This window comes from Kaistella polysaccharea (assembly GCF_020410745.1).
GTDB lineage: Bacteria > Bacteroidota > Bacteroidia > Flavobacteriales > Weeksellaceae > Kaistella > Kaistella polysaccharea.
The window spans coordinates 2,076,173-2,191,515 of sequence record NZ_CP084528.1; the positions used below are offsets into that span (position 1 = coordinate 2,076,173).

Sequence of the window (115,343 nt, forward strand, 5' to 3'; positions counted from 1 at the left end):
GATGGCGCCAATATCGCAATTTGTGACCCTCGAAAAAAGTTTTGGACCTCAGTCCTTGGAACGTTATAACCTCTTTACTTCTGTAGGAATCAATGGTTCCAGTAATCCTGGTTTTTCCACAGGTGATGCTATTAAAGCGGTTCAGGAAGTTGCGGCCGAAAATTTACCAGCTAATTATGATGTTGAGTTTACAGGCTTAACGAAAGAAGAAATGAAAGCTGGATCTCAGACTTATATCGTATTTTTATTAAGTTTCCTGTTTGTTTACTTTATTCTGGCGGCTCAATATGAAAGTTATTTATTGCCTTTCTCGGTGATACTTTCCCTTCCTTTAGGAGTAATTGGAGCTTTTTTCGGTCAGCGGATTTTCGGCTTGGAGAATAATATTTATTTCCAGATTGCGATTATTATGTTGATTGGATTGCTTGCCAAAAATGCAATTTTGATCGTAGAGTTTGCGGTACAGCGGCGTCTACATGGTGAATCAATTGCAATGTCTGCAATTAATGCTGCTAAAGCGAGGTTACGTCCGATTTTGATGACTTCATTTGCGTTTATCTTCGGTATGATTCCTTTGATTTTTGCGACAGGGATTGGATCGGTCGGTAACCGTTCAATTGCCACGGGTGCAGCTACAGGTTTATTAATAGGTACTTTCTTCGGTTTGGTAGCAATCCCTGTATTGTATGTAATATTCCAATACTTGCAAGAAAAAGTGGTGCCTTTAAAGGAAAAGGAAATCAATCTTTCCGAATAATTGAAAGTCAAAAACTTTTATGAAAATTAAAAAAATGAATAAATATTTCAATATAAAAATACTTTCGATTGTCTTTTCAGCGTTCGTTCTTACCTCTTGTATGACTCGCGAAAAGTACGAAAGACCGACCGAAGTGATTAATGAAAATCTTTTCCGTACCGATTTGTTGCCGAAAGATTCTACAAGTATGGCGACTATTTCGTGGCGAGAAATTTTCACAGATCCGGTTTTACAGAAACACATTGCGAAAGCATTGGACAATAATTTAGATGTAAGAGTCGCATTGCAAAACATCAGTGCGGCAGATTCTTATTTAAAGCAAAGTAAAGCAGCCTATTTGCCAACGCTTTCTGCAGGTCCGAATTATACCTTCCAAACACAGTCTTTAAATACGCAGTCGGGCCAATTAATGTCGGCTCGAAAATATGGAAATCAGTTTGATGTTTCTGCAAATATTGGTTGGGAAGCTGATATTTGGGGGAAATTGAGAGCTCAGGAAAAAGCTGAATTTGCCAACTATTTAGGCACAGTTTCTGCGCACCAAGCCGTGAAAAGTGATTTGGTTGCCAGCGTTGCTTCCGCTTACTATCAGTTGTTGACTTTTGATGATCAGAAGAAAATCATTAATGAAACAATTGCTTTAAGAAAGAAAAATTTGGAAACGACGTCGGCTTTGAAAGATGCCGGAACAGTAACCGAAGTTGCGGTACAGCAAAGTGAAGCTTTGGTTTTCAATGCAGAATCTTTATTAATAAGTATTGATGTTCAAATCGGGTTGCTCGAAAATACCATCAGTTTATTGATGGGTGAGCCTTCGCACGCAATTGAGCGCACGACAATTGCCGCTCAGAAAATGCCGATAAGTTTAGATCTCGGTTATCCTGCCAATTTGTTGGCAAACCGCCCTGATGTGAAAGTTGCAGAATACCGTTTGATGAATGCTTTCGAAATGACCAACGCTGCGAAAGCCAACTTTTATCCAACTTTGAGATTGACCGGAAGTGGTGGAATTGTATCTGGAGATATAGATCAATTATTCAGTGTGAATTCACTTTTTGCCAATGTTGTTGCGGGTTTAGCCCAACCAATTTTAAATAAAAGACAAATTAGAACGCAATATGAAGTAAGTTTAGCGAACAAAGAAATCGCTTATCTTAATTTTAGAAGATCAGTTTTAACCGCCGGAAAAGAAGTTTCTGATGCTTTGAAAATCTATCAATCACAAGACAGTTTCATCGGCTTAAAAAGAAAAGAAATGGAGGCTTACAAAAACTCCGTTGAATATTCTCAGGAGTTGGTGAATTATGGCTTGGCAAACTACTTAGAAGTGATCAACGCCAGTGTAAATCAGTTGAATGCTGAGTTAAATATTTCTAATGCAGAATATTCTAAGTTAGATGCAGGAATCGAATTATACCGCGCTCTTGGTGGCGGCTGGAGATAATAAAAGTATTTTCGAATATCATTAAAAAATCTCTTTCAATTTATTGGAAGAGATTTTTTATGAATAAATTTCTACAGGAAATTCTAAATTTGATGGAAAATTAGCGGATATATATTTCAGTTAAGATTTTTTTAATCAGAAATTTCCAAATAATTTATACTAGATATCTATTCTTGATTTTTAATAATAGGAGCAAGTTCTTTTTTTAATTCTTCAAATTCTTCTTTACTCAACATATCAACTTCCATCAATTCTTTTGCCTCTTTTAATTTTGCAATAGCCTCTTCTCTAGTCATTTTTCTATTTTTCAAATGAATTTCGCCAGATTCTATTGCTAGTTCGGCATCCATTACACTTAAGTATTTATTAATACCAAACGCTCTACCGTTTATCTCCCCTAAAACCATAACAACATATAAAGGTTTCTTTTTACTACCTCTATGATATGTCTTTAGTTCATTTATAATAACAGTTGTATTTTTAAGGTTGTTATCGGCCATTATTGGTGCGTCACCATTCATAGCACTCATTATACTACCAAATCCAGCGGGTCTCCCCATTTGTATAAATTCGTAAGTTTTTTTTGATGTACTTCTGGATTGTCCTACACCTCCTCTTAGATTTGTTCCATAACTCCCAGCATATGTTTTGGTGCTTACTTCTTGAGAGGACGGCATTCCTAAAATTAATGTGTCGCCGATTTTAACGCTATTTTTATTAGCTGTTGTATATTGTTTTACTTCGGCACCATTGTTAACTGTGCTAAAAAAGTTTATGTCTTGTGTGTTCTCGTGAGTTAATACTTCAATTTTTTCTTGAGCATTAATAGTGATAATTGAGAAGATAATAAATAATAGGATAGATGTTTTTTTCATAATTGTTAATTAATAGTTTTGTAATAGTATTTATATTTTGTTTAATGATTCACTCTTTCATATAGAATATCTAACATTCAGATGGTTTATACGATGATTTTAACATTTTATTGAAAATTCAAATATAACAATTAAATCGATGTTTTATAAACGCCTATTAAAAAAACATAATCCAACTTTAGCAGGGATTTTTTACATATTATTCTTTTAAATAACTTTCTGGTTTCTACAATTTAAGCGTATCGTGGAATGATTCGAAAATCTATAACTTTCAGATTTTTGCAGTAGGATAATTGTAGAGATAGCATTAATTCTCTAGATTAATGGAAAGCCTTTCCGACCGTAATTTTAGTGCATAATAAAACGAAAAAGCTTTGCGCCTTTGCGTTAAAAAAATTACAAATATTTAAAAAATTCCCACATCACAATTCCACCGCACACAGAAACGTTCAAAGAATGCTTTGTTCCCAACTGCGGAATTTCCAGGAAAGTATCATAATGCGAAAGCGCTTCATCGCTCAACCCATCTACTTCATTTCCTAAAACCAAAGCGTACTTTTCCACCTTATTAATGGGGTAATCTGTGATCACCTGCGAATTGCTTGTCTGCTCAATTCCTATAATTTTAAAGTTTTCATCCTTTAAATTTTGAAGCGCTACAGCGATGTCTTTTTCATAAACCCAATCTACACTTTCGGTGGCACCCAAAGCAGCTTTATGGATTTCCCGATGTGGCGGTTGTGGCGTAATTCCACACAGTACCACTTTTTCTATTAAGAAAGCATCAGCCGTTCTGAAAATCGCGCCTACATTGTGCATGCTTCGAACATTGTCTAAGACAACAACCAACGGTGTTTTTTTGGTTTGTTTAAAGGTTTCAACATCGATTCTCCCTAATTCTTCCAGTTTCAGTTTCTTTGTGGATGACATTTTCGTATTTTTGGCAAAAGTAAGGTTTTTAAAACCCTTTTTTATAAATTCCTCAAAATCAAAAATCCCGTGGCTAAAAAAGAAACTCCCTTAATGACGCAGTACAATACCATCAAGGCGAAATATCCTGATGCGCTTTTGCTGTTTCGTGTTGGAGATTTCTACGAGACTTTTGGGACGGATGCGATCCGAACGTCCCAGATTTTAGGAATTGTTTTGACCAAAAGAGCCAATGGCGAAGGTCATATCGAACTTGCCGGATTTCCGCATCATTCTGTAGATACGTATTTGCCAAAACTCGTGAGAGCCGGGCTTCGTGTAGCGATCTGTGATCAGCTGGAAGATCCAAAAGGGGTGAAAGGAATTGTAAAACGCGGCGTAACCGAATTGGTAACTCCCGGTGTAACTTTCAACGAACAGGTTTTAACTTCGAAGAAAAATAATTTTTTACTTTCTATTCATAAAGTAAAAGAGAAATACGGTTTGGCTTTGGTCGATGTTTCCACAGGCGAGTTTCTGACTTCAGAAGGAAATCTGGAGCAACTGCTTCATATCGTCGGAACTTTTGATCCGAGTGAAATCATTTACCAGCGAACGACCGAACTTCCTACTCAACTGAAAAATCGAAATTATTTTAAATTAGAAGACTGGGCTTTTCAATACAATTACGGGTATGAAAAACTGACGAATCATTTCAAAACAAATTCCTTAAAAGGTTTCGGAATTGAAGATTTGAAATTAGGAATTACGGCAGCCGGAGCAATTTTCGCCTATTTAGTTGAAGATACGCATCATACACTCTTACAGCATATTACCAAGATAAAACTCATTCCGAAAGATGATTATCTGATGATGGATCATTTCACTTTACGAAATTTAGAAATCGTTTATTCAAGCAGCCAGCAAGGCAAGTCATTACTCGATATTGTTGACAAAACTTCAACTCCGATGGGCGGAAGATTGTTGCGCAGAAGATTAATTCTCCCATTAAAATCCGTCAACGAAATCAACAGAAGATTAGATTTAATTGAATTTTTTAATAAAGAAGAAAATCTAAAATATGAGATTTTACAATTATTAAAAACGATTTCTGATTTGGACCGTTTGATGGGGAAATTAGCTTCTGAAAAAATTTCACCGAAAGAACTCGGTTACCTTCGCCAGAGCTTAGTGAATATAAGAGAAATTAAAGAATTACTTCATGCTCACGATCAAATTTTGACTTGGTTATCGCCTTTAATTAATTTGGATGAACTTATTGAATATTTAATTAATTATTTGAATGATGAACTTCCGGTAAATATTTCAAAAGGAAACGTCATTAAAACCGGTATTTCAGAAGAACTAGATCATCTGCGCGGACTTCAAACGAAAGGAAAGGGTTTCCTGGATGAAATGTGTGACCGTGAAGTGAAGCGCACTGGAATAACGAGTTTGAAAATAAGTTTTAACAATGTTTTCGGCTATTTTATCGAAGTTAGAAACTCTCATAAAGATAAAGTTCCCCAAGATTGGATACGCAAGCAAACCTTGGTGAATGCTGAAAGATACATCACTGAAGAACTGAAAGAATATGAAGAGCAAATTCTTGGCGCGGAAGAAAAGATTTCAAAAATTGAACATCTTCTTTACCGAAAGGTTTGCGAAAATGTGATGATCTACATTGATCAAATTCAAGAGAATTCTAAAATTATTGCTGAATTGGATTGTGGTGTTGGATTATCTGAACTCGCAGTTTCTGAATCTTACACGAAGCCAGTTTTAAATGAAGGTTTTGAAATTGATCTGAAAGAAGCGCGTCATCCGATTATTGAAAACGCTTTGCCGTTAGGTGAAAAATACATTCCGAATGATTTGTATTTATCTAAAGATTCGCAGCAAATTATTATGGTGACAGGTCCTAATATGGCGGGTAAGTCAGCGATTCTAAGACAAACTGCCATCATTTGTTTAATGGCTCAAATCGGAAGTTTTGTTCCGGCAAAACATGCTGAAATTGGAATTTTAGATAAAATATTTACCAGAGTTGGAGCGTCGGATAATATTTCTTCCGGCGAATCGACTTTCATGGTGGAAATGAATGAAGCCGCCAATATTTTAAATAATATTTCTGAGCGCAGTTTAATTTTATTAGACGAGATCGGGCGTGGAACTTCTACGTACGACGGAGTTTCGATTGCGTGGGCAATTGCAGAATATTTGCATCAACATCCAACGAAGGCGAAAACTTTATTTGCGACCCATTACCACGAACTCAATGAAATGACCGTCAATTTTGAAAGGATCAAAAATTTCCATGTTTCTATTCAGGAACATAAAGGAAGTATTATTTTTCTACGAAAATTATTGTCTGGAGGAAGTGAACACAGTTTCGGAATCCACGTCGCTAAGTTGGCGGGAATGCCTGCGAAAGTAGTAAATCGCGCGAATGAAGTCTTGAAAACTTTAGAAAAAAGCCGTTCTCAAAGCGGTTCCAAAAATTCTGCAAAAGCGATTACGGATGAAAGTCTGCAACTTTCTTTCTTTCAGTTGGATGATCCTGTTTTAGAAAATATCCGGGAAGAATTACTGAAGATTGACATCAATACTTTGACACCGATTGAAGCGTTGATGAAACTGAACTCGATTAAGAAAATGATTGGGCGATAATTGAGAATTTAAATAAAATCAATTTATCCGAAATTCTGTAATTCAACCAATTTTCTGTAAGTCCCATTTTTATCAAATAATTCCTGATGCGAACCTTGTTCCACGATAATTCCACGTTCCATGACAACGATCCAGTCGGCCTTTTGAATGGTTGAAAGTCGGTGCGCAATCACAAGTGAAGTTCGGTTTTCCATCATTTTTTCTAAAGCATCCTGCACGAATCTTTCGCTTTCGGTATCCAAAGCAGAAGTTGCTTCATCCAGAATCATAATCGGTGGATTCTTCAGAACGGCTCTGGCAATAGAGACTCTTTGTTTTTGTCCGCCCGACAATTTATTTCCATCGTCGCCGATATTGGTGTAATATTTTTCCGGAAGCTGATTTATAAATTCGTGAGCGTTCGCAATTTTCGCGGCTGCAATTACTTCTTCTTCAGAAGCATCGGGTTTCCCCATCAAAATATTATTGAAAACAGAATCATTAAATAAAACAGATTCCTGAGTGACCATTCCCAGTAGATTCCGGTAATCGGTTACTTTTAGATTTTTAATGTTTTGTCCGTCAACCAGTATTTCTCCTTCCGAAACGTCATAAAATCGCGCTAATAAATTGGCAATCGTTGTTTTTCCGGAACCTGATTGGCCGACTAATGCGATGGTTTTTCCCTTCGGAATTGTTAGATTGAAATTTTTAAGAATGACATTGTCTTTATCGTAGAAAAAACCGATGTTTTTAAATTCTATTTTTTCTCTTAAAGTTGAGATTGAAATAGGATTTTCGATTTCATCAATCTTTAGATCGTAATCCAAAACTTCGGAAACCCGATCTAAACTCGCCATTCCTCCTTGAATATTAGATATGGCACTTGATAATTTCTTCGCCGGATCTAATATTTGGAAGAATATTCCAATAAAAACCAGAAAAGTTTCTGGCTCCATTGTTTGTTCATTCAGAATTTGAACGCCCGCAAACCAGGTGATAATTAAGATGGTAACCGATCCTAAAAACTCACTCATCGGAGAAGCCATTTCCCGACGGCGACTCATTCCTATCGCGTATTTCTGCCAATTATCGGTGGTAGAATTAAATCGATTCTTTAGAATTTTATCCGCATTAAATATTTTAATGACTTTTGAAGATTTCAAAGTTTCATCAACCAGAGAAAACAAATTTCCCAGTTCTTCCTGTGCGGCAGTCGCCTGTCTTTTTAAACTTTTTCCAACCCACGCAATTAATCCGCCCATTACGGGAAAAACCAATAACGAAAACAAAGTGAGCTGAGGCGAAAGCACAAATAAGGTAATTAAGGAAGTGATGATCATGAAAGGCGAGTTGATGACATCCACCAAACTGCCCATAATGCCACTTTCTACACTTCCGATATCGTTTGAAATGCGAGACATCATATCGCCTTTTCGTTTTTCGGTAAAGAAGGAGACGGGTAATTTTAAGAATTTATTGTACATCGCAGTTCGCAAATCCTTTGTAATTCCCACACGGTAATTCACCAAAAGGTATGCTCCCAGATACCGGAAAATATTTCGAAGTAAAAAAGCCGTCGCGGTAATTGCACAAAGAATCGCTAAAACTCTTACTGAGCCATATTGATCGATATAAGTTTGAATGGTATAGTACGCCCAATCTTTTGCATATCCGAAAAAATCAACAATACGTCCGGAGTTGACCGGTGGTTTTGAAGTGTCGATTTTTTCCACGGTGCCAAACATTAATCCTAAAATAGGCAACATGGTTGCTACTGAAAAGATATTCAAAACGGAATACATGATATTAAAAAAGATGCTTGCGAAAAGAAACCTCTGATGAGGTTTTGCAAAAAAGAAAATGCGTTGAAATGGTTTCATTCACTAAATTAAGGAGCAAAATTACGGAATTTAGAATTACGCAAATTAAAAAAGAATACACTCTGTATTGCTATAAAAAAAACAGCCCAAAAAGGGCTGTTTCACTCAAAAAAAATCGTTGTACGTTTAACGGAGTCTGTCAACAGATTTTACGAGCCGATCGTCTTTCCGAATAAATACGTTTGCAATCAATAAAAAAACAATTGCTAAAAGTGGAAAGAGTGGCTCAATACCCTTCTCAGGAAAATTAATTCCTCCGGGTAAAGTAAGTATCCAATACGCCAATAAACCGAGCAACAAAGCGTTTATATAAATGCTGATGTTATTCAGCAATATTTGTCTTTTGCGGTCTTTAAAGCTTAAAATGCTAATAAATCCAAATAGTACCAATACTACACAAACTACAGATATAAAAGGAATGGGGCCGAAAAGCGAAAAGTCCTGTCCTGTAACAAATAGGAAAACGGCGCCTAAAATCGCTAAAAATATCCATACGGTCTGTATTCTCTGCAACATATGATGTGATTCTGCCTACAAAAATAACAATAATTTTTTGCATTATTAAAAATAAAACGTAGATTTGCATTCATAACGACCTATTAAAGAAAAGTCGCCCGACTTAACTTTCTTACTTACACTTACTTATAACTTACATTTTTGCGTAACATTTATGTTCAATATTGAAACGTTAAGGTCTAAATCGGATTCTGATTTGACCAAAATCACCAGTGATCTGGGCGTTAAAGTTGCTAAAAGTAGCAATGAGAACGATAAAATTTTTGCTATTCTGGACTTTCAAGCTTCCAATACAAAAGTGGCAAAAGATTATTTTAACGCGACAGAAACCCCTATGAATACAGAAGAACCTAAACAACCAGCACCCAAAAAACCGGTAGTAAAAAAAGCTGTGCCTAAAAAGAAGGCAGAAGCACCTACCGAGGAAGTGGTGAATATTCCTGTAAAAATGGAAAATGCTCCGGCAGATCCGGTTGTTGAAAAACAGCAAGAGGGAGAACGGGTAAAACCTGATAATTCAAAAGAAAATGCACCGAATCAGCAACGTCAAAAGCGACAACGCGTGGCACCTGCAAAAAAACAGGAAAATGCGGAAGATACGGTGAAAGAAGAAGTTCAGGAAAAGGAAAAACCAGCTGAACTTCAGCCGGAAACTCCAAAAAACCCGAACCAAAATCCCCAGGCGAAGCAGGGTGGAAATCCCAATCAAAATAAGAATCCACAACAGCAGCATAAGAATCCGAATCAAAATCCGAATCAAAATAAAAATCAGCACAGAAACCAAAATGGGGATTCCCAGGAAGAAAATTCTAAAAAAGAATTTAATTTCGATGGTTTAGTAACTATTGAGGGTGTTTTGGAAATTTTGCCGGATAATTACGGTTTCTTACGTTCTTCAGATTTCTCCTATATTTCTTCTCCCGACGATGTTTATGTGTCAACAAATCAGATTAGAAATTATGCTTTAAAAACTGGAGATACCGTACGAGGAATCGTGAGGTTACCAAAAGAAGGAGAGAAATATTTCTCCCTGTTAAAGCCAACCGAAGTGAATGGGAGAGACCTTGAATTTATTAAAGATCGAGTTGCCTTCGAATTTTTAACACCACTTTTTCCGGAAGAAAAATTTAATCTTACAGGGAAAAACGCAACGCCATCAACGCGGATCGTAGATTTATTTACACCGATTGGAAAAGGTCAACGTGCAATGATTGTCGCACAACCGAAAACAGGTAAAACAATGTTGTTGAAGGAAATTGCAAATTCAATTTCTGCCAACCATCCCGAGGCTTATATGATGATTTTACTCATCGATGAAAGACCGGAAGAAGTTACCGATATGGAAAGAAGTGTAAATGCTGAAGTAATTGCATCTACCTTTGATGAACCTGCTGACAAACATGTAAAAGTCGCGAACTTGGTTCTGTCTAAAGCCCAAAGAATGGTAGAATGTGGCCATGATGTTGTAATCCTTTTGGATTCAATTACGCGTCTCGCCCGAGCTTACAATACCGTAACTCCAGCGTCTGGTAAGATTCTTTCTGGTGGTGTTGATGCTAATGCGCTTCATAAACCAAAGCGATTTTTTGGTGCCGCAAGAAATATTGAAGGTGGTGGTTCTCTAACAATTATTGCAACAGCTTTAATTGATACAGGTTCTAAAATGGACGAAGTTATTTTTGAAGAATTTAAGGGAACCGGTAATATGGAACTTCAATTGGATAGAAAAATCGCCAATAAAAGAATTTACCCAGCAATCGATCTTACATCTTCTAGTACGAGAAGAGATGATTTACTTCTTGAAGATACTGTTCAACAACGAATGTGGATTTTACGTAAATATCTCGCAGATATGAATCCTGTAGAAGCCATGGAGTTTGTAAACAAAAGCATCAAAAACACTTTAAACAATGAAGAGTTTTTAATGTCGATGAACAGATAATATAGGTCGGGAGATTTTTAAAATATAGATAAAACCATTCTTTGTAGGATGGTTTTTTTATTTTTAGCAATGTTAAAGATTTATTAAAGGATGTTGCTTTTTTGTAATTGGTCTAAATAATCATTAAATTTGGATATAACATTTAAATCAAAATATTATGGCATTCGAATTACCGAAATTAGGATTTGCGTACGACGCATTAGAACCAACCATTGATGCGAAAACAATGGAGATTCATTATACAAAACACCATCAAGGTTACGTAGATAATTTAAATAAAGCAGTTGCGGGCACAGACTTGGAAAACAAATCGATTGAAGAAGTTTGTAAAACAGGCACTGATAAAGCTGCAGTTAGAAATAATGGTGGTGGACATTTTAACCACTCCCTTTTCTGGGAAATTCTTACACCAGGCGGAAGCAAAGAACCTGTTGGGAATGTAAAAGCTGCCCTAGAAACTTATGGTGGATTTGATAAATTTAAAACAGATTTTACCGAAGCTGCGAAAACAAGATTTGGTTCTGGTTGGGCTTGGCTTTGCAAAAAAGACGATGGCTCACTGGCTGTTTGTTCTTCACCAAATCAAGATAATCCACTGATGCCTGTTGCAGATTGCCAGGGAACTCCAGTGTTAGGATTAGATGTTTGGGAACATGCATATTATCTGCATTATCAAAACAGAAGACCTGATTATGTAACTTCTTTTTTTGATGTGATCAACTGGGATAAAGTTGAAGAAAGATTTAATAAATAGTCGTTTTACTTTAAAAACAAAAAAAGTTCAGAAATTTCTGAACTTTTTTTTGTTTTAGTTTGTTAGCGCATATCCAGCTGACTGAGACCGTTGAGCTTTAAGCCATATTTCCAACGTACAAATGCGAATACTTGATAAAGCTTGTACTCATATTTAAATCCATATTTGATGTTCGGATCATAATCAATAGAAGATTCAATAATGTTTGGGTATCGGCCAGAGAAATAATAAGAATTCCATTCGCTGGCTAAAAATGTATTTTTACTTTTCAAATACGATTCAGAATACATGCTCATCGGTCGCGCAATAGCGTTGAGAAAATAAGTGAACTGACTGTCAATAACATCAAGTTCATATTCGCCCTCTTCATTTTGTTGTGCCTGTATTACGGGCTTTTCAGTAGTGTCAGCAGTTTTTGACTGTGGGGCACAGCTTACCGCAAAAAGTAAAATGCTGATCAAAAGAGTAATTTTTTTCATGACAACTTTTTCTAATATGAGCAAATTTACAGCCAAAAAAAACCGTTTCGAAAAACGGCTTTTATTTTTAGGATTATTGAACTTCGCGTTGAAGGACCACAAATGCTGGAAAGTGGTCACTGTATCCGCCAGTAAAAGAATCTCCATTCCACGAGCGGAAAGGATAACCTTTCCAATTTCCTTCTTTATTAATGAGATAGGAAGGCGCAAATATTTCGGTTTTATAAACAGAATACTCCTTCCCAACTTGATCAGAAATTACATTTCCGGTCACGATGATTTGGTCAAATAAGTTTGGTGCATCCTGATATGCCAAGGAAGCAACTCCCTTTTTATATAGAGGATACATTAGATTTAAATAAGGCGTTTCTGGACTTAAATCTTTTGGACTAAGAACTGCTTTTAAGTAATTTTTTAAACTTGAACTTACAGGATCATCGTTGAAATCACCCATCGCAAACAATTTTGTGCTTGGGTCCTTTAAGCGGATGCTATCCATTTGCTGTTTCAAGACAACTGCCGCTGCATTTCTTTTTGGTAAAGAGCGCGCTTCGCCACCACTTCGTGACGGCCAGTGATTCATGAAAACTGCTATTTTTTCGTTATCTAAAAACCCCGTAGCTACTAATATGTTACGCGTGTAGGATCTTTTACCATCATTGAAAATTTTTATTTCCTTTTTTAGAGAATTGGTTGGTGTGAATCTTCTTTTCTGATAAATTAACGCTACATCAATCCCTCTCGCATCGTAAGAATTATAGTGAATGATTCCGTAATCATATTTGGCTAAAAGTGGATGTTTAATAAGATCTTCTATAACCTGACGGTTTTCAACTTCAATTAATCCTACAATTACGGGAGCGGTTTTGGTGTATTGAGCGCCCATTTCTGAAATCACGCGTGCTTCATTGGCAATTTTCTGATTGTAATTTTTAGTATTCCAGTTTTTAGCACTGTTGTAAGTGAATTCATCTGCTAAAATCTGGTGACGTATTACTTTTTTACCTTTCAAAAGTTCGTTTCGCCATTCGCCACGGTAAACTTCCGTGGTGTCCAGAAGTTTCAAGGAGTCCAAGGGAACACTTCTGTGAAACGCCGGATTGCTTACTTCTTTAGTTCCGTCAATATAATCTGCGGAGGCTATCGTATCAAAAAGATTTTCTACATTCAAAAACCCAATAGTCGCCACTTTTCTCAGTTGACCTTTTTGTTGGGCAAAGGAAAAGCATACAATCATTAGGAATAAAAAACCGGTAATTTTTTTCATTTTATTTCAAATATTTATATAGTGCGAAGGTAGTAATAAAATATTTTTTATTATACTCAATTTTGTGAACTGCCAATTCTTATCATGTTTATGGGACATCGAATGTTAAAAATAATTAAAGTATTATAATTATTCCTAAATTTGTGTTTATTAATTTACTGAATTGATTTTTAGTTTCAAAAGGAAAAAATAAATTATCAACATGATTAAAAAATTATCTTTAATCTCCTTATTTACCTTACTGCCAGCTTCTTTTTACTTTGCCCAAACTACGGTTTTCGCTTATGTAAAAGATGCAAACGGAAGTCCTGTGGAAAGTGCGGAGATTGACCTGCAAGGTTCGGGTAATGATGTGAAAGCTGATAAAATTGGATACTTCCAGTTTGTCGACCTCAAATCAGGACATTACCAAATCGTTATCACCAAACCTAATTTCGAGACCAAAGTAATGGAGTTCGATATTAGTGAAGAGAAAAGAAAGGATTTGGGCGTTGTGACATTATACTCCAGCTTAACAGGTGCCGATCAAGGTCTCGCCATTATTGAAAGTAGTGGTGACGAAGAAAACGCAAGTCAGGGCACTACCGTGGGATTACTGCAATCTTCTCAGGATGTTTTCAGCAGAATCGCCGCTTATGATTTAGGAGCCTACTGGTTCCGTCCGCGGGGAATTGATGGCAGATCCGGTGAAACCATGATGAATGGTGTTTCTATGGTGAAAGCCGACAATGGGAATGTAGACTTTAGCAATTGGGGCGGTCTTAATGAGATAACACGTTATCCCGAAATCGCAGCTAATCATGCGCCATCTGAATATGCTTTCGGCGGTGCAAGTTCCGTAATTTATAAAAATACAAATGCCAGCGAATACCGAAAAGGTTTTCAGGCAACCTATTCAATAACCAATAGAAACTACCGAAATAGAGCTTCCCTCCGATATACATCTGGAATGAATAAAAACGGTTGGGCATTCACTGCAATGGGAGCTAGAAGATGGGCACAGGAAGGTATTCAGGAAGGAACTTTTTATGATGCTTATGGTGCATTCTTAGGAGTAGAGAAAAAATTCAGTGATTCTCATTCAATCAGTTTAAGTGCTTTTGCTGCACCATACAGACGGTCTACTGCCAGCCCAAGTACGCAGGAAGTATACGATTATCGCGGTGTGCATTATAATTCATATTGGGGATGGCAAGATGGCAAAAAACGAAGTGAACGGGTGAAAGCAGGTTTCCAACCTATTTTCCAGCTTCAGGATTTCTGGAAGATCAACAGCAAATCAAGCTTGCGCACAGCAATTTCTTATCAATTTGGAACAGATAAAAGTGCCCGTTTAGATTGGCAAAATGTGCCAAATCCGTCACCACAATATTACCGATACTTACCAAGCTACTACGACTCATTAGATCCAAATGCTTCTGTTCCAGTTACGGGCGGCCAAACGGGAACTACAGCGCAGCAGGCTTACGCTGATGCTTTGATTGGATGGCAAAGTGGTGATCCGATGTATACTCAAATAAACTGGGATGCTTTGTACAGAAGAAATACGAGTCAGGCAGCTGGCGAATATTTTGGAGCTACAGGAAAACGTGCTCTTTATTTCCAGGTGAATGATGTGAGCGATGACAAAATTTTCAATGCTGGAACTCATTATACCTATAATTTCACCGATACGTCACGTTTGCTTTTGAATATTTCTTATCAGAATTATAAATCAGAATTATACCGGGAAGTAAAAGATCTTCTGGGTGCTGATTTTGCCTTAAACAGAGATCCTTTTGCTGCCACCAATCAACCGGGGAAAAGCGGTCAATACAACGAAGGTGAAGCTGATGTGGTGAAGAGAGAAGGCGATAAAATAAACTATGATTACACCTTCCGAAGACAGGAAGTAAAAGTAAATCCTGGATTTAAATTTCAGACTGGCGCGTTCGACGTTTTTGTTTCCGGATTAGCTGGTTATTCCACTTCTTCCAGAGAGGGATTATTTAAACATTATTTATATGAGGATTCTTTCGGTAAAAGTGCAGATTATGATTTTTGGAATTTTGGTCTGAAAGGTCAAATCGTTTATAAAGTAAACGGTAGAAACTTTCTCGTTTATAACGGCGCATATTTTTCACAAGCTCCTTTCTTAGAGGATTTATTCATTAACCCAAGGGTTAACAGTTCTGTCGCACCCAATATTCGTAACGCGGTTGTTAATGCGAATGATTTAAGTTATGTAGTGAACAGCCCGTTCTTTAAAATGAGACTTACAGGATTTTTAGTGGATACTGATAATGATACCAATGTTCAACGATTTTTTGCTGATGGTATTCAATTTCAAACGACGGGTGCAGATGGAACCATTGGGAATGTACAAAGTGCCTTCGTTACTCAGGTTATGTCTAATGTTTCAAAAAGAAATATGGGCGGTGAATTAGGAATTGATGTTAAAATAACGCCTACTTTATCTGCACAGGGTTTAGCCAGTTACGGTCAGTATACCTACAGAAATGATCCGAATGTTTACTTTGCGTCAGATGCCGCGGGAACTTTCGAAAATGGAAACTCTTATCTGGATTTAGGAAAAGCTTATCTTAAAAATTACAGACAAGGTGGAACTCCACAGCAAGGGTATTCTCTAGGATTAAGATATAATTCACCAAAATACTGGTGGTTAGGTGCAAACTGGAATTATCTGGATGATAATTTCCTGGATCCTTCTGCACTTTTAAGAACAGAAAGATTTGTACAAAACCCAGTTACAGGAACCCCTTATGCAGGTTTAACTGAAGCGGATTTAAGAAGAGTTCTTCAACCAACAAAACTTCCGTCCGCATTTTTCTTTAATGCCAATGCCGGGAAATCCTGGAGGTTTGGAAGTTACTATGTGTTACTCACCGCTTCTGTAAATAATATCTTTGATAATACACGATATATTACCGGAGGATTCGAACAAACAAGAAGAGTTACTTTCCCAGGATATGTTGAGGAAAATAACAGAGAATTCCCGCTGTTCGGTCCAAAATACTGGTACACCCAAGGAAGATCTTATTTCATTAACCTTCAATTTAGATTTTAATCATAACTCAGAATTTTAAAAAACAATAAAATGAATATTAAAAGATATTTTAAAACCGCTTTTGTAATTGCTTTATCTGCATTTACAGTAAGCTCTTGTGTAAATAAGGATGAATGGGATACGCCGCCGATTAACTGTACTAATAAGTTTGATGCGCCAACTATTTCGCTTGCCGCTTTCAAAGCCATGGCTCCTGCAACAGGTTTTATCCTGATTGAAAAAGACATGATTTTCGATGGTTACATTATTTCTTCTGATGAAAATGGAAACTTCTATAAATCCATCTCCTTCCAGGATAAACCGGAGAATCCAACTGCGGGACTTCAAATGGAAGTAGACAGAGCAAGCAACTACGCTGATTTTCCCGTGGGAACGCATGTTAGAATTAATGCGAAAGGATTAAGATTAGGGTTAGATCGTGGTACTGTGAAAATTGGTTCTGTAGATCCCACTTTTGCAATCGGTAGAATTCCGGGAACTTTGTTCTCCAGATATATCTCTGCGGTTTGTAATGGTAATCAAATCGATATTGCAACCATTAAACCTACAGAATTACCGAATCTTTCTACAGCAATGCAAGAAAAATATATCAATACTTTGGTGAAGGTTCCGAACGTACAATTTGGTATTGCAGATCTTTATCCCGTGAACAAGGCATATATAGACTATGTTGCAGGTGCAGGTGTAGATACCGACCGTACGATTGAAGATAACGTTGGTGGAACTGCAGTTCTCAGAAATTCTGGTTTCGCATCTTTCGGTTCAACTCTTTTACCAAAAGGAAGTGGAAGTTTAACATTCGTAGTGAGCAGATACAACCAAAACTATCAGATGTTGATTCGTGGTTTAAACGATGTGAATATTACGACAGGAACTAGATTTGATCCAACTCCAGCGAAAGGTGGATCGGCAATTTCGTACCCAACTACATTGGCTGAAACTTTTGATAGCTTCTCTGGTAATCTCTTAGAAGATTTCGCTCCTTATATTAATGATCCGGTTTTAGGAAACAGATATTGGCAGCTAAGAAGCTTCAGTAATAACAACTATATCCAGTTGAGTGCAAATGCCGGACGCGGAGCCTTCGAAACCTTCTTCATCGTCCCAGTAACCTTTACGCCAGGACAAAAAATTACTTTCGATGTGAATATTGGTTTTTATACTGGAGATGCGCTGAAAGTATATACTTCAACGGATTATGTGCCGAAAGGCGATATTACAGCAGCAACTTTAACCGACATAACTTCCGCCTTTACGATTCCTAAAACACCTACGTCAGGTTACGGAACATTTGTAAATGCTGGTGATTATACAGTTCCTTCTACGTTATCTGGAAAAGGATACATAATGTTTAAATATGTTGGAAACGGATCTGGAGTAACAACTACGATTCAGTTAGATAATATTGAAATGAAGTAAATAAAAACTGCTTTCATTCTGAAATCCGTCTCATTAGAGGCGGATTTTTTTGTTTTATATTATTAAAGTTTACCTGTATTTACCTACCAAATAATTTTATTATACCCGATCTTACATTTCTAATTTTAATTAAGACAAATAAGTCCGAATTGATAAACTTTTTTTATCTTTGTAAAACGAAACGTCTGAATTATGTTGTCAAAAACCTGCGAATATGCCTTAAGAGCGATGATTTATATCGCGCAGCAGTCTTGGGATGGTACGACGGTTAATATCAAAGAAGTTTCGGAGAAGATTAACTCACCAGAAATTTTTATTGGTAAAATTCTCCAGAATTTGAGCAGACAGGGATTTTTGCAATCAGCGAAAGGGAGATACGGCGGTTTTTTTATTTCTCAGGAACATGCAAGCATATCTCTCGCTGATATAATTACCGCGATTGATGGCGATAAAATATTTCACGGCTGCGGACTTGGTCTGGCTTTTTGCTCAGAAACCAATCCGTGTCCCATTCACAACACTTATAAAGAAGCCAGAGATCAACTTTATGATATTTACAGCAAGACCACTTTAAGCCAATTTCGAAACCAGCATAACACTGAAAAACTTCAGCTCAGACGCGGTTAAATAGCTAAAAATTTCAATTAAAAACAAACATTAATAATTTACAAATTTCAATAAAATGGCAACACTAGAAACTTTGGATGTCACCCAGATCGAACCAAAACTGAAACATCCAACTATATTTAAATATTTTGATGCGCTTCAGCCCGGCGAAGAATTCGTTATCGAAAATGATCACGATCCAAAACCTTTATACTATGAATTAATAGGAGAAAGAGGCGATATTTTTACATGGGAATACCTTCAAAAAGGACCGGAATGGTTTATTGTAAAAATCAGTAAAAATCCTATAGAGGAGCAAAGAGAAGTGGAACGATTAAATGTAACTGCCATTGAGCCGAAGTTTAAACATCCAACAATTTTTAAATATTTTGATGCTTTACAACCGGGTGAAAGTTTTATTATCGAAAATGACCACGATCCAAAACCATTATACTACGAACTGATTGCCGAAAGAGGGGATATTTTCACGTGGGAATATCTCACAAAAGGTCCGGAAGTATTTGAAGTACAAATCGCTAAAAAACCAACTAATGAAACTGGTGAAGCAGTTGTAGGTAGGATCTCTAATAAAGATATTAAGAAAGCAGAAATGTTGAAAGAAAAAGGTGTTCAATTTAATTGCAACATCGAAAAGTACAATTTAGCAGACGATCCAAATGCGGGTAAAGTCACAAAAAAGACGACTTATGATGCTGATAAATGGGAACTTGATTTTCTGATTGATTATATTGTAAATACGCATCACCAATATATTAAAGATCACGCAGAGAATTTGAATGACTTGGCCATAAAAGTAGCCGAACATCACGGGGACAGTCATCCAGAATTGAATAGGCTTTCGACTTTAATGTATCATTTTTTACAAGATTTGGTAGATAATACCGCAAGAGAAGAAGAAGTACTATTTCCCGTTATTAAACAGATTATAGCGAAGAAAAGAAATGCTGAAACAGAAATCACTTATAAAATAGGCTCCTTGGAAGAACCGATTAATCTGCTCAAAAAAGACCACGAGATTGCCGCGGCAGATTTGTCATTCTTCAGAACATTAACCAATAATTATACGCTCCCGGCAGACGCGTGCAGTTCTTATCAATATCTTTTCCAGAAGATTAGAGAATTTGAAACCGATTTGCAAACGCACGTACAGTTAGAAAATAATATTCTCTTTCCGAAAGCAATTCTTTTGGATGCAGAATTGGCAAAATTGAATTAAAAGAAATAATTGCAGACTAATAAGTGTTTAAATTTGAAAAATTGAGGAAAGTCTGCAGTTTTTCTCTTTAAAATATTGATGATTATGGAAATGATAACGGCCAAAACGAAAATTTCAGAATTGATTAAATTTAATTCGAAAAGCGTAGATGCTATTGCTTCTTTGGCAAAACCCTTGGAGAAACTTAAAAACCCCATTTTAAGAAAAATAATGGCTTCTCGAGTCACTATTGCAGAAGCTGCAAAAATGGGTGGCACAACAGTAGAGGAATTCAAACGGGTTTTAAGTCCGCTTGGATTTACTTTTGAAAATGAAACTTCAAATACAGCAGAATCTGTAGTTGAAACGAAACCAGATTGGTTGTTGAATGCCGATCCCAGTAGAATTGATCAATATGATGTACGTCCCATTATCGATAACGGCGCCGATCCCTTGAAGGAAATTCTCCATCGTTTTAAAGAGGTAGAACCAGGAAAAATTCTCTGTATTATTAATAATTTTGTTCCAACACCTTTAATTCATCTTCTTAAACAGGAAAAAGCGGAAGCTACTTTTGTTGAAACCGTCAGCGAGAAAGAATTTCGAACCTATTTTCTTAAAAAAGAAAAAGAGTATTCTCATTCTGCAGTAACAGCAGAAGAGAAATTGCTCATGGATAATGAGGAAAGTTTTACGGCGACATGCAAACGCTTTCCGCCTGAAAATACAAAAACAATTGATGTACGCGAACTGGAAATGCCTGGACCGATGCAGCTTATTCTCACAGAACTTGAAGAATTGCCAGCGGGAAATGCACTATTCATTAACCATAAAAGAATTCCGGTTTATCTGCTGGAAGAACTGGCGGATAAGAATTATGAAGTTCATATACGAAACATTCAGGAAGGTGATGTTAAAATGCTCATATTCAAAAAATAAATGGCTCACATTAATATAGGAAAAGCACCCGGAAACGGAGCAGTATTGCCCTTTTATGCCACAGGAGCCGTCATGTTTTTGGTGTTGTGCTTTCTAATGCTTTTCAGCCCAGAAACTTTTACAAAACACTATTTCACACCTCATCTTTTAACAATGGTTCATATCGCTGCGCTTGGGTGGGGAACCATGATTATTTTTGGAGCGGCTCACCAACTCTTGCCCGTTATTTGCGAACAGGATTTGTACAGTGAGAAAATGGCAGGTTTCGTCTGGTACACATTAACGATAGGAATGATTCTGCTGACTGTAAATTTTTGGAAGTTAACGGTGGGTTGGTTGATGATTTCTGGAGGTTCACTTATTGTGTTATCAGTTATTTTATATCTTTTTAATGTTTTGAAAACCAGTAGAATATGTAAAAAATACAGCATTCAGAAATTATTTGTAATAAGTTCTGCCATTTGGCTGCTGTTCACTGTAGTGATGGGATTATTATTGGCGATCAATTTGAAATTTCCGTTTTTTAAAGTCAGCCATTTAGAAATTTTAAAACTTCATGCGCATGTGGGTTTTGCAGGGTGGTTTTTACAATTAATAACTGGTGTCAGTTCAAAACTGGTTCCCATGTTTTTATTAGGAAAATCAAAAAAAGATTATTTGCTGAAATGGGCTTTTATTTGTCAAAATGCAGGTCTAATTCTATTCCTGGCAGACGGATATTTCCTGGGCGTAACACCTCGTGTTTTAATTTATGGGGTCATCGTTTTAGCTGGTGTCCTATTTTGGTTGCTTTATTTATTTGATAATTATAAGAACCGTCTCCGCAAAAGAGTAGAGCTGCTCATGAAACACTCTTTTCTGTCTTTTTTGGCATTACTCATTTCAATAATTTTGATTCCGGCCGTTTATTTTTCTAATGGTTACCGATGGACAATGCTTTACGGAACATTAATTTTTATGGGATGGATAACGAGTATTATTTTAGGAAAAACCTTTAAAACCTTGCCTTTTATTATTTGGAATGACCACTATAAAAATCTTTCGGGAAAGGTAAAAGTTCCGCTACCCAAAGATTTATACAGTGAGAAATTAACAATTTGGCAATTCCGGATTTTTATCTCTGCATTTCTGGTCTTTGCCTTGGGACTTGTTTTACAGAATGTAATGGTTATTAGGTTTGGAGCAGCTTTATGGTGCGTAGTTGCAATAATTTATAATGTGAATGTCTTTAAATTAATTTTTCACAAACAAAAGAAAATATCATGATACTAGATCCGACCGACGAAAATTACCAGAAAATCAGCCAAGCCGAATTTGCGCTGTACGAAGTCATAGATCCCGAACTCATGGTAAATATCATGGATTTAGGATTGGTATACGATATCGATTTTAAAGACGGAAATAAGATTTTGGTTACGATGACCCTTACAACGCCTCATTGCCCGATGGGTGAAGCAATACAAATGGGAGTCACGAATGCTTTGGAAAAAGAATTTCCGGATTACGAAGTAGAAATTGATCTTACTTTCGAACCTGCCTGGAATTATGATATGGTTTCCTCCGAAGGAATGCAGCAGCTTCAAAATAGATAAGTCTGGAATATTCATCAAAAAACCGTCTCTTTTCAGAAACGGAATGTAATATTTATAATATTTTACTTAAAAGCTGACCTCATTAACTTCTTTTCCCCTTTGGAAATTCATTGTTTTCTGACTGCCTTTATAAGCGATATTTACAAGATTAAACTGTTTTGGGAAAGTGCCGAGTAAGATTGTATTTTTAATTCTTATCGTACTGATATCTGCAACGCCGTTTGCTTCAAAATATACCCAAACTGATTCGCCATTAACCTGGCTGCCTGTAAAAGTGAGTGTTCTAGCACCTCCATTAACATATAAATCGAAATTATTGTTTACGTATTTCTTCACTTCTGCTTCGAAACCTGCCGTATTTGGATTGATTTTAATAGCGTCTGATATATGTGCAGTATTCATTTTAGTTGTAAACTTCAGTGTCTTGCTTCCTTCTACATAATCTACTTTTGTCATCGAGGAGTAAAATTCTGCCATCGCAAAACTCATCATCAGCATCGATGCAAAAATTAATATACTGAATAAAAATTTTTTCATCTCCTTAAATTGTTACAAGATATTCTCAAATATGGTGCCAACTAAAAATTAACGTTGACCGAGTATTTATCGTAGAAAGCTTTAATATGGCTTACCGCTTCGTCAGCCGTATCTACCACACGGTAGAGGTTTAAATTCTCTTCCGAAATCATGCCGTTTTCTAATAAAGTTTCTTTGAACCAGCTGAGCAATCCCGCCCAAAATTTAGTTCCCACCAAAACGATGGGAAAGCGTCCAATTTTATTGGTTTGAATTAAGGTGATAGCTTCCATCAATTCATCTAACGTTCCAAAACCTCCTGGCATCACGATAAAACCTTGAGAATATTTTACAAACATTACTTTTCTCACAAAGAAATAATCGAAATCGATGCTCAAACCTTTGTCAATGTAAGGATTAAAATGCTGTTCAAAGGGCAAATCGATATTAAGGCCAATTGATTTTCCGCCACCGTTTCTAGCGCCACGATTTCCAGCTTCCATGATTCCCGGACCTCCACCTGTGATAATTCCAAAACCGATGTCTGTTATTTTTTCCGCAATTTCTGTAGCGAGTTCATAATAATGATCGCCAGGTTGAAGGCGTGCCGATCCGAAAATAGAAACGCAAGGTCCTATTTTGGCCATCTTTTCGTAACCATCAACAAATTCCGACATGACTTTAAAAATCATCCAGCTGTCTTTCGTTACCTTTTCATCCCAGGTTTTTTCTTTAAATGAATTCTGTATTTTCTGATCGATTTCCAGGAGATCACCACTCGCTAACTTTGTAGTTCCCTTGCCTCGTTTTATTTTGCTCATTTTTTACTTAAATATTTTTTCTGCTGCCGCGATCGATTCTGGTTTCCCGACATCAACGATATGGGCAGAATGCTCATAACCGAAAATAGATTCCGTCATCATTAAATCCAGATATTCCTCCATAATAGAAAATTTTCCGCGTCGTTTTATTTTGCTGAAAATCTGAGGATTAATACAGTGTATACCGCTAAAAGCCAAGGGTTTGAAACCTTTGTTAAATTCTGCCAGGCGCTGCTCACCGCTTTCTACGTTAAGCCAACCTTTCAAGATCATATCAGAATTGAAGAGGAGTTTCCTCGAGCTTTTCCGATCTGATACTGCTAAAGTAGCGAAATCTTTTTTTTCCTGATGGTATTTTATAAATAAATTCAAGTCTAAATCTGTTAAAATATCTGCATTCATGATGAGGAAATCGTCGCCTTGTTCCAGAAAGCGTTGTGCAAAAAGCAAACCGCCGCCGGTTTCCAGCAATTGATCTTTTTCATCTGAAAGTTTTATGGTAGCATTGAAATTATTATTCTTGCGTAAGAAATCCCTAATTTGATCTCCAAAATGGTGAATGTTGATCACAAAATCAGTAATCCCATAACTCTGCAAATATCTGATATTCCTTTCCATTAAAGGAATTCCGTTTACAAGCGCCAACGCTTTCGGATGATGATCGGTAAAAGGTTTCAAGCGAGTCCCTTTGCCTGCAGCAAAAATAAGTGCTTTCATGAAGGAGAATTCAATTGTGGTTGCTCATCATGATTTAGAAAAACGGTTGCCTGCGGGTATTTTTCCCGAATAAATGCTGCGGTTTTTTCTGCAGCGTACACCGAGCGGTGTTGTCCACCGGTACACCCAAAGTTAATTTGTAAATTTTCAAAACCTCGGGAGAGATAATTTTCAATAGTAATGGAGATAATACTTTTTACAGATTCTAGAAAATTTGGCATGTCCGTTTTAGTTTCTAAAAATTCTTGTACACCAATGTCGCACCCCGTTTGGACTTTATATTCTTCGATACGACCAGGATTTAAAATGCCACGGCAATCAAAGGCAAATCCGCCTCCATTTCCGGAATGATCTTTTGGTATTCCACCTTTTTTATAGGAAAAACTGTGTATTTCTATTTTTAAACTCATTTTAAATATTTTTGAAATGCTCAATTCTAAAATTTAGAGAGCATATTTAAGATTTTGAAAGTATTGCATCTATTTTACGTTTTGTTTCCAGGGAACTTAAGTTTTGAATCAACTGATGAAGTTCCGGGTATTGTTGAATTTCTTCCCAAGAGTTGCAGAAATTTTGAAGATTTAAAATGCCTTGCTCTAAACTTTTTAAAAAATGTTCTTTTCTCTGAATCAGCCCGCGAAAACCGTAAGCACCTAAAACCTGCATAAAGCGGATTATTTGAATTAAGGGTACCGATTCCTTTAGTTGAACTGATTTATCTATATCTTCCCACAGAGAATAATAATATTCTAACATTTTATTTTTGAAATCAGAAGAGAAATCTGCTTTTGCTTGAAAGAGAAATGAGATTACATCATACATCAAAGGTCCCTTCATCGCTGATTGATAGTCGATAAAAAATACTTCGTTTTTCTCATTGACCATAATATTGCGGGACTGAAAATCGCGAATCATAATTCCGTGCGGGCCTAAATTTTCGATCTTATCTGTAAGATTTTTAAATTCGTTTAATAATGTTGATTTATGATATGGGATTTCCAAAACATCGGCGATAAAACTTTTGAAATAAAATAAATCATTGGTGATGGCCAATTCATCATATTCGGTATATTCAAAAGTTTTCGAGTAATCGATGAGGTTTTCGGTTTTTTTTTGCAATTCAGCCAGTTGTCGCAGTGCCTTTTTAACCAATTTTTCAACGCGATCAGTTTGTCCTTCGTTGGCAATAATTTCCGATAATGTATTTTGCCCAACAAATTCCTGAATATATAATTTACGGTCTTCAGAAATTTTTAAAATTTTCGGAGTTTGAAGTTCAAGGTTTGCGAAGACCGTTGAAAAGTAAAAGAAACTTTCGTTTTCGGAAAGATTTTCATTGTAGGTGACAATGTATTTTTGGTTTTCAATTTGCCCAACGTAATTGCGTCTGGATGAACCACTTTGTTCTAAAATGCAAAATTCCTGGGAAGTGGAGCCGATAAAGTCTTCGAGAAAAAACTGAGCTTCTTTGGTCGTCATACTTTTACAAATATAGGGAAATTCCTATTTTAGAAAGCAGTATATTTGCAGCAATGTTCAGTGATTTTAAACCCGTTCTGAAAGTTCTCCTGCGGTTCATCATTTTTTATGTGGTGATGGTTTTGGCCTATCAATTTTACTTGAATCACTATCAGAATACTGGCCTTGATCCGTTTTCGACGTGGGTCATGAAACAAACCGACTTTTTTCAAAATTTAATTGGATATCCATCTGAAATGGTGGAAGGTAAACCGCAGGACGAAACCACCTGGTTTTTTGTAAGCGGCCAATATGTTTCCCGAATGGTGGAAGGTTGCAACGCTATTTCCGTTATGATTTTATTTGTTTCCTTTATTTTTGCTTTTTACAAAGGTTTCAAAACATTTGTTTTTGTTGCGGTTTCCTTGGTTGCACTTCATGTAATGAATGTTTTGCGTATTGCAGGTTTAAATGTTTTACTCGTTGAATTTCCGCAGTATTCGAAAATCGGACATGACTATTTATTTCCCGCGATTATCTACGGAAGTGTGGTTGTTCTTTGGCTTATCTGGATTAAATTTTTCGCTATAAAAGACGTTCCAGATGAAATTGTTTAAATGGTTTCTGGTTGCGACGTGTGTCTTTGGGCTCATTGGTGTTCGCATTGTAGAAGCGCAATTATTTTACGATCCTTTTCAGGAATTTTTTCATTTAGCGAATAAGCATGCACCTTTTCCCGATTTTAATTGGTCGCCGCTGGTTGGTAATTATATCTTCCGGTTTTTATTAAATTTAATGTTTTCAACGGCAATCATTCATTTTATTTTTAATAATAAGAGATGGACCTTGCAGGCAGCAGTACTCATTGTACTTGTATTTTTAATAACTTTCCCTATTTACCTTTACTGTATTTATACGGAATTTGAAGTTGGTTATCTTTTCTCTTTTTATATGAGAAGGTTTGTAATTCAACCTCTTATTTTACTCCTGATTATTCCTCTATTTTATTACCGTCAGCATTTGACAAAGGCAAATCTTTAATGGTGTGTTTTCCTTCCTGAGTAATCGTTTTCTCATTCCATTCCACTTTTTTCACAAAGGCAAATTGCCGAACAGGGCAATCGAACAAAGTGCATATTTCACAGCTGGTTGATTTACAATCATCTAAATGGAAATTAAACTCGATGGTGCGATCGTGGTTTTCTCCAATAAGTTTGTACATCTCTTCCATTTCCTGATGCGCTTTCCTTAATTCATAATACCAAGGTAACGTCAGATGAGCATCAATGTGAAGACCGCTCCCATGTTGCTGGATTCTTACATTGTGCAGATCTACCCATTGCGGTTTTCGGCGCTCATTTAGGAATGTTGCTAAATTTTTGAGCATTTCCTCATCAGCTTCATCCATTATTCCGCTGAGGGATTTTCTGATGATTTGATATCCGATAAACATGATGTAACTCCCGAATAAAAACGCCACAACTGAATCGATCCAGTACAGTTTTGTAAGTTGAACCAAAATCAAACTGATAACCACCCCTAAAGTTGTGAATGTATCACTTTTCAGATGTTTACCCGAGCTTTGTAAAACCAAAGAATTTTCTCGTACTCCTTTTTTATAGGAGATATGTCCCATCATATAATTAATGATTGCGGTAACTGCAACAATAGCAATTCCCCAATCTAACTGCTTTGGAATATTCCCATGCAAAAGCGAGTCAACGGACTGAACGATGATAATGATACCCGCAAAAATAATCAACGCTCCTTCAACACCTGAAGTTACAAATTCTACTTTCCCGTGCCCATAAGGATGTTCATCATCTTTAGGTTTTGCCGCCAGGTAAAGCGAATATAACCCCATAAAGGCAGCAATAATATTGACGATACTTTCCATGGCGTCAGAAAAAACCGCATCAGAATTGGTGAAATGCCAAGCGAGAAGTTTTCCCAGGAAAAGTACAATCCCGATAATCGCAACATTACGCTGAAAGGTAAAGTTGTTATTGGGAGTATTTGTTATTTCTGTCATATGTTCTATTTAACGCACCATCATTGTTTGATGAGGCTAATAATTTAAAAATGCTCACTGATGGTGAGCATTTAATTTAGACTAATTTGTTTTTGCAGAGATATTCCGCAATCTGAACAGCGTTTGTGGCAGCACCTTTTCGGAGATTATCTGCGACAATCCAGAGATTTAGCGTGTTCGGTTGCGATAAATCACGTCGGATTCGCCCAACGAAAACCTCATCTTTTCCTTCTGAATATAGGGGCATCGGATAAATATTGTTTTTTACATCATCCAACACGATTACGCCAGGAGTTTTGGACAAGATATTTTTAACTTCAGTCAAATCAAAATCGTTGTTAAATTCAATATTTACACTTTCTGAATGGCCGCCTTGAACTGGCACGCGAACGGCAGTTGCTGTGATTTCAAAAGTATCGTCGCCCAAAATTTTCTTGGGTTCCGTCATGAGTTTAATTTCCTCTTTTGTATAGTCGTCTTCTGCGAAAACATCACATTGTGGCAAGGCATTTTTAAAGATATCATACGGATAAACTTTAGCAACATCAGCATTGCCGGAAATTTCGGCATTTAGCTGATCGACCGCATTTTTCCCCGTTCCTGTGACAGACTGATAGGTAGAAACGATCACCCGCTTTACATCATATTTTTGATTTAAAGGATGAAGGACCATGACCAGCTGAATCGTTGAGCAGTTTGGATTGGCAATGATCTTATCTTCAGCAGTCAGTAAATTCGCATTGATTTCCGGTACGATTAATTTCTTATCAGCCTTCATTCGCCAAGTTGAAGAATTATCGATAACGGTCGTTCCGATTGCAGCGAATTTTGGTGCAAATTCCAAAGAAGTTGTACCACCTGCTGAAAACATAGCAATTTGAGGTTTTCTTTCCAGAGCTTTTTCCAGAGAAACCACTTCGATTTCCTGGCCTTTGAAAATTATTTTTTTACCGACCGATTTCTCGGAAGCAACGGGAATTAATTCAGTAACCGGAAAATTTCTTTCTTCCAGGACCTTTAACATAATTTGCCCAACCATGCCGGTAGCACCTACAACTGCAATAATCATTGATAATCTATCTTTAAAATATTAAGCGAAAACGGTAGGAAATACTCTTGCCCAAGGGAAAGCATATGCAAACAAGGCAAAAGCAATTACGCCCATAATTACAATTTTCATTGCAATAGTTTCGTGCGATTTCATATATTTATAAATAATCGTCATTAATATTACTCCAATTAACATAGAAACTGGATGTTCAACATACGAAAATCTTGAAGCTGAGTTACTCATTAAAGTTCCTGATTCCATTGCTCCTTTCAAACCTGGGGAAAATACCAACATCAAAATACCTACGATCAGCTGAATATGAAACAAAATCATGGTAAACAGCGTTGATTTTCGGAGAAGTTTAGAAATCTTCCCGGAATAACCAAACATGGTGGCTAATAATGCAACGATGAAAATAATGCCCGCAAGCAAAATCAGGTAAGCAAATCCTTTGTGTGCTTCAGTAATAATTTTAAATGTATCCATAGTTAAATTTGTTAAGGGCAAAGATAAAAAAAATCCCGACTATTTAGTCGGGATTCTGAGTGTATTAGTTAGTTCTCCTTAGAAGATGAAACTTACTGAAGCATTCCATGTTCTTCCAAAACCGAAAAACACTTCATTGCCCTTATTGACCCCATTCCAGTTATTGGCATCGTTAGCATCTGCAGCTTTATTTGTTCTAGACTCCGCTATGTAAGTTGTATCTAAAACATTGTTCACGTTAACTCTAAACTTGAAAGACTGAGTGTCATTAAGTTTAAATTTAGCACCAGCACCTAAGTCAACTAATCCAAACGAAGGTAATTCCACAGCAGGATCAGATGGGGTAGGTTTGGAAGCGGTAATTAAACGAGAAGACGGTTCGAAAGCTGAATAAAGTTTGTCTGCATATCGATATTGTGCGTCAAAGTTTAACCAATCTGTTACTTTGAAGTCGGCTCCTAAAGCCGCTGTAAGTTGTGCAGCATCACCAACTTTAAGTCCATCGAGTGCTAGCGTTCCTTCTTGAATAACTGTATTAGTTTGATCTTCAATAAAAGATGCGGACGGGCTTCCTTCATAGTACCAGTTACCTACGGAGAACATACCGTTAATAGTAACAAAATTAACTGGCTTAACATTGAAGTCAAGTTCTACTCCTCTATGTATTTCTTTAATGCCTAGAACATTTGCAACACCGGTCACGTCAACACCATTAATTTTTGCTCTTGTAGTGAGTCTTCTATAGATATCGTCCCATGATGTATTGTAAACATTTAGGTTGGCATTGAAAATCCCAGATCTAAAACCATATCCTACTTCAAAAGATGTAATTTTTTCATTGGTAAGAGATGGGTTTACATCATTTCTGTTATTTAAGAAAACTGCGCCAAAGAAAGGTTGTCTTTCATAGTAACCACCATTAACAAAAACATTATGGTTATCGTTAATGTTGTAATTCGCGCCACCTTTTACATTAAAACCAACTAAATCAACTTTCTCACTTTTCTGCTGATCGGGTGTATATAACATGTAATCAACTCTTTGAAAAGCTTGGTTTGAGACAGATCCCTGTATGAATGCAGAAAGTGCATCGTTAGTGTATTCTACTTGTCCAAATCCACCTAACCAATTTACAAGACCATCATTACTATAAGCTAACTGGTCTTTAATATCATTGGTTTTACCACCAAACGGATTCCAGGTAGGATTAGTAGTGAAAGAATTCGTGATAACGTTCGGTTTATTGTTGATGTTATTATTGTCAGTATAAGATTTGTTACCTAAGAAATCAGATACAATTCTGTAATGAATACCTTTATAAGTTCTACCATCAAGACCAACTGTAGCACTTAAATTATCATTAATTTTATGATTTAAACTTGTAATAATTCCTAACCAGTTGTGTGAATTGATTGAAGATCTTCTTATAATTCCGTTGCCAGATCTGCTATCGTCTGCCATACCAGGCTTCGGATTAATGGCACCAAAATCTGGAACATCACCTCCTCGGTTCCATTTAACGATATCATCAAATCTTACCAATCCATCAGCAGTTCGTGGTAATCTAGTATAAGAATTGTTGTTAATTCTTCCTGCATCACCAGTTCCACCACCTCTTCCGAATGAAGCATAAGCTACAGAGCTTAATTTGGTTGCATCAGTAATTTTCCAATCCCAGTTTAAAGACATTACTGGTTTATGGTAATAGTTTCTGGTCATGGAATACTCCTCACCATTCAAATAACCCCAATTTTGATTATATCTTCTGTTTGGATTTTCTTCAGAACCACCATATTTGATATGATCAGAAATAGTTGATTGAAAAGATCGTTGGTTATGTACCTGTGGTGCGCCTGTTATTGTAAATTGCAAATCATGTTTTGCATTTGGTTGATATCCAACAGCTAAATAATAATTGTAACCTTCAAATTCAGTTCCGTCTGCATACATAGAACCTGCTGTTCTACTCATCAAGAATGAGGTAGCCCAACCATTTTCGCTTTTCCCGGTGTTGTAAGAGAAAAGTTCTTTATTATAGCCATCGTTACCAATACCTAAAGTCACATTTCCTTGTCTTTTTTTGTCTGCTGCTCTCGTCAAAACGTTAATTGTTCCCCCAACAGAAGCGATCGCTAATTTAGAAGAACCCAAACCTCTTTGAACTTGCATTGCGGAAGTTACATCCGAAAGTCCTGCCCAGTTAGACCAATAAACAGCACCTGTTTCCATATCATTTACCGGCACACCATTGATCATAACGGCAGTGTTTCTTTGGTCGAAACCTCTTACATTAATTCGAGAGTCCCCGAATCCACCGCCACCTTTAGTTGCGTAAACTGATGGAGTTGTATTAAGGATTTCAGGAAATTCTTGATTTCCTAATTTGTCAATAATTTGAGCTTCCTTAATTGTCGAAACGGCAACTGGAGTTTTTCTGTCCTTAGCAATATCAGCAACCCCTGCGATAACAACTTGTTCAATGTCTTTTTCTCTGCTTATTGTATCTTGCACAGATTGAGCATAGTATACACTAGCAGTAGATAGTGTAATCACCACCGTTAGCATTGATCTTTTTAACGAATTATTTCTCATAATTAAGTTTAATTTACTTTTTTGTTGTAAAATGTGGTGCAAAAATATTTAATTTAAATGGGACTTTCATTAACTAAATGTTAAATTTTAATATTTTGTTAAAATTTAACATAAAATACATCGGCTCAACCCGTTAATAAAGACTTTTCCATTTTATTAAATTTCAACTTCTTATCAAATTTTATCAAACATACCCTTGTAATTACGGAATCTGTAATATTATTTGACTGCTTTTAAGCTTAAATCGATGTTTTCTGCAGAGTGTGTTAGTGCACCAGCTGATATAAAATCTACTCCGGTATCTGCAATTTCTTTCAACATATCGCGCGTAATTCCTCCCGAAGCTTCGGTCTCGCATTTTTTACCGATGAGAAGTACAGCTTCTCTCATGGTTTCAACATCCATATTATCCAACATTATTCGATCGGCTCCAGATTTTAGAGCTTCTTCAACTTCAGCGATATTACGGGTTTCAACTTCTATTTTCAACGGTGTCTTCATTTTCTCCGTGTAGCTTTTTGCCATTTTTACAGCATTGGTGATGCTTCCATTGTAATCGATGTGATTGTCTTTCAGCATAATCATATCGTACAAACCAAATCGATGATTCGTGCCGCCACCAATCGCGACCGCCCATTTTTCGCATAATCTGAAATTAGGAGTTGTTTTTCTCGTGTCCAATAATTTTGTTTTCGTTCCTACCAAGCGGGAATCCCAATCGTGGGTGAGTGTTGCAATACCGCTCATTCTCTGCATACAGTTTAAAACAAAGCGTTCTGTGGAAAGTATTGAACGTGCGCTGCCAGTAACATAAAACGCAATGTCCCCAACTTTTGCAGAGTCTCCGTCTTTCAACAGGAGTTCAACCTCTAAATTTTTGTCAAACTGTTTGAAAATCATTTCTGCCAATTCTACTCCAGCGAGGATACAATCCTGTTTAACCAATATTTTGGCTTTCTGCTGTAAATCCTTCGGAATAGTGGCCAATGTTGAATGATCACCATCCTGAATATCTTCTTCCAGGGCATTTTTAATAAAAGTTTTTAAAGCTTCTTTTGTAACGTATTTCGGTTTTTTCATGTATTCTATTTTTGAAACCTTTGCGGTTTACATTTTAATTTCTAGATCTTTCATTCCACGACCACCTAAAGATTGGGCTTTCATTTCACAAAATTGAGCGTTGTTAAAGTTTATAAGCGGTGACTGTGCAACTGCCGATAACACTTTTATTTTAGAAAGGTGATCTTTGGAAAAATCTTTATCAGACTAAATCTTTATTATAAAAAGCACCTTTGTTTTCTTTCATCTGTAAAGAGTGTTTTATGATCAGGTAAGAGATATTGGTAAGATTTCTGAGTTCAGAAAGCTTAGGCGATAAGATGGAATAATTGTAGAGTTCATTGACCGCCTCAAAAATTTCCTGCTGTTTTTTCTTTGCCAAAGCCAAACGGTCATTACTGCGGACAATGCTCACCAAGTCACTCATCATTTCCTGAAGTTGACGTCTTAAGTAACTGACCATCACCATTTCATCCATTATTTTCATACCTTCTTCATTCCATTCAGGAACAGCTTTTAAATCATCAAAGTTGAAATCATTTATTTTCAGAAGTTCAACCGTTTTCAGGGCGGCATTGTGACCGAAAACCATTCCTTCCAGTAAAGAATTAGAAGCCAGTCTGTTAGCGCCATGCAAACCCGAATTGGTACATTCTCCAACTGCAAAAAGATTTTTGATGGAACTTTGACCGTCGAGATCAATATCAATTCCACCCATAAGATAATGACAGGCAGGTACTACAGGAATCAATTCCTCAAATGGATCGATTCCTTCTTCCAGACATTTTTCATAGATGTTTGGAAAATGTTCTATAAATTTTTCGTGGTTCATGTCTCGGCAATCGAGCCCAACATAATCATCACCCGAAATTTTAAGTTCATTATCGATGGCACGTGCAACAATATCACGGGAAGCTAATTCCTCGCGTGCATCGTATTTCTGCATGAATTTTTTACCGTCTTTGGTTCTGAGTTTTGCACCGTCGCCACGAACAGCTTCGGAAATCAAAAACAACATGCCATCTCTTTTAGAATACAATGCAGTGGGATGAAACTGGTAATACTGCATATTCGAAATTTTCCCACGCGCTCTGTGTACAAAGGCAATTCCGTCGCCAGTTGCAATGATTGGATTGGTTGTGTTTTTATAAACGTGGCCGGCACCTCCAGTCGCAACCAAAGTTATTTTAGCGGTGATTTTTTTTATGGTTTTGTCTTTCTCGTCCAGAATGTAGGCGCCGTAACAATCGATTTTATCGAAGTCGAAAATTTTTCCCGGAACATGATGTTGTGTAATTAAATCAACGACATAATGATGCGCCATAATTTCGATATTGGGGGATTTATTCGCCGTTGCCAGTAGAGCACGTTCGATTTCTTTTCCTGTAATATCTTTGTGATGCACAATTCTGTTTTCAGTATGACCGCCTTCGCGGCCGAGCATGAGATGACCGTCTTTTTGATCAAAATTTGTTCCCCATTCTACGAGTTCTTTAAAACGTTCTGGCCCTTCTTCAATGACCATTTTCACGACTTCCAGATTATTTTCACCGTCGCCGGCTCTCATGGTATCGTCAATGTGTTTTTGGAAACTGTCTTTGTCAAAGTCTGTTACAACCGAAAGTCCACCTTGTGCGTATTTGGTATTGCTTTCATCTTCATCAGCTTTGGTGACGATGATGATTTTGGCATCAGGCATTCTTTCAGAAATTTTGATGGCGTAAGATAGTCCGGAGATTCCTGATCCGATGACGAGAACGTCTGCTTTTATCATTGAGGTATTTGAATGGTTGATATTAAAATATAAATTTAAATTAAATAAATTTAAACAGCTTTTCTTTTGGTTTGCGTACTTTTTTAAAATTCTGAAATTCATCTTCCTCCGAACGGTAGCCGATCGCCAGAGTCACGGCAACTTTTTCTGTCGCGGGATCGAGCCCTAAAATTTCGTCTATTCTTTCTTGTTTAAATCCTTCCATGGGACAAGTATCCACATTTTCCAAGGCTGCGGCAAACATCAGATTTCCTAAGACAATGTAACACTGTTTGTCTGCCCAAGTCATTACTTCCTCCGTCGATAACCTTTCAATATGCTTGCTGATACTTTCTCGAAAAGGATTAAGACTCTCCAGAGAAATTTCACGTGTTTCCGAAATGATATTAAAGTAAGAACCGATGTATTCTGGTCCGATCGTGTTTTTCGAAACGATGGCAATTAAGTGGGAACACGTAGAAATTTGAGACGGGTTATAAAATGCCGGAATAAGTTTCTCCTTCATTTCGGGAGTTTGGGCGATAATAATTTTGTAAGGCTGCAAACCGAGGGAACTTGCCGAAAGTCTGGCTGCTTCCAGAATGTGAAAAAGTGCATCAGCCGACACTATTTTTTCTGTATCGAATTTTTTTACTGAATATCTTTTGTTCAACGCTTCCAGGTAGTCCATCTAACAAAGATAAATAAATGAGCCGTAAGTTTGCCTGATGAATTTCTGAATTTTATTAATGATTAAAATAGAAACTAAGAAGTTTGTGTAGAATTATTTTCCGAAAAGTCCGCCGTCTTTTTGCTCCTCGAAATAATCATCGATTTCTAAAATCTCATTTTGAGTTGCTTTTACGGCAAGCTGATCACAGATTTCATTTTCAGGATGTCCCGCGTGACCTTTTACCCAATGAAATGTGGGTTGATGAGTTTTTAATAATGGAACCATTCTTCGCCACAAATCAGGATTTTTTACGTTTTTAAATCCTTTTTTGATCCAGCCGAAAATCCATTTTTGATTTATAGCATCCGAAACATATTTGCTGTCGGTATAAATGTGGATGTCGTTTTCGGGTGATTTCAGCTTTTCTAAAGCGACAATTACCGCCAACAATTCCATGCGGTTGTTTGTTGTGAGCCGAAAACCTTGGGAATATTGTTTCTCATAACTTTTTTCCGGAACTTTCATTACGATTCCATAGCCGCCTTTTCCCGGATTTCCACTGCAGGCACCATCCGTAAAAATTTCTATTTTAAGACTCATTCCTAAAATTGAAAATCATCATCATCCTCAAAATCATTCATTGAAGACCCCGATAAATTCTGTTTGTCAGAAATATCGAACGCAGCACCAGGATCGATTGTCGTCTTAATTTTATCAAAACCACTTGGGGCATCTTGTTGGCCAAAATTAGAGGATTGATAACCGTAACCACTTCCAAATAAATCAAGATCGGCAAATTTTGCAATATTTTTATAGAACGACATTCTTACGTCTGCGGTAGCTCCATTTCGGTGTTTAGCTATAATAAGTTCCGCCTGATTTTCTGTGGATGTTTCGCCGCCATCTTCATCATTATCCCAGGTTGCAATTTTATAATATTCAGGTCGGAAAATAAATGACACAATATCGGCATCTTGTTCAATCGCTCCAGATTCCCGAAGATCGGAAAGCATTGGGCGTTTTCCTGGACGCGTTTCCACACTTCTGGAAAGTTGTGAAAGTGCTACTACAGGAACATTCAGTTCTTTCGCAATGGCTTTCAAAGATCTTGAAATCATGGCGATTTCCTGTTCCCGATTTCCTGCACCACCTTTTCCGGAGTTTGCAGTCATTAATTGCAGATAATCGACCATGATGATTTTTACGCCGTGTTGCATCACCAATCTTCGGCATTTCGCGCGGAAGTCAAAGACAGAAAGTGATGGCGTTTCATCAATATATAAGGGTGCATTTTCCAAAGCTGAAACGTTGGAAAACAAGCGCTGCCATTCTTCATCAGACATTTGTCCTTTTCGTAATTTATCGGAAGAAATTCCTGTTTCCGAGGCAATCATTCGGGTGATCAATTGTACGGACGCCATTTCCAGAGAAAATAAGGCCAAAGGAATATTATGTTCCACCGCAATATTTCTCGCCATAGAAAGCAGAAACGCTGTTTTTCCCATGGCCGGACGTGCCGCAATAATGATTAAATCTGAATTTTGCCAACCACCAGTTTCTTTATCGATATCTTTAAATCCTGAGGGAATACCAGATATTCCTTCTTTATCTTTTAAAGCTTTAATGGTTTCAATGGCCTGCGTTACCAAAGTATTCGCCGTATCAAAACCTTTTTTAATGGTTCCGTTTGTGATTTCAAAGAAAGATTGTTCCGCTTTATCCAACAGTTCGAAAACATCGGTTGATTCTTTGTAAGAGCTGTCGATAACATTTGCGGATACATTTATTAAACTTCTTAAAATAAATTTCTCCAAAATAACCCGAACGTGATATTCGATATGTGCACTGGACGAAACGCCCATTGTTAAATCAATAATATAATGATCGCCACCTGCAAAAGCCAATTTCTCAGTTTTTTTAAGTTCCTGAATGACCGTCATTAAATCGACTGGGTGATTGCCTTCAAATAACTTGACAATTGCACGGAAAATCTCCTGATGACGCGGGTCATAAAATACATCTGGCGTGAGTAAATCGATGGAGAAATCGAGACCTTTCTTATCAATTAGAAAAGTACCGATGACGAGTTTCTCGAATTCTATAGCATTTGGGGGCATTTTTCCGTCGGAAATAGAAAGTTCTTTCGCAAAGTTTCCGTGGATTAAAGATGATAATGTTTCCTTCTGGGTCATGTGACAAAGATAGTTTTTTTAAGGTTTTGAGCGGATGATTTAATTAACATTCATCAAAAGTATCTACTTAATAAATTGGTAATCAATTATATATAATGTGGATAAGTCGGGAAGAAGCGAGGTTTTAATTCTAGCCCGGATCGCAATGGATCCCGAAAATTCGGGAGTAATGAAGAGCCGGACGGTACTCGGAAGAAGATAAAATCTTGTTGCTCCTGAAAAAATTAATAATTCATTTTTCTTAGTTTAGGAACCGTGGATCCAACTAAAATTGCAATTAAAACAGTCATTGTTCCTCCAAATATAACGGATCGAACGACGCCAAGAAGTTTTGCGGCGACGCCACTTTCAAACTGTCCCATTTCGTTGCTCGACATGATGAAAATGGAATTCACACTGAGAACGCGACCCCGAATATGGTCTGGTGTTTTAAGTTGTACAATCGTTCCACGAATTACGACCGAAATTCCGTCTAACATTCCGCTTGCAACAAGTAGGAAAAAGGAAAGCCAGTATAATTTCGACAAGCCAAAACCGATGATACACAAGCCAAATCCTGCAACGGCAACCAAAAGAATTTTGCCCTGATTTTTAGTAAGCGGCACAAAGGCCAGCGTCATAATGATGCACATAGAACCAATATCTGAGGCGGCGTTTAGAAGCCCAAATCCTTCCGAACCAACATTTAAAATATCGGTGGCGAATACAGGGATCATGGCGACTGCACCGCCAAAGAGTACCGCAAACATATCCAGACAGAGTGCTCCTAAAATTTCTTTGGTTTTATAAATGTAAGCCAAGCCTTCCTTCATACTTTTTACAACACCCATTGTTCGGTCAATATTTTCAGATGGATGTTTTTTTACAAACCAAAAAAAGAGGGAAGCGACGACCATCAGGCCTACGACGACTAAAATAGTTCCAGAGATGTCAATCCAGTGAATTAGAAATCCGCCGAGCGCGTGCCCGGAAACTGACGCCGTAAGAAAAGTCGCTTGATTTAAAGTGATGGCATTGGGAAGATTTTCCCGCGAAACAATTTTGGGAATCATTGAGGGTACGATCGGACCGATGAAAGCCCGGCAAAATCCGGTGCAAAAAATAATGGCGTAGATGAAATAGGAAATCTGAAGATTGGTCAAGTGTAAAAAGCTGCTGCCAAAAAATGCTGGAATTGCCAATAAACCGATCAGAAAAACATACACATAATTACAGATGAGTAAAAGCCGTTTTTTCTCAGAATTGTCGATAACATGGCCGGCGTATAATGCCGTAGAAACTGCAGGAATAACTTCTGATAAACCGATTAATCCAATGGCGAAAGGATCTTTGGTTAATTTGTAAATCCACCAACCCATCAAAGTTGCCAGCATTCGAAAGGACAAAACCAAGAAAAACCTTCCCGTCATGAGGTTTCGAAATTCTGGGATTTTTAAGGTTTGAATGGGTTTTAGAGAAATCATTTTGCAAAAGTATATTTTACCAGCGAAATTTTAACATTGTTAAAAGAGACATTTTAAAAATTGATTTAAAAATTTATCTTTGAAAAATGAACTGGATAATACTCATCATCGGTGGTTTATTTGAAACCGGATTTGCCTTGTGTCTTGGAAAAGCACAAGAAACCACGGGAAAAGAGAGTTATTTCTGGTGGGCCGGATTTGCGATCTCACTTTTTCTGAGCATGTTCTTACTGTACAAAGCGATTTCTGTGGGAGCGCAGCCAATCCCAATTGGAACTGCTTACGCGGTTTGGACGGGAATTGGTGCAGTAGGTGCAGTTGTTACCGGAATTTTAATTTTTAATGAGTTTGCAACTTTTTGGCGAATGTTTTTTGCATTTACTCTAATCGCCTCCGTTATTGGCTTAAAAGCGGTGTCAAATTAAAATTATTTTTTCAGATTTTCCAGGAAATCACCAATTTTACGGTCGTTCGCCAAACGCGGAATTTTGTTCTGACCGCCTAATTTCCCTTCTGATTTCGCATAATCTTGAAAAGCGTTTTTCTTTAAATTGGTGATCATTAAAGGTTGTAATATTTTCCCAGCGACTAAATCATCGTAATAGGAATTTCTTTTTCGCATTTCTTCATCCAGCATAATTCTGAAACTTTCCAGATTTTCTGGTTCTTTTTCAAACTCGATGAACCATTCATGATACGGCAAACCTTGAGCGGGATTCACTTGTGGAGCCAAATGAAACTCCGTAATATGCGCCGGGAATTTCTCCACCGTAGCTTTCAAGGCTTCTTCCACTTCAAAAGCGATCACATGTTCACCAAATGCCGACGTAAAATGTTTCGTTCTTCCAGAAACTAAAATACGATACGGATCTTTAGAAATAAACCGGATCACATCACCGATGGAATATGCCCAAAGTCCAGAATTTGTCGTTAAAATCAAAGCATAATCTTTGTGAAGTTCAATTTCTTTTAGTGTCAATCTTTTTGCCTCAGGTTTCCCGTATTCTTCTAAAGGAATAAATTCATAGAAAATTCCGTGATTGGTTAGAAGCAATAAACCTTCTTTTTCAAAATCGTCCTGAAAAGCAAAAAATCCTTCACTTGCCGGAAAAGTTTGCAACGTATCAACTTTTTTACCCAAAAGCTCATTCATTTTTTCCCGGTAAGGCTCGTAATTGACACCTCCCGTAATAATCAGATGAAGATTGGGGAAAAGTTCGGTAATTTTTTTTCCGTTGCGCTCAATCAATTTTTCAAAATACATAATTAACCACGGTGGAATCCCGGAAATTAAGGTCATGTTTTCTTTTTCGGTTTCCTTCACGATCGCGTCCACTTTATTTTCCCAGTCTTCGATAAGATTGGTTTCTAAACTTGGCAAGCGGTTCTTTTGTAAATAAGTTGGAATGTGATGCGCCACAATCCCGGAAAGACGGCCCGTTTTAATACCGAAAATTTCTTCTAATTTGGGACTTCCCTGGAGGAAAATCATTTTTCCATTTACAAAATCAGCGTTGTTCTTTTGTGCGATATAATGAAAAATTGCACTTTGCGCGGCAGCAATTTGAAAGGGCATTCCTTCTTTAGAAATGGGAATGTATTTAGCGCCGGAAGTCGTCCCGGAAGTTTTTGCAAAATATTCTGGTGTTTCTATCCATAAAATATTACGTTGGCCCTTCTTGACTTTTTCGATGTAAGGTTTTAAATCTTCGTAATCTGCAACAGGCACTTTTGACTGGAAATCTGAAATGTTTTTAATGGTTTCAAATTGGTGATGACGGCCAAATAAAGTTTTTTCTGCGGTGGCAACCAAAGAAAGTAATAATTTCTCCTGATCAGCTACCGCATTTTTTTTAAAGGATCGCGTTCCTTTAACGTGATTTTTGGCCCAGAATAAGGCAATGTTTTTCTTAATGAAATTAACCATGATACAAATTTAAAAGAAAATATAAAACCTTTTAAAATAATACGCAGAACTTCGGAGATTAAAAATCAAATGATGACCTACCTTGAAAGTAGATAAATTTAATTTGTTGAGGATGTGATATTAAGGTGTTCAAATAGGAGCTCAAAATATTTCATTAAATTTGCAAAGTCAAGTACGATTTCGGAATAGTCCCGAAATCGCTTTTTCGTTTTTATTTAGTCTTCATTTTCCTCAGAAATATTTATGCAGTTAAAAAAAATTACCGAAACATTTCTACCCCAATTGCTACATTTAGGCTTTGGCAAAGAACTTTTCACCCAACTCGATCAGAATAAACATTTAGCAGTAAAATCATTTGCAGGTTCTTCGCCGGCAGTTTTTGCGGCTGAATTATTTTTGATCAAGAAAAAATCTATTCTTTTTTTGACAGATGATAAAGAAGATGCCTTGTACATCACGTCGGAATTAGAAGATTTGCTGGACAAGGAAAATGTGTTGTACTTTCCGCCAACGCATTTAGAACCTTATCAAATTGAGAAAACGCAAAATGCCAATCTGGTATTGCGAACAGAGGTTCTCAACAGAATTCACAACGATAAAAAACCACGTGTAATGGTGGCGCCTTTTGCTTCGCTCGCTGAGAAAGTGATGAAGAAAGAGGATTTTAAAGCCATTTCGCACACCATAAAAACTGGCGATCATCTTGATTTTGATTTTACGGAAGAATTGCTTCATCAGTTTAATTTTAATCATACAGATTTTGTTTCAGAACCTGGGGAGTTTTCTGTGAGAGGTGGAATCGTAGATGTTTTTTCATATTCTAATGAAGAACCGTATCGAATTACTTTTTTCGGAAATGAAGTGGAGAGTATCAAAACTTTTGATATCGAGACGCAACTTTCGAAAGAGAAAATTAAGGAATTTCAATTGGTTTCGAACATGAATTTTTCAGCGATTGGTAAAAAGGTATCCTTATTTGATCTCGCACCGAAAGATTTAGTTGTAGTGTCGAAAAATGCTTTTATGGGCTTTAATTTTATTAAAAGTTTCTATGAAAAGGCAGAAGAAAAGTTTGGAACTTTAAACACGGATATTCGGCATCAACCGCCGGAGGAGCTCTTTGTTTCTGCTGACGACTTCTCGAAAGACATTCACAAATTTGAATGGATCGATTTTACGTTACAGGAAGTGAAGGGCAGCGATGCAACCATTATTCAATTAAATCAGACGCCACAACCCAGTTTTCATAAAAAATTTGATCTGCTGCAGGAAGATCTGGAAGAAAAACAAAATGATGGTTTTGAAACCTGGATTTCTTTTTCTACCGACAAACAGAAGGAACGATTAGAATCAATTTTTGAAGAACTGGAAAAAAATGTTCCCTTTAAATCTTTTAAATCAGAATTGCACGAAGGTTTTATTGATTTTGATCACAAAATTTCCGTTTATACCGATCACCAGATTTTTGACCGTTATCAAAGGTTTAAAGCCAAAAACTCATTTGCCAAATCCGAACAGATTACGCTGAAAGATTTGATGCAGATGAAAGTCGGCGATTATATTGCGCATATTGATCACGGAATTGGGAAGTTCATGGGGTTGGTGAAAGTAAATAACAACGGCAAGATCCAAGAATGTTTTAAACTCGTTTATAAAAATGGAGATTTACTGTATGTAAGTATTCATTCATTAAATAAAATTTCAAAATATAATGGTCCGGACGGGCGAGAAATCGTCTTGTCAAAACTCGGTTCGCCCGCCTGGAAATCATTAAAACAGAAAACCAAAGCGAAAGTAAAACAGATTGCTTTTGATTTAATTCGACTGTATGCAGAGCGGAAAACGGCGAAAGGTTTTGCTTTTACCCCAGATTCTTACTTGCAAAATGAGCTGGAAGCCAGCTTTATTTATGAAGATACGCCTGATCAGGAAAAAGCGACGGTCGACGTAAAGGCCGATATGGAAAACGATAACGTAATGGATCGTCTGATTTGCGGCGATGTAGGTTTCGGGAAAACAGAAATTGCAATTAGAGCAGCATTTAAAGCTGCAACCGACGGGAAGCAAACCGCGATTTTAGTGCCGACAACCATTTTGGCTTTTCAACATTTTCGAAGTTTTACAGAACGATTGAAAGATTTTCCGGTGACGATTTCTTACATGAACCGATTCCGCTCCGCGAAACAAAAGGCGGAAACATTGGAAGGTTTGAAGTCTGGGAAAATCGATATTGTAATTGGAACGCATCAATTGGTCGGAAGTTCCGTGAAATTTAAAGATCTGGGACTTTTAATTATCGATGAAGAGCATAAATTTGGAGTTTCAGTTAAAGACAAATTAAAAACCATTAAAAGTAACGTCGATACTTTAACATTAACTGCGACGCCGATTCCGAGGACCTTGCAATTTTCATTAATGGCAGCTCGGGATTTGTCAGTCATAAAAACACCGCCGCCAAATCGTCAACCTGTTGATACGCAGATTGTCGGTTTTGATGAAGAAATGATTCGTGATGCGATTTCATATGAACTTCAACGGGACGGACAGGTTTATTTCATTAATAATAGAATCGAAAACCTGAAAGATATTGCTGGTTTAATTCAGCGCTTAGTTCCTGATGCTAAAGTAATTACAGGACACGGACAGATGGACGGAAAGCAACTAGAGCGAAATGTCTTGGATTTTATGGAAGGGAAATATGATGTTTTGGTTTCTACAACGATTATCGAAAGTGGAGTAGATGTGCCGAATGCGAATACGATATTTATCAATGATGCTCAACGTTTTGGGATGGCAGATATTCATCAGATGCGCGGTCGCGTCGGACGAAGTAATCGAAAAGCATTCTGTTTTCTGATTACGCCACCGTTTGATATGGTGACTCCAGATGCGCGAAAAAGACTGGAAGCAATTGAGCAGTTTTCAGACCTGGGAAGTGGTTTTCAGATTGCGATGAAGGATTTAGAGATTCGAGGTGCTGGTGATCTATTGGGCGGCGAACAAAGTGGTTTCATTAATGAAATGGGCTTTGACACCTACCAAAAAATCATGCAGGAAGCTTTGGAAGAATTGCAAAATGATGAGGAATTCGAAGATTTATTTGATAATGAAGAAGACCGTAAAAAACTCTTTAAATCAACGAAAGAAGTCAATATTGATACTGATTTAGAATTGATGTTGCCGGATTCTTATGTTCAAAGTATTGAAGAGCGGTTGTCATTATATCAAAAGTTGGCAGAAATTGAGAATAAAGAGGATCTGCGAAAATTAGAACTTGAATTAGTTGACCGATTTGGTGCTTTACCGTCAGAAGCGATTAACCTTTTAAAATCTGTAGAATTAAAATGGATCGCTGCTGAAATTGGATTTGATAAAATAGTGGTGAAAAACGGCGTTTTTCTCGGATATTTTCCACCAAATCCTCAAGACAAGTTCTATCAAAGTGATAAATTCCGACATATTATTTCCTACTTATCCAAGAATCCTAAAGAGGCGACATTAAAGGAGAAAGCCAGCAAAGAGGGAAATCAACTCATGATGCGCAAAGAAAATGTGCAGAATGTAGATGAGGTGAACGCAGTTTTGGAAAGGATTTTAGGAAAGAATCTATAAATTAATTTTTCATGTATTTTTACGATCAAATAAATATCAGAAATATTACATTGAATTTGTATGAAGTATCTTATTGTAGGCTTAGGAAATAAAGGGGAAGAGTATGCGGAAACCCGTCATAATGTCGGTTTTAAAGTTGCAGAGAAAATTGCAGAAACTATTGAAGCACCTTTTAAATCATCCAACTTTGGTTTGCTGGCGGAAGGAAAATACAAAGGCCGAAAAGTATTTATTTTAAAACCAGATACTTATATGAATTTATCTGGAAATGCCGTACGTTTTTGGATGCAGAAGGAAAATATCCCCATCGATAATATAATGATCGTTACAGACGATCTTTCTTTGCCCTTCGGAACATTAAGAATGAAAATGAAAGGCTCTGATGCTGGTCATAATGGATTAAAAAGCATTCAAGAACAATTGCAAACTCAAAATTATCCGCGGTTAAGATTTGGGATTTCTGCAGAATTTAAAGAAGGCCAACAGGTCGATTACGTTTTGGGAAAATGGGAAGGAGAGGAAAAAGAAAAACTTCCTGAACGAATCGAGAAGTTTTCTAAGGCGTGTTTGTCTTTTGTTTTTGCCGGAATACAAAATGCGATGACGGCTTTTAATGGAAAGTAAAGCGCAACCTTAAATCAATATTTATATTAATCGCTCTTCGTAAGCGATTTTTTTTTATTTTCAATTTTTCACAAAGAAAAGCCCTTTTCTACTGCTTAAATAACGTTATTGATAAACATAATTGCAATAACACTAAATTCATTTAATTATCAAAAAAACAAGGATATGTTTTTTTTATTCGTAATTATTTATATATTTGCTGACTTTGTTATTCAAAATTGTTCAAAGTAAACTGTTTATACATTAAATTTAACTTCTTAATTCTTAAATTATTTATGAAAAAATCAAACTTTAAACTGGCATTTGTAGGCGCTATGACATTAGCTGTGGTGAGCTGTACAACAGATGCGGATCGATTAAATTCGGAAGTAGCTGCTGATAATTATTCAAAAGTTGCGGCAAATACTGCAGCGTTCGGGGAAACGGACGGAATTTTAATAAAATTTAAAGAAGGAACTGCCGAGAGCAAAAAACAAGATGTTTTTGCGAAAATAGGAGGTAAAGTAAATGAGAAAGTTCTTACCAAAATGATGGAGAGAAAAGGACAGAAAGAGGCAGTGAATGTTGTAAGTGTTTCGATCAACGCATTCGAGGCAATTACCAAGGTAAAAGGAATGGCTGGTGTAGAATATGTTGAGCCTAATTACATTTACCAGCATCAGGTTATGTCAAATGATACTTATTATACCAATGGTTCTTTGTGGGGAATGTACGGCGCAAATACGTCGCCCGCTAACCAATACGGAACAAACGCTGCGGCGCAGTGGGCTGGTGGCAGTACAGGATCAAATACAGTTTATATCGGAATTATTGACGAAGGTTATATGTACTCCCACGAAGATATTGCTCCGAATGCAGGAGTAAATCCAGGTGAGGTTGCCGGAAATGGCGTTGATGATGATGGTAATGGTTTGGTAGATGACGTTTACGGCTATGATTTCGCAAATAACGATTCTTCAGTATTTGACGATGCGAACGATGATCACGGAACTCACGTTGCTGGAACGATCGGTGCAGTAGGAGGAAACGGAAAAGGAGTAGCGGGTGTTGTATGGAATGTAAAACTTCTAAGCGCGAAATTCCTTGGAAGAAGAGGGGGAAATACAGCAGATGCTATTAAAGCAGTTGATTATTTCACTGATTTAAAACTAAGACACGGTTTGAATATCGTAGCTACCAACAATTCTTGGGGCGGTGGCGGATTTTCTCAGGCACTTTTCGAAGCGATTGAGAGAGCTAATCAAGCAGGAATTCTATTCGTAGCAGCTGCTGGAAATGACGGTTCAAATAATGATACCACAACAACGGGTTATCCTTCTAAATATACCAACGATAACATTATCAGTGTGGCATCGATCACGAATACAGGTGCACTTTCAAGCTTCTCAAACTACGGAGCTACCACTTGTGATATCGCAGCACCAGGATCAGGAATCTGGTCTACGGTTCCTAAATCTTCTAAAGGAAAAATGCTTTCAGCATATGCAAGTTACAACGGAACTTCTATGGCGACCCCGCATGTAACTGGAGCAGTAGCATTATATGCTTCAAAACATCCAGGAGCAAATGGAAGTCAGATTAAAGCAGCAATTCTTTCTTCTGCAACAGCTACCGCTTCTTGCGCAGGTAAAATGGTTACAGGTGGAAGACTGAATGTGACTAGTTTCTAATTTAAAAAGAACAAATTAAAATAATAGCCGGGACGTAACGTTCCGGCTATTTTTATATTATGCTATTGAAAAGTGATGATATCCTTTTATTTTAAATTCTGATTATTTTTCCGACTCATCACCCAATTTGAAGCCGTGAGGTTGTAAATTTTCTGAATGTCTTTCAGTATGCTTTCAAAATCAATTTCCAGATCGATGATTTTTCCGGACTTCATATCGAAAACCCAACCATGTACAATAGGATACTCGTCAATCAAATATTCCTCTTGAACACACGCCATTTTGATAACATTGATGCATTGCTCCTGAACATTTAGTTCTACCAATCGGTCGTAGCGTTTTTGTTCATCCTCAATTGCATCTAATTCAGCCTGATGCAAACGATAAACATCACGAATTGTTCTTAGCCACGGATTTAGAAGACCCATATCTTCCGGCGTCATCGCAGCTTTAATTCCACCACAACCATAATGGCCACACACAATGATATGCTTCACTTGTAGATGTTCCACGGCATATTGAATTACAGCGGTAGAACTCATATCTAAAGTATTCACCACATTCGCAATATTGCGGTGAACAAAGAGTTCGCCCGGCTTCATTCCCATCATTTCCTCGGCAGAAACCCGACTATCTGAACAGCCGATGTAGAGATATTCCGGAGTTTGGGTCGCCGAAAGGGTTTTAAAAAAATCTGGATTTTCAACCAGTTGGGCTTCCAGCCATTTTTTGTTATTTTCAAAAATACGTTCGTAGGATTTTTTCATGCCGTAAAAATTTGGATGTGAGTTTTAAAATTTTCTGAAAATTTGAATTTTAGAGCAGTAAAAATAAGGGCTAAAAATTAAATATAGCAAGTTTGAGAATACTATTTTCTGGAAATTTTAATCTATTTTGTGGTTGATATAACCACGAGTTGCATTTTCATTAGGGCTAAAAGTTGCGGGATTTCCCACCACTACAGAATTATCTGGGACGTCAAAATTCACATAAGCATTCGGTGCAATTAAAACGTTATTTCCAATTTTAATGCTTCCCACAATGACAGCGTTGGGACCAATCCAGACTTCATTTCCAAGTTCCGGAACTCCTTCATTTTTGCCTCGATTCGCCTGAGCGATGGTTACACCTTGCGCAATATTGCAATTTTTACCGATCTTCGTTTTGGGATTAATAACCAATGCTCCCCAATGTCCTAAATAAAAACCTTCGCCAATTTGGGTTTCAGGATAGATCTGAAAACCATATTTTATTTGATAATGACGCAGAATTATACGCAACAATTTTCCCAGGAAAGTATTTTTCGGATGTTTCTGTGTCGTGCGTAGAAGATAAATGAAATGCAAATTTGGGCTGAAACATTTTTTCCACATCTGAAAGGTGGAAAGCCACTGTCCGCTTTCGCGATAAAAATCTTTTTGAAGGGTGGAATGATCAGACATAGAAGCAAAGATAAAATAAAAGAAGTTTATAGATCATCAATAATTTTTATGATGGTGCTCACTGAATTTTTCAGATTAAAGGGCATTTTGTAATCCTCTAAATTTTGCTCGTAGTCTTTAAAACTTTCAGCATTTTGGAGTGCTTGTTTCATTCCCTCATAAATTCCTGCTTCGGAATTTTCTACAATTAACCCCAGCTTACCATCTACCAGCATTTCCCGCACGCCGGAAACATCGGTGGCAATAATTTTCTTTTTTAAAGTTAGGGCTTCAAACAAAACCGTGGGAAAACCTTCATATCTGGAACTTAAAATATAGAAATCTGCTTTTTTAAAATAAGGATAAGGATTATCGATAAAACCTAATAGAGTCGCGGTTTCTGAGACTTCTAATTCTTCTTTCAAGCGTTTGATATTCTCAAAATCGTAGCCGTCTCCAAGAATCAATATTTTATGCTCAAGACCTTCATCTAAAAGTTGCTTGTGAACTTTCAGCAACCGATCAAAACCTTTTTGAGGAAAAACTGTTCCCACTGATACAAACACAGCAACTTCGTTCTTAAGATTCTCAACTTCCAACTTCTGACTTCCAACTTCCGACTTTAGCAAAATTTCCTCCGTGTCTAAAGGATTATATATTCTGACAATTTTCTGTTTTTCCTTTTCGTTAATGGCTAATATTTTGAAATCCTTTTCAATCTTTTCTGAGATAACCATAATTTTATCAAAGCCGAAAAATTTGCGAAATTCCTCCTCAGTGTAATTATGGAATTCTGTTTTCTTTAAATCATTATGGATCCAAACGATTTTTTTTGACAATTTTAAAGGAGAATTTAAGATTTCATCCCTCATTCCATGGATGGCTGCAAACTCGATATCATATTTTTTCTCTTTTAAAATAAATTGATAAAGAAGGCTAGGAAACATTTTCAAAATCTTTTGATATAAAACACGAAATGCCTTAACAGGTAAATCCTGCAGACGATTGGTTGTAATCATTTCGCCTTTGTTCAGATACAAAACATTAATCCAACTCGGAATTTCAGCCAGATATTTACCTGAATATAAATTCAATAAAAGATCGATTTCATATTTGTCTTTGGGTAAATTTTGCAGAAAAGTCACCAAAACTTTTTCCGCGCCGCCATGGCGCAAAGAACCGATTCTGATGAGGATTTTCTTTTTCAAAAGATTGTGTTTCTACAAAGATAATAAAGCGGGTCAGTTGAGAGAAGTTATCCGTATATTTAATTTTATAATTGCATTACATGGAAGAACGTATTAAAAATATCACTAAAATGGAAATCATTCTGAATCACACTGATGAACTTATTTCCGGAATGGAAAAATTACTCAAAAAGTGGGAGCAGAATCAGCAAGATTTCGACGAACTGATGAATTATTACACCAGTGAAGAAAGAGGAAAAGATCTTGAAGATGACCGTTTAAAAAACATACCGCAAGATTTACCACGCGGTGTTTTAAGTGAGGATGCCGTTTTCGATACTTATGGGAACAGAAAAGATCTTTGTATAAAAATGATCAAACTGGGTGTAGCGGGTTTGGAGTGACTTACGGACTATTTATCATCCTGTTTTGAACCTCCTTTTTTAGCAACTTATTTTACTGGTTTATACGTATGAGGAAGGTTTTCTTTAATATATGCATCCAAATTACCACGGGTTTTTTCTAATTCCCTTGGATATAAAACATTATTAATCAATGCTTTATCACCATATTCTTCAATCGTGCAAATAAATTTTGCGGGAACTCCGGCAAAAACAGAATTTGACGGAGTGGAGGAGTTTAAGACTGATCCTGCTCCTAAAATGCAATTATCGCCCATTTCGACGCCGGGAAGAATGGTGCAATTGTTTCCGATAAAGCAATTTTTACCAATTTTAATTCGGCCGAAATTTCTAGCGTCACGATATTTTTCCATCGATCGAATCACGTACATTGCGCCATCATGATTGATGAAAGTACAATTGGCCGTAATTTTTGTGCGATCTCCGATTTCAATCAAATAGGGTTCTGAACCAAATTTTGGTGCCTCGATAAAAATCACATCTTTGCCTACTTTTAAGCCGCGCGATTTGCATATTTCAATATAGGCTTTGTCGCGAAACTCCTGAAAAATAGCGTGTATTTTTAGAACGATTCTGTAGAGAAAATCCATTATGTCGTTTTTGCTAAATTAAGAATGATTTTTTCAACCTCATTGAATATTTTCTGATTGTCAAATTTTTCTTCGATTCCGACGAGATTTTCTTTCAATTCTGAAATTAAGGATTTATTAGTCAGAAATTCTTTCATCGACGCATACATTTCGTCGAAATCATAATCGATGAGGTAACCCGTTTTTTTATGTTCAATCATTAGTGCAACATCACCCACATTGGTTGCAATAATTGGTTTTTGTAAAATCAGTGCTTCGGCGATGACTAAAGGCCAGGCTTCAGATTCGGAGGGCATAATGAAAAAATCTGCATTTTTAATATAGGCGTACGGATTCATTTTATTACCCGCAAAAGTAAATGTTTTTTCAACTCGTAAGGAATTTTGTTGAGCCAAAAGATTAGGAAGTTCTTCACCGTCACCGATAATTAATATCGAATGTTCAAAGCCGTCTTTTAAAAGTTGGGCATGAACTTCCAGGAGTTTGTGATAGCCTTTACGGGTGTGCAATCTTCCAACGGATACAAATAAGGGGCATTTCGGCAAATCTGTAATCTTCTCGGTAGCTTTCTCTTTAATTTCTTCAATAGGAATTGCGTTGATAATCACGCTTTCTTTTGGATAATGAAGATTTGGATAATCTTCGTGCATCATCTCTTTAATTTTCTCGGAACAATAAACCATATGATCAAATTGTGGAAAATGTTCTAAAATTTTCGGCACCAAAACCTGCAGTTTCGGATGATCAATTTCGGAATGAAACCAGCCAATTTTTTTTGAATTTTTCTGAGTTGAATTTAAAACGGGTTCGAAATCATTGTACGTCATTCCGATTTCGATATCATAGGAATCTCTCAGATAATTGTCGTCAATGAGTTTTGGATTTCTTCTTAATTTTTCAAGTTTTATTCTTCGGAATAGAAGCTGAGTTTTTTGAAGATATTTATTCTCAGAAAAACTTTCTTTTCCGTTTGCTAAAACAACTTTTCTTACATGAGTGGGAATTTCATTTCTTAATTCACCCTGGTCAATACTTAAAAGCACTGTTAAATCAAATAAATCCCGATTAAGATTATTCAGCAAGCTGAGCATTACTTTTTCTACGCCGCCCATTTCCATCGACCGGTGGCGGAAGAGAATTTTTATTTTCTTAGTTGACATCGGCGCCCAAATTTTGATATTGATTTTTGAATTCAGCGACCCATTTTCTAAATTCCTCCACCGAAATTTTATCTCCTATAAATTCCTCGAAATAACTGAGCGTAAAATCGTTTGGGAAGTTTTCAGATGAATCAAAATCACCTTTAAACCAAGCCTCATTTATCAAATGGTTAAAAAGATTCACGTCGAAATCATAGCCATATTCGTGGTAAGAATTCGTCGCAGAAGATTGGAAAGTTGTTTTCATCGCCTCATTTTTTAACCTCGAAATAAAGTTCGGGTTTTTGCGGTTTTTTTTATAAAAAACAGAAGAATTAATCAACTGTCTTTTTTCATCTACTTTTCCGTTCATTCCTTTCCATATTTCTAACCAATATTCTTTTTTATAAAGGCCCATTAAAATGGAATTTAAAGCCCAATATTTTTCTCTTGTTCGATTGTCTACGAGTCCGAGTTTATAGAGTAAAGTGTAGAATTTGAAATGATTTTTAAAAAATGCATTCATTACTTTTTCATTGCTCAAGAATAATTTATGAGGTAAAGTTGCGTCAATTTGATCGGTTAAAGGTTTTATATGGAGGTATTCATCATCTCCAAAATTCCCTAACCACCCTAATTTTAAAAGGTGAATGTCAAACTTAAGACAATCTTGGGATAATTGGTTAAGATCCACATCTTTTGTAAACCAAACGTCGTCTTCTATGATGATAAAATAGTCGGAAGCATTTTGGGCCGCTTCTATCCACAAGTTAATGGGAATTTGAAAGCCATTAATTTCGGTGCCTTTCTTGAGGTTTTCCTTAATCGCTTCTGTTTTCTCCTCGTAAGCGGCAGATTTCAAAATTTCGATTTGAGGAAATCTTGCTTCAATTTTATCTAAGTATTTCTTCGGAGTTCCATCGTCTAATATTTTAATATTAAAATCTCCGGAAACGAATGTATAAATCGAAGTTAAGCAACGATCCAGATAGAAAGGGCGATTAAAGGATTTTATGAGAATATCCATTTATTTTAAAGTTAATTTTAAAATGTATGGAAGAATCGATTTCGGTATTTTCAAATAATTTTTATAAATATTAAATCGTGTATCAGTGGGATAACTATTTTTCGCTTTATCTAAGATGATTGTCAAATCCTCATATTGTTGATATTTCAAAGCAACGTTGCTGGCAAATAGAAGATCTTCTGCTTTGCTTCTAAAGTCTATATCTAATATTTTCAAAAGATTTTCAGGCTCAAAAAGATCGTATGAATCACTTCCACTTTTTTTCTGCTCTTGAAAAAACTGCCTTGCTTTTTCGACAAATAGCCACTTGATAAGTTTATTGTCTTTTCGGGAAATCGAATCGCCTAGAATTCTATACCTCAGCAAAGGCTCTTCTATGTTCGCAAATTGATATTTTTGGATCATTAATCTAAAATAGAAATCATAATCTTCGCAGTACAACATTTTTTCGCGATATAACAAATCGGTCGAATTTCTAAACATAATTACCGGGTGAAACAATGAAATATTTTTAAACATTCGCTTTTGAATTTCGATGTTGTTGAGTGGCGCTCGCAGTAATTTAGTATTCGAGTTATGTTCGTTGACACATTGAACTTGACTTCCGACTAAAAATATTTCTGTGTTTTTCTCAAGAAAGTCGATTTGTTTTTGAAAACGCTCTGGAACTGAAATATCATCTGCGTCCATTCGCGCAATATACTTACCTGTCGCCTTTTTCAAACCAATATTGAGATTTTGAATAAAGCCGCTCGGTCCTTTATTTTTCTCTTTATTAATGATGATAATCCTTGAATCCCGTCGTTTATATTCTTCTAAAATTTCGGGAGTTTTATCTGTAGAAGCGTCTTCAATAATGAGAAATTCGAAATTAGTGTAGGTCTGGTTTAAAATTGATTCTACTGCTTCTCGTAGAAATTTTTCTCCGTTATAAACAGACATTATCACCGAGATTTTCGCAGCGTTGGTCATCGGATAATGTTAGAATATTTGATATCAACTTCCTGTTTTAGTTTCACGATACTGTTAGCAGGAATGTCTTTATAGACCAAAACTCCGGCACCGACAATTACATGATCGCCAATGGTAACCCCTTTCAATACGGTAACATTGCTGCCTAACCAACAGTTTCTGCCAATTTTAATTGGGGCGGTATTAAATTTTTGATGTTCCACAATAAATTCTGGATCCGTAGAATATTGATGATTATGATCGTACAATTTCACGCCTTCACCAAACAATGTATCGTCTCCGATTTCAATTCTTTCTAAACAATTAATTGAACAATAATTATTTAAAAAGACACCATTTCCCATAACAAGTTCGGCCTCTTTTCCGACCAATAAATTGATGTAATTGCGGAGATTTATTTTGTTGTTAAACCTTACCGTTTTTAATTCTGGATTAAAAATGAAAGTGCAGAAATCACCAAATTTAAAATTAATGCCGATTTCGATATTGCGATGATCGTGAAGAATCCCTAAATTTTTACTTTTCAAAATCCTCAAAAAAACCTTTGAAAACAATTTCATTTCTTCCTTTTAATGTGTTTAACAAATATAGCGTTTTCAGTTAATATTAAGTATTTTTACGGCATTATACCTATTTGATGAATCCTTTGGTTACTGTTTCTATTCCGCTCTATAAATGTGAAGATTTTTTACGGGCGTGCCTGGAATCTGTTCGTCTACAAACTTATCTAAATATTGAAGTAACGTTAATCAACGATGAAACGCCAGACAATAGTGTTGAAATCGCAGAGCAGTTTATTAAGGATCATAACCTGCAAAATTGGAAAATTTACCATCTGGAAAAAAACGCTGGTTTGTCGGTGGTTCGAAACAAAGGAATTGATACTGCCAAAGGAAAATATCTTTTTTTTCTAGACAGCGACGATACGATTACGCCCGATTGTATTTCAATCTTGGTTGAAATTTCGGAGAAAACAGGCGCGGAAATGACCATGTCTCAACTGGAATGTGAACAATTGGAAACAGGCGAGAAATCAATTTGCATTAAAATTCAGTCCGACAAGGAAATTATTGTAGGAAATGAGGAGATTTTAGAAGATTTTGCAAATTCTGAATTGGTTACCTACGCTGTAAACAAACTTTTTTTGGTGGATTTTATTCGTAAAAACAAAATTTATTTTATACCGGGATTATTTGCGCAAGATGAATTGTGGACATTTCATCTCGTTTTGAAATTAGATAAAATCGCTATTTATAAAGGGATAACGTACACGTATTTTCTTCACAGTAAATCTGTAATTCATAATAGAAACAAGCGCAATTTCGACAATTGGTTTACGATTGGGAAATATATTGATGAAGCTTTAAACGAAGAGAAAAATAAATATCGAAAAAAATTAATTCTGAAATATCTTATCAATTATAAATCGCTCACACTTCTCATGAACTGGAAAGCGCAGAAAAATGCAGTTTTGTGGAAGGAAAGTTATCGGAATTATAAAACCCTTTCCAGTTTATCGCTGTTTCATTATTTTTCAAAAGATTTTTCAACTTCCTTAAAAAAGACCAATTTATTTATTCAACTTCCCACCAATTTGGGATTTAAATTTTTTAAATGGCGGTATAACAGGTAATTGATAAATGTTTAGAAGAAACTTCGAATTGTGTTTTAAAGATTTCTAATTTAATTTCTGGAGTACTTTTCGAATTTTCAGAATATTTTTTTCGTTGCTCATTATATCTAAATAATCCTTTTTAATCCTTTTCGCATATTTATTCAAAACATCTTGATTGTCATGTAAATAAATAATCGCCTGAGCCATTTCATCGATATCTCGATTTATAAACATGCCATTAATTCCATCTTGAATTACCATCGATGGTAATCCAATAAATGTTGATATCGAAGGGATATTAGAAAGACTTGCTTCACAAAACATCGTAGGAGCGCCATCACCACTGGAGGCGATTACGGCCAAATCTACATCATTATAAAACTCGATCATTTCTTCGTAAGATGCATTGAAGGAGGTTTTAAGTCGAATTTTTCTACCGGTTTGCAATACTTTCTGGACGGCCGGTTCTATAATTTCAAAAAAACCTTTAACAGGGCGGTTCGGGTTTCCAGTCCAACCTAAAGTGAATAGGTCGCTTTTAGTTTTAATTTGTCCGAAACATTCTTCTTTATAAATTCCAAGCGCAAACTCTAATCGATCGGTGTAATCGCTGTATGCGCGAATAAGATTGTCATTGGCGAGTAGCAGAAAATCGTAATGTTTTAAATATTGTTCAAAAAATTCAGCGCGTGAAAGTGAATTAACATTAGTTTTGGTTTTGATGTCGTATTCTGGGCCAAGATGTGGGAAACAATCGTTAAAGATCCCAACCAAATTCTTACGTCCGGTAAAGGGAATTTCAGCGATGTATTGAAAAAAATACGCCATAGAAACCACGTAATCAAAATTGAGAATTTCGAGGTGTTTGGTTTCATCAATAAACGGCGTTACAAATGGTTTGGTATACTTTGGATATGAATAATTTCCAGAAGAATGAATGACCTGAACTTTTTTATTTTGGGGAGAAAATAAGCGATAAAATTGGAAACGGATTTTGGAAATGAAGTTTAAAGCAAATTTTTTAAAAGAGCTTATTTCCGTAAGTTCTTTGATGCGGTAAACATCATTGCAAACGTAGTAACAATCATATTCGTCTGCTAATTTTAGCGACCAAGATTTTACCATAAAATAGAAAGCCCAATCTTTTATATCAACTTCAAAAAGTATTTTTTTCTTCATCTAATGAAATTATTGGTAAAGTTACATTTTTTAGTAATAGTCGCACATTGCAGAAGATATTATTAAACTTTGAGAAATATTTTATGTATTTTTAGGAACAATTTATCATTCAGAATGCTATTCACCGTTTTTACTCCAACTTATAATCGCGGTTACTTATTAGATCGGCTTTTTCAGAGTTTGTCTCGCCAAACGGTTCGTAATTTCGAGTGGTTAATTGTTGATGATGGTTCGACTGATGATACCGAAGAATTAGTTACTCAGTTTATTGACGTCGCTGATTTTCCTATTCGATATGTGAAGCAAAAAAATCAGGGAAAGCATATCGCTATTAATTACGCAATAAATAACGCGGCAGGAAAATGGTTTTTAACGATAGACAGCGATGATTTTCTCGCGAATGACTGTCTAGAAACCTGTCAACTTCTCTCCACAGAAACTGAAAATAACAAATTTGGTGGATTTACATTTATTCACGCGCCGGAAGAAATGTTCTCAGAAAAAAAGACGTACGATATAAAAAAATGGACGGAGTATAATAGTTATCAATGGGAATTCGCGGGTGAAATGGTTTATGTTTTTAAAGTTGAAGTAATTAAAAAACATCCTTTTCCCATATTTGAAAACGAAAATTTTTGTCAGGAAAGTGTGCAAATAATACCGATAATTAAAAATTACAAAATTCTTTTCACTAATTACATTTTAGCATTTGGAGAATATTTAGAAGACGGTTTAAGTCAGAATTTATACCAGAGATTGCTGGAAAATCCGCGATATGCGCTGCTGTCTTTTCGAACTAAACTGAGCGTTGCGAAAACGAGCGAGGATAAAAAATTGCTTGCGAGAAATTATTGGGATGTGGTGTTGAAAACTAAACAGCCAAAAATTAAATCTTTTTTGAGTTTTCCATTTCAATTAAATGCTTTTATCTTACTGGAAAAAGTGAGGAAAAAATTCAGTCATTGAAGCGATTGTCTTTCACTATTTGCCATGTTTTTAATCCAATTTTACGGAACATAAAAATAATAAATAACAAAGTTTTAATTTTATTCCGACTGTAATATCTTAAATTTCTGTAGGATTTTTTTAAAATCAAAATTTTCTCTTCTTCTGTAAAATATTGATCGTAATTGGCAATAATGTAACGGTTAAAGAGATAAATTCCCTCTCTTTTACGATAATCTAATCCATTGTCATTCCGCGAAGAAAGATGTTCTTTTGAAATTCTTACATTAACCACCGCCTCATTAATACTGAAAATATCGGCCAGGTCAGGAAATTCTAACCACGCCACATTATCGCTACCAAATGCTACTGGAAAATCTTTGAATCCGTATTTTTCATACGCAGCTCTTGAAAAAATATGTTCGGTCAACGTACTTCTTCCTTTTCCCTGAAGTGTTCTGATGTATGACGTGGCAGCTTTTTCAATTTCGGGGTTTAAAAAAATTTCAGAGGTTTTTTCACCTGCTTCATTAATGAGTTGAGAAGCAAACCTGATCACTTTTATGTTTAAATCTTCTACTGTTTCCAAATTTTTGTAAAATTGCTCCACCACATTTTCACCCAAAACGTCGTCATCACCTAAAATCATGATGAAATCTTCATTTGAAGAAAGAGCGATGCACCGATCCCATTGCGTAGTAAGACTTTGTGCGCCTACATTTTTATCAAATTTTTGATACGTAAAGTTGAAATCTTCAGCTAACCCTATTAATAAATCTTCAATATTTTCAGGACTATTATCATTACCAATGTAGACCGAAAAATTTTTACTCGTTTGATTTTTTAAAGACTCTAATGTTTTCCTAAAATATTTTTTTTTGTAGAAAGGGATTATTATGGCAAGCCTTATTTCCATCAGTTTATTGTCGACCATTTTCTATTCAAATTAACTTTTCCTGTCAAAACGATATTAAAAATATATCAATCGTTTAGGACTGCTTCTAAAGGCAAATGAAAAAATCCTCCTGGCTCACTACCGGCAAGATCACCAAAAGTATGGTTTATCACATTTACAGAAAATCGCACATAATCACGATATTCGTGAATTAATTTATTCTTCGGAATATCTATTCGGAAACCAAGAATGTAATCTGTATTGGAAAGGGTAAATGCAGGCAGCGCGATGTCGAGAAAATAATTTCCCGCCGTGCGTTTTTCCAGGTTAATTCCACTGTTTAGTAACACCACATCATCTGCTGATTTTAGAGTCAACACCATCCGATAGTTGCTGTTATCGAGAGTGCTGAGATTTCTTAAATCAATCCGACAGACAATAGGATTTTGATTTGAAAATCCAAGAGGACTATTTTGAAGCACTTCTACTTTATTAATTTCAATAAGTGAACTTGAATCAATTAATGAACCTTCCCATTTGCTGGAGGTGCTTTCATGGTTTAAACGCGTGTAAGAACTGATAATTTTGTCAGTATTCCCAACTTCAATCAATCTTCCGTTGGAGAGAAGAAGTGCGCTGCTTGTTAATTCCTTAACAGCGGCCATATTGTGGCTTACGAACAAAACTGTGCGGCCTTCGCCTTTGCTAATGTTGCCCATTTTTCCCAAACACTTTTTCTGGAATTCGGCGTCGCCAACAGCCAGTACTTCATCAACAATTAAAATTTCAGATTCCAAATGTGCCGCCACAGCAAAAGCCAAACGAACGTACATGCCGGAAGAATATCTTTTTACTGGCGTATCGATATATCTTTCTACCCCCGAAAAATCTACTATTTCGTCAAATTTTCTTTTAATTTCCTGTCTCGTCATTCCGAGGATTGCACCGTTTAAATAGATGTTTTCGCGACCGGTCATTTCTGGGTGAAAGCCGGTTCCCACTTCCAATAGAGATGCGATTCTTCCGTTTGTGTATATTTTTCCTGTTGTGGGTTTTGTAACTTTGCTCAGTAATTTTAGCAATGTCGATTTTCCAGCGCCATTTTTACCAATAATCCCGACTGCATCGCCTTGTTCTATTTCAAAATTAATGTCTTGAAGCGACCAAACATAATCGCTGTTTCCTTTTGAGCTTCGGTCGTTTGCTTCCCCGATCTTCTGGTAAGGATCCTCTTTTCCACGAACTTGATGCCAGAAACGGTTCAAATCATGAGAAAGTGTTCCCGTTCCTACTTGTCCCAGACGGTATTGTTTTGATATATTTTCTGCTTTTAATGCCAGCATATTATTTTAATTTCTAAATTATTTTTGTAATGAAATTTTTAATTTATGATTGTGAAGTACTGCAATTTTACCCCAAATTTAATGAAGAAGACTTCTACAATTGCGATTATACTAAAAATTATTAAAGTGTGTTTATAAAGGAATTATTTTTCAAGGTGATATAAATTATTATTGTTTTTAAAATTTGTTAACCTTTTATTTTTCAATCAATCAGTTTATTCATTTGGAGATTTAAAGTGGAAATCAAATCTCTACTATCATAGGTCTTTGTAAAAGTTTATTAATTTTAATTTATTTAAAATTCTGACTGGAATAGAATTTCTAACCATTTCAATTTTTTCCTTTTCTTTTTTTAATTCTTCCTTCAATTCCTTCAATTCCATTTCAATTCTACCTCGTTCTACAAATTTTTCGAGAAATAATGTATCAATATTTATATTTCTTCGCTCTGCCATTTTAATCAAAGCTACGAAGTGCCAAAAAAAAGCTTTTTCTTCATTTTTATTGGTAGAAATACCACCATCATGTATTCGGTACAAGTATAGATTCACATCGATGTACTTAACGGGAGCTACTTCACACATTTTCATATACAAATCTTTATCTTCAGCAATTTTCAAATAGGAATCTATTCCCAAAGTCTTTTTATATATTGATTTTTTAAATGTGGCGAAATGGGAAATTTCAGTCTGCAAATTGTAATATTTTTCATCTAAATCATAAATCTGTTTTGCATATTTAATTTTTACACGATTCAGATTCTCGTCGCATACTGTAAAATTTGAATAAACAAGACCAACTTCGGGATGAGCTAAATGTGTTTGGGTCATTATGTTAATTGCATTTATTTCTAAAGCATCGTCTGGGTCTAAAAACCCACAAATATCACCACTTGATAATTCTACTAATTTTCTTTTGGTATAACCAATTCCTTTATTTTCAGCATTGCGATAAATTTGAAATCTCGGATCACCTCTTATTATAGACTGCACCAAATGATATTGATTTACATCCGAAAAATCATCTAAAATTATTACTTCATAATTTTCATAATTTTGCTCAAGAATGCTTTTATAACAATCTTTAAAAAATTCGGCATTATTGTAATGTGCGATTAAAAGTGAAAAAATCGCCTTGTTTTTCATTTCTATTTTTTTTAAGATTAAAAGATTAAAAGTTAAATTAATTCGCTAAAAGAACAGTTATTGTAGCTAGTTACTATTATTACTTTAAGTTAAATTTAACTTTATATATGGTCAGTGTTTTTATAAAAATCAAATGTTTCCCAGTGAAAACAGTCTGACATTAAAATGATTAAAATTTATTAATTGCATCTATTATAGTTGATACCTCAACCATATCCATTACGGGGCTTATTGGTAAACTTAAAGCATGTTTGTGGATTTTCTCTGTAATAGGTAATGAAAGGTGATTGTAATTTTTGTAAGCTTGTTGCTTATGTGGTGGAATGGGATAATGTATTAAAGTTTGTATATCATTTTCTAAAAGATATCTTTTCAGTTTTTCTCTTTCTGAAGTTCTGATAACATATAAATGCCAAACATGTTCTTTGGAATTAGTCGGTAATTTTGGAAGAATGATTTTTGGATTGGTAATTTCTTGACAATATCGATTTGCTATTTTTCTTCGCTTTTCATTGTCAGTATCAATATATTTTAATTTCACATCTAAAATACCCGCTTGAATTTCATCTAAACGAGAATTTAATCCTTGATATTTAGTGATGTATTTATCTTCGGCACCATAATTTGCCAAAGCTCGAATTATTTTTGCCAAGAGTGCATCTTTACAAGTTACTGCACCTGCATCGCCTAAAGCACCCAAATTTTTTCCGGGATAAAAACTAAATCCGGCAGCATCGCCCAAATTTCCAGTTTTAATGGTATTCCATTCTGCACCAATGGATTGTGCATTATCTTCAATTATTTTTAAATTGTATTTATTTGCTAAAGTTTCTAATTCTTCTGACCAACAAATTTGTCCGTACAAATGAACAACCATTATAGCTTTAGTTTTTGGCGTAATTAGATCTTCAATTTTAGAAAGATCCAAATTGTAATTCTCAATATCTGGTTCTGCGAAAACAGGTCTTAATCTATTGTCTGTAATCGCTAAAATTGAAGCGATGTAAGTATTTGCAGGAACAATCACTTCGTCCCCAACTTTCATTTGTCCTAATTCTAAATAGGCTTTGAAAATTAAACGCAAAGCATCTAAACCGTTGGCGACACCAATAGCATTTGGAGAACCAATATATTTTGAAAGATTCTTTTCAAAATTTTTCACTTCATTCCCTAGAAGATAAGAACCACTTCGAAAGGTTCCTAAAAGTTTTGCTTCAATTTCCTCATGATACTGAAGATTAACTCTTTGAAGGTTGAGAAATTTAATCATAATCGGTCGCCAGTTTTTAATATATCGGATGATTTGGGGATCTAATCACCGTTTTTTTTTTCTAAATATTCACCAATCATAAATTTAGAATTTGCGATCTCCTGACCATCCAAATCAGTGATTTCGCTTAAAATTACATATCCGTCTTTAGATGAAATATATAACCCTTTATCATCTATATTTAGTATCCTGCCAATCTGCGTATTTATTTTTCTTTCTAAGAAAACAATTTTTGAAGGAAAGTAACATTTAGCTTTTGCCTTAATTCTAAAAAATGGTTTTGGATAAGGAGGGTTTAATACCCTGAAAAAAGTTTTAAGATATAAATGATCTTTGCGGAAATCAATTTCGCAATCTTCAATAGAGCGTTTTCCCACCCATGTAGCTCTTGAAAAGTCTTGTTTAATAGCTTTTATGTTTCCACTAAAATAACTTATTATTATATTTCCCAGGTTCGTATCTATCCAATCATTAAACATATTCATATAGAATGTTGCGGTGGATTCACCATCATTTTTGGTGGTAAACTGATAGATAATATCGCCATCATCGATTTTCTCATTCATTCTATGAATGGTTAATCCAAGTTCAGATTCCTCGTTTAATATAGCCCATACGGTAGAATGTAGCCCACGATATTTTGGTAGAAGGGAATAGTGAACATTGATGATCTCCTTAGTCTTTAGAATCTCTCTACTAATAACTTCTTTATAACCCGCACAAATAATTACTTCCGCTACGCCGAGTTTTATATCACTCAATAAAATATCACATTCTCGCAATTCTTTTATTAGATACTGATCCTTTGTTATTACTTCTAGAACAGGAAAAATTCTACAGAGACTTTTGTAGGCCGCAACTGCACCCCATCCTGATCCTGCTAATGATATTTTCCTCGTCTTTATCATAAATTTTAACGTTATTTTAAAATTAAAGTTTAATGGTATAAACATCTAAAGTTACAGCTCTAGCTCCCATATTTTCTTTTTGTTGAATTAATCCAGTATTTAGATAAAGACCATTTTTTTCTGTTGAAATTCCAAAACTGTAATACTTTCTGTATTTATACTTTTCGAGGAGGAAAGAGTTTATAAAATCAAGTGCGCCAATTTTTCGTCCGTTTTGAGTTGCTGCCATGTATTGTGCGTGAATTACATTGCCGAAATCAAAAATTAAAACTCCAGCCAATAGCTCATTTGATTTTCTTGCTTCAAAAAATTTAATATTGTTCGGAAAGTGCTCTTTTAACGATAAAATTTCGAACAAATTATGTGTTGGTTTTGTATTAAATTTCTCTAAAACAATTGTTAAAACTTTCCAATATTCCTTCAGATCAGTTGTTTCTTTTATCAAAACGTTATAATCTGCACATCGTTTATTTAGTCTTTTCTTATTATTATTTATTGGTATTGGATTATTTAAATCTATTACAGACGAAACGTCTCTTCGCGTTATTTTACCTTCATGGCGAAAAAGAGCGTATAAATCTTCTTGCGAGGGATATTGATGGAAAATGTACGGAATGCTTTTGTAAACTATATTTTCGAAGGAAAGACCTCGGTAGTAATTTTTAATTTTTTCGAAGATTTCTAATATATCAATAGTCTTGGCGTCAAAAGACAAAAGAAGAGACCCAAAAGTAAGACCTGCATGTGAAATAATTTCTAGTCCATGTTCCGTAGCGGGAAATAGAGCAATAATTTTATTTTTTTTTAAAAAAATAAGAGAATGATCTACAAATCGGTCAGAATGGTAATCCATGAAATTACGATCAAAAAAAAATAGTGCATTTTTACTATTGTGCACAAATTTGTTCCAATCAGATTGTAAATCTTTTTTATATCTCACTAAGCTTATTTCCATTCTTTTTAATTTCAATTTTCTTGATGTAGATCAAATTACTGTTGACATAATGAGCAGCTTTATTAAATTAAAAAGACTTCGCAACTTTCAAAGTTGTTTATAGTTTTTTAAAAATTTCGTAATCCCGTATATAATCAGAATCTTTATATTTTTTAGAAGCCAAACAAAGTAACACTGCGTTATGCGAGAATTTTATATCTCGCCAAATTTTTGAAGGGAGAAACAATCCCTTTTCAGGGCTGTCTAAAATAAAATCAACTTTATTGCCTTGTGAATCTTCCGTCGCGAAAGTAATAATCCCCGAAACTGCAATGATGATTTGCTCTAATTCAAAATGAGCATGACCACCTCTAATAACATCCTGCGGAGTGTAATAAGTCCAGTAGACCCTTTTAACGTCAAAAGGTATATTTTTCGATACTTCTGCCACAGAAATATATCCCAAACCAGCACTGCCAATTCGGTCAAACATTATCAAATGGGGAATTTTATTCATTCTATATTCTCCAATTTTAATTTTAGTGCATTCAAATCAATTCTAAAATTACTCTGTTCATGATCTCCTGAATCATTTTCGTAATAAAGATAGTTTAATTTTATATCTAGTAGAGCGGCCATTTCTCCAAATAATTTATGGTTATCATAATTGTCTGGAGTAAAAATGAGAACAGTAGAAGACGGATTACAAAATATAATATTGGTAAAAGCAGCACCAGAAGTACCTACAATATATTTAGAATTATTAATCGTATTAATCTGTTCGGTAATATTTAGAGTTGATAAATCAACGGCCGTAAAATCATATTGCTTCAGCAACTCAACAACTTCATTCTGATTTTGTGGGATCCGATGAGTTTCTCTCCGTTCTAGAAAAATCTTTATAGCAGACTTGTTTTCAAAATGATACTTGCTTTTCAATAAGTCTCCGACATTAAGTAAACTTTCTTTTCTATAATAATAAAGAGGAAATGCAACAGCATTAAGATCTAACGCATTAAACATATATTTATTAACTTCATTAATGAAAAAAAGTTTCCGCACTTTATATGTTCGTTCGGGATCTAAATAAATGATATTGATATTTAAATTTTCACAGAATACGGCCAGAGAATCTGCCATGCTTTTGATTTCTTTACATGAATGATCCACTAAAATATTTACCGAATATTCTTTTTTATAGAAAATAATTTTTGGAAGAATCTCTATGAGCCAATGATACCAGTTAAAACTACCATTACCTGCTAAGAAAAAACCTTCACTTATTTCTATGGGATTTCCAATTTTTAGAACGGCGTTTTTAGTATTGTGATACTGGATAAAACCTTCATTAAATCTTTCATTTTTGTTAATAGGTTCATAAAATAAATACGAATTTGCCACAATTGCTGAAGATCGAGAATTTATTAAAGCATCTTTTAACATATATAAATTTAGATCTGGGATTATTACATCAATATTATTTTGAGTTGAACTCTTATATGAATAACCTTCTTTCAGTTTTTCAGTTGGTAAAATTTCATGTATGTTCTTAATTTTAAGTACAACATATTTTTCAGCTTGAAATATATTTAATATTGCAATTTTTAAATAAGTGTAAAAATAGTTGTTTAGACCTTCTTTTGATCGGATAATGAGAGAGGCTTTTTTCTTAATTAATTTAAACATTTTCCCATTCAAAGTTTGTTGTAATGAAACCAGGCTCACGACCCATCCAATCACCAATGTTACGTTTGCGTTCTAAAATTGTAAAACTTAGTACGTCTTCTACAAAGATCAAAGTTGTTAACCTATCTGCAATTACATACAAGTCTAAAGAATAAATATCGACATTTAAAAAAGATGCTGGTATCTTAAATCGTATAATATTCTGTCCTATATGAAGTGGCATATGAGCGTTTGTTGCGGTGAACATTGTCAAATTCTCGGCATTTTTGAATACAAACGATAGATGAATTGTGGCTTCATGGGATTTCACAAGACACGATGTTTGTATAAAAAATTCAGTTTCCTGTTCAATTAATGTTAAATTAAAACCATTTTTATTCACAATTTTTATTTCCTGCAGAGCTACTTTTGGCGTATTGTACAGTTCGTTTTCTAGGTCGAATGTAACGCTCATACTTGGGATGACACTATCCCCACTATAGTGGAGAAGGGAATCGTTAATTTCGCCATTGAAGACCATATTTCCGTTTTTTAAAACTAAACCGCTGCGACAAAGAGTTTTCACTGCTGCCAAATTATGACTTACAAAAAGAACTGTTCTTCCTTCGCCTTTGCTCACCGTATTCATTTTCCCGAGGCATTTTCTTTGAAAATCGGCATCACCTACAGCGAGGACTTCATCTACAATTAGGATTTCTGATTCCAAATGTGCAGCAACAGCAAAAGCTAGACGAACATACATTCCTGATGAATATCTCTTTACTGGCGTATCGATATATCTTTCTACCCCGGAAAAATCTACTATTTCGTCGAATTTACGCTTGATTTCTCGTCGTGTCATTCCGAGAATTGCTCCATTTAAATAAATGTTTTCCCGACCTGTCATTTCGGGATGAAAGCCAGTGCCTACTTCTAACAAGGATGCGATTCTACCGTTGGTATATATTTTTCCTGTGGTGGGTTTGGTTACTTTGCTCAATAATTTTAGCAATGTGGATTTTCCAGCACCATTTCTGCCGATTATTCCGACCGCGTCTCCTTGCTCAATTTCAAAGTTAATATCGCGCAAAGACCAAACATAATCGCTTACTCCTTTTGTAGCACGATCATTGTCTTCTCCAATTTTCAGATAAGGATCTTCTTTACCTCTGACTCGATGCCAAAACCTATTCAAATCATGAGAAAGTGTTCCCGTTCCAACTTGTCCGAGACGGTATTGTTTTGATATATTTTCGGCCTTTAATGCGAGCATACTTTCGTGATTTACATCTCCTGAAATTAATTTTTTATAATTGAAGTTAGCTATTGGTCTACACAGTATCCATAAATCCTTTTTCAACTTTATTAAAAATAACGGTGCCAATTGCAAGAAGTACAAATATGATTACACTACTGATCAGTAGCATCGTACCCGAAAATTCGCCGACACCCATCCAGCCGTATTTGAAACATTCGAAAATACCGGACAACGGATTATAATATGCAATTCCTTTAAATCTTTCAGGCAAAGCGGACAGCGGATAAATAACAGGAGTTACATACATAAATAAACTCACTCCAAATCCTAAAAGCATTTGTACGTCTCGGTATTTGGTGGTAAGCGAGGAAAAAATCATACCCATTCCCAGCGCGAAAGCCGCCATTAATAAAATTAAAAAAGGCGTTGCTAAAATCCAGATGTTTGGTTGAACTTGCCCCTGAAAATAATAGTATAAAAAAACTGCGATAAAAAGTAACATCTGCACTCCAAATCGCATGAGATTCGATATTACAATTGTCAATGGCATTACTAATCTTGGGAAATAAACTTTTCCAAAGATTCCGGCATTACTTGTAAATACATTAGAAGCCCCCGTTAAACAACTTGAGAAATAGTTCCATAAAGTAACTCCCGCTAAATAGAACAATATTTTAGGTGCGCCATCTGTAGATAAATTTGCAATATTCCCAAAAACAACCAAATACACAATGGTCGTAAAAATTGGATTGATAAAAAACCAAATAGGTCCTAATATGGTTTGCTTGAAGCTGGAAATAAAATCCCTCTTCACAAACATATAAACCAAATCTTTGTACCGCCAGACTTCTCTCAGTTTGAGATCAAAAAGGGAATGACTGGATTCGATGGTTTCCGTCCAGGTTTGTTGAGGTTCTGTCATTTGTGTAATAAATTTTAAAATTAAGATAATTTACCGGAATTTTGCAAGTTCCGTACGTCCCAATAATAAAGAAGTGAGAAAAACTGGAATATAAAGTCTGATTTCATATAAAATTCCACTGTAAAAACATACATAGAAATAAGGAATTGAAAAAGCATGGAAAATTAAAATCAATCGAAGCGCTTTTTTATCCTTTGCCAGAAAAATACTTAGTAAAAATAACGCCACCCAAAAAGTCAGTCCTAAAATATTTTTCGGTTGCCTGAAATTTTCGATAAGTAAATTCCCATCTGTGGTAGTGAAATTATTATTTATGAAGCGAATTCCAAAGTACGTGAGAAGAAATAGTAATATCAGAAAAAATAAAGGAAGCAAAGATTCCCTCTTAAAACGATATTTGGCGAGTAATAAAGTAGCTGCCAATGATAAAGATAATGCTGATGATTCCCGAATTAATGTAGAAAAGATAAGAATAACTCCCAATAAAATAAGAAGTGAAAAATTGAGTTTTCTAACGTATTTCAGCAAAAAATAGTAAAATAGAATAAGAAAGAAATAACTGGGAACATCATAAGGAACAATTACGAACTGCGACAGCGAGATAGAGAAAATTGCAACAACAATTATCAAGATTTTCTCAGCGTGTGATGCGACAAAATCTTTTGTTTCAGTAATCAAAATCAAAATTATTCCACAGAGAATAAGGAAAAAAGTATTTAAAATATAGAACGCCAAAAACATCTGTGGTTCTGAATCGGGATTGATGAATTTGAGTTTAAAAATTTGATAATCAATATTTAAAGTTCCCAAAAAATTATAAATCCCTAAAAGAAAATAAGAACTTAAAATTCTGTATTGATAAATGCCGGAATGAAATTGTTCTTGAAAATTTACATGATTGAAAATCGTAGATGAGTAATTATTTACGAAACCAAAATAGACGAAAGTGCTGACCGTAAAAGCCAGCAATGCTATAAATATAATTCTGAAGAATAAAGGTATTTTCAAGCGAATATTTATTAAAATGATATACTAACCTATGGTTCTTCGACCGATCGATTTGTACCGAAAATCTGTGTTTTCCACTTGTTCCAGGGCAAACATATTTCGTCCGTCAAATATAACTTTCTGTTTCATTCGCGCTGCCATCAAATCAAAGTTAGGATTTTTAAATTCACTCCATTCAGTCGCAATTAAAAGACAGTCTGCATCTTGAAGCGCCGAATACATATCTGGCGCGTATGAAATTTCGTCTCCCAAAATTTTTCGAACATTTTCTTCTGCAATTGCATCATATGCTGTAATTGTTGCGCCTTTTTCCAACAGCAATTTAATATTATCCAATGAAGACGCTTCACGGATGTCATCGGTATTTGCTTTGAAAGCCAAGCCCCAAAGTGCGATTTTTTTTCCTTTCAAATCACCGCGAAAATAGTTTTCGATTTCAGAAACCAGAATTATTTTTTGTGCCTGATTTACGTCTTCAGTCGCCTCTAATATTTGAAAATCAAATCCTTCTTGTTTTCCGGATCTGATCAATGCCTTCACATCTTTAGGGAAACAACTGCCGCCGTAGCCAATTCCGGGGAAAAGAAAACGATGGCCGATACGATCGTCTGACCCCATTCCTAAACGAACTTTGTCAACGTCGGCACCAACTTTTTCACAATAGTTGGCGATTTCGTTCATAAAAGTAATTTTTACGGCTAAGAAAGAATTCGCGGCATACTTTGTTAACTCAGACGATTTTTCATCCATAAAAATAATCGGCGTTCCGGTATTGGTAAATGGCTGGTAAATTTTAGCCATAATTTCCTGTGCTTTTTCCGATTCGCTGCCAACAATTACCCGTGCCGGATTCATAGAATCTTCGACAGCAAAACCTTCCCGAAGAAATTCGGGGTTTGAAACGACATCAAATTCAATATTTGTTTTCGCTGCAATCGTTTGCCGAACTTTATTTGCGGTTCCCACAGGAACGGTAGATTTATTGACAATGATTTTATAATCCGTCAGCATTTCGCCAATTTGGGTGGCTACGGAAAGAACGTACGAAAGATCTGCGGAACCATCTTCACCTGGAGGCGTAGGAAGTGCTAAATAAATGACTTCACTCTGGTCGAGTGCTTCTTTTAAATTGGTGGTAAAGAATAAACGTTGTGCCTGAATATTTCTTAGAAACATTTCTTCCAGACCAGGTTCATATATAGGAACGATGCCCAGTTTCATTTGATCGACTTTTTTAGAATCGATATCAACGCAGTAAACGGTATTTCCTAATTCTGCTAAAGTAGTTCCGGTAACCAAACCTACATAACCTGTCCCAACGATCGTTATATTCACAACTTAATTTATAATTTATGGGTACAAATATAAGAATTTAATGTGCCGATGGTGAGTACAATATCAATCATTGATGGTCAAGTTTTTTGTAATTATACTAAATATTTGTATATTTGCATCGGATTTACGGAAAATAAAATGAAAAGGCCTTCGGAAGAATGCCTTTTTTCGTAAGAGTATTTGAAAAGTTATGGAATTTAGAGCACAAATAGAACAACTCTTGAACACCTTTCTGGCCGAACGACCTGATCTTTTTTTAATTGATATTAAGTTTTCGGCAACCGATCATATTCGAGTGATTTTAGATGGTGATCAGGGAGTTACACTTCAGGATTGCTTAGATGCAAGTCGCGCGATCGAATTTAATATGGATCGGGACGAGCATGATTTCTCAATGGAAGTGATGAGTGCCGGATTAAGTGAGCCATTAAGTTCTATTCGTCAATATCGAAAAAATATTGGGAGATCATTGGATTTAATTTTAAATGATGGTTCTGAACTTGAAGGCGAACTTTCTAAAGTAGAGGAAGATCATATTACCCTGATATTGAAATACCGAAAACCGAAAGATATCGGCAAAGGTAAAGTAGATGTTGTTGAAGAGAAAGATATCCTTTATACCGATATTAAAAAAGCACTGGTCGCAATCCAGTTCTAAAAGTAAAAGGTGACGGCTTGGGTCCGCACAACCTTTAAGACAAAATTGAATTATATTAAAGTTGAAAAATACTTTTACCACAAACCTTAAACAAAACATATATAAATGGACGGTTTAGCACTGATTGAAGCGTTTGGCGATTTTAAAGAAGATAAAAACATCAGCAAGATTGATCTGATGGCAATTATCGAAGATTCGTTGAAAACATTATTAAGAAAAAGATTCGATTCCGACGATCATTTTGATGTGATTGTGAATCCTGATAAAGGAGATTTTCAGATATTCTTAAATAAAACCATCGTAGAAGACGAAATGTCTGAAGATGATGATTTAGAAATTGAACTGGCAGAAGCGAAAAAAATTGATCCTACTTTCGAGGTTGGTGAAGATTTTACCGTAGAAATTCCTATTGAAAAACTGGGAAGAAGAAGTATCTTAACGTTGAAACAAATTTTAGCGACAAAACTTCAGGAGCATAATAACGCCGTTCTATACGACCAGTTCCGAGATAAAATTGGTGAGATTGTAATGGGTGAAGTTCACCATATTCGTCACAAACACGTTATCTTATTAGATGACGATGACAACGAATTCATCATGCCGAAAGAAAATCAGATCCCTTCTGACTTCTTTAAAAAAGGAGAAAGCATTCGTGCAATCGTAGAAAGTGTTGATTTTAAAGGAGCAAAACCTCAGATTATTGTTTCCCGAACTTCGCCAAGATTTTTAGAGAAATTATTAGAACTCGAAATTCCAGAAATCCAGGACGGTACAATTATTTTGAAAAAAGTAGTTCGTATTCCGGGAGAGAAAGCGAAAATTGCGGTTGATGCTTACGATGACAGAATTGATCCGGTTGGAGCTTGTGTTGGAGTTAAAGGTTCTCGTATTCACGGCGTGGTGAGAGAATTGAAAAACGAAAATATTGACGTGATTCAGTGGTCGAAAAACCCTGAAATAATGGTAAAAAGAGCGTTAGGAAATATCACCGTAAATAAGATAGAAATCAACGAAGAAACAAACTACGCCTTGGTTTACACGCCCGTAGAAGAAATTTCCCGAGTTATTGGGAAGCAAGGACAGAATATTAGACTGGCATCTTGGTTAAGCGGTTACGATATCGACGTTTACAGAGAAGCGAGTGAAGATGATGATGTTGAATTGAGAGAATTCGCAGGTAATGACGATGGTGACATCGAGCAGTGGATTATTGATGAATTCCGTAAAGTGGGTCTGAACACAGCGAAGAGCGTTTTAGACAAAGAAACCGAAGCCTTGGTCAACTTAACAGATCTTGAAGTGGAAACCATCGAGGAGGTTAAAAATATTTTGAAAGAGGAATTAGAGGACTAATTGCCCTGAAAAATGATAATAAAGTTAAAATAGGTTAACTTTACAAAAAATTTAAATAAAGTATAAAGTATACATGCCAAAAATTAGATTAAACAAAGCGGTTAAGGAATTTAATATTTCGATGACGAGACTTGTGGAATTCCTACAGTCTAAAGGAATCGAGGTAGAAAGTAACCCGAACGCTCAATTGGAAGAATCGGCATATTCTGCATTAGAAGCTGAGTTTCGCAAAGATGGGGAACAAAGAAAAGCTTCTCATGAGGTAGTAATCGCTAAAGTTCCGGAAGAAAAGCTGGAAATAGAGCCGTCACAACCTGAGGTAATAAGAGCCAAAGCGAGTCTAAGACCTGAAACTAAAATTTTAGGAAAAATAGATTTGAATCAAGGTGCGCCAGAGGTGAAAGAAGAGCAGAAACCTGCTCCGCCGCCTGTGGAAGAACCAAAACCCGTCGTAGAGAAAGCACCTGTTGCGGAGAAACAGGAGTTTAAAGTTCTGGACAAAATTGATTTATCGCAAATTGAAGGCAATAAGCCCAGATCTACCAAAAAAGATCAACCAAAACCGCAAGAAATTCCTGCGGAAAAACCAGTTGTTGAAAAAGCAATCGAAACTCCTGCCGCAAAGGTAGAAACTCCTGCACCTGTGGTGGAAGCACCAAAGACCGCAGATTCCCCTGATCCGGATCGAATTGAAACCGTTTACAAAAAGTTAGATGGTCCTAAAATTCTGAAACAAACCGTTGATTTATCTCAATTTAATAAGCCTAAACCACAAGGTGGGGCAGCAGGTGCGAAAAAGAAAAGAAAACGTATAGAAAAACCGAATCCTACTGGCACTACACAAGCTGGTCAAGGAACAGGTACACGTCCGCCAGGAGCAGGCGGTAATCGCCCATCAGGACCCGGAGGTAATCGTCCACCCGGACAAGGTGGCGGAAACCGACCAGGCTATCAAGGTGGTGGCGGTGCAAATAGAGGCCCTGTAAGAAGAGGTCCTGTTATGCCTGTAGAATTAACAGATGAGCAGGTTAAAAATCAAATTAAAGAAACTTTAGAAAAACTGACCAGTAAGGCCGGTAAAAATAAAGGAGCTAAATATAGAAAAGAGAAAAGAGTTTACCGCCGTGAGCAAGATGAGCGTCAGGAGGAAATTGATGCGGCTGACAGATCACTGAAAGTGACTGAGTTTATTACGGTAGGCGAATTAGCTTCCTTAATGAACGTAAGTCCGATGGAAGTGATTTCTGCATGTTTCTCTCTCGGTGTTATGGTAACTATGAACCAGCGTCTGGAAGCAGATACTTTATTATTGGTTGCAGATGAATTCGGTTATAAAATCGAGTTTGCCGATGCCGATGTTGAAGAATCTGCGCTTGAAGAAGATACAGATACAGCCGAAGATTTGATGTTTAGAGCACCAATCGTAACCGTAATGGGTCACGTAGATCACGGTAAAACTTCCCTTCTAGATTATATCAGAAAAACAAATGTAATTGCCGGTGAATCTGGTGGAATTACACAGCATATTGGTGCTTATAATGTGAAACTGGAAAACGATCAAAGAATTACCTTCTTAGATACGCCGGGTCACGAGGCATTTACCGCAATGAGAGCCAGAGGGGCGCAGATTACCGATATAGCAATTATCGTAATCGCAGCTGATGACGACGTAATGCCACAAACCAAAGAAGCAATTTCTCACGCACAGGCGGCGGGAGTTCCGATGATTATTGCAATTAATAAAGTGGATAAGCCCAACTCTAATCCAGACAATATCCGTCAGCAGCTTTCTGCGATGAATATTTTGGTAGAAGAATGGGGTGGTAGTGTACAGTCTCAAGAAGTTTCTGCGAAGTTTGGAAATAATATGGATGTATTGCTTGAGAAAGTATTGCTCCAGGCGGAATTATTAGACTTGAAAGCAAATCCAGCTAAAAATGCAAGTGGTGTTGTAATCGAAGCTTCGTTAGATAAAGGACGAGGTTATGTTTCAACCATTCTTGTACAAGCGGGAACGCTTAAAGTGGGTGATTATGTACTTGCCGGAAAAAATCACGGTAAAGTGAAAGCCATGCTTGATGAAAGAGGTAAAAGTATGGAAGAGGCAGGACCATCAATTCCTGTAACGATATTAGGTTTAGACGGCGCGCCAACTGCTGGAGATCGATTCAGAGTATTCGAAGACGAAAGAGAGGCGAAAACGATTGCAACCAAACGGGAGCAACTACAGCGTGAGCAATCCGTTAGAACTAAGAAACATGTAACCTTAGACGAGCTTGGAAGAAGAATTGCGTTAGGAGACTTTAAAGAATTGAACATTATCCTTAAAGGTGACGTTGATGGTTCTGTAGAAGCCCTTTCTGATCAGCTTCAAAGTTTATCTACGGAAGAAATTAGTGTGAAGATTATTCACCAAGGTGTTGGTCAGATTACAGAATCAGATGTATTGTTAGCAGCAGCTTCCGATGCAATTATGATCGGATTTAATGTAAGAGCTGGTGTTAACGCGAAAGATCTTGCCGATAAAGAAGAAATAGAAATCAGAACGTACTCTGTAATTTATGCCGCTATTGATGAGGTAAAAGAAGCGATGGAAGGTATGCTTTCACCGGAAATTAAAGAACAGGTCATTGGTAACGTAGAAATCCGCGAAGTCTTCAAGATTTCCAAAGTAGGATCTATTGCTGGTTGTATGGTTCTCACCGGTAAAATTACCCGAAATTCAAAAATCCGCTTGCTGCGTGACGGCATTGTGAAATTTGATGGTGAACTTGAAAGTTTAAAACGTTTCAAAGACGATGTCAAAGAAGTTTCCAAAGGGTATGAATGTGGTTTAAATATCAAGAATTTCAACGATATTGAAGTAGGCGACATTTTAGAAGTCTATGAAGAAATTTCAGTGAAGAAAAAGTTAAAGTAAACTTTTGTGTTTAGATATAAAACCTGCTGTTATCGGCAGGTTTTTTTATGTTTAAATTCTCAGCAGATTGAACATCTTATATTAATTGAACAGTCTAAAATGTAGTTAATAAAACATTAACATAGTTCTGCCCTTTAACATTCACAATTGATTAAAATTGGGTTATTTTTAAAGTCGAAAAGTACGTTATTTATAACCATTATAAATTAAAAACTAATAAATGTATTATTCTACGCTGACTGTAAGACATTTTCCTATCGATTTTTCATTTTTTATAGTAAAAAGCCTCATTTGCCATAATTTCTCCTAAACATTCTAGACTTTTCTTAGATAAACCATTTTAAGTTTGCAAGTGTTAAGAATTTTTAACATATTTGCAGAAATATAATATTAAATTTTGTTAATATGAATGTAAAATTAGGAGTGTTAACGGCTGGAGCTCTTTTCTTTTTAGGAAGCCAATCGATTTTAGCACAACAAAAAGACACCATCAAAACTGCTGATGTCGAAGAGGTTGTAGTTTTAGGTTATGTTAAAAGAAAGGCTACCGAAGTTACAGGTAGCTCCGTTCAGTTAACTAATGATAAAATTAACACCCCTGCAGCGATTAGTGTAGATCAAGCATTACAGGGTAAAGCACCCGGTGTTCAGGTTAATGCCTCTTCAGGTACACCTGGTTCTGTACAGGACATCCGAATTCGTGGGGTAGGTTCGCTTACCGCAAGTAACTCGCCACTGTACGTAATCGACGGTATTCCTGTTGTAAACGGAAACACCAGTGCATCCACAAGTATTTCTTCACTTTCAACCTTGGCTTCAATCAACAACCAGGATATTGAAAGTGTTACGGTATTGAAAGATGCCTCTGCAACTGCTGCTTATGGAGCACGTGGATCCAACGGGGTAATTGTAATTACTACCAAAAGAGGTAAAAAAGGTCAAACTCGTTTTAACCTTAATACCAGTATTGGTTTCCAGAATGATGCATATAGTAAGCGAAACGGTTTAACTGGAGCGCAGAAATATGAATTGTTAGAAGAAGCTGTCTTTAACCAATATGGCGAAAGATTCGGTTTTAAAAAAAGCGACGCGATTGACTTCATGGTTTCAAGGAATCTATTTATTGGTGGCGCTAATATGTGGGACGGTACTGAGTACAACTGGCCAGATTTATTAGCACGTAAAAATGCAATGTCTAACACTGTTGATTTCAGTCTATCGGGAGGTGCAGATAAAAGCACCATTTATGCATCTTTAGGTTATAATAATACCGAAGCTACCGTAATCGGACCTGCATTCGAACGTTTGTCCGGAGCATTAAGATACACCAACAAGTTAACAGACAAAGTTACTTTCGAAACTTCAGTTAACGGTTCTTGGATCAAACAAAATCCAATTTTAGAAGGGGGATCTTTCTTCTCCAATCCTTTTATTACAAAAGTATTGATGAACCCATGGGCTAACCCATACAATGCTGATGGTAGTTTGAATATCTATGATATCCAGGAGTATACAAGTATTCATAACTCACTTTACACTTTAGCAAATAATATTTCTAGAAGTAAATTGATCAGAGGGATCTCAAATACGAAAGTAGATTATGAGATCATTAAAAATCTTACCTTCACTACAAGAATGGGTATTGATTTACAATTGAATGATTACCGTAACTATAATAACAGATATCACGGTGACGGAGATGGAACAAAAGGTTATTCTGAAAGACAAATGTCTACCAACTATAACTGGGTAACTCAAAACTCGTTGAACTATAATTTCAGAGCTGGTGATGATCACCGTTTTGACTTAACTGCTTTATTTGAGCACCAAAGAAATCAAGATGAAGGTCTTTACGGATACGGGGAGAATTTCCCAGCTGACGGTTTGACAAACATCGCTTCTGCCGGCGCAAATAAAGACGCATCTTCTTATTTTCTAGATTGGAAAAACACTTCTTACTTAGGAATGTTCAACTATACCTACGCAGGTAAATTTGTATTAGATGCTACGATTAGAGAAGAAGGATCATCTCGTTTTGCTGCAGGTAAAAGATTTGGTACATTCTGGTCTGTAGGTGCTGCTTACAATTTACACAAAGATTTATTAGCAAACGTATTTGATGTTTTCAGAATTAGAGGTTCTTACGGTTTAACCGGAAACTCTGGTGTTGGACTTAACGCATACCAAGCGCTTCTTTCTTACGATGCGGATTATGATGGAAACGGTGCAGCTTATGCAAGTGTTTTCGGAAATGAAGATCTAACATGGGAGAAAAATAAAACAGTTGATGCGGGTATCGAATTTGAAGCTTTAGATAGAAGATTAACAGGATCATTTGCTTACTTTAACAAATATACGTACGATCTACTACAAAATGTTCCACTTTCTAGAACAACAGGTTTCGCGGTACAAGCGCAAAACGTGGGAGCAGTTAGAAACAAAGGTTTTGAAGCAATGTTAGGTTATGACATCATCAAATCTGAAAATTTCAACTGGAATTTATCTGCGAACATCGCCACACTTGATAATAAAGTGGAAATTCTTAAATTAGATGGTAATGGTAACCCAATTAATCCAAGTGCTGGTTCAAGTTATTCAAATACCGAAGTAGGTAAATCTATTAGATATTGGTTTATGCCGACTTGGGCTGGTGTTAATGTAGATACTGGTGCGCCAGAATGGTTTCTTAACGGCGTTGATGGAGAGAAAACTTCAAACCTTAACAAGGCAGCTCGTTATGACCAGGGTACAGCAATTCCTAAGTATACAGGAGGAATTAGCACAAATATTACCGTTAAGAACATTTTCTTAAATGCAAGTTTGTATTTTGCGGGTGGACATAAAGTTTACGAACAATATGCACAGTTTTATATGAGAACTAATGGTTTCACGTTAATAAATTACAATGGTGTTGAAGAATTGATGGAAAGATGGCAGAAACCAGGTGACGTTACTGACGTTCCTAAATTGTCACTTACAAATGATAACTTCCATGCTACATCATCAAGACACCTTTATGACGGTACTTTTGCTAGATTGAAAGATATTACTTTAGGGTACAATCTTCCAAACAGTGCAATTAGATTGTTAGGAATAGAAGGTCTTGCTTTCTCAGTAAGAGGTTCTAACCTTTGGACTTGGGTGAAAGATAAAAACCTATTATTAGATCCCGAAACTGGCGCAGCTGGTTTTACAACCTTAACAACTCCACCTGTGAAGGCAGTTATTTTCGGTGTAAACGTTAAATTTTAATACATATAAATAAATGAGAAAGACAATATATTTAGCACTAACACTTGCACTTTCTGCACCCATGATTAATTCGTGTAGAGACGAAAGTTTAGACCCAACCTTACAGCAGTCGAAAGATTTAGGGACCAGTATTAATACACTGGAAGATTTAACTGCGATAGTGAATGCGGGGTATAACAGAATGAGTCAGACAGCTTACTACGGTAGAGATTATATCATCTTTGGTGAAGTAAGAACAGACAACGCATATTCTAATTCAAATTCGAATAGATTTGTGACGCCAGCAGCGATGAAAATGACGCCAAATGATGCGTATGCAGCAGATACTTGGGCTCAAATTTATGCAGCGATTGCCAGTGCGAACATTGCGATCAATAAAGATGCAGCGTCAATCAGTGCTGGAACACCAGGTGAAATCAATCAAGTAAAGGGTGAAGCACTTATCATGAGAGCTTTAGGTCATTTCGATTTGGTTAAATTGTATGGTCAGCAACATGTAAATGGTGGTGGTATGAGTGCTTTAGGAGTACCTTACGTTACTACTTTTAGAGAGGTTGATTATTTACTTCCAAAAAGAAATACTGTTCAGGAAGTATATACCATGGCTTTGAAAGATTTAAATGATGCATTAGCAATGATGGATCCTGCTTTGAACCGTGATGCTCATTACTTTACAACCGATGCTGCAAATGCTTTAAAAGCAAGAATGGCATTATATTTCAAAGATTACAAGTTGGCAGAAGAATCTGCATTGAAAGTAATTGAAAGCGGAAACTACGCGGTAGCATCTAAAGCTGCGTTCCCAGGAACTTTCACAACTGATTATACTGCAAATCAAATTTTTTCTATCGCTGCCAGTGAAACTGACAATATGGGAATTAATGGTTTAGCAAATATCTATCAGAAAGGTTCTTACGGTGATGTTGCTGTTCTTAAAAATATTTTTGATCAGTTTGCTGTAGGAGATGTTAGAAAAGACATGATCACATATGACGGGAAATTCTACCGTAATACGGGTAAATATCCTTCAAGAGATCCTTTCAAAGATGACATTCCTGTAATCAGATATGAAGAAGTAGTACTCACGTACGCAGAAGCATTATTCAGAAATGGTAAAACTGCTGAAGCATTGGTTTACCTGAATATGATTCCTGCAAACAGAGGTGCTGAGCTTTATGCAGCTGCTACATTGGAAAATATTCTTTTAGAAAGAAGAAAAGAACTTGCATTCGAAGGATTTAGATTCTACGATCTTGCAAGAACTGGACGAGATATTCCTAAAGTTGATATTGCACAAACATTCGGTCCGACAAGCGTACCATTTGGAAGCTATAATTACGCGTTCCCTATTCCAAATTCAGAAATTGGAGCCAACTCCAACGTTGTACAGAATAGTGGTTACTAAATTTTAGATAAATTATTTCATTAAGTCCGTCTCAAATTAAATTTTGAGACGGATTTTTTATTTCATACCGTCCGAATCTGTCGTCCTTTTTTATTTCATCATATTTCTTACATTTGTAAACCAAATAAAAATAATGAGATACCTCCTTTTCTGTCTACTTTTTTTTAGTTACGGAGTTCATGCTCAGACTCTCAACAAAACAGATTCAAATCGGGTGAAACCCAGCGACACTTTAGTTGTTGATTCAGGTTTCAAAGATTCATTGAAGATTTTCAAACCTACCATTTACGATTATACTTATCAGACCCAATTTTCCGAGAAGAAGATTTTCGATACGGTTTTTACAAAAGATAAAACTTTCATATTCACGCAATATAACAATCGCGACAATTTTGGGCGCGTACAATTCGCCAACATCGGTTCTGGTTTCCAGCAACTTGTTTATGAAGTGAATGCTGAGCAGAATTTGTCTTTGCTTCCAACCAACAAATCCTATTTTATTAAAGGCATTGACCAGATAAAATATTACGATGTTAAAACGCCAACAACCGCATTTGTTTATCATAATTCCATGAGGAATGGCGCAGTTTTACAATCTACTTACACCCAAAATATCGGAAAAACTTTTAATTTCGCCGTAGAATATACTGGACTTCGGTCTCAGGGTTTATACCGAAATTCTTTAGCCTCCAATAATTCTACCGAATTTTCCGGGCACTATCTTTCTAAAAATGCAAAGTATGAAGTTTTTGCGCACTTTATTCACCAGAATGTAAACAACCAGGAAAACGGAGGAATTGCCGATATTGATTTATTTCTGAATGGAAACTCTGATTTTAACAACCGTGAAAATTTAGAAGTAAATCTGTCCAATTCTACTTCCCGCTTCGGGTACAGGCGATATTATTTCAGTCAGGAATTTCGACCGTTTGCATCGGAGAAATTTCCTTTTAAAATTCGCCACACCATTTTTCATCAGGGGAATAAATATTACTACAACCAATCGGCTCCGGAAAACTACTATTTTACAGAAGCTTCGGAACTGTTAGATTATCCGGCTTCTTCCAAAAAATATTCAAAAAATCTCAGCAATACGGTTAGTATTCTTTTTGATAAAGAAAACTTTAAGTTAGACGCGGGTTTACGCCATCAAATTATTAAATTGGGAATTGGTGCAGACTTGCCTTCAAATCTAAATATTCCGACAGAACTTTCCGAAAACCGCTTGGGTGCAGTCGGCAATTTAAAAATTAACCTTTGGAATAAAGTCGCCCTTAATTCCAATTTAGAATTTTCGAGCGGAAAAGAATTTGGCAGTTTTTTGCGTTCTCAGAATCTCCTCCGGTTTGAACCTATTCCAGATTATTTCGTGAATGCAAAGGTGAATTTTCAAACCTCTTCACCGAGTTTTAATCTCCTCATTAATCCGTCGGTCTACAAGAAATTCAACTATTACTTAGAAGATCCAAAGAACGAAAGTATTACAGAAATCGGTGGCGATGTTAATTTAAAATGGTTTCAAAGTAAGGTTTTTGGTAATTTCTTTCGTATAGATAATTATACGCATCTCAATACTGAGGCCCAACCAGAGCAGAGTTCCAGTTCTTTGAATATTTCTCAGCTCGGCGGGGAAGCAACGTTTAGTTATGGCAAGTTTCATCTCAATCCAAAAGTGCTCATCCAGAGTTCCTTAGGAAATAAAGATGTTTTACCCATGCCGAATATCGTTGGAAGAGCAAATTTATTTTGGCAATCTAAAGCTTTCAAAAAGGCCGCAGAAATCCAAACTGGAATTAAAGTATACTATTTTTCGAAATTTGCCTCTCGGGAATATTTCCCTGTTCTGAACGAGTTTATTTTACCTGATGCAAATTCGTACTCTATTGGAGGACAGCCGATTGTTGATGTATATTTTAATCTGAAGGTGAAAAGGATGTTTTTCTTTATTGAGGCCCAACATCTTAACACCACAATTATGAAGAACAAATCATTTACTGCACCTTATTATCCGTTGTATGATTTCCGCTTAAATCTGGGAATTGTATGGTATTTATTTAGCTAAAAAAATATTTTGAAGAAAATTACAAACATTCCTTTTTTAGATATTGATAGCATTCCTCTGCTTATCAAGGATTTTCTCACCCAGAAAGTTCCGGGTTTTGACGCTAAAGTTTTTACCTATGAAAACATGGAGCAACAAATTGGTCTGAAGAGTAAATCTTTTCCGAAAGAACAGCGCGAAACTCTGTGTAAGGTTCTCGAAAAGCAATATTCAGCATTTAAGTTAAGTGACAAGCAGCAGGAAAATTTAGCGCTATTAGGTGAGGAAAATACGTTTACCGTAACAACGGGTCATCAATTGAATCTTTTTACAGGACCTGCTTTTTTCGTCTATAAAATTTTGCAAACCATCAAATTAGCGGAGGTTTTAAAGGGGAAATTTCCTGACGCTCATTTTGTTCCCTTGTTTTGGATGGCTTCGGAAGATCATGATTTTGAGGAAATCAATCATTTTAAAACAACGGAGAATTATTACGAAACTAAAGGTAAATCTGGTGGTGCAGTCGGCCAAATTAAAGTAGAGGACACTTTTTTCATTTCCCAGTTTGAGGAAGAGTTTAAAGATTCCGTCTTTGGGACAGAACTTATTTTATTGCTTAAAAAAGCGTATAAAATCGGGAATACTTTAACACAGGCGACTCAAATTATTGTTCAGGAACTTTTTTCAGATTTTGGTTTATTGGTGCTTGATGGCGATGATGTTGAATTAAAGTCTGCGATGAAACCTGTTTTCAAAGAAGACTTGGTGAATCAAACCTTGAGTAAGAAGTCTGAAGATCTGGTTTCCTTATTGTCTGAGAAATATGGGAAGGTTCAGGTGAATCCGCGCGAGATTAATTTATTTTATCTTTCCGAAACCCGCGATCGAATTGCTTTTGAAGACGGTCGTTATCACATTGTGGACCGGAAGCAGTCATTTTCAGAAGAAGAAATTTTAAATGAATTGGAAAATCATCCGGAACGTTTCAGTCCAAATGCTTTATTAAGACCGGTTTATCAGGAAACAGTATTGCCGAATCTCGCTTATATTGGCGGTAATGCGGAAATTATGTATTGGCTGGAACTAAAAGATTATTTTGACGAAATTAACCTGCCTTTCCCCATTTTAATTCCACGGAATTCGATGCTAATGTTAAGGGAAAAGACGCTTAATAAAATTGAAAAATTTGATTTAGAGATCTCCGATTTTTTCAAAAATTTTGCGACGGTAATGAAAGGCCTTCTCCTTGAAGGAAATGAAATTTTACCTTATCTGAATAAGCAGGAAGAAGTTTTGAAAAAACACTTTACCGAATTAAAAGAGCAGGCATCTTTAACCGAAAAAACTTTTGGAAATTTAGTGGGAGCTGAAGAAACCCGACAGCTGAAATCTTTTGATCGTATGAAGAAAAGACTGCTTCGTGCCGAACGAATTAAACAATCAGAAAAAATGGAACGACTGGAAAAGATTTTTTCCACCGTTCATCCTGGAAATATTTGGCAGGAACGCATCTATAATTTTTCAGTTTTCTATGCAGATCTCGGCAGAGACTGGCTTTATAATTGTTATGAGGAGATAGAAGTTGAAAAGTCGGAATTAATAATTTTTACTATTTAATTTTAAAGCAGTATTTTTGTAAATATTTATCTTGAAGATGATCAAAAACTTTTTCCTTATAGCCGGTCTCACGGTCTTTGCGAGTTTATCGGCCCAAAAAACCCATACGGTTGTCAAGGGCGATAATCCTTATAATATTGCCAAGCGATATGGTTTATCTGTTGACGATTTGGTGAAGTTAAATCCTTTTGCAAAAGACGGTAAAGTATCAATCGGTGATGTTTTGGTCATCAATAAATCTGCAGCAGTTTCAACAAATACGACAAAACCGGTCATTTCTTCAGATAAATTAGGGAAGATTATCCTTAAACCTAAGCAGACGATTTACGGAATCACGAAACAATATCAAATTTCTGAAAGTGATTTAAGACGATTAAATCCTAACCTCGATTCTAACATGAAAATTGGGGACGAAGTTATTTTGCCCTTTGCCAGTATTCAAAAATTTGGAGACTCAGCACCCGTTGCAGTGCAGGTTTCAGAACCTGTAAAAACCACTCCCGAAAGTGTTAATGAAGAACCAAAAGTTTCAGTTTCGCTGGATAAGAATTCTTACACTGTTCAGCCGAAAGACAATTATTATAAACTTTCCCGAAAATTCAATTTAACGCAGAAAGAGCTTTTCGCCCTCAATCCTGGTTTAGAAGAAAAAGGATTACAACCTGGTGATATCATCACTATTCAGGGACAAGGCGGAACTAAAACAGTAGCTGTTCATGAAGATAATACGGTACAAGAGGAATCGTCAAGTGCTAATTCTACAACTTCTGTTGCCGACGATTATGTTACTTATGTAGTGCAACAAGGTGATACCGTATTTGGACTTTTGAACCGATTTGGTGTGACGCTAGATGATTTGATCAATTTAAATCCCAATCTTAGTGAAGGCCTAAAAGTCGGAATGGTGTTAAAAATCAAGAAGTTAGATTCCGTTTATGTAAAAAAATCGGGTGATGTTCTTAATATTGTTTTGATGTTGCCTTTTGGTTTTGACACCAATGATTCCAAATACAGAAATTTATCCCTTGATTTCCTCGCAGGTGCAAAACTTGCAGTCGAGCGAAATGCCAAAAGCGGAAAAAAACTTGATATTAAAGTAATCGATGCGGGGAATGAAAAAAGTTTTAAAAACTCTTTAACGCAGATTAACCAATCCAATACCGATTTAATTATCGGCCCTTTCTTTAAATCAAGTGTTTTAGAAGTGTTGGATTATGTGAAAACGAGTAAAATCCCTGTGGTTGCGCCTTTTGCAAATTCTGATGATTTGCTGGTTCACAACAATTTAATCATTATTGAAACCAATGAATTGGTTTATGCCGATCGTCTTGTAAAAGAAGTGAAAGATGCTTATTCTGATCAGAAAATATATATCGTCGCTGATGCCGATCAGACCCTTGCAAAATACGTTCGCACCAATCTGGAAAAAACATTAAAAAATCCGAATATTATCGTAGTGAAATCCGCTGCTGATATTCAACCAGATCAAAATATGATGACGGGACAAGCTGCTCCTGTTATTGCAGTTTTGCTGAATAAAAGTGAAGAAGCTGGCGACGCTTTTGCAAACAGATTGATGACTTTGTCTAAAGATGTTCAGGGCTTAAAAGCTTTCAGTATGTTTTACTCGCCGATTTTTGAGAGAAATGTAGATGAATTAAGTCAAAGTAGTTTGGTTTATTTAATGGACCGAACAATCGATACCGAGGGAACTTTCGAAAAAGGAATTTTGGCAGATTACAAAAAGAAATATTGTAAAACACCATCCAAATATGCGGTAATTGGCTTCGACGTTGTGAATGATATGTTAAGCCGCGAAAATAAAAAAGGCGAAATTTTTAAACAGATGAATAAAGTCCAAACTCAATTGGCGACTAAATTCGAATTTGAGAAAACAAAAACCGGCGCTTATGTAAACAAAGGTTACCGTGTTGTTCGCTTATTTCCCAATTAAAATAATTGAAATAAATAAAAATTAGAAGTTAATTCTGATTGATCTGTAAAATAATATATGAAAGCACTTGTATTTCCTGGGCAAGGTTCACAATATGTCGGGATGGGAAATGAATTATACAATTCCCGCAAAGACATTAAAGATTTAATGGACTCTGCCAATCATATTTTAGGTTTTGATATTCTTTCTGCCATGTTCAAAGGAACTGAGGAAGATTTGAAAAAAACTGAAGTTACCCAACCTGCCATTTTTATTTACTCCGTCGCGGCTTTAAAAGCGGTGAACGGAATTTCTCCTTCTATGGTCGCTGGTCATTCTCTCGGCGAATTTTCTGCTTTGGTTGCCAATGGAGTTTTAAGTTTCGAAGATGGATTAAAATTGGTTTCAACGCGTGCGAAAGCCATGCAGGAAGCCTGTGATGCAAATCCGAGTTCAATGGCTGCCATTCTTGGTTTAGCTGATGATGTGGTCGAAAGAATTTGTGAAGAAACTCCAGGTATTGTAGTTCCTGCGAATTATAACTGTCCCGGACAATTGGTAATTTCTGGCGAGACAAAAGCCGTAGAACTGGCGTGTCAAAACATGAAAGATGCGGGCGCTAAACGTGCCTTAATGCTTCCAGTAAATGGTGCATTTCACTCTCCACTCATGATGCCTGCACAAGAAAAATTAGCGGAAGCAATCCATAATACCAAGTTTTATAAACCTACGATGGATGTTTATCAGAATATCACCACAACCGCTGTTGAAGATCCAGAAGATATTAAGAAAAATCTGATCGCTCAACTTACAGGCCCGGTAAGATGGACGCAATCTGTACAAAATATGATTAAAAAAGGAGCGACTTCTTTTGTAGAAGTTGGTCCCGGAAAAACCCTTCAAGGTTTGATCAAAAAAATAAACAGCGACGTTCTCGTTTCTTCCGCAATTTAATACGAAAAGAGTATGATTTTTTCACCTGGAAAATTATTGCTCACCTCCGAATATGTCGTTCTCGACGGCGCTTTAGCTCTTGCTGTTCCAACAAAATGGGGGCAAGAGTTTTTTGTTGATGAATTTCTAGACGGTAAATCATTGGTTCAATGGACAGCTTTGCATCAGGGAAAAGCTTGGTTAGACGCGGAAATTGATTACAAAAATGCAAGGATTATAAGATCTAATATTCCAGATTCGGCAGCTTTTATTGTGAAAGTTCTTCTTGAAGTTAAAAGACTTTCCGAAACTCATTTACAATCCGATCATTCTTACGCCATTAGAACCAATCTTCAGTTTCCCGCCGATTACGGATTGGGAAGCAGTTCTACTTTAATGAATAATTTGGCCCAATGGTCTGGCGTTGATGCTTTTCAATTGAATGAAAACTGTCTGGGCGGAAGTGGTTACGATATCGCCGTTGCACAGGAGCAGTCTGCAATTCTATACCGGAATATACCAGAAAGAAAAGTTCAGAAAGTTGCATTCAATCCAGTTTTTAAAGATGATTTAATATTTATCCATCTTAATAAAAAGCAGGACAGCCGCGAAGGAATTAATTTATACCGGTCAAAAGAAAAGTCGACCGACCTTATTAATGAGTTTTCGGCAATTACAGAAAAGGTTTTAAAAACTGAAAATCTCCGTGATTTTTCTGATTTGATGAATTTGCACGAAACCAAACTGGGGGAATTTCTGGGAATTAAAACTGCAAAGGAAAAACATTTTAAAGATTGTCCGGTCTTCATTAAAAGTCTCGGCGCTTGGGGTGGCGATTTTGTAATGAGTTCGAAATTTCCCGGATACCGCGAGTATTTTGCGGAAAAAGGATATGTAACTATTTTTTCGTACGCTGAATTAATTGCATAATCATCAAGAAGATAGGTATTTAAAGTTTTTTTGCAGATTCTGATGAATATCAGTATTTTTAAAACTTCTTACTAAACATTAATCATTAAATTTGTGTTTTACTAAAAATCAGATATAAATAGACATTATGAAGAACATCAAAATCATCCAACAGCTGCATAATCTTGGTATTACAGGCTATGAAGAAGTATCTTATAATCCAAGTTATGAGGAACTGTTTATCGCAGAATTGTCCACTAAAAATGCGGGTTTTGAAAAAGGAGCAGTAACCGATTCTGGAGCTGTAGCCGTTAAAACCGGAGTTTTTACTGGCCGTTCGCCGAAAGACCGTTACATCGTTGAAGATGATATTAGTAAAAATACAATTCATTGGGATGGTAAAGTAAATTTACCAACTACTCCTGAAATCTTCCAAAGCTGTAAAGAAGTAGTTTTAAAACAATTGTCTTCATCTAAAAAGATTTATGTTGTTGATGCATTTTGTGGTACAAATCCAGATACAAGACTGAAAGTACGATTCATTATGGAAGTCGCTTGGCAAGCGCATTTTGTTACCAATATGTTCATTCGTCCTTCTAATTTCGAACTTGAGAATTTCGGTGAGCCTGATTTTATTGTAATTAATGGTTCTAAAACAACCAATCCAAACTGGAAAGAGCAGGGGTTAAATTCCGAAAATTTTGTCATGTTCAATCTGACCGAAAGAATGCAGATTATTGGTGGAACTTGGTATGGTGGCGAAATGAAAAAAGGAATGTTTGCTATGATGAACTATTACCTTCCTTTAAAAGGAATGGCATCTATGCACTGTTCTGCAAACGTAGGTGAAGAAGGTGATGTTGCTTTATTCTTCGGTTTATCTGGTACTGGTAAAACAACACTTTCTGCAGATCCTAAAAGATACTTAATCGGTGACGACGAGCACGGTTGGGATGACAACGGCGTTTTCAATTTTGAAGGCGGTTGTTACGCGAAAGTAATTGACCTGTCAGAAGAAAAAGAACCAGATATTTTCAAAGCGATCAGAAGAGATTCTTTGTTGGAAAATGTAGTGGTTAACGAATATGGTGAAGCCGATTACAAAGACAATTCAATTACAGAAAATACGCGGGTTTCTTATCCAATTTATCATATCAGCAAAATTGTATTGCCTTCAAAAGCAGGTCACGCAAAAAAAATCGTGTATTTATCCGCAGATGCATTTGGAGTATTGCCTCCGGTTTCTGTCTTGAATGAAGATCAGGCACAGTATCACTTCCTTTGCGGTTATACCTCAAAATTAGCGGGAACTGAGAGAGGAATTACAGAGCCACAACCATCATTCTCTCCAGCTTTTGGGGAGGCGTTCTTAACGTTGCATCCAACGATGTATTCTAAAACACTGATCGGTAAAATGAAAGAGCACGGCGCAAAAGCCTATTTGGTAAACACGGGCTGGAACGGAACAGGAAAAAGAATTTCTTTAAAAGATACCCGGGCAATTATTGATGCTATTATCGATGGATCAATTGACAAGGCAGAGAAAACTACAATTCCAATTATGAATCTGGAAATTCCTAATGCTCTACCAAATGTTTCGGAAGGAATTCTGGACCCGAGATCAACTTACGCCAGCGCTGCTGAGTGGGAAGTAAAAGCGAAGGATTTAGCGGCACGTTACATTAAAAACTTCGAGCAGTATTGCGATAATGATGAAGCTAAAAAATTAGTAGCAGCAGGACCGCAACTTTAAAAGTAGCAACTATACATACAATTCCCTCAGTATACTGGGGGAATTTTTTGTGCATTCTTAAAATAGAATACAAACAGTTTACATCAACATCGGTTTTTTGTAGAATAAATTTCTATGATCTTGTTGAAATTTAATATTTTATTAATCACTCTGGAAATAGTTGATTATTTAGTGAAATAGCGTTAATATATCAGCAATTTGACTATTTTAGAACCGAAAATCTAATCCTAAATAATAGTATCTATTTAAAATTTAAATTTATGCAAAAAGCAATTTTACTTTTTACCGTGTTCGTTTCCAGCGTTCTTTTTTCTCAAATTCGATTTGAAAAAGGATATTTTATCGATAATTCTGATAACAAAACAGAATGTCTTATAAAAGATCTTGGATGGAAAAATAATCCAACGACATTTCAATATAAATTATCGGAGACTTCTGAGATTATGACGGAAAACATTAAAAATGTAAAACTTTTTGAAGTTGATAATCAGGTAAAATTTTTGAGAGCTACTGTGAAAATTGACCGTTCTAGCAGTGATGTAAAAGATATGAGCCCCACGAAAGAACCCCAATTTATAGAAGAGCAGGTTTTCCTGAAGCAACTGGTGAACGGAGAGGCAAATTTGTACAGTTATTCAGATGGTGGTTTTATCAGATATTTTCTTCAGATGGGAAATGGTCAAATTGATCAATTAATTTACAAACCATATGAAGTAGAGGCCCAAAAAGTAGCCTATAACGAGGACTATAAGACGCAGTTAAAAAATGTCCTGACCTGTCAGGGAATCTTTAACAACACCTTTGATAATCTGGCTTATTCTGAAAAAAGTTTTACCAATTTATTTTTGAAACACAACAATTGCGCTAACCCGGATTATGTAAATGTATCCAATAATACCAGCAAAGGTAAATTCAATATAGCCATTCGCCCGCGTATTAATTTTTCAAGTTATACTCAAAATAATTTTGAAAGACCAGAGGCAAGTTTCGAAATGGATCAAAAAATGACTTTTGGAGTCGGAGTAGAATTCGAATACTTACTGCCATTTAACAAAAACAAATGGGCCGTAATTGTAGAACCTACCTACCAGTCTTATAAAAATGAAGATACCAGACAAATCAATGGAACATTAACGACCAAAGTTGACTATAGTACCATTCAGCTTCCTGTTGGTATAAGACACTATATGTTTCTAAATGACACGTCACAACTTTTTGTAAATGCGCAGTATGTGATGGATGTGAGCTCGAAATTTACATATGAAGTCAATAATGATGGTGGGAAAACCTATAATTATGTTGATAAGAAACCAAGTTCTAATTTTGCACTTGGTGTAGGCTACAAATACAAATCGAAATTTGGTGCAGAATTTAGATATTTCACTAAGAAAAATGTTGCCAGAGATATCTATTACGATTTTACATATAATAGTTTTTCCTTTATTTTAAGTTACAATATATTCTAGGGAATTGAAATTTTGATATAAAAGTGTAATTAATAAAAACAAAGAGAACATAAAACTCTAAAATGTGAATAAAATCATCCTAATTTCCATTCTTCTAGTTTTTACAAGTTGTGATAAAAAAGAGGAAACGAAAAATCTAACTCAATTAGAAACTTCGAAAATTGAAAAATTAGTAGCTGAAGATAAAGTAAATAATCAGGTAGCAGATAATTCTTTAGGTTCGGTAGATTTGCAAGCAAGTACAGCCCGTGATAATAAAGTGCAGCAGGCGAAAGAACTCATAGATGAAGTGAATTCAATTGTTAAAAAAGGAATTTTAAAACAGTTGAATATTTCTGAAGTCAATGATGTGATAAATCCACTGATGAATAAATACGAAACTTTGATCGCTAAATTATCAGCTCAAGAAAAAAAAGAGGTTGAAGAATATCGCATGCTTGAAATGAGTAAAGTTGTTGATCTACAAGTTGAAAATAGTAAATAAAAGTATGTTTCAGGAATTGCTTTAATATAGAGGCATCCTTAATATTTATAAAATATAAAAAAATAACCCACTGAAATTCAGTGGGTTATTTTAATTAATGTGGAGTTGGAGGGATTCGAACCCTCGTCCAAACAAGCAACACATAAGGTTTCTACATGCTTATTCTGCTATTGGTTTTCGAATAAAAGCAGAGAGCAAACACCCAACTTTTACCTTATCTTCTAAATTTTTCGATCCTGAACCGAAGTTTTTCAGGACTTATTTCCGCATTGCTATACCCCAGAATCAGACGTCGCGAAACAGAACTTCTGTGGGATATCTTACCTCCTTACTATCTTCAGGAGAGCGCTGAATCCTACTGTAATTCGGATTAAGCTGCAAGAGCAAACTCTTGGTCGCCAGTTAAAATTTTGTAGCAAGGGATTAAAGAGATCGCGCTACGGTTCTCTGCATGCTTACTTATCCATTGATCTTGCTGTCGAAACCAGTCAACCCCAATTTTTGTAAGGTCACAAAGGTAAACAAAAAATATTTCAAATGGTACTGAATTTTACTTTGAGCGAAATTGAAGATTTGCAAGAAGCAGGGTCGGAGCATGGGCGTATCCTAAATGCGGGAGATTGGTGCTCGCCGCCTGCGGCGGCTCGCGCCAATCTCCCGCATTTAGGTCGGGCTTTCCGTTGCAATCTTTTTTGGGTTTGGCGCGGCTTTGCCGCGCAAAACCCAAAAAAAGGATTTCCTCTACAATCCCTTAGGCAAAATCCCGCTTCTTAAACAATCATCTTAAATTTAGAAGCGAGAGCAATCTGCCAAAGCCAAAAATCTCCTGTACCTAGTTTCCATCTACGTCCAACCTTGTCAGGGTTCCAAACCCTGACAAGGTTAATCAACTTATTTTTCTCAACTTAAAAAAGAAGATTAGCAAATCTTCAATTTAATTATCGTGAAAACCATTTCTTTCATTAATGCTTAAAAAAAATCCAGACGGCCATAGGTAAATGAAACGCCTTTTCACTCGTAATTTAAACAGTGAATAACTCAAAAATCTTTGCGCCTTTTCGTAAAATTTTACTAAAGTATTAAAGATTTTAACAAAGACTCAATCCTCAATTTCTAAAAAAATCATAAAACCCGTTAAAGCAGGTTAAACTTTTCTTTGGTACAATTCAAATGCATCAAATCAGTTCAATATCCAATTACATTTACTCAAATTATTTGGATGAAAACAAAACTACTATTTGCCTTTTTTCTCTTTTCAGTTTCTCTTCTCTTTGCGCAAAAAAAGTATGTGATCGGAAATGTGAAAAATGAAGTTCAGAATAACATTCCTCAAACCTACATTTACAATCCTCGTACGGAAGAAATGGTGATAACCGATATTTCAGGAGATTTCATTATTTCTGCAATCGCCTCTGATGAATTGCGAGTTGTTAAAAATGGTTTCGAACGATTGACATTGAAAGTTCAAGATGATAATTTTAGCAATCCATTAAACCTTGTCCTTTTCAAACTACCTTACGAAATCGAAGAAGTAGCCATCGCATTTAATCCAACAGGGGATTTAAAAAGGGATCTTGCCTATTTTAAAACCTCGCCGCGGAAAGAGAAATTGAATGATGAGATGACCCAATATATGCGCGGTCCAGTTCCGGATGCAATGCCGCAAAACACAATTCCGTCCATGTTTGCTCAGAGGAAACCAGGTGAGGGACAAATTCCTCTTCTAAGCATTGGCAGTGGAGGAAATGGCGGCGTCGTGGGATTACTTGTGAGCGCTATCGCAGGTAAAAAAAATAAATCAACATCGCCCAATTATGCCGAAGTTGAAGATTTTTATCGTCGCGTAAAAGATGTGATTGATCTTAATTATTTTAAAACGTATGGATTGTCTGAATATGATTTTGATGTTTTTTTGGCGTATGTAGATCGGGCAAATTCACTTTCGAAAAAGTATCATAAAAACTTCAATAAACTCATAATCGAATCGGAACTGAAATTGGCTTTGGTCGAATATCTCAAAACGCACAAAGTTGGATCTTGATGGTACGCAGTATTTCCCTTTTTCTTCTTTTAATTTCATTAAATCTTTTTTCCCAAAATGTCTCTGGCATTGTCAGTGATGATGAAGGAAATGCACTTCCTGGAACATTGGTTTTTAATATGAAGTCAGAAGAAAAGGTGTATTCGAATCTAAATGGAGCGTTTACAATTGCTGCTTCGCTGAATGATGAACTTCGTTTTGTTCGTGTGGGATTTGAAAGAAATTCGAAATACATTGCTCTCCAGGATTTTGGATCAAATTTGCAAATAATTCTGACCAGAAATGCTGCAGAAATCGAGGAGGTGAAAATCGTACGGCTGACAGGTGATATCAATCAAGATTCTAAAAATTTAACAAAGGTAGACCAGGTTTATGAACTTCAGAAAGAAATCGGAGTTCCTCTTCCTCCAGAAAAACCTCGGGAAAAACCTGCGGATTTCAAAAAAGATGTTTTATTAACCCTTGTAAGTTTAAGTATAAAACCTCAGGCGATTTACGATTTGATCAGTGGCGATGCAAGACGTATGAAAGCAGAATATCGCTATGAAGATCTCCAGGACAACATTACTTGGATCAGGAAGAGAGTTGCAGATGATTATTTTCTGCAAATGGGAATTCCAGTCGAAAAAATTTCAGCATTTGTACAATTTTCAATGGGTAATAATCCCGAAATTACGCAAGCCATAAAGGCGGGAAACTTGTCGAAAGTACTTTTTACTTTTGAAGAAACTTTACCAATTTTTCTGACGAGAATATCTAATAAAGTCAACCCTTAATGTGGCGTTTTGCGTTGTTACTAGCCGTCGGGATCACCATGCATGTTTCTGGGCAAACGGTTACGGGGTCGGTTGTGGATGAAGATCAGAATTTGATTTCCGCAGTTTTAGTTTTTAATATTACAAATGAGGCAAAAGTCTTTACCAATAACAAGGGAGAATTTGAAATTTCTGCCGGTCCGAATGACGAAATCCGTTTCATCCGGAAGGGTTTTGAGAGAAGCGCAAAATCCATTAAAAATGAGGATCTTGGTGTTTGGATGACCATCAAAGTGACTCGAAATACAGAGGCGATTGAAGAAGTGAGAATTGTTTATCAACCCACCGGAGATTTAAAAAAAGATTTGCCGAATTATGGGGACTCCAAACCGGTTGCAAAGTTAAAAGGAGAAACCGCAAAATATATTCGCTCGAAATCTGCACCAGAAGTTTTAGCACCAAAACCTGGGGAATTTGTACAGCCAAAAGTTTCCGGGATTATTAATGGAAAAGTTGACGATCAATGGGACCATATTGATTTTATGGAATATTTGATCAGTTATTTGGGCGTGGAATTTTTCATCGAAAATTTGCAACTTAAAAAGACGGAAATCCAACCCTTTATTTATTACATTTTCCGAAATTTCGAACGCCGCGAAATTCTCTTTCGTGGATCGGCAAGTTCGGCCGATATTTCCCGGTTTATAAATGAAAGCTATCTTAAATTAGAAGCCTACCAGAATAATTTACCTAATAATCCTCCCAACAAGAAAAATCGAAAGCCATAATATTTACGCTTTATTAATATCTTTTAAATATTAATGCAATTTTTTAGAAAGGATTGTAGTTTCTAAACCGAAAAAAACTTGTCAATTTTAGAGCCTCGCTTTAATTATTCATACCTTTATTCTTTAAAAAAGGACCATCCTCTAAAAAACAAAATACAATTCGTATGAACAGGAATATTATTGCCATTGCGATTGCCGCCTTCGGTTTCATCATCGGCCTTGGGATTTTGGGCAGCGCCATTAAAAATAGAAATAAAGCGGACAATACCATTTCAGTGACGGGTTTGGGAACAAATAAATTTACCTCCGACTTAATTGCCTGGAGCGGTAATTTTTCCCGGAACAGTTTTGAACTCAAATCAGCGTACGACGATCTCGCCGATGATAAAAAAGTAATTGAGAATTATCTCACTTCTAAAGGAATTCCGATAGATCAGATGGTTTTTTCCGCGGTAGATATTCAGAAACAATTTAATTATGGCAGTGATGCAAACGGAAGAAGTACGCAAACTTTTGCCGGATATCAATTATCACAAACCGTTTCCATAGACAGCAAAGACGTGGCAAAAGTGGAAAACCTTTCCCGTAATATTACCGAAATTATCAATCTCGGAATAGAATTCACCTCTTCACCACCAAATTACTTTTATACCAAATTAGGCGACGTAAAACATCAGATGATTGCCGATGCCACCAAAGATGCAAAACAGCGCGCGGAGAAAATTGCGGAAAATGCAGGGGCAAAATTGGGGAATCTGAAAAAAGCAACCATGGGCGTTACCCAAATTACCGCACCAAATTCTACGGAAGAATTTTCCTATGGTGGAACATTTAATACTTCTTCAAAAAATAAGGAAGCCAGTATCACCATCAAACTGGAATATGAAGTGAATTAAACAATTTGTAGTGGGAAATGGAAGCATGAATTTCCAGTTTTATTTTCAGATTTCCTCACAAAAATTTATAATTAAATATCTTAAAAAAAATGGAAAATCATCTTTTAAATGAGAGCTTCGGCACTTTATCAGAAACCATCAACGGTTTAGTAAAAATTGGTTATATCCACGATTTTAATATTCTGGAAGACTGTCTAGTTTGCCATCAAGCCAATTTAAAATTGTCACCGGCAGAATTTCATATTGAAAAGGTTTACCGTTTTGAAGGGGTGTCAGATCCAGATGATCAAGCGATTCTGTACGTAATTTCTTCGCCGAAGTTTAATATGAAAGGAACTTTAGTCAATGGGTATGGAATTTCCTCCGATGAAAATACATCAAAAATAATCGAACAGTTAGAAACTCACCCGTTATCTGTTACCTCAGAAATAAAATCTAATGAGGCAACTACACTTCGGCCCGAAGGAAACCGGGTTTTAGATGCACCACTCGTAGAAATGAATTTAGACGAATTCATCAACCTCATTAAAAATGAAATAACCTGGAAAGACAGCGATCGTAATTCGGTCACGATTTTTAAATCTGAAACGATGAGAATTGTCTTGATGGGACTTCGTGAAAATGCCGAATTAAAACCACACAAAGCAAACGGTGTTATCAGCGTTCAGGTTTTGGAGGGAAAAGTAGAATTCGGTACCGAATCTCAAACCACTGTTTTAAAAAAAGGGCAAATGATCGCGCTTCACGAAAATATTATGCATCGCGTTCTAGCACTGAAAGACAGTTTCTTCTTATTGACTCTTGCGATGAACGCTAAGAAATAAAGAATTTTAATTGTAAACAACATCAAATATTTCTTCTTTGATCCCGTCTGTTTTTTCGGGATTCCAGTTGGCGAGTAGCCAAAGATTTAATTCGTTCTTTTCGGGATCGTAAGGCGGTTGCACATAATTTTCATCGACGACACTAAAACCATTTTCTTCATAGAAGGAAATTCTGCGTTTTGCGTCGTCGTTCAATTCTGCGGGTTCTACTTCCAAGATAATTCTCGAATATTTTTTAAAAAGATCTTTAATAATTTGAGAACCATATTTTTTACTTCTGAATTCGGAGAATATTTCAAAATGTTCCAGGAAAACAAAATCGGTCATTTCCCAGCAAATTAGATATCCAATGTTTTCCAATTCGTGGAGAACCGAAAAAATTTTCACCTTTGGATTACAAAACAGTGCGCGAAATTGTTTTTCACTTCGTTGTTCATCGATGGGGAAACTTTCGCGGTATGATTTATATATTTCAACAGCGCGAAAATCTTCGTGGTGATTAATCTCTAAATATTCCATTCTAAAATTTAATTGGTAATAAGGGGCTAAAGGTCGAAAACACTCGGCCTCCTTGTGATAAACATATCTTTAATCCACAGCGTAAAAGCCAATCCAAGATAGATTAGAAAAAAAACGCCCGCCGTTGCAAATGTAGAATAGATGAAAAATACGCGCAGTTTAGAAACCGGGATTCCCAGTTTGGTTCCCATTCTGGTGAGAACGCCAAACCAGCGTTTTTCAATTGAATGTTTAAGATTTGTCAGCATATAAAGATGTTAATTCAAAGATACTTATTTTGCCTGAATTGAGTAAAATGTGCTCTTTAAAAAAAATCATTTTTATGAATATGCTTGAACTGTTGTGTATGGAATAATTTTCGCTGGACCACTTCGATAAAACGACATGATGAAAAAAATTCTCTTTTTAATTCCGTTATTAATATTTTCCTGCACCAAAAAAGAAATCGTTTCTGATATTTCTTCAACTACAGATACATTGCCGGCAATAAGTAAAACCTACAAAGAACTTCCGGTAGATTTGGCAAAAGAGGGAATTGTAACGATTCAGGATGCATCGAAAAAAAATCCTTCACAAACATTTCGCGTCGTTGAAGAAAATAAAATAATAAAAACGATTAATGGTGATATGCTTCCCGTTATTATTTATGAGGAATTAACTGCGGATCAGGACCAGTTTATTATTAAAATTAAAAACTTTAACGGTAAAGGCATTTCTGGAGAAATTAATCCGGAAAATTCCCAAATGAATATCAGGTTTAATCAAATTAAATTCCCCACAGGTGATTACGATGGACCATTTACCCGAGAAATTGCAACACCTATAAATGAAAGCGGCGAGGTCTGGCTTATCATTGGTAAAAGCAATATGGGTTCGGGCGAAAGCACGGGGAAATTTAGTGTAAGTCTGAAATAATATCAGAAAAAAATCCATCGTAAATGATGGATTTCTATCTTTATAAATGAGCGAACCTTATTCGCAAACTGCTTCTTTATTGATGAATCTTTCCGCAAGACCGGTCAAAGTAGCGTTGGTTGCTTTTTCGTTATCTAAGGTTTCAGCTAATAAACGTTCTGCTTCTTTGTGGCCCATGTGACTTGCAAAAACTTTCAGCGTTCCGTAGGTGGCAATTTCGTAATGCTCTACTTTTTGTGCTGCTAAGACCAAACCTGCATCACGCGTCATGGTATCTTTGGTCGTATCTTCAATGATTGATTTTCCTTCTTTTAAAATACCGGCCATCGCTTCGCATTTTACAGCTTCTGCTTTTTCGCCTAAACTTTCGAATACTTTTTCTAAACGGGAAATATGCTTTTTCGTTTCTTCATGATGGGTTCCAAAACTTTCTGCCAATTCCTTACTTGTTGCAGCTTCCTGCATTTTTGGCAACTCTGTTAACAATGCATTTTCAGCCCAATATAAATCTTTCAGCTCATCTACAAAAAATTTGTGGAAATCAGAATTTTTCATTTTGTCAGTTATCATAATATTTATTTTAGATGTTAAATCTTTTAAAGTACAATTACCCTTCCATTCAAGGATTTGAATAGTTAATCTTATGTTAAACCCTATGGTTGGTACAATTTCTGAATAAGAAATATTAATTAAAAATTTCGATTATGAAAAATATCTTTTTATCCGCAATCGTGGCCACTGCTACGCTTGCGAGCTGTTCCACCGTTTCATCAATTTTGCAGAATACCTTTCCGTATAACGCTACGGTTTTGGTAACGTCCGGTTCGCCGGCCGATACCACATTGTCTGCTGTTTCTGCAGCACAAAGCGTTACTCAGCTTACAGGTGCTGGTGCTAATGTGAAAGATATCCGCGTGTCAAATGCTACCATTTCCGTGGGATCTAGCAGCAGCATTGGACTTTTTAAATCGGTGAAAGTATATCTTTCCAACAATGGTGCTGATGAGGTTTTAGTTGCTTCTCGGGAAAACATTCCCGATAACGTAGGAAGTTCAGTTCAACTTGACGTAAATACTTCTCAGACACTTGATCGTATCATGAAATCTGGGTCGGTTCAACAAAGGATGGTTTATGTTTTAAAACAGTCACCAACGTCAGACATGTCTGTGAAAACTTCAGTTGGATTTAGCAGCGTACCAATTACAAACTAATAATTTTTAGCAGCGCGATGATCATTCATCTGGTGAAAAGTCTAACCGGCTTTCACTACTCGCTTCCCGATCAAATGCATCGGGAGAGCTCAAACAGGCCGTTCAATCCGGGCTAGAATAAAGAACATATTTCCTCAGACAATAACCGATCCTTGTGATTGGTTATTTTTTTTACCTCTTAGCTTATTTTAACATTTGGAAGTAATTGGCTGAAATTGTTATGTAAATTAGCTTTACCCTTAATCTTTTAAAGCAGAAAATTCCAAAAATTCTTTAAATCTAAATTCCTCTATTTATAACTTGTTTTCACTTCAATTCTACCATTTATACAAAAACGAAAGATTTTATACGTGTAAATCTGTGAAATCCGTGCGGAAAAGATTCTGTTTTATATCATCAAAATTCTAAAGATCTCTATTTATAAGTTGTTTTCACTCCAATTTCACCATTTATAGAAAAACGAAAGATTTTATCCGTGTAAATCTGTGAAATCCGTGCGGAAAAGATTCTGTTTTATATCATTCTGCGCGGAAGCCAACTCTCGCATTTCTTCAGTAAATTTGTAATTAGAAATTTTGCCTCATGAATGTCTTCGATCTTATTATCAACGATAAAGAAGTGGTTTCTTTAGATGATGTTTTTTTGAATAAATACAACTACCAAAACATTCAACAACTTATCAAAGAACATAAGTATGTGGATGAGCTTATGAAATTTGGTTTGCCGGTCAGTAATAAAATTCTGCTTCAAGGCAATTCCGGCTGTGGAAAAACCACCACTGCAAAAGCGATTGCACACGCTTTGGGGAAACCAATTCTTATTCTGAATTTGAGCAATGTTGTATGTTCTAGAAGTGGCGAAACTTCCCAAAATATCAAGCAGATTTTTGATAAAGCAGCACGCGAAAAAGCCGTTCTTTTTCTGGATGAGTTCGACCAAATCGGCAAAGAGCGTGGAAATGACGAAAACGACGTGGGTGAAATGCGTAGATTAGTGAATACCGTTATTCAATCAATTGACTATCTTCCCACCAACACATTGCTTATTGCAGCAACCAACCACGCTGAAATAATAGATATAGCTTTGATGAGACGTTTTCAGCTGCGCATTAATTTCGAAATGCCAAGTACAGAAGTTTTAGATTCGTACTACGATAAAATTCTGCTTCCTTTTCCAAAAGAAATGCAAAATTTCGAACGACAATATAATATCTCATTTGCAGAAGCCAAAGATTGCGCGTTTACCAGCATTAAATCTCTTCTTATTGAACAATTCGAAAAGTTAGATCAGCTTGATATATTAGATCGCCTCGAAAAATCAGTACAATAATGCCTGCTTCTATTGTAGAAAATCTGAAAGTAATCACGCAAAGAATTGAAAATGCTTGTATTAAAAGTGAGAGAAATCCTTCAGAGGTTCGGCTATTACTAGCCACCAAAACAGTTTCCGCTGAAAATATTAAAATTGCAATTGAAGCAGGACAAAATTTAATTGCTGAAAATAAAGTTCAGGAAGCTAAAGAGAAATATGAATCTTTAAAGTCGATTCCACACGAAAGTCATTTTATCGGCCATCTTCAAAGCAATAAAATAAAAGATCTTCTCAAGTGTGATATTTCCTGCATTCAATCGATTGACCGTTTAGACTTGGCGCAAAAACTTCATCAGCGATTGTTATTTGAAAATAAAACGATGGAAGTTCTGATTCAAGTAAACACTTCTAATGACGAAAGCAAGTTCGGAATTCATCCAGATCAAGCCGTCCAGCTTATTCAGCAAGTTTCAGAATTAGAAACTTTAAAAATAAAAGGATTAATGACGATTGGTTTGTTCAGTGCGGAAACTGAAAAAGTTCGGAAGTGTTTTCAATTGCTTAATAAAATTCAACAGGAAACGATTGTCGTTAATTTTCCAAATGTTGAAATGAAAGAATTATCGATGGGAATGAGCAGTGATCTGGAAATCGCCATCGAAGAAGGTTCAACCATCGTTAGAGTTGGAACCGCCATTTTTGGACAGAGAATCCATCCAGACAGTTATTATTGGGATGAAAGTAAAAGCTGAGTTATAAGTTAAAAAAAACCGACAATTACTGCCGGTTATTATTATACCAAGTTCAAAGTCTATTTTCTATTGGTCTATTTCCCTATCATTTTATTCAAGCTGGCCAAAATTTTCGCACTTTCATATTTCAAAGCATATAAATGCTCACCACTGAATTCTATAAATTCTTTAGGTTCTGCAGCCATTTCATAAAGTGTCTTTCCCTGCGCAAAAGGAACATCTTTGTCTTCCTTGCTGTGAATCATGAGTTTCGGAATTTTAGTTATTTGCTTAATATCTTCTTTTGCGGAATAGGGGGTTATAAAAGAATTCTCCAGGTAATCCTTTACTTGTGGTGCGTAAACTGCGGCGATATGTCCGAACGAAACCATTGCGCCTTCTAAGACTAATCCACTGACTTCAGATTGATGATCTTTTGCCAAATGAGTAGCGATCTGCGTTCCTATGGATGCTCCGTAAAAAATGATCTTTTGGTTTTTAATATCTTTTCTTTTCATCAACTCATTGAAAATTATTTCTCCATCTGCAGCAATATTGGTGTGAAGCGGTTTTCCTGTTGATTTCCCGTAACCTCGGAAATCGATCAATACAATTTGATAATTATCTTTCAATAAATAATTCATTAAAGGAGCATAATTCGTCACGTTTCCGCCGGCGCCATGAAAATAGAAAATAGTCGCTTTCGCTTTTTGATTGGGTTTTAAAATTACCCCCGTAATCGTGTCATTTTCTACCGCGAAGTTGATGTTTTCTACAGATGCCCATTCAATCGGTTTCATCACTTTACTCGGGAAATAGAATTTTTCATCCATTTGAGCTTTTGCGAAAATCATGTTAGCAACCACGAGAATTAGAAAGAATACTTTTGTTTTCATATTGTTTATTTTATGGTGTAAATATATAGCGGTTCAGCCAATTATTAAAAATTATTATTCTGAACGGTAATTTAAACGTGCTGGCCTGTATTTTTTCTAAACTTTAAATAAAAAAAACCGACAATTACTGCCGGTTATTTTTGTATCAAGACGCGAAGTTTCTTATCTGTTCGACTAATGATTATTTTCCTTTCTTGAAAAATCCAATTCCACATTCTAAGAATGCTTTGAAATCCTCTTTCGGCATGTATCCAGAAATAGGAGTGTTGATCACTTTTCCATCTGGAGAAACCAAAACATAGTGAGGTTGTGAATTATTATTAAAGTTAATTTGTTGAAACAGACTCCATTTATCCCCAATGGTTTTAATTTTCTTTTTCTGACCATTTCCCATATCAATGGAAGTTTGCTCACTTTCTGGCAAAGGTTCTTTATCATCAATATAAAGTGAAGCTAGTATTACTTCGTTTTGAAGAATTGGTAAAATATCGGGTTCGCTCCACACGAATTCTTCCATTTTTCGGCAGTTTTCGCAACCGTAGCCTGTAAAGTCAATCAGCAAAGGTTTATTTTCTTTTTTCGCGATTTCAAGTGCTTCGAAATAATCGTGCGAAGGATGCATCCCCAAAATTCCATCTTTTTCATCATGTAAATAACTGACGTTAATCGGTGGCAAAATTCCACTCAAATGCTGAAGTCTTGGTCGTTCCGCTGGAAATAAACCTTGAATCAAATAGATAATAAAGGCAATTCCTAAAAAACCGATGATTTTTCTTGTTGTAGATATTTTAGCGTTTTTATCATCGTGCGGAAATCTAATTTTCCCGAATAGATAAAGTACCAAACCGATCGCAATTAAAATCCAAATTGCGATAAATAATTCTCTTTTCAGGAAGAACGTTTTTGAAACTAAATCTGCTTTTGATAAAAACTTCAAAGCCAAACCTAATTCTATAAAACCTAAAACAACTTTCACGGTATTCATCCAGCCGCCTGATTTGGGTAAGCTTTGCAGTGCCTGCGGGAATAATGCAAGTAGACCAAAAACAATCGCCCACGAAAATCCGAATCCTGCTAAAGCAAAAGTCAGCAGCATGGGAACGTTTGATGATCCTGTGACCGCACTTCCTAATAAACTCCCCAGAATTGGACCTGTACAAGAGAAGGAAACGATAACCAAAGTCAACGCCATAAAGAAGATTCCGATAATCCCACCAGCATCTTCTGCTTTTGATGATTTGTTGGCAATAGAACTTGGTAAAGTGATATCATAATACCCAAAAAAACTTCCGGCAAAAAATAAGAAAATGATGAAGAAGGCAACATTTAACCAAACACTTGTAGAGATTTGATTGAAGATATTTCCTGCAATTCCATCAATAATATGAAAAGGAACGCTCAATAAAACGAAAATAAGTAAGATGAAGAATCCGTAGATAAATGCATCTCTTTTCCCTTTTGCTTTGTCTTTATTTCCTTTTGTGAAAAATGAGACAGTTAAAGGAATCATCGGAAATACACAGGGCGTAAGTAAGGCGATCAATCCACCGAAAAAGCCTAATAATAAATAGGTCCAAAAGTTTTCGCTGTTTTCCTGCGCGGCAATTCCGCAATCGGTTTGTGGATTTGCGAAATCTAAGGAAGCTACTTTCAATCCTTCCTGTTTCGCTACGACTGGAGTTTGAATAGTAGTTTCTGGAACGTCTGTTGAAGTAAGCGTATCTGCATTTTCTGTAAGGAGTGCCGTACCATTAGGTTCTGTTACACCAGTGGTTGATACTTGAGTTTCTGCACCCGCGGTCGGCGTTACTTTTTGTTCAAATTCTAAAGTGTTCGGTGCCAAACAAACCCGGTCATCACAAGTTTGATACGTAATTTCGGCTGTTATATTTGCAGGTTTTGCGTTGTTTTTTAGTTTGAATTTTTGTTTAAATAAAACCTTGTCCGAATAATAAACGATCTGAGCGCCAAAAGCTTCAGAAAATTCATCGTGTTTTTTCCCTTGTTCAATTACTTTCCCGAGCAGGCTAATTCCCTCTTTGGAAGTTAGCTTCATTTCAGTCGGGATCCCAGAATCCGGCGGTAAATCTTGTGAATAGATATGCCAGTTTTTATCGATCGTTGCCGTTAAAACTGCTTCGTATTCATTATTTGGCAGTGAATTAATATTGTATTTAAATTTTACAGGATCTTTAATTTGTGCGGTAATTCCCTGAAAAAGGAAAAGAACAATAAGGATAAACCAATTTTTAAATTTCATTTTTACTTTACTTTTTTCGTATTCTGAAATTGAACACTATAATTTAATTTTGATAATTTTAGATGAATCTTTTGTGGCTGCAAACCTGCCGTCCTGTCGTAAAGGAATTACTCCCAAAATATCGTTTTTGCCGTCGCACAAAAGCCAAATTTTTTGATGGGCTAAAATAGGTAATTTTTCATCCTTAAAAAATTTTGCGATTTTCTTTCTGCCTATCATTCCAATAGGATAGAAAATATCACCTTTTTTTGCTTTTCTTAATAGTAAAGGAAATTGAATTTGTTCTTGATCGACTTTCCAGCTTAATTTTCCGAATTTTAAAATATTTGATTTAAAATCTTCAGGAATGATTACCGTATTTTCTGCGGTAATTTCTAAAATAATTTCTTTTTGTTCCGGAATTTCCGAGGTTCTTGCCGTAATTATCAATATTTCCCGGTCAACTTTTAGTTCGTGACTTTGGGATAGAAATCTCTTTCCGCTTTCTGATTTCCCTATTTTTCTTATTTCTTCTGGTGAATCAAAATTGAATTTTCGGAGAATTTCAAACTGCACAAACTCACTTTGCTTTAGAAAAGCAACTTTATTAAGAACGATGGAATTGTTTTCTTTAGTCATAATTTCCGCCGAAATTTTTAAAATATTTTCTTCAATGAATTGATGACTCTCGTTGAGGTATTTTAAACTTTTACCGAAATTGGTGAGAAAATTTTCGTTCACTTTTAAGAGGTTCGGCGTAATTTCATTCCGAATAAAATTCCGTAAATAATCATTTTTCTGATTCGAAAGATCTTCCCGAAACCAAACTTTATTTTCTGCTGCGAACCCGTAAATTTCCTCTTTGGTAAAATGTAAAAGTGGCCGAAGTATTTTATTTTTTTTCGCAGGAATTCCGCTTAAACCTTTGATGCCAGAAGCTTTTGAAAGATTAATGATAAAGGTTTCCAGTTCATCATTTAAATGATGGGCCGTTACGGTAAAGTCCAGATTTCTTTCATTCTTAATTTTATTAAAGAAATTATAGCGTAAGATTCTCGCCCATTCCTGAATTGAATTTTTTGGCCGCTGATCAACATCCGAAACGTTATATAGATGGAGAGAAATATTATTTTCCTTACAAATCTCTTCTAGGAGCAATTGATCTGCTTCAGAATCTAAACCGCGCAAACCATAATTTACGTGGGCAACTTCGAAGCTTAATTTTAATTCTGTAAATAAATTCAAAAGAACCATCGAGTCAGCACCTCCGCTTACGGCAAGTAAATACTTTGTCGCCTCGTAATTTGGGGTCAGTTCGCTGAGCGATTGCTGAAAAGTCTCGGTATTAAGCAATTTTAAGGATATTTTAAGGAATATTTAGCAAAGATAATTCTTCTTGTTCAAAACGATTTCTCTATTTTTGGATGACTAAAATAAATATTATGAAAATAGCGAGTTTAGGTGCCGTTCTTGGAATGGCTTTAATGATGACTTCCTGTGTGAGCAAGAAGCAGTTTGATGCTTTAAATGAGAATTATAATCAATGCATCACCAATGTTGGGGAAAGGCAGCGTGAAATTCAAGATTTAAAAGGATTAAATTCTGGTCTCTCCAGCGAAAATGCACTTTTAAAAGGGCAAAATGATGCGTTGAAATCTTCGCTTGATGCGTGTTTATCCAACAGCGGAAAAGGTTCTGCGAATATTGATAAATTGATTGGGGAAATTAATTCTTCCAACAAATACATCAAACAGCTCATTTCAACCAATTCAAAAAACGACAGTTTGAACTTGGCTTTATCTAACAAATTAAAACGATCACTGGATAATATCGCAGATAATGATGTACAGGTGAAAGTACTGAAAGGAGTTGTAATGATCTCACTTTCCGACAATATGTTGTACAGAACCGGCGACTACAATATTTTACCTGCAGCACAAGATGTATTAGGAAAAGTAGCGAAGGTAATTAATGATTACGACACGTATTCTGTATTAATTGAAGGTAATACCGATAATGTTCCGTTGAACTCTAATAACTTGCCGAAAGACAACTGGGATTTATCAGCTTTAAGAGCGACATCAATGGCGAAAGTACTTCAGACGAGATTCGGTGTAAATCCTGCAAGAATTACAGCAGGTGGACGAAGCGAGTACAATCCTAAAACGACCAACGCGTCAGTTTCAGGAAGAGCTGAAAACAGAAGAACTGAAATCATCATCATGCCGAAACTTGATGAGTTTATGAAATTAATGGAAATTGCTCCTGTAAAAAACTAAGCAATTATCTTTTAGATATTGATTCAGCGCTGTTAGAGCTACAAGTTCTAACAGCGCTTTTTTTATTTTAAATGCTTAAATTTGAATTCAAATAAAGTTGGAATGAGTTTTTTCGAAGAACATTGTCCGGAAGTCGATCGCTATTTAGAAGATCATGCCTCTGCAGAACCCGATATTTTAAAGAGATTGCGGAAAGAAACTTATCAGAAAACCACTCAACCTCATATGATTTCGGGCTATTTGCAAGGCAGATTTCTTTCCCTTATTTCAAAAATGGTTTCGCCGGAAAATATCTTAGAAATTGGGACTTTCACAGGTTATGCCACACTCTGCTTGGCGGAGGGTTTGCGGCCTGATGGCAAGATCACCACTTTAGATATTAATGAAGAGCTTGCTTATCTGCCCAAAAAATACTTTCAGGAAAGTGCCTTTTCTAGTCAGATTGATTTTAAATTAAAAGATGCGAAGGAATTTTTAAAAGAAACAAAGGAAAATTTTGATCTTATATTTATTGATGCAGACAAAGAAAGTTATGTTGAATATTTCAACCTCTTAAAAAACAAAGTGAAAAGTGGAACTGTAATTCTGTTTGATAACGTTTTGTGGTACGGAAAAATTCTGGAAGATCAGCCGAAGCAAAAATCAACACAAATCATTAAAGACCTGAATGACCTGGTGTCAAAAGATAAAGATTTCGAAAATGTTATTTTACCTTTGCGCGACGGCCTTCATTTAATCCGTAAAAAATAAATGCATCATCATATGAACAAAGGAATTTGTACGGTTTCCGTGGCTGCATTACGGCTCGAACCTTCGCACCACGTGGAAATGACTTCGCAATTGCTTTACGGAGAATCGGTAGATATTTTGGCGAATGAAGGCAAGTTTCTGAAAGTGAAAATGCATTTCGATCAATATGAAGGTTGGGTTGATGCTCAGCAAATTACAGAGATTTCTGAAGAAGATTTGAAAGCCAGAAGCATTGTAATGGTCCAAGATACTTTTAAGAATTACAAGGTGGAAGAAGGAGAAATACTTTTATCCATCGGCAGTGAAATAAGAGGAGAAAATGACGGTTCTGAACATCCGAAAAATATTTCGGAGACTGCATTAAAATTTTTAAATGTTCCCTATCTCTGGAGCGGTCGCAGTTTTTTCGGAATTGACTGTAGCGGTTTTGCACAGCTGGTTTACAAAATTCATGGTTTTGCCTTGCCACGGGACGCTTATCAACAGGCAGAAGTAGGAGAGGTTTTAAGCTTTGTAGAGGAAAGCCGAGCTGGAGACTTAGCGTTTTTCGAGAATGAGGAAGGGCAAATTGTGCACGTGGGAATCATGCTTAATCACCACGAAATTATTCATTCATTTGGTAAAGTGCGAATTGATGCCTTAGATACCACCGGGATTTTCAATAAAGATTTAAATAAGCACACCCACAAACTGCGGTTTATAAGAAATGTCTTGCCAAATAAATAATTCTTAATTTTAAGGAGCCTATTTATTAGAAATGTGATGTCTAAAATATCGTTATATCTTAAAATTGCCGCGTTCATTTTGCTCATATTTATCTGGGATATTATTTTCATTAATTATCGGGAACTTACACCAACAATACCGATTCATTTTGATCTTAGTGGAACTGCAAATCGATTTGGACCGAAAATTACGTTATGGTTTTTAGCTGGTGTTGCCACATTTGTTTATCTCCTTTTGTTTTTAGTTGCGAAAAATCCCAAAACGCCGTTACTTAATATTCCTGAAAATTTTAAAAAGGATACCAAAAAATCGGAACTTATTGTGAATATCTTAAATTTCCTGACTATGCTTATTTTCGCCGTAATCACTTATGAAAGTGTTGCAACAGGGTTAGGAACACAAGAAGGATTAAGTTCAGTAGTTAATTATCTTTTAGGACTCATGCTCGTATTGGTGGTGGTAATGGTAATCGTATCTAAAAAAAATATGCAGAAAGAATATCCTCAAAATACGGACTAGTGAAATCGATTTACAACATATTGGTAAGCTTACTCATCACAGCGATAAAAATCGGTGCGATTTTTAACTATAAATTGAAAAAAGGGCTCGCCGGACGCAGACAAAGTTGTGAAATTGTAAAATCAAAATTTTCCGCAGATGATAAAATAATCTGGATGCATGCCGCGAGTTTAGGTGAGTACGAACAAGGTCTGCCAGTTTTAGAGAAATTAAAAGCAAAGTTTCCGACCCATAAAATTTTAGTTACATTTTTCTCGCCCTCGGGTTACGACAACGTCATTAAGAAAAAAAGCATTGCAGATGCGATTTGCTACCTTCCTTTTGATACCAAAGAATGGGTCACCGAATTTGTTTCCAATTTTAAAACTGATATTTTCTTTACCGTAAAATATGATTATTGGTACAATCTTCTGGATGAGCTGAAAAAGCAAGGTGCCCAAATCTATGTTGTTTCTGCCTTATTTTATGAAACGCAAGTGTTCTTTAAATTTTATGGAAAATGGTTTGTAAGAGAATTAAAAAGAAATGTAGATTTCTTCTTTCATCAAACTACGCATTCTTCAGCTTTAGCAAAAGGTATTGGCTTGAAAAATTCTCTGACAGCGGGTGATACGCGCTATGATCGGGTGAAACAATTGCGTGAAAAAGACAATACCGTGCAATTTATTAAGGAATTTGTGCTCGATCGCAAAACTGTTATTTTTGGAAGTTCCTGGGAAGCTGAAGAAAGAATGGCTGAAATAATTGCCGCGAAAAACAGAGATGTAAAAATTATTATTGCACCGCACGATTTAAAACGCGTTGCTAATTTAAAAACAATTTTTCCGACTTCTCTTTTGTATTCTCAAATTTCAGATAAAGAGGCTCTGAATTATTCAAATGTGAAAGTTTTAATTATTGACTGTATTGGACTTCTGGGAAATCTTTACTCCTACGGTAATTTGGCGGTAGTTGGGGGTGGATTTCACTCCAAAGGGTTGCATAATATTTTAGAAGCTGCAACCTATGGAATTCCCGTTTTTTTCGGAAATCAGTACACCAACAATCCAGAAGCTGATGGATTAATCGCCAAGAACGGCGGAAAATCTTTCGAAGATGAATTTTTTGCAGCACCTTATCTTTTAGGTTTATTAAACGATGAAGTTTTATTGAAAAAGATGGGTGATAACGCACGAATATTTATTAACAGCCAACCGATTGCTTCTGATTTTATCGTAGAATATATGGTTAAAAACCATCAAAATTAAAATTTGTTGTATGCTTTTAGAGTGAATACATTTTAAAAATTTTAAAGTAAAAGAATGAAAAATAGTATTAAAATTCTGTGTCAGTTCTTTTTAGTTTTTTAAACTATGATTTAATGTCAAAAATAACGGCAGTTAAAGCAGGTAAAATGATTGCTGTTCTTTCTGGAAAAGTGCTAATCACCACCGAAAATTTTGCAGATATTATCGCAGTTCAGGAAAATCCATTGAATGGAATTATCGATCTGGAAAATGTGAATTTTGTAATGAAAGATGACGTGGTTTACAAAAATGAATTTATAAAATAGAAACTGAAGCGGTGTTTCCCCAAAAACAGTAAAGATATGCATGCACAAAGCCAATATTCAGATTCGGAGTTGATTCAAAAAATTCTTAATAAAGAAACGGCACTTTTTGAATTAATAATCCGTCGTAACAATCCGTTCCTTTATCGGATTGGGAAAATGTATCATTTCAGTCATGAAGATACTCAAGATTTAATGCAGGATTCATACATTCAGGCATATACACATCTTAGTCAATTTAAAAATAGGTCTTCATTTAAAACCTGGCTTTCGAAGATTATGATTCACGAATGTTATAGAAAATCCAAGAAATGGGCAGAAACACATATAGAATCTCTTGATAAAAATACGCTGCTTTATGAGAAAGTGGGCAACACAGAAACCTACAGTAATGTGATGAATACAGAGCTAAAATCAGTGATCGAAAAAAGTTTACTCGAAATCTCCGAAGATTACCGTACCGTTTTTACGTTGCGAGAAATCAACGGTTTAAGCGTTGCAGAAACTGCAGAAGTTTTAGATATAAGTGAAAGCAATGTAAAAGTGCGGCTCAACCGGGCAAAAAAATATTTGAAAATAGAAATTGAAAAATCTTACAATAGAGAAGAGATTTTTGAATTTAATTTAATCTATTGTGATGTAATGGTAAGCCGTGTGGTGAAAAAGATTGTGTCGATCTCCATCTAAATTATCGAAGTAAACCTTCACCTTTAACTTCCTTAAACAGTAAATCAATTTGGTCGGGAATATTTTCCGGATCAAACCAACTTAAAAATATTCCATTGTGCAGGGTGAGTTCTTCTAAAGATTTATTGCCTAAAATCTGGTCTTTAATATCTTCGTAGTTTGGTCGTAAATCAAGATAATAATCTGGATCTAATTTTTTAGTTAAAATAAATGCACGGAAAATTTTGTTGAGTAAGTAAATGAATAATTTATAGTGATCACCGCTCTTTGGGAGATGTTTTAAAGTTTCACTTACCAGTAAAAGATTTAAAGAAACCTCGCCAAACTTATCCGACGTTATTTTTACATGTTCCGTGATTTTGGAACTAATCTTTCTGATTTGGGTAAGAAAATATTTGGTTCGACCGTATTTCTTTGCAGCGAGAGGAACTTCATTTTTAATTAAAATTTCCATTTGTGCTCGCTTATCATCCGCCGTTTCAGGATCAATCAGTTCGAAATATAGTCGATGCGATAAAATGCGGTCTTTCTTTAAAAGCCGTATGATCAATTTATCTTTTTCTTTTGCCGTAAAATTTGAAATCGCCTCTTTAAATTCTTTTGAATATTCCATTAATTAAAAATTTTAGAATATTTCATAAATCCATTAATTGCCCAATTTCCGGTATAATACAGTGATTTTAAGGTTGAAAAATTCATATGTTCTTTGTAGACTAAATATTGATCTTTCATAATATTGGTTTTTTTCCGAGAAATACTGCTTGCATGCATTCTGTATTTGGCCATAGTTTTCGGCAGCGGTTTTCCGACCGGGATTTTCTTTAATAAATTAAGCCACATCACGTGATCTTCCCGTTTGCTGCCCTTTGGAAAAAATTCTTTACCCACTCTTTCAGAATCGTACATTGAACTTAGAAGAGATAATCTGCACGTTTTTAATAAATTATCAAAAGTAACCTCTTTATCTGCCCTAAAATCTGTTAGTTTTGGGATCAAGTTTTCGTCACATCTTGCATAATTTGAGTAGGCGAGTTCTGCTTTTTCTTCTTTCATGAACTGAATCATTTCTTGAAGAAAATTGGGCTCCCAATAATCATCCGCATCTAAAAATGTGATGTATTTTCCGGTAGCTTTTTCAAGAGATAAATTTCTCGCGTGACCTGCGCCACAGTTTTTATCAGCAATGGTGAGAATTATACGTGGATCATTATAATTCTTAATGATTTCTACGGTATTATCACTGGAGCAATCATCTGTAATTAGCCATTCAAAATCCTGAAAAGTTTGTGCTAAAACGGCCTGGATCGTTTCCATTATAAATGGCGCGGAATTGAAAGATGGCGTGATAATAGAAATCTCAGGCATAAAAATTTGTTTCTAAGCAAAGATATTAATATTTATATTCTGTTTAGAGCGGTATGCATTTTGTAAACAATTATGCAACACATAAAAAATATCTATTATGAAAAAGCTATTGTTAATGAGTACGTCGGTATTGTTTGCGTTGGCAGTTAGCTGCAGAAGTGACGACAGCTCTGATAACTCGGATAAGATGAAACTCCAAGGAAATTGGCAACCGGACAAAATTGTAACTACAACTACCGCTAATGGGGGAAGTACAACTACAACAGTTGTTACTGATAATTGCCAGAAAAAAGGCAGAATTACATTTACCACAGATACATCAGGTAAAATAAAATACTATGACAACAGCAATGGAACTTGCACCATGTTATTCGATTTGCCTATTGAATACACCTACAATCCAGATACAAAAGCCTTTTCTATTACTACAAATGGTAATAAAATGGACGGAGCAATTACCACTTTAACAAATAGTAATATGGTGGTTTATTATGTTGATAAGAGTAATTCTTCCAGTATTAATAAGATCGAAATCTCGGCGACGAAAGTTGCGAATTAATTTTAAGTTTTTTTACACAGAAGTCCTCATCAGAAATGGTGAGGATTTTTTCATTTCAAAACCTTAAATTTGTGACTTATTTAAAATTAAAGAATGTTTTACGACCATCAATCGATCGAAAAAAAGTGGCAGAAATTCTGGCAAGAAAATCAAACTAACAAAACTGATAATACTACCGATAAACCAAAATTTTATGTTTTGGATATGTTTCCTTATCCTTCTGGAGCGGGTTTACACGTTGGTCATCCGCTCGGTTATATCGCTTCTGACATTTATGCAAGGTATAAGAGACATCAAGGATTTAATGTTTTGCATCCGATTGGTTACGATTCATTCGGGCTTCCAGCAGAACAATATGCGATCCAAACAGGTCAGCATCCTGCTATAACGACCGAAGAGAATATTACGCGCTACGAACAGCAAATGCGCAGAATTGGTTTTTCATTTGACTGGAGTAGGGAAGTGAGAACTTCTGATGCTTCTTATTACAAATGGACGCAGTGGATTTTCATTCAACTTTTTGATTCGTGGTATAACAAATCTACCGATAGAGCTGAGCCTATTTCAGAATTGATTCGTCATTTTGAAAATCAGGGAACTGATAATTTATCAGCAGTTCAAAACGATATTTTAAATTTTACAGCAGAAGAGTGGAAAGGTGCTTCTGAATTAGATCAACAAGATATTTTGTTAAACTACCGTTTAGCTTATCGTGCGGAAACAACGGTGAATTGGTGCCCAGGTTTAGGAACAGTATTGGCGAATGATGAGGTAAAAGATGGTAAATCTGAAAGAGGAGGTTTCCCCGTTTTTCAAAAGAAAATGATGCAGTGGAGTATGCGTATTACTGCGTACTCTGAAAGATTACTGCAAGGTCTAAACTCTTTAGATTGGCCGCAACCATTGAAAGATGCGCAGGAATACTGGATTGGAAAATCTCAGGGAGCACTCGTGACTTTTGATGTTGAAGATGCTCAAGAAAAAATATCCGTGTTCACCACACGTCCCGACACTATATTTGGAGCTACATTTATGGTTTTAGCGCCAGAGAATCCTTTGGTTAAAACTTTAACAATAGAAGGTCAAAAAGAGGAAGTTGAAAACTACATCGAACAAACTTCTAAGAAAACAGAGCGTGATCGTATGTCTGACGTGAAAAATGTGAGTGGTGTGTTCACTGGATCATATGCTTTAAATCCTTTTACCAATGCAGAAATGCCGGTTTATATTTCTGATTACGTGCTGATGGGTTACGGAACTGGCGCTGTAATGGCCGTTCCGGCACATGATGAACGTGATCACCGTTTTGCGAAAAAATTCGATTTGACCATTGTCAATGTCATTGAAAATGATGTCGATATTCAGGAAGAGTCATTTGATTCGAAAGATTCGGTTTGCGTGAATTCAGAATTTTTAAATGGTTTAAAATATGACGACGCCAAATCATTAATTATTTCTGAAATTGAAAAGAGAAATATCGGACACGGAACAACCAATTACAGACAGCGAGATGCTGTTTTCTCCCGTCAGCGATATTGGGGCGAACCGGTTCCTGTATATTATAAAGAAGGAATGCCGTACACTTTGCCGATTTCTGCTTTGCCTTTGGAACTTCCAGAAGTTGAGAAATACTTACCAACTGAAGATGGCGATCCACCTTTAGGAAACGCTAAAACATTTGGTTGGGATGAATCCAAGCAGAAAGTTGTTTCTACTGATTTAATTAATAATGAAACAGTATTTCCTTTAGAGTTATCGACGATGCCAGGATGGGCAGGGAGTTCTTGGTATTTCTTACGATATATGGATCCGAATAATGAGGATGTTTTTACGGATAAAAATCTTTCCGATTATTGGGGGCAAGTAGATTTATATATTGGTGGAAGCGAACACGCAACCGGACATTTACTCTATTCCCGTTTCTGGAATATGTTTATGAAAGATCGAGGTTACATTAACCACGAAGAACCTTTCAAAAAACTTATTAATCAGGGAATGATTTTGGGGATGAGTGCGTTAGCGTATAGGTTTAATTATAATGAAACTTTAAATGGTATTTCAAAATCCGTTTATGTTTCTAAGAAAGTTGTTGATAATATAGAAGATAAAGAAAATATTAAGGCATTAGAAGATATAGTTTTAAAAAAATTCCCTGTAGGAATTCTTAATAAAGATCACTTTCAAAAAATCCACGTTGATGTTTCTTTATTAAAAGGCGGAACGGATGAACTCGATACCGAAAAATTTAGAAACTGGCGCTCAGAATTTGCTGAGGCAGAATTTATTTTAGAAGACGGAAAATACATTTGCGAAAGAGAAGTCGAAAAAATGTCCAAGTCAAAATACAATGTCGTGAATCCTGATGATATTTGTGATGAATTTGGCGCCGACTGTTTGCGGTTGTATGAAATGTTCCTGGGACCATTAGAACAATCAAAACCATGGAATACACAAGGTTTAAGTGGAGTTTATGGTTTCTTAAAAAAATTCTATAACCTCTATTTTAATGGAAATAATTTCTATGTTTCGGAGGAAGAACCAACCAGACAAGAATACAAAATTCTGCATACTTTAATTAAAAAAGTAGTTTTTGATATTGATAATTTCTCGTTCAATACCTCTGTTTCTCAGTTTATGATCGCCGTCAACGAATTGCAAAAACTGAAAACAAATAAAAGAGCGATCTTAGAACCTTTGGCCATTATGGTTTCACCTTATGCACCACACATCGCGGAAGAATTGTGGTATAATTTAGGAAATAATAATTCTATCGAATTTGCGCCGTTCCCCGAATTTCAAGAAAAATATCTTGTTGAAGATGAAATTGCATATCCGGTAAGTTTTAATGGTAAAATGAGGTTTAAGCTTAATTTACCTGCAGATTTATCAATTCCGGAGATTCAGGCGGCTGTTCTTGCA

Annotated in this window: 103 protein-coding genes and 1 other RNA gene (2 of these 104 running past the window's edge); 52 read left to right on the forward strand and 52 right to left on the reverse strand. The window is 35.9% G+C overall.

Annotated elements, in window-relative coordinates:
• Both LC814_RS09735 and LC814_RS09740 read left to right on the forward strand, forming a co-directional pair.
• Positions 1-757: the end of an efflux RND transporter permease subunit gene (locus tag LC814_RS09735; protein ID WP_226063740.1), read on the forward strand. It extends 2,396 nt beyond the left edge of the window; only the last 757 of its 3,153 coding nucleotides appear in the window; its start codon lies beyond the left edge, outside the window; the stop codon is at positions 755-757.
• A gap of 19 nt (positions 758-776) precedes the next feature.
• A complete protein-coding gene (locus LC814_RS09740; RefSeq protein ID WP_375373395.1) occupies positions 777-2,201 on the forward strand; it encodes an efflux transporter outer membrane subunit in 1,425 nt (474 codons plus the stop codon).
• 167 nt (positions 2,202-2,368) lie between these two features.
• Here LC814_RS09740 and LC814_RS09745 read toward each other — a convergent pair whose 3' ends face one another.
• Positions 2,369-3,076, reverse strand: coding sequence for a hypothetical protein (locus LC814_RS09745; protein ID WP_226063741.1), 708 nt, complete (start codon positions 3,074-3,076; stop codon positions 2,369-2,371).
• A 396-nt stretch (positions 3,077-3,472) separates the two neighbouring features.
• Positions 3,473-4,006 (reverse strand): RNA methyltransferase, encoded by a 534-nt coding sequence (locus tag LC814_RS09750; RefSeq protein ID WP_226063742.1) that lies wholly within the window; start codon positions 4,004-4,006, stop codon positions 3,473-3,475.
• A gap of 93 nt (positions 4,007-4,099) precedes the next feature.
• Here LC814_RS09750 and mutS point away from each other — a divergent pair, with 93 nt between their 5' ends.
• On the forward strand, positions 4,100-6,655 hold the full coding sequence (gene mutS / locus LC814_RS09755) for a DNA mismatch repair protein MutS (RefSeq protein WP_226065815.1): 2,556 nt from the start codon (positions 4,100-4,102) through the stop codon (positions 6,653-6,655).
• A gap of 23 nt (positions 6,656-6,678) precedes the next feature.
• Here the strand turns inward: mutS and LC814_RS09760 are convergent, their stop codons facing one another.
• On the reverse strand, positions 6,679-8,517 hold the full coding sequence (locus LC814_RS09760) for an ABC transporter ATP-binding protein (RefSeq protein WP_226063743.1): 1,839 nt from the start codon (positions 8,515-8,517) through the stop codon (positions 6,679-6,681).
• A 126-nt stretch (positions 8,518-8,643) separates the two neighbouring features.
• A complete protein-coding gene (locus LC814_RS09765) occupies positions 8,644-9,033 on the reverse strand; it encodes a DUF4293 family protein (RefSeq protein WP_226063744.1) in 390 nt (129 codons plus the stop codon).
• 154 nt (positions 9,034-9,187) lie between these two features.
• Here LC814_RS09765 and rho point away from each other — a divergent pair, with 154 nt between their 5' ends.
• Together rho and LC814_RS09775 are read left to right on the forward strand one after the other, a co-directional pair.
• Positions 9,188-10,975, forward strand: coding sequence for a transcription termination factor Rho (rho, locus tag LC814_RS09770; protein WP_226063745.1), 1,788 nt, complete (start codon positions 9,188-9,190; stop codon positions 10,973-10,975).
• 157 nt (positions 10,976-11,132) lie between these two features.
• A complete protein-coding gene (locus LC814_RS09775) occupies positions 11,133-11,729 on the forward strand; it encodes a superoxide dismutase (protein ID WP_226063746.1) in 597 nt (198 codons plus the stop codon).
• A 62-nt stretch (positions 11,730-11,791) separates the two neighbouring features.
• On the opposite strand, the gene LC814_RS09780 is transcribed toward LC814_RS09775, so the two are convergent.
• Positions 11,792-12,208: a DUF6146 family protein gene (locus LC814_RS09780; protein WP_226063747.1), complete on the reverse strand. Its 417-nt coding sequence runs from the start codon at positions 12,206-12,208 to the stop codon at positions 11,792-11,794.
• 73 nt (positions 12,209-12,281) lie between these two features.
• Positions 12,282-13,475 carry an endonuclease/exonuclease/phosphatase family protein gene (locus LC814_RS09785; protein ID WP_226063748.1) on the reverse strand — a complete coding sequence of 398 codons (1,194 nt, stop codon included), beginning with the start codon at positions 13,473-13,475 and terminating at the stop codon, positions 12,282-12,284.
• 202 nt (positions 13,476-13,677) lie between these two features.
• Here LC814_RS09785 and LC814_RS09790 point away from each other — a divergent pair, with 202 nt between their 5' ends.
• The 7 genes from LC814_RS09790 (at position 13,678) to LC814_RS09820 (ending at position 22,314) form a co-directional block, all read left to right on the forward strand.
• Positions 13,678-16,542, forward strand: coding sequence for a TonB-dependent receptor (locus LC814_RS09790; RefSeq protein WP_226063749.1), 2,865 nt, complete (start codon positions 13,678-13,680; stop codon positions 16,540-16,542).
• 30 nt (positions 16,543-16,572) lie between these two features.
• Complete coding sequence (locus LC814_RS09795) at positions 16,573-17,961, forward strand: M949_1556 family lipoprotein (RefSeq protein ID WP_226063750.1); 1,389 nt, start codon at positions 16,573-16,575, stop codon at positions 17,959-17,961.
• Between the two features lie 192 nt (positions 17,962-18,153).
• Positions 18,154-18,588 carry an RrF2 family transcriptional regulator gene (locus LC814_RS09800; protein ID WP_226063751.1) on the forward strand — a complete coding sequence of 145 codons (435 nt, stop codon included), beginning with the start codon at positions 18,154-18,156 and terminating at the stop codon, positions 18,586-18,588.
• A gap of 55 nt (positions 18,589-18,643) precedes the next feature.
• Entirely contained in the window at positions 18,644-19,804 is a 1,161-nt protein-coding gene (locus LC814_RS09805) for a DUF2249 domain-containing protein (protein ID WP_226063752.1), read from the forward strand.
• Positions 19,805-19,888: 84 nt separating this feature from the next.
• Positions 19,889-20,722, forward strand: a complete 834-nt coding sequence (locus LC814_RS09810) for a DUF2249 domain-containing protein (protein ID WP_226063753.1) — start codon at positions 19,889-19,891, stop codon at positions 20,720-20,722.
• Positions 20,723-21,988 carry a hypothetical protein gene (locus LC814_RS09815; protein WP_226063754.1) on the forward strand — a complete coding sequence of 422 codons (1,266 nt, stop codon included), beginning with the start codon at positions 20,723-20,725 and terminating at the stop codon, positions 21,986-21,988.
• Positions 21,985-22,314, forward strand: coding sequence for a metal-sulfur cluster assembly factor (locus tag LC814_RS09820; RefSeq protein ID WP_226063755.1), 330 nt, complete (start codon positions 21,985-21,987; stop codon positions 22,312-22,314). The genes LC814_RS09815 and LC814_RS09820 overlap by 4 nt, the downstream gene beginning before the upstream one ends.
• 66 nt (positions 22,315-22,380) lie before the next feature.
• Here the strand turns inward: LC814_RS09820 and LC814_RS09825 are convergent, their stop codons facing one another.
• From LC814_RS09825 to LC814_RS09845, 5 genes are read right to left on the reverse strand one after another with little or no spacing between them, the layout of a single operon-like run.
• A complete protein-coding gene (locus tag LC814_RS09825) occupies positions 22,381-22,851 on the reverse strand; it encodes a DUF6702 family protein (RefSeq protein WP_226063756.1) in 471 nt (156 codons plus the stop codon).
• 41 nt (positions 22,852-22,892) lie between these two features.
• A complete protein-coding gene (locus tag LC814_RS09830; protein WP_226063757.1) occupies positions 22,893-23,651 on the reverse strand; it encodes an LOG family protein in 759 nt (252 codons plus the stop codon).
• A gap of 3 nt (positions 23,652-23,654) precedes the next feature.
• Entirely contained in the window at positions 23,655-24,368 is a 714-nt protein-coding gene (locus tag LC814_RS09835) for a nucleotidyltransferase family protein (protein WP_226063758.1), read from the reverse strand.
• Entirely contained in the window at positions 24,365-24,778 is a 414-nt protein-coding gene (locus tag LC814_RS09840; protein WP_226063759.1) for a RapZ C-terminal domain-containing protein, read from the reverse strand. The genes LC814_RS09835 and LC814_RS09840 overlap by 4 nt, the downstream gene beginning before the upstream one ends.
• Before the next feature lie 46 nt (positions 24,779-24,824).
• Positions 24,825-25,847 carry an aminoglycoside phosphotransferase family protein gene (locus LC814_RS09845; protein WP_226063760.1) on the reverse strand — a complete coding sequence of 341 codons (1,023 nt, stop codon included), beginning with the start codon at positions 25,845-25,847 and terminating at the stop codon, positions 24,825-24,827.
• 53 nt (positions 25,848-25,900) lie between these two features.
• On the opposite strand from LC814_RS09845, the gene xrtF reads away from it, so the two are divergent.
• Positions 25,901-26,443, forward strand: coding sequence for an exosortase family protein XrtF (gene xrtF, locus LC814_RS09850; protein WP_226063761.1), 543 nt, complete (start codon positions 25,901-25,903; stop codon positions 26,441-26,443).
• Positions 26,430-26,867 (forward strand): exosortase F system-associated membrane protein, encoded by a 438-nt coding sequence (locus LC814_RS09855; protein ID WP_226063762.1) that lies wholly within the window; start codon positions 26,430-26,432, stop codon positions 26,865-26,867. The genes xrtF and LC814_RS09855 overlap by 14 nt, the downstream gene beginning before the upstream one ends.
• On the opposite strand, the gene LC814_RS09860 is transcribed toward LC814_RS09855, so the two are convergent.
• The 10 genes from LC814_RS09860 to LC814_RS09905 form a co-directional block, all read right to left on the reverse strand.
• A complete protein-coding gene (locus LC814_RS09860; RefSeq protein ID WP_226063763.1) occupies positions 26,818-27,858 on the reverse strand; it encodes a cation diffusion facilitator family transporter in 1,041 nt (346 codons plus the stop codon). The two genes, LC814_RS09855 and LC814_RS09860, sit on opposite strands and share 50 nt — an antisense overlap.
• Before the next feature lie 76 nt (positions 27,859-27,934).
• Positions 27,935-28,927: an aspartate-semialdehyde dehydrogenase gene (locus tag LC814_RS09865; protein ID WP_226063764.1), complete on the reverse strand. Its 993-nt coding sequence runs from the start codon at positions 28,925-28,927 to the stop codon at positions 27,935-27,937.
• Positions 28,928-28,948: 21 nt separating this feature from the next.
• Positions 28,949-29,395 (reverse strand): hypothetical protein, encoded by a 447-nt coding sequence (locus LC814_RS09870; RefSeq protein ID WP_226063765.1) that lies wholly within the window; start codon positions 29,393-29,395, stop codon positions 28,949-28,951.
• Between the two features lie 78 nt (positions 29,396-29,473).
• Positions 29,474-31,987, reverse strand: a complete 2,514-nt coding sequence (locus tag LC814_RS09875) for a TonB-dependent receptor (protein WP_226063766.1) — start codon at positions 31,985-31,987, stop codon at positions 29,474-29,476.
• 219 nt (positions 31,988-32,206) lie between these two features.
• Positions 32,207-33,067 (reverse strand): carboxylating nicotinate-nucleotide diphosphorylase, encoded by an 861-nt coding sequence (gene nadC, locus LC814_RS09880; protein WP_226063767.1) that lies wholly within the window; start codon positions 33,065-33,067, stop codon positions 32,207-32,209.
• A gap of 181 nt (positions 33,068-33,248) precedes the next feature.
• Positions 33,249-34,820 carry an L-aspartate oxidase gene (nadB, locus tag LC814_RS09885; RefSeq protein ID WP_226063768.1) on the reverse strand — a complete coding sequence of 524 codons (1,572 nt, stop codon included), beginning with the start codon at positions 34,818-34,820 and terminating at the stop codon, positions 33,249-33,251.
• Positions 34,821-34,860: 40 nt separating this feature from the next.
• Positions 34,861-35,490, reverse strand: coding sequence for an NAD(P)H-dependent oxidoreductase (locus tag LC814_RS09890; protein WP_226063769.1), 630 nt, complete (start codon positions 35,488-35,490; stop codon positions 34,861-34,863).
• Between the two features lie 93 nt (positions 35,491-35,583).
• Positions 35,584-36,072, reverse strand: a complete 489-nt coding sequence (gene rnhA / locus LC814_RS09895) for a ribonuclease HI (RefSeq protein ID WP_226063770.1) — start codon at positions 36,070-36,072, stop codon at positions 35,584-35,586.
• Between the two features lie 2 nt (positions 36,073-36,074).
• Entirely contained in the window at positions 36,075-37,664 is a 1,590-nt protein-coding gene (dnaB, locus tag LC814_RS09900; RefSeq protein ID WP_226063771.1) for a replicative DNA helicase, read from the reverse strand.
• Positions 37,665-37,888: 224 nt separating this feature from the next.
• Entirely contained in the window at positions 37,889-39,127 is a 1,239-nt protein-coding gene (locus tag LC814_RS09905; RefSeq protein ID WP_226063772.1) for an MFS transporter, read from the reverse strand.
• An 86-nt stretch (positions 39,128-39,213) separates the two neighbouring features.
• Here LC814_RS09905 and LC814_RS09910 point away from each other — a divergent pair, with 86 nt between their 5' ends.
• The gene (locus LC814_RS09910) at positions 39,214-39,552 is read left to right on the forward strand and encodes a DMT family transporter (protein WP_226063773.1); all 339 of its coding nucleotides are present in this window, start codon (positions 39,214-39,216) and stop codon (positions 39,550-39,552) included.
• 2 nt (positions 39,553-39,554) lie between these two features.
• Here LC814_RS09910 and LC814_RS09915 read toward each other — a convergent pair whose 3' ends face one another.
• Positions 39,555-41,054, reverse strand: a complete 1,500-nt coding sequence (locus LC814_RS09915) for a GH3 auxin-responsive promoter family protein (RefSeq protein ID WP_226063774.1) — start codon at positions 41,052-41,054, stop codon at positions 39,555-39,557.
• A 243-nt stretch (positions 41,055-41,297) separates the two neighbouring features.
• On the opposite strand from LC814_RS09915, the gene mfd reads away from it, so the two are divergent.
• The 3 genes from mfd to LC814_RS09930 all read left to right on the forward strand — a co-directional run bounded on the left by mfd (position 41,298) and on the right by LC814_RS09930 (position 46,960).
• On the forward strand, positions 41,298-44,666 hold the full coding sequence (gene mfd, locus LC814_RS09920; RefSeq protein ID WP_226063775.1) for a transcription-repair coupling factor: 3,369 nt from the start codon (positions 41,298-41,300) through the stop codon (positions 44,664-44,666).
• A gap of 60 nt (positions 44,667-44,726) precedes the next feature.
• On the forward strand, positions 44,727-45,290 hold the full coding sequence (gene pth / locus LC814_RS09925) for an aminoacyl-tRNA hydrolase (protein ID WP_226063776.1): 564 nt from the start codon (positions 44,727-44,729) through the stop codon (positions 45,288-45,290).
• 275 nt (positions 45,291-45,565) lie between these two features.
• The gene (locus LC814_RS09930; protein ID WP_226063777.1) at positions 45,566-46,960 is read left to right on the forward strand and encodes a S8 family peptidase; all 1,395 of its coding nucleotides are present in this window, start codon (positions 45,566-45,568) and stop codon (positions 46,958-46,960) included.
• 86 nt (positions 46,961-47,046) lie between these two features.
• On the opposite strand, the gene LC814_RS09935 is transcribed toward LC814_RS09930, so the two are convergent.
• The 3 genes from LC814_RS09935 to LC814_RS09945 all read right to left on the reverse strand — a co-directional run bounded on the left by LC814_RS09935 (position 47,047) and on the right by LC814_RS09945 (position 49,589).
• Complete coding sequence (locus LC814_RS09935) at positions 47,047-47,727, reverse strand: carbonic anhydrase (protein ID WP_226063778.1); 681 nt, start codon at positions 47,725-47,727, stop codon at positions 47,047-47,049.
• 117 nt (positions 47,728-47,844) lie between these two features.
• Positions 47,845-48,402 carry a serine acetyltransferase gene (locus LC814_RS09940; RefSeq protein WP_226063779.1) on the reverse strand — a complete coding sequence of 186 codons (558 nt, stop codon included), beginning with the start codon at positions 48,400-48,402 and terminating at the stop codon, positions 47,845-47,847.
• A 26-nt stretch (positions 48,403-48,428) separates the two neighbouring features.
• Positions 48,429-49,589: a glycosyltransferase gene (locus LC814_RS09945; protein WP_226063780.1), complete on the reverse strand. Its 1,161-nt coding sequence runs from the start codon at positions 49,587-49,589 to the stop codon at positions 48,429-48,431.
• 80 nt (positions 49,590-49,669) lie between these two features.
• On the opposite strand from LC814_RS09945, the gene LC814_RS09950 reads away from it, so the two are divergent.
• Entirely contained in the window at positions 49,670-49,972 is a 303-nt protein-coding gene (locus tag LC814_RS09950; RefSeq protein ID WP_226063781.1) for a DUF4298 domain-containing protein, read from the forward strand.
• Positions 49,973-50,019: 47 nt separating this feature from the next.
• Here the strand turns inward: LC814_RS09950 and LC814_RS09955 are convergent, their stop codons facing one another.
• Genes LC814_RS09955 through LC814_RS09975 form a run of 5 tightly spaced genes read right to left on the reverse strand, consistent with a single transcriptional unit; the run spans position 50,020 to position 54,278 of the window.
• Positions 50,020-50,580 carry an acyltransferase gene (locus LC814_RS09955; protein ID WP_226063782.1) on the reverse strand — a complete coding sequence of 187 codons (561 nt, stop codon included), beginning with the start codon at positions 50,578-50,580 and terminating at the stop codon, positions 50,020-50,022.
• The gene (locus tag LC814_RS09960; protein WP_226063783.1) at positions 50,580-51,740 is read right to left on the reverse strand and encodes a glycosyltransferase; all 1,161 of its coding nucleotides are present in this window, start codon (positions 51,738-51,740) and stop codon (positions 50,580-50,582) included. The genes LC814_RS09955 and LC814_RS09960 overlap by 1 nt, the downstream gene beginning before the upstream one ends.
• A complete protein-coding gene (locus LC814_RS09965; protein ID WP_226063784.1) occupies positions 51,730-52,746 on the reverse strand; it encodes a glycosyltransferase family protein in 1,017 nt (338 codons plus the stop codon). Before LC814_RS09965 ends, LC814_RS09960 begins: the two co-directional genes overlap by 11 nt.
• Positions 52,747-53,688, reverse strand: coding sequence for a glycosyltransferase family 2 protein (locus LC814_RS09970; protein WP_262903708.1), 942 nt, complete (start codon positions 53,686-53,688; stop codon positions 52,747-52,749).
• A 26-nt stretch (positions 53,689-53,714) separates the two neighbouring features.
• Complete coding sequence (locus tag LC814_RS09975; protein ID WP_226063786.1) at positions 53,715-54,278, reverse strand: acyltransferase; 564 nt, start codon at positions 54,276-54,278, stop codon at positions 53,715-53,717.
• A 77-nt stretch (positions 54,279-54,355) separates the two neighbouring features.
• On the opposite strand from LC814_RS09975, the gene LC814_RS09980 reads away from it, so the two are divergent.
• A complete protein-coding gene (locus LC814_RS09980; RefSeq protein ID WP_226063787.1) occupies positions 54,356-55,351 on the forward strand; it encodes a glycosyltransferase in 996 nt (331 codons plus the stop codon).
• 45 nt (positions 55,352-55,396) lie between these two features.
• Here LC814_RS09980 and LC814_RS09985 read toward each other — a convergent pair whose 3' ends face one another.
• Positions 55,397-56,512, reverse strand: a complete 1,116-nt coding sequence (locus LC814_RS09985; RefSeq protein ID WP_226063788.1) for a glycosyltransferase — start codon at positions 56,510-56,512, stop codon at positions 55,397-55,399.
• Between the two features lie 114 nt (positions 56,513-56,626).
• Between LC814_RS09985 and LC814_RS09990 the strand changes: the two genes are divergently transcribed.
• A complete protein-coding gene (locus tag LC814_RS09990; RefSeq protein WP_226063789.1) occupies positions 56,627-57,478 on the forward strand; it encodes a glycosyltransferase family 2 protein in 852 nt (283 codons plus the stop codon).
• On the opposite strand, the gene LC814_RS09995 is transcribed toward LC814_RS09990, so the two are convergent.
• The 12 genes from LC814_RS09995 to LC814_RS10050 form a co-directional block, all read right to left on the reverse strand.
• A complete protein-coding gene (locus tag LC814_RS09995; RefSeq protein WP_226063790.1) occupies positions 57,468-58,373 on the reverse strand; it encodes a glycosyltransferase in 906 nt (301 codons plus the stop codon). The two genes, LC814_RS09990 and LC814_RS09995, sit on opposite strands and share 11 nt — an antisense overlap.
• A gap of 65 nt (positions 58,374-58,438) precedes the next feature.
• Complete coding sequence (locus tag LC814_RS10000; RefSeq protein WP_226063791.1) at positions 58,439-59,695, reverse strand: ABC transporter ATP-binding protein; 1,257 nt, start codon at positions 59,693-59,695, stop codon at positions 58,439-58,441.
• Between the two features lie 257 nt (positions 59,696-59,952).
• Complete coding sequence (locus tag LC814_RS10005; protein WP_226063792.1) at positions 59,953-60,840, reverse strand: glycosyltransferase; 888 nt, start codon at positions 60,838-60,840, stop codon at positions 59,953-59,955.
• Positions 60,841-61,009: 169 nt separating this feature from the next.
• Positions 61,010-62,110 (reverse strand): DegT/DnrJ/EryC1/StrS family aminotransferase, encoded by a 1,101-nt coding sequence (locus LC814_RS10010; protein ID WP_226063793.1) that lies wholly within the window; start codon positions 62,108-62,110, stop codon positions 61,010-61,012.
• A gap of 41 nt (positions 62,111-62,151) precedes the next feature.
• Entirely contained in the window at positions 62,152-63,018 is an 867-nt protein-coding gene (locus tag LC814_RS10015; RefSeq protein WP_226063794.1) for a methionyl-tRNA formyltransferase, read from the reverse strand.
• 22 nt (positions 63,019-63,040) lie between these two features.
• The gene (locus tag LC814_RS10020) at positions 63,041-63,973 is read right to left on the reverse strand and encodes a GNAT family N-acetyltransferase (protein ID WP_226063795.1); all 933 of its coding nucleotides are present in this window, start codon (positions 63,971-63,973) and stop codon (positions 63,041-63,043) included.
• A gap of 97 nt (positions 63,974-64,070) precedes the next feature.
• Positions 64,071-64,469, reverse strand: coding sequence for a sugar 3,4-ketoisomerase (locus LC814_RS10025; RefSeq protein ID WP_226063796.1), 399 nt, complete (start codon positions 64,467-64,469; stop codon positions 64,071-64,073).
• Positions 64,466-65,638 (reverse strand): glycosyltransferase family 61 protein, encoded by a 1,173-nt coding sequence (locus LC814_RS10030; protein ID WP_226063797.1) that lies wholly within the window; start codon positions 65,636-65,638, stop codon positions 64,466-64,468. The genes LC814_RS10025 and LC814_RS10030 overlap by 4 nt, the downstream gene beginning before the upstream one ends.
• Positions 65,631-66,890, reverse strand: a complete 1,260-nt coding sequence (locus LC814_RS10035) for an ABC transporter ATP-binding protein (protein ID WP_226063798.1) — start codon at positions 66,888-66,890, stop codon at positions 65,631-65,633. The genes LC814_RS10030 and LC814_RS10035 overlap by 8 nt, the downstream gene beginning before the upstream one ends.
• A 58-nt stretch (positions 66,891-66,948) precedes the next feature.
• A complete protein-coding gene (locus tag LC814_RS10040; RefSeq protein ID WP_226063799.1) occupies positions 66,949-67,797 on the reverse strand; it encodes an ABC transporter permease in 849 nt (282 codons plus the stop codon).
• Positions 67,798-67,827: 30 nt separating this feature from the next.
• Positions 67,828-68,805 (reverse strand): hypothetical protein, encoded by a 978-nt coding sequence (locus LC814_RS10045; RefSeq protein WP_226063800.1) that lies wholly within the window; start codon positions 68,803-68,805, stop codon positions 67,828-67,830.
• Between the two features lie 24 nt (positions 68,806-68,829).
• The gene (locus LC814_RS10050) at positions 68,830-70,140 is read right to left on the reverse strand and encodes a UDP-glucose dehydrogenase family protein (RefSeq protein ID WP_226063801.1); all 1,311 of its coding nucleotides are present in this window, start codon (positions 70,138-70,140) and stop codon (positions 68,830-68,832) included.
• A 190-nt stretch (positions 70,141-70,330) separates the two neighbouring features.
• Here LC814_RS10050 and rimP point away from each other — a divergent pair, with 190 nt between their 5' ends.
• From rimP to LC814_RS10115, 13 genes are all read left to right on the forward strand, one after another.
• Positions 70,331-70,798, forward strand: a complete 468-nt coding sequence (gene rimP, locus LC814_RS10055; protein WP_226063802.1) for a ribosome assembly cofactor RimP — start codon at positions 70,331-70,333, stop codon at positions 70,796-70,798.
• Between the two features lie 105 nt (positions 70,799-70,903).
• Positions 70,904-72,151: a transcription termination factor NusA gene (gene nusA, locus LC814_RS10060; protein WP_226063803.1), complete on the forward strand. Its 1,248-nt coding sequence runs from the start codon at positions 70,904-70,906 to the stop codon at positions 72,149-72,151.
• A 73-nt stretch (positions 72,152-72,224) separates the two neighbouring features.
• Positions 72,225-75,071, forward strand: coding sequence for a translation initiation factor IF-2 (infB, locus tag LC814_RS10065; protein WP_226063804.1), 2,847 nt, complete (start codon positions 72,225-72,227; stop codon positions 75,069-75,071).
• Between the two features lie 405 nt (positions 75,072-75,476).
• Complete coding sequence (locus LC814_RS10070; RefSeq protein ID WP_226063805.1) at positions 75,477-78,323, forward strand: SusC/RagA family TonB-linked outer membrane protein; 2,847 nt, start codon at positions 75,477-75,479, stop codon at positions 78,321-78,323.
• A 13-nt stretch (positions 78,324-78,336) separates the two neighbouring features.
• Positions 78,337-79,728 (forward strand): RagB/SusD family nutrient uptake outer membrane protein, encoded by a 1,392-nt coding sequence (locus LC814_RS10075; protein ID WP_226063806.1) that lies wholly within the window; start codon positions 78,337-78,339, stop codon positions 79,726-79,728.
• Positions 79,729-79,861: 133 nt separating this feature from the next.
• Complete coding sequence (locus LC814_RS10080; RefSeq protein ID WP_226063807.1) at positions 79,862-81,790, forward strand: putative porin; 1,929 nt, start codon at positions 79,862-79,864, stop codon at positions 81,788-81,790.
• 9 nt (positions 81,791-81,799) lie between these two features.
• The gene (gene bshC / locus LC814_RS10085) at positions 81,800-83,386 is read left to right on the forward strand and encodes a bacillithiol biosynthesis cysteine-adding enzyme BshC (RefSeq protein WP_226063808.1); all 1,587 of its coding nucleotides are present in this window, start codon (positions 81,800-81,802) and stop codon (positions 83,384-83,386) included.
• 37 nt (positions 83,387-83,423) lie between these two features.
• Complete coding sequence (locus tag LC814_RS10090; protein WP_226063809.1) at positions 83,424-85,340, forward strand: LysM peptidoglycan-binding domain-containing protein; 1,917 nt, start codon at positions 83,424-83,426, stop codon at positions 85,338-85,340.
• A gap of 57 nt (positions 85,341-85,397) precedes the next feature.
• Positions 85,398-86,273, forward strand: a complete 876-nt coding sequence (gene fabD, locus LC814_RS10095; protein WP_226063810.1) for an ACP S-malonyltransferase — start codon at positions 85,398-85,400, stop codon at positions 86,271-86,273.
• Positions 86,274-86,285: 12 nt separating this feature from the next.
• Positions 86,286-87,182 (forward strand): GYDIA family GHMP kinase, encoded by an 897-nt coding sequence (locus tag LC814_RS10100; protein ID WP_226063811.1) that lies wholly within the window; start codon positions 86,286-86,288, stop codon positions 87,180-87,182.
• Between the two features lie 127 nt (positions 87,183-87,309).
• Entirely contained in the window at positions 87,310-88,914 is a 1,605-nt protein-coding gene (gene pckA / locus LC814_RS10105; protein WP_226063812.1) for a phosphoenolpyruvate carboxykinase (ATP), read from the forward strand.
• Between the two features lie 260 nt (positions 88,915-89,174).
• Positions 89,175-90,380, forward strand: a complete 1,206-nt coding sequence (locus LC814_RS10110; RefSeq protein WP_226063813.1) for a porin family protein — start codon at positions 89,175-89,177, stop codon at positions 90,378-90,380.
• A gap of 64 nt (positions 90,381-90,444) precedes the next feature.
• Complete coding sequence (locus LC814_RS10115) at positions 90,445-90,864, forward strand: hypothetical protein (RefSeq protein WP_226063814.1); 420 nt, start codon at positions 90,445-90,447, stop codon at positions 90,862-90,864.
• A 97-nt stretch (positions 90,865-90,961) separates the two neighbouring features.
• Here the strand turns inward: LC814_RS10115 and ssrA are convergent.
• Positions 90,962-91,360, reverse strand: a transfer-messenger RNA (tmRNA) gene (gene ssrA / locus LC814_RS10120).
• 723 nt (positions 91,361-92,083) lie between these two features.
• On the opposite strand from ssrA, the gene LC814_RS10125 reads away from it, so the two are divergent.
• The 5 genes from LC814_RS10125 (at position 92,084) to LC814_RS10145 (ending at position 96,168) form a co-directional block, all read left to right on the forward strand.
• Complete coding sequence (locus LC814_RS10125; RefSeq protein WP_226063815.1) at positions 92,084-92,905, forward strand: hypothetical protein; 822 nt, start codon at positions 92,084-92,086, stop codon at positions 92,903-92,905.
• On the forward strand, positions 92,905-93,681 hold the full coding sequence (locus LC814_RS10130) for a carboxypeptidase-like regulatory domain-containing protein (protein WP_226063816.1): 777 nt from the start codon (positions 92,905-92,907) through the stop codon (positions 93,679-93,681). The genes LC814_RS10125 and LC814_RS10130 overlap by 1 nt, the downstream gene beginning before the upstream one ends.
• Positions 93,681-94,448: a hypothetical protein gene (locus LC814_RS10135; protein WP_226063817.1), complete on the forward strand. Its 768-nt coding sequence runs from the start codon at positions 93,681-93,683 to the stop codon at positions 94,446-94,448. The genes LC814_RS10130 and LC814_RS10135 overlap by 1 nt, the downstream gene beginning before the upstream one ends.
• 164 nt (positions 94,449-94,612) lie before the next feature.
• Positions 94,613-95,344, forward strand: a complete 732-nt coding sequence (locus LC814_RS10140) for an SIMPL domain-containing protein (protein ID WP_226063818.1) — start codon at positions 94,613-94,615, stop codon at positions 95,342-95,344.
• An 89-nt stretch (positions 95,345-95,433) separates the two neighbouring features.
• Positions 95,434-96,168 carry a cupin domain-containing protein gene (locus LC814_RS10145; protein ID WP_226063819.1) on the forward strand — a complete coding sequence of 245 codons (735 nt, stop codon included), beginning with the start codon at positions 95,434-95,436 and terminating at the stop codon, positions 96,166-96,168.
• A 6-nt stretch (positions 96,169-96,174) separates the two neighbouring features.
• Here LC814_RS10145 and LC814_RS10150 read toward each other — a convergent pair whose 3' ends face one another.
• Together LC814_RS10150 and LC814_RS10155 are read right to left on the reverse strand one after the other, a co-directional pair.
• On the reverse strand, positions 96,175-96,687 hold the full coding sequence (locus LC814_RS10150; protein ID WP_226063820.1) for a GNAT family N-acetyltransferase: 513 nt from the start codon (positions 96,685-96,687) through the stop codon (positions 96,175-96,177).
• A 26-nt stretch (positions 96,688-96,713) separates the two neighbouring features.
• Entirely contained in the window at positions 96,714-96,935 is a 222-nt protein-coding gene (locus tag LC814_RS10155) for a PspC family transcriptional regulator (RefSeq protein WP_226063821.1), read from the reverse strand.
• A 136-nt stretch (positions 96,936-97,071) separates the two neighbouring features.
• Between LC814_RS10155 and LC814_RS10160 the strand changes: the two genes are divergently transcribed.
• Positions 97,072-97,602 (forward strand): hypothetical protein, encoded by a 531-nt coding sequence (locus LC814_RS10160; protein WP_226063822.1) that lies wholly within the window; start codon positions 97,072-97,074, stop codon positions 97,600-97,602.
• Between the two features lie 57 nt (positions 97,603-97,659).
• On the opposite strand, the gene LC814_RS10165 is transcribed toward LC814_RS10160, so the two are convergent.
• Positions 97,660-98,172 (reverse strand): YciE/YciF ferroxidase family protein, encoded by a 513-nt coding sequence (locus LC814_RS10165; RefSeq protein WP_226063823.1) that lies wholly within the window; start codon positions 98,170-98,172, stop codon positions 97,660-97,662.
• A 134-nt stretch (positions 98,173-98,306) separates the two neighbouring features.
• Here LC814_RS10165 and LC814_RS10170 point away from each other — a divergent pair, with 134 nt between their 5' ends.
• The 3 genes from LC814_RS10170 to LC814_RS10180 all read left to right on the forward strand — a co-directional run bounded on the left by LC814_RS10170 (position 98,307) and on the right by LC814_RS10180 (position 100,876).
• A complete protein-coding gene (locus LC814_RS10170; protein ID WP_226063824.1) occupies positions 98,307-98,813 on the forward strand; it encodes a hypothetical protein in 507 nt (168 codons plus the stop codon).
• Between the two features lie 582 nt (positions 98,814-99,395).
• The gene (locus tag LC814_RS10175; RefSeq protein WP_226063825.1) at positions 99,396-100,142 is read left to right on the forward strand and encodes an AAA family ATPase; all 747 of its coding nucleotides are present in this window, start codon (positions 99,396-99,398) and stop codon (positions 100,140-100,142) included.
• Positions 100,142-100,876, forward strand: a complete 735-nt coding sequence (locus tag LC814_RS10180; protein WP_226063826.1) for a YggS family pyridoxal phosphate-dependent enzyme — start codon at positions 100,142-100,144, stop codon at positions 100,874-100,876. Before LC814_RS10175 ends, LC814_RS10180 begins: the two co-directional genes overlap by 1 nt.
• Before the next feature lie 74 nt (positions 100,877-100,950).
• Here the strand turns inward: LC814_RS10180 and LC814_RS10185 are convergent, their stop codons facing one another.
• The 3 genes from LC814_RS10185 to tilS all read right to left on the reverse strand — a co-directional run bounded on the left by LC814_RS10185 (position 100,951) and on the right by tilS (position 105,343).
• On the reverse strand, positions 100,951-101,751 hold the full coding sequence (locus LC814_RS10185) for an alpha/beta hydrolase (RefSeq protein ID WP_226063827.1): 801 nt from the start codon (positions 101,749-101,751) through the stop codon (positions 100,951-100,953).
• Positions 101,752-101,932: 181 nt separating this feature from the next.
• Entirely contained in the window at positions 101,933-104,011 is a 2,079-nt protein-coding gene (locus tag LC814_RS10190) for a protein-disulfide reductase DsbD family protein (protein ID WP_226063828.1), read from the reverse strand.
• 36 nt (positions 104,012-104,047) lie between these two features.
• Positions 104,048-105,343 carry a tRNA lysidine(34) synthetase TilS gene (gene tilS / locus LC814_RS10195; protein WP_226063829.1) on the reverse strand — a complete coding sequence of 432 codons (1,296 nt, stop codon included), beginning with the start codon at positions 105,341-105,343 and terminating at the stop codon, positions 104,048-104,050.
• Between the two features lie 89 nt (positions 105,344-105,432).
• Between tilS and LC814_RS10200 the strand changes: the two genes are divergently transcribed.
• From LC814_RS10200 to LC814_RS10230, 7 genes are all read left to right on the forward strand, one after another.
• Positions 105,433-106,269: an OmpA/MotB family protein gene (locus tag LC814_RS10200; RefSeq protein WP_226063830.1), complete on the forward strand. Its 837-nt coding sequence runs from the start codon at positions 105,433-105,435 to the stop codon at positions 106,267-106,269.
• A gap of 102 nt (positions 106,270-106,371) precedes the next feature.
• The gene (locus LC814_RS10205; RefSeq protein WP_226063831.1) at positions 106,372-107,019 is read left to right on the forward strand and encodes an O-methyltransferase; all 648 of its coding nucleotides are present in this window, start codon (positions 106,372-106,374) and stop codon (positions 107,017-107,019) included.
• Between the two features lie 12 nt (positions 107,020-107,031).
• Entirely contained in the window at positions 107,032-107,745 is a 714-nt protein-coding gene (locus LC814_RS10210) for a C40 family peptidase (protein ID WP_226063832.1), read from the forward strand.
• A gap of 78 nt (positions 107,746-107,823) precedes the next feature.
• On the forward strand, positions 107,824-108,264 hold the full coding sequence (locus LC814_RS10215) for a DUF1648 domain-containing protein (RefSeq protein ID WP_226063833.1): 441 nt from the start codon (positions 107,824-107,826) through the stop codon (positions 108,262-108,264).
• Entirely contained in the window at positions 108,264-109,511 is a 1,248-nt protein-coding gene (locus tag LC814_RS10220; RefSeq protein ID WP_226063834.1) for a 3-deoxy-D-manno-octulosonic acid transferase, read from the forward strand. The genes LC814_RS10215 and LC814_RS10220 overlap by 1 nt, the downstream gene beginning before the upstream one ends.
• Positions 109,512-109,624: 113 nt before the next feature.
• Positions 109,625-109,816, forward strand: a complete 192-nt coding sequence (locus LC814_RS10225) for a hypothetical protein (RefSeq protein ID WP_226065853.1) — start codon at positions 109,625-109,627, stop codon at positions 109,814-109,816.
• 36 nt (positions 109,817-109,852) lie between these two features.
• Positions 109,853-110,500, forward strand: a complete 648-nt coding sequence (locus tag LC814_RS10230; RefSeq protein ID WP_226063835.1) for a sigma-70 family RNA polymerase sigma factor — start codon at positions 109,853-109,855, stop codon at positions 110,498-110,500.
• A gap of 1 nt (position 110,501) precedes the next feature.
• Here the strand turns inward: LC814_RS10230 and LC814_RS10235 are convergent, their stop codons facing one another.
• A complete protein-coding gene (locus tag LC814_RS10235; RefSeq protein ID WP_226063836.1) occupies positions 110,502-111,113 on the reverse strand; it encodes a deoxyuridine 5'-triphosphate nucleotidohydrolase in 612 nt (203 codons plus the stop codon).
• Positions 111,113-111,865, reverse strand: coding sequence for a glycosyltransferase family 2 protein (locus tag LC814_RS10240; protein ID WP_226063837.1), 753 nt, complete (start codon positions 111,863-111,865; stop codon positions 111,113-111,115). Before LC814_RS10240 ends, LC814_RS10235 begins: the two co-directional genes overlap by 1 nt.
• 97 nt (positions 111,866-111,962) lie before the next feature.
• Here LC814_RS10240 and LC814_RS10245 point away from each other — a divergent pair, with 97 nt between their 5' ends.
• Both LC814_RS10245 and LC814_RS10250 read left to right on the forward strand, forming a co-directional pair.
• Positions 111,963-112,424, forward strand: a complete 462-nt coding sequence (locus LC814_RS10245) for a lipocalin family protein (RefSeq protein ID WP_226063838.1) — start codon at positions 111,963-111,965, stop codon at positions 112,422-112,424.
• Positions 112,425-112,517: 93 nt separating this feature from the next.
• Positions 112,518-115,343, forward strand: partial view of a leucine--tRNA ligase gene (locus LC814_RS10250; RefSeq protein WP_226063839.1) — the 5' portion only. 87 nt of this gene lie beyond the right edge of the window; only the first 2,826 of its 2,913 coding nucleotides appear in the window; it begins with the start codon at positions 112,518-112,520; the stop codon falls past the right edge of the window.

Coding starts and splice junctions, on each gene's coding strand:
- LC814_RS09740 (WP_375373395.1), top strand. CDS start 777: ATGAAAATTAAAAAAATGAATAAATATTTCAATATAAAAATACTTTCG.
- LC814_RS09745 (WP_226063741.1), bottom strand. CDS start 3,076: ATGAAAAAAACATCTATCCTATTATTTATTATCTTCTCAATTATCACT.
- LC814_RS09750 (WP_226063742.1), bottom strand. CDS start 4,006: ATGTCATCCACAAAGAAACTGAAACTGGAAGAATTAGGGAGAATCGAT.
- mutS (WP_226065815.1), top strand. CDS start 4,100: ATGACGCAGTACAATACCATCAAGGCGAAATATCCTGATGCGCTTTTG.
- LC814_RS09760 (WP_226063743.1), bottom strand. CDS start 8,517: ATGAAACCATTTCAACGCATTTTCTTTTTTGCAAAACCTCATCAGAGG.
- LC814_RS09765 (WP_226063744.1), bottom strand. CDS start 9,033: ATGTTGCAGAGAATACAGACCGTATGGATATTTTTAGCGATTTTAGGC.
- rho (WP_226063745.1), top strand. CDS start 9,188: ATGTTCAATATTGAAACGTTAAGGTCTAAATCGGATTCTGATTTGACC.
- LC814_RS09775 (WP_226063746.1), top strand. CDS start 11,133: ATGGCATTCGAATTACCGAAATTAGGATTTGCGTACGACGCATTAGAA.
- LC814_RS09780 (WP_226063747.1), bottom strand. CDS start 12,208: ATGAAAAAAATTACTCTTTTGATCAGCATTTTACTTTTTGCGGTAAGC.
- LC814_RS09785 (WP_226063748.1), bottom strand. CDS start 13,475: ATGAAAAAAATTACCGGTTTTTTATTCCTAATGATTGTATGCTTTTCC.
- LC814_RS09790 (WP_226063749.1), top strand. CDS start 13,678: ATGATTAAAAAATTATCTTTAATCTCCTTATTTACCTTACTGCCAGCT.
- LC814_RS09795 (WP_226063750.1), top strand. CDS start 16,573: ATGAATATTAAAAGATATTTTAAAACCGCTTTTGTAATTGCTTTATCT.
- LC814_RS09800 (WP_226063751.1), top strand. CDS start 18,154: ATGTTGTCAAAAACCTGCGAATATGCCTTAAGAGCGATGATTTATATC.
- LC814_RS09805 (WP_226063752.1), top strand. CDS start 18,644: ATGGCAACACTAGAAACTTTGGATGTCACCCAGATCGAACCAAAACTG.
- LC814_RS09810 (WP_226063753.1), top strand. CDS start 19,889: ATGGAAATGATAACGGCCAAAACGAAAATTTCAGAATTGATTAAATTT.
- LC814_RS09815 (WP_226063754.1), top strand. CDS start 20,723: ATGGCTCACATTAATATAGGAAAAGCACCCGGAAACGGAGCAGTATTG.
- LC814_RS09820 (WP_226063755.1), top strand. CDS start 21,985: ATGATACTAGATCCGACCGACGAAAATTACCAGAAAATCAGCCAAGCC.
- LC814_RS09825 (WP_226063756.1), bottom strand. CDS start 22,851: ATGAAAAAATTTTTATTCAGTATATTAATTTTTGCATCGATGCTGATG.
- LC814_RS09830 (WP_226063757.1), bottom strand. CDS start 23,651: ATGAGCAAAATAAAACGAGGCAAGGGAACTACAAAGTTAGCGAGTGGT.
- LC814_RS09835 (WP_226063758.1), bottom strand. CDS start 24,368: ATGAAAGCACTTATTTTTGCTGCAGGCAAAGGGACTCGCTTGAAACCT.
- LC814_RS09840 (WP_226063759.1), bottom strand. CDS start 24,778: ATGAGTTTAAAAATAGAAATACACAGTTTTTCCTATAAAAAAGGTGGA.
- LC814_RS09845 (WP_226063760.1), bottom strand. CDS start 25,847: ATGACGACCAAAGAAGCTCAGTTTTTTCTCGAAGACTTTATCGGCTCC.
- xrtF (WP_226063761.1), top strand. CDS start 25,901: ATGTTCAGTGATTTTAAACCCGTTCTGAAAGTTCTCCTGCGGTTCATC.
- LC814_RS09855 (WP_226063762.1), top strand. CDS start 26,430: ATGAAATTGTTTAAATGGTTTCTGGTTGCGACGTGTGTCTTTGGGCTC.
- LC814_RS09860 (WP_226063763.1), bottom strand. CDS start 27,858: ATGACAGAAATAACAAATACTCCCAATAACAACTTTACCTTTCAGCGT.
- LC814_RS09865 (WP_226063764.1), bottom strand. CDS start 28,927: ATGATTATTGCAGTTGTAGGTGCTACCGGCATGGTTGGGCAAATTATG.
- LC814_RS09870 (WP_226063765.1), bottom strand. CDS start 29,395: ATGGATACATTTAAAATTATTACTGAAGCACACAAAGGATTTGCTTAC.
- LC814_RS09875 (WP_226063766.1), bottom strand. CDS start 31,987: ATGAGAAATAATTCGTTAAAAAGATCAATGCTAACGGTGGTGATTACA.
- nadC (WP_226063767.1), bottom strand. CDS start 33,067: ATGAAAAAACCGAAATACGTTACAAAAGAAGCTTTAAAAACTTTTATT.
- nadB (WP_226063768.1), bottom strand. CDS start 34,820: ATGATAAAAGCAGACGTTCTCGTCATCGGATCAGGAATCTCCGGACTA.
- LC814_RS09890 (WP_226063769.1), bottom strand. CDS start 35,490: ATGGACTACCTGGAAGCGTTGAACAAAAGATATTCAGTAAAAAAATTC.
- rnhA (WP_226063770.1), bottom strand. CDS start 36,072: ATGAGTCTTAAAATAGAAATTTTTACGGATGGTGCCTGCAGTGGAAAT.
- dnaB (WP_226063771.1), bottom strand. CDS start 37,664: ATGACCCAGAAGGAAACATTATCATCTTTAATCCACGGAAACTTTGCG.
- LC814_RS09905 (WP_226063772.1), bottom strand. CDS start 39,127: ATGATTTCTCTAAAACCCATTCAAACCTTAAAAATCCCAGAATTTCGA.
- LC814_RS09910 (WP_226063773.1), top strand. CDS start 39,214: ATGAACTGGATAATACTCATCATCGGTGGTTTATTTGAAACCGGATTT.
- LC814_RS09915 (WP_226063774.1), bottom strand. CDS start 41,054: ATGGTTAATTTCATTAAGAAAAACATTGCCTTATTCTGGGCCAAAAAT.
- mfd (WP_226063775.1), top strand. CDS start 41,298: ATGCAGTTAAAAAAAATTACCGAAACATTTCTACCCCAATTGCTACAT.
- pth (WP_226063776.1), top strand. CDS start 44,727: ATGAAGTATCTTATTGTAGGCTTAGGAAATAAAGGGGAAGAGTATGCG.
- LC814_RS09930 (WP_226063777.1), top strand. CDS start 45,566: ATGAAAAAATCAAACTTTAAACTGGCATTTGTAGGCGCTATGACATTA.
- LC814_RS09935 (WP_226063778.1), bottom strand. CDS start 47,727: ATGAAAAAATCCTACGAACGTATTTTTGAAAATAACAAAAAATGGCTG.
- LC814_RS09940 (WP_226063779.1), bottom strand. CDS start 48,402: ATGTCTGATCATTCCACCCTTCAAAAAGATTTTTATCGCGAAAGCGGA.
- LC814_RS09950 (WP_226063781.1), top strand. CDS start 49,670: ATGGAAGAACGTATTAAAAATATCACTAAAATGGAAATCATTCTGAAT.
- LC814_RS09955 (WP_226063782.1), bottom strand. CDS start 50,580: ATGGATTTTCTCTACAGAATCGTTCTAAAAATACACGCTATTTTTCAG.
- LC814_RS09960 (WP_226063783.1), bottom strand. CDS start 51,740: ATGTCAACTAAGAAAATAAAAATTCTCTTCCGCCACCGGTCGATGGAA.
- LC814_RS09965 (WP_226063784.1), bottom strand. CDS start 52,746: ATGGATATTCTCATAAAATCCTTTAATCGCCCTTTCTATCTGGATCGT.
- LC814_RS09970 (WP_262903708.1), bottom strand. CDS start 53,688: ATGTCTGTTTATAACGGAGAAAAATTTCTACGAGAAGCAGTAGAATCA.
- LC814_RS09975 (WP_226063786.1), bottom strand. CDS start 54,278: ATGAAATTGTTTTCAAAGGTTTTTTTGAGGATTTTGAAAAGTAAAAAT.
- LC814_RS09980 (WP_226063787.1), top strand. CDS start 54,356: ATGAATCCTTTGGTTACTGTTTCTATTCCGCTCTATAAATGTGAAGAT.
- LC814_RS09985 (WP_226063788.1), bottom strand. CDS start 56,512: ATGAAGAAAAAAATACTTTTTGAAGTTGATATAAAAGATTGGGCTTTC.
- LC814_RS09990 (WP_226063789.1), top strand. CDS start 56,627: ATGCTATTCACCGTTTTTACTCCAACTTATAATCGCGGTTACTTATTA.
- LC814_RS09995 (WP_226063790.1), bottom strand. CDS start 58,373: ATGGAAATAAGGCTTGCCATAATAATCCCTTTCTACAAAAAAAAATAT.
- LC814_RS10000 (WP_226063791.1), bottom strand. CDS start 59,695: ATGCTGGCATTAAAAGCAGAAAATATATCAAAACAATACCGTCTGGGA.
- LC814_RS10005 (WP_226063792.1), bottom strand. CDS start 60,840: ATGAAAAACAAGGCGATTTTTTCACTTTTAATCGCACATTACAATAAT.
- LC814_RS10010 (WP_226063793.1), bottom strand. CDS start 62,110: ATGATTAAATTTCTCAACCTTCAAAGAGTTAATCTTCAGTATCATGAG.
- LC814_RS10015 (WP_226063794.1), bottom strand. CDS start 63,018: ATGATAAAGACGAGGAAAATATCATTAGCAGGATCAGGATGGGGTGCA.
- LC814_RS10020 (WP_226063795.1), bottom strand. CDS start 63,973: ATGGAAATAAGCTTAGTGAGATATAAAAAAGATTTACAATCTGATTGG.
- LC814_RS10025 (WP_226063796.1), bottom strand. CDS start 64,469: ATGAATAAAATTCCCCATTTGATAATGTTTGACCGAATTGGCAGTGCT.
- LC814_RS10030 (WP_226063797.1), bottom strand. CDS start 65,638: ATGTTTAAATTAATTAAGAAAAAAGCCTCTCTCATTATCCGATCAAAA.
- LC814_RS10035 (WP_226063798.1), bottom strand. CDS start 66,890: ATGCTCGCATTAAAGGCCGAAAATATATCAAAACAATACCGTCTCGGA.
- LC814_RS10040 (WP_226063799.1), bottom strand. CDS start 67,797: ATGACAGAACCTCAACAAACCTGGACGGAAACCATCGAATCCAGTCAT.
- rimP (WP_226063802.1), top strand. CDS start 70,331: ATGGAATTTAGAGCACAAATAGAACAACTCTTGAACACCTTTCTGGCC.
- nusA (WP_226063803.1), top strand. CDS start 70,904: ATGGACGGTTTAGCACTGATTGAAGCGTTTGGCGATTTTAAAGAAGAT.
- infB (WP_226063804.1), top strand. CDS start 72,225: ATGCCAAAAATTAGATTAAACAAAGCGGTTAAGGAATTTAATATTTCG.
- LC814_RS10070 (WP_226063805.1), top strand. CDS start 75,477: ATGAATGTAAAATTAGGAGTGTTAACGGCTGGAGCTCTTTTCTTTTTA.
- LC814_RS10075 (WP_226063806.1), top strand. CDS start 78,337: ATGAGAAAGACAATATATTTAGCACTAACACTTGCACTTTCTGCACCC.
- LC814_RS10080 (WP_226063807.1), top strand. CDS start 79,862: ATGAGATACCTCCTTTTCTGTCTACTTTTTTTTAGTTACGGAGTTCAT.
- LC814_RS10090 (WP_226063809.1), top strand. CDS start 83,424: ATGATCAAAAACTTTTTCCTTATAGCCGGTCTCACGGTCTTTGCGAGT.
- fabD (WP_226063810.1), top strand. CDS start 85,398: ATGAAAGCACTTGTATTTCCTGGGCAAGGTTCACAATATGTCGGGATG.
- LC814_RS10100 (WP_226063811.1), top strand. CDS start 86,286: ATGATTTTTTCACCTGGAAAATTATTGCTCACCTCCGAATATGTCGTT.
- pckA (WP_226063812.1), top strand. CDS start 87,310: ATGAAGAACATCAAAATCATCCAACAGCTGCATAATCTTGGTATTACA.
- LC814_RS10110 (WP_226063813.1), top strand. CDS start 89,175: ATGCAAAAAGCAATTTTACTTTTTACCGTGTTCGTTTCCAGCGTTCTT.
- LC814_RS10125 (WP_226063815.1), top strand. CDS start 92,084: ATGAAAACAAAACTACTATTTGCCTTTTTTCTCTTTTCAGTTTCTCTT.
- LC814_RS10130 (WP_226063816.1), top strand. CDS start 92,905: ATGGTACGCAGTATTTCCCTTTTTCTTCTTTTAATTTCATTAAATCTT.
- LC814_RS10135 (WP_226063817.1), top strand. CDS start 93,681: ATGTGGCGTTTTGCGTTGTTACTAGCCGTCGGGATCACCATGCATGTT.
- LC814_RS10140 (WP_226063818.1), top strand. CDS start 94,613: ATGAACAGGAATATTATTGCCATTGCGATTGCCGCCTTCGGTTTCATC.
- LC814_RS10145 (WP_226063819.1), top strand. CDS start 95,434: ATGGAAAATCATCTTTTAAATGAGAGCTTCGGCACTTTATCAGAAACC.
- LC814_RS10150 (WP_226063820.1), bottom strand. CDS start 96,687: ATGGAATATTTAGAGATTAATCACCACGAAGATTTTCGCGCTGTTGAA.
- LC814_RS10155 (WP_226063821.1), bottom strand. CDS start 96,935: ATGCTGACAAATCTTAAACATTCAATTGAAAAACGCTGGTTTGGCGTT.
- LC814_RS10160 (WP_226063822.1), top strand. CDS start 97,072: ATGATGAAAAAAATTCTCTTTTTAATTCCGTTATTAATATTTTCCTGC.
- LC814_RS10165 (WP_226063823.1), bottom strand. CDS start 98,172: ATGATAACTGACAAAATGAAAAATTCTGATTTCCACAAATTTTTTGTA.
- LC814_RS10170 (WP_226063824.1), top strand. CDS start 98,307: ATGAAAAATATCTTTTTATCCGCAATCGTGGCCACTGCTACGCTTGCG.
- LC814_RS10175 (WP_226063825.1), top strand. CDS start 99,396: ATGAATGTCTTCGATCTTATTATCAACGATAAAGAAGTGGTTTCTTTA.
- LC814_RS10180 (WP_226063826.1), top strand. CDS start 100,142: ATGCCTGCTTCTATTGTAGAAAATCTGAAAGTAATCACGCAAAGAATT.
- LC814_RS10185 (WP_226063827.1), bottom strand. CDS start 101,751: ATGAAAACAAAAGTATTCTTTCTAATTCTCGTGGTTGCTAACATGATT.
- LC814_RS10190 (WP_226063828.1), bottom strand. CDS start 104,011: ATGAAATTTAAAAATTGGTTTATCCTTATTGTTCTTTTCCTTTTTCAG.
- LC814_RS10200 (WP_226063830.1), top strand. CDS start 105,433: ATGAAAATAGCGAGTTTAGGTGCCGTTCTTGGAATGGCTTTAATGATG.
- LC814_RS10205 (WP_226063831.1), top strand. CDS start 106,372: ATGAGTTTTTTCGAAGAACATTGTCCGGAAGTCGATCGCTATTTAGAA.
- LC814_RS10210 (WP_226063832.1), top strand. CDS start 107,032: ATGAACAAAGGAATTTGTACGGTTTCCGTGGCTGCATTACGGCTCGAA.
- LC814_RS10225 (WP_226065853.1), top strand. CDS start 109,625: ATGTCAAAAATAACGGCAGTTAAAGCAGGTAAAATGATTGCTGTTCTT.
- LC814_RS10230 (WP_226063835.1), top strand. CDS start 109,853: ATGCATGCACAAAGCCAATATTCAGATTCGGAGTTGATTCAAAAAATT.
- LC814_RS10235 (WP_226063836.1), bottom strand. CDS start 111,113: ATGGAATATTCAAAAGAATTTAAAGAGGCGATTTCAAATTTTACGGCA.
- LC814_RS10240 (WP_226063837.1), bottom strand. CDS start 111,865: ATGCCTGAGATTTCTATTATCACGCCATCTTTCAATTCCGCGCCATTT.
- LC814_RS10245 (WP_226063838.1), top strand. CDS start 111,963: ATGAAAAAGCTATTGTTAATGAGTACGTCGGTATTGTTTGCGTTGGCA.